We start from the raw sequence: 115,343 nt of genomic DNA on the forward strand, positions 1-115,343 counted from the left end.
TCCAACTCCTAAAAGGAGTTAATGCACGGACGTTTCGGTCAAAAGCTCCATTTGCTCATGATGAGTCAACGCGTCCACGATTTCATCAAAATCTCCTCCCATGATGGAAGTAATTTTGTAGAGTGTGAGGTTGATTCGATGGTCTGTTACCCGATTTTGTGGGAAATTATAGGTTCGGATACGCTCTGAGCGATCCCCCGTTCCAACCTGCGCTTTACGGTTAGCAGCGCGATCATTATGAGCACGCTGGCGCTCTTGCTCATACAACCGTGCCCGCAAAATCTGCATCGCTTTTGCTTTGTTGCGATGCTGGCTTTTCTCTTCCTGCATGGCAACCACAAGCCCTGTCGGCATATGCGTTATTCGAACCGCACTTTCGGTCTTGTTCACATGTTGTCCGCCAGCTCCTGATGCACGATAGACGTCAATACGCAAGTCATCATCATGCACCTCTACGTCCACTTCTTCCGCCTCAGGAAGCACCGCAACCGTCACAGTCGATGTATGAATACGTCCTTGATTTTCCGTTGCCGGAACACGTTGGACGCGATGCACGCCAGATTCATACTTAAATCGCGCAAATACCCCGTTACCAGAAATAGTGGCAATCCCTTCTTTGAGACCTGACACCTCATTTTCTGTCAGCGACATAACCTCAAAACGCCATCCCCGCTTTTCGGCATAACGGCGATAGGATTCAAAGAGTTCCGCTGCAAACAAGCCTGCTTCGTCCCCTCCCGCAGCGGGGCGCACCTCCAAAATTGCGCTACCCTCATCGGCTTTATCTTTAGGAAGCAACGCAAGCTGCATGGCATGTTCTAGACTGGGAAGCTGCTCCTTAAGTGCTTGCAGCTCCCCTTCTGCCAGTTCACGAAATTCCGGATCTTCAACCAAAGCCTGCGCATCATCACGACGAGAGAGCGCATCCTGCCAAGCCCGAATAGCCGCTACAGGCTCTTCGAGTGAGGCATATTCACGCGACAACCGCACGAAATCCTCTCCCGCCCCTTCTGTCGATGACATAAGCGCTTGAAGCTCTTCAAACCGAGCCACAATCTGCTCCAGGCGATGATCAATAGCAGAACTCATACAGATAATGCGTTTTCCAAAACGGTTGCGATATCAGAAACAGAGACTTCACTTTGCTCCCGCGTTGAGAGATCACGCAACTGCACAACCTCACGCTGCAAATCGTCATCTCCGAGGAACACAACATGTGTTGCCCCTGATTTGACGATACGATCCATACGCTTCTTCATCGCGCCTCGGGTTTCAATCGACACGACCAAGCCACGATCACGTAAGCGTTGAGCGATAGCAGCCCCTTGCAAGGTTGCCTCTTGGCCCAAAGGCACGATCGCAATGCCCGTCGTCTTCTGCTCAGGCAGCTCAATCAAAGATGCCAAGCGTTCAATTCCAGCAGCCCAACCAATCGCAGGAACAGCAGGGCCTCCCATTTCTTCCACAAGGCCTTCATAGCGGCCACCGGCCAGAACAGTTCCTTGAGCACCGAGCTTATCAGTCACGAATTCAAAAACCGTATGGCTGTAATAATCAAGCCCGCGGACAATCCTTGGATTTTCAACAAAAGCAATCCCAAAGGCTTTTAATGTCGCACGCAGCTCGTCCCAAAACTGGCGGGACTCATCATTAAGATAGTCATCAAAAGCAGGCGCATCTGCTAATAAACGACGGTCTTGCTCTGACTTACTGTCTAAAATCCGTAACGGGTTAGCTTCAAGACGCGTGCGGCTTTCTTCTGAAAGCTGGTCTGCATGCTGTTGGAAATACGCAACCAACGCTTCTCTCCATGCCAGACGGCTAGAAAGATCCCCAAGCGTGTTCAGCTCCAGCCGTATTCCCTCACCTAAGCCAAGAGAGACCAAAAAGTCACGCGCCATAGCGATCGTTTCAGCATCACGCAGCGGGCCTTCTGCACCAATCAGCTCTGCACCAATTTGGTGGAACTGCCGGTACCGTCCCTTTTGAGGGCGCTCATAACGAAACATCGGCCCTTGGTAGAAAATCTTTTGTGGCAAAGATTGTGCCAAAGCATTCGAGACCAGCGCACGCGCAATGCTCGCTGTGCCCTCAGGACGGAGCGTTAAGCTTTCGCCGCCACGATCCTGAAAGCTATACATCTCCTTAGACACGACATCAGACGTTTCGCCCAATGAACGCGCAAAGACGCGCGTTTCTTCAAAGATTGGTGTCGCCCACTCAGAAAAGCCATAACGCGCAAAAACAGCCCGTCCTGTCTCAACGATATGGCGATGACGCAGCATGTCATCGCCTAAAATATCATGTGTCCCTCTTACAGGTTGCAAACGTGCCATTATTGTGCCGCCGGATCCATTACTTTTGCTGTCTCGCCTTCAGCCTTAGCGGCTTCAATAGCATTCACACGCTTTTCGACAAGCTCGACAATATGATTGACCATATCATCAGCGGGCATGGTGTGATCCTGCTTACCAGCAGCATAGACCATATGGCGTCCTTGGCCACCACCCGTCACACCAATATCAGTCATAAGCGCTTCACCCGGCCCATTAACCACGCAACCAATGATAGAAAGTGTCATCGGTGTTTTAATGTGCTGTAGGCGCTCCTCAAGAGTTTGCACCGTTTCCACCACATTAAAGCCCTGACGTGCACAGGATGGGCAGGAAATAATTTTCACACCGCGATGGCGCAAGCCGAGGGATTTAAGAATATCCCACCCGACCAACACTTCCTCTTCAGGAGGAGCTGAAAGAGAAACACGCATCGTATCACCCACACCAGCCCATAACAAATTCCCAAGCCCAAGGGCTGACTTTACTGTCCCTGCACGCTTCGAGCCTGCTTCTGTGATCCCAATATGAAGGGGATGATCACAGCATTCAGCCAGCTGCTGGTAAGCCGCAACAGCCATAAACACGTCCGATGCTTTGACGCTAATTTTAAATTCATGGAAATCATGATCTTGCAAAATGCGTGCATGCTCAAGCGCACTTTCGACAAGCGCTTCAGGATTTGGCTCCCCGTATTTTTCCAGCAAATGCTTCTCAAGAGAACCGGCATTCACACCAATACGAATGGAGCAACCATGATCACGTGCAGCATTCACGACTTCGCGAACACGCTCTGCCTTACCAATATTGCCTGGATTAATACGCAGGCATGCCGCTCCGGCCTCGGCCGCTTCAATCGCACGTTTATAGTGAAAGTGAATATCCGCAACGATTGGCGTATTCACCTCTTCAACGATCGTTTTCAGCGCTTTTGTGCTGGCCTCATCGGGGCACGAGACACGCACAATATCAACACCGGCAAGCTCAGCTTTACGTATCTGAGCGATTGTCCCTTCGATATCCGTTGTCAGCGTATTGGTCATGGTTTGCACAGATACTGGGGCATCACCACCAACGGCCACATTGCCGACGTAAATCTTCCGCGACTTGCGACGCTCAATATGCTGATAAGGACGAATACTGCTCATGAACAACCTCTCTGAGACCGACCCTCGGACTCATGATAAAACTAAGCGGATATAAACAAATCTGTTGTCTATTTAATGCGATGTGCCGCAATGTTCCAGCACCTTCCTCATTAAGAATGATGCAATCACATTATTTCTGCTCTCAATGAGCTGTTTGTGGGCTATTTTCGCTACGGCCATACTGGCCATTTATGATGTCTTGCGATGCCAAAGTGACATTATGTCGGACTGTCCCTTCACGCCCTAATGGCGCACTTGTAACAGAACCAGCTTGCACAACGACACCGCCCGCATTGCCTGCTGTAAGATGATAAGGCCCTTCCTCATCACGCCCCTGCCAGGTCTCGCCCTTTTTCATCAAGCGTGATTGAACCACTTTCCCCTGGGCATTTTTAATTTGCACCCAGCTATCCTGCGTCATAACCACCGTTACCGTGTGATCATCAGAAACAACCCCTGAACTGCCAGCAGAGGGTACTGTTTCACGATGTGAATCGGCATGAGGTGCTTCTTGCGCGGACTTCGCTACAAACGGTGAATTATTCCCCTCGGCATTTTGCGCCGAATTTGAGCTACTATTGCCTGTGGACGGCGTTAACTTAGTGCCCGCTTCCTGATTGCTCTTCGATTTCTCATCAAGCGGTGAAGGATCTGGTGTTAAATCGGCTTGCTGTCCAGCTGTTTCATGCGTGGACGTAGGCGTACCGTGCTGCTCGCCCTCCATACCAGAAGAGGGAACAGATGGGAGCTGAGACGCAGGATTCGCACCCGTTTTCGCCGCATTGGACGATGAAGAGGACACATTCTCTTCAGACGTAACCGCTGGCGGTGTCACACGTGGTAATGTGACATGGCTAGAAAAGTGATACCAGCCTGCATAAGCAACTCCAACGGCTACTATACCAATGCTCACAAGCACACCGACCGACAAACCATGTTCGCTCCGCGGCTGTGGCAACGCAAATGATGGGTTTCCTTTACGATCAGCCTGCGCAAGCCGCTGTCGATCAAGCGCAGCCATGAGCTGCTCAGCATCTAAGCCTAAATACGTTGCGTAGCTTTTGAGGAAACCAAGCGCATAGGTCCTCCCGGGAAGCTGGTCGTAAGCATCACTCTCCAAAGCCTCAAGTGTTGATAAACGCAGACGCAAACTTTCTGCAATATCCTCCAGAGGCCATTGCAACTGCTCACGCCGCGCTTTTAACATCAAGCCGATACTTGACTGCTCAGAACCTTGCTTATCAGAACGCAGCTCAGGCACGGACAGAACCCCTCTTTACCAGTCAGATCGACTATTGACTCTAGCTAAACACTCCAAATGGTTTCTTGGCTACCATTATTTTGGAGGATGAACACGCCCTTCACGACGCTTAAGCGCAGCAATCGCCTGTTCGACGAGCATTGAGGTAATATCAGATACAGGTTTAATTTCTTTTACCATACCAACAGACTGCCCAGCCATGAGCGATCCGTTATCAACGTCACCTTCAACAACAGCCCGACGCAAAGCCCCAGACCAGAAATGTTCAATCTCCAGCTGAGCGGCTTCACGCTCAATATCGCCCGCCTGAAAACGACGTAACATTTCGGCTTGATGTTTCATGAAGTGACGGGTTGCTGCATTAGCCAGACCGCGCACCGGAATAACAGGGAAACGCTCATCAAGCTGAACAGAAACTGTCGCGTCACGCGCATTGCCCCGGCGGAAAGCGGCCTTGAAGTTTTCATGAGCGATACTTTCCTGAGACGCAGCAAAAAGCGTGCCAAGCTGCGCTCCTGCCGCTCCTTGCTCCAGATAAGAGACGATCGCGTCCCCACGCCCCAATCCACCTGCAACAAAGACCGGAACCTCTGTCACGTGGGGAAGAATTTCTTGAGCAAGTACGTTCAGCGAAACGGGGCCTACATGACCACCAGCCTCTGACCCTTCAATAATGAGAGCTTCGATCCCCATTTTAATAAGACGACGCCCTAAAGCTAGAGCTGGTGCAAAGCCAATCGCCCGCGCACCACCGTCACGTACGCGGCGGATAGTCGCCCCCGTTGGCACCCCCCCGGCAAGTACAATGTGAGTGACGTTATGAGCTAAACACACGTTCACCAGTGCATCCAACTCTGGATGCATAGTAATCAAGTTGACACCAAAAGGACGTTTCGTCAGCGCTTGAGTAGCAACAATCTCTTCCTCTAAACGCTCGGGGGACATGGCGCCACATGCAATAACACCAAACCCACCTGCATTAGAAATAGCCGAAACAAGGTTGCGCTCACTAACCCAAGACATCGCACCGCCAAGAATGGCCAATTCACTTCCTAAGAAGTCACAACCTGGCTTCCATAGACGTTGAAGGGTTTCACGTGCTTGCGCGTCATCTGTTGAGGCAATATCCGTCATGAACTTAATCTTCCTTCTTAGCGTCTAATCCATAGGCTGTGTGCAATGCACGCATGGCCAATTCTGTATATTCAGCGTCAATTAAAACAGAAATCTTAATCTCGCTCGTGGAAATAACCTGAATATTAATTCCTCGTTCAGCTAATGTACGAAACATCTTTGCCGCAACACCAGTGTTAGAACGCATACCAACACCAACGACGCTGATCTTAACCACATCGCGAGAGGTTGTGAGCTCGCCATAGCGAATCTCTGATTTCATTCCTTCCAGCAAAGCACAAGCACGTGCTTCTTCTTTTTTACTGACTGTGAAAGTCATATTCGTGCTGTGATCAACACCAATACTTTGCACAATCATATCTACATTGACACCAGCGCCAGACAATGGCCCAAAAATAGCTGCGGAAATACCCGGTTCATCCGGAAGGTTACGGATCGTAATCTTCGCATCATCTTGCGAGTAAGCAATCCCGGCGACGAGTTCTTTCTCCACGCTATCATCCTCTTCCACAACAAGTGTACCGCTACTGTCATCAGTTTCTGTGAAAGACGACAGAACACGTACCTTCACATTCTCACGCATCGCGAGCCCGACACTACGAGTCTGTAATACTTTGGCACCAACTGACGCTAGCTCCAGCATTTCCTCATACGTAATACGCTCCAAACGCTTGGCGCGTTTTACAATCCGCGGGTCGGTTGTATAAATCCCGTCAACATCAGTATAAATATCGCATTGGTCGGCTCCAATCGCCGCAGCCAAAGCAACAGCTGATGTATCAGACCCACCACGGCCTAGAGTGGCGATCCGCTGTGCTTTATCAACACCTTGGAACCCTGCCATCACCGGAACAATGTCTTGCTCCAGACATTCTTTAACGGCACGTCCATCAACACGCTCAATAGCCGCACAACCGTGTGCCTCATCAGTCAAAAGAGGCACCTGCCAACCCTGGAATGAACGTGCAGGAACGCCAATTGCGCCCAACGCAATCGCTAAAAGCCCGCTCGTGACCTGTTCTCCCGAAGCGACAACAGCATCGTACTCACACGCATCCGCTTCTGGATCGAGTCCATGGCAATATTGAACCATTTGGTTGGTTACGCCCGACATCGCAGACACAACAACAGCAACGCGCCGCCCTTTCTGACGTTCTGTCTGAACTTTTTGAGCGACGCTACGAATTCGGTCTAGATCTTTAACAGATGTCCCGCCAAACTTCATGACAATCGTTTGGGGTGTTTTTTGTGTCACAGTTGGCAAAACGGTGTCACCATCACCGCCTCCTACACAATCAGGCATGGACATCTAGACCTTTAGCTCCGATAAATTTAGGCGAATAAGTACGCAAATACCCACTCCACATACCGTTCCCTCTCTTTCCCGTCCAGATGAAACGTGGCAGAAAACATATATTCTACGCATAAGGACTGACTATGACATCCGCTGAGCATTCCCCCTCCAGTTCTTCAGTTGTGGATGAAGAAATTGATCATTTTAGCGCGCTCGCTCAACAATGGTGGGATCCACGCGGCCCCATGGCGCCACTGCACGCAATGAATCCTCTTCGTACCTCATGGGTCAAAGACCATATTCCTCCTGCTGTCTTCCAAGCGGAAGCTCCTCCTTCCTTACTAGACATCGGCTGTGGAGCCGGACTTGCCAGCGAAAGCTTTGCAAAACTAGGGTTCAAAACATTAGGTGTCGATGCCAGCGCAGAGGCCATCTCAGCGGCTAAGGAGCATCAAGAAAAAGCTCCCCTTCCGCATTCAGCGCAATCATTGACATACAAAGCAGGCAACGCCGAAGAGCTCGTTGACCAGCAATGCCAATTTGACGTTGTTTCAGCCCTCGAAGTCATTGAGCATGTGCGAGACCCACAAGCATTTCTACATTTGCTGGCAGCTTTAACACGCCCAGGGGGCTACATCGCTCTCTCGACACTCAACAGGACGGTACGGTCATTCTTCATGGCAAAATTAGGAGCAGAATATCTCCTGCGCCTTTTACCGGTTGGCACACATGACTGGAAAAAATTCATTCGCCCTGCTGATCTTGATACTATGGCATCCCAAGCTGGACTGCGCCTCATTGCCCTTAATGGCATGACCTTCATTCCACCACGCTGGCGCATCACACGAGACACAAGCGTTAATTATATCGCGTTATTTATAAAAGATTAAAACAACGGTTCCTGTGAAAAAGGGGGCCTTAGAGCCCCCTTCCCCGTACTACGCATCAGTGACCATAAAGGCAAAGGTGGTTGGGCTCCCTACAGGCGTGAATTTATGAACAAAACGCGGCTTGCCTGTATCACGATCAACACGGAAGGTCGTAACAACATCAGAACGCTGATTTGCACAGAATAGGAAGTTCCCACTCGGATCAAACATCATGGCACGCCCATAATCGGCATGCATCCAGACTTCGTCCTCCAAGATCAAGGTTCCATCCTGGCCAACAGCAAAAACAGCCAACGAATCACCTAAACGGTTGGAAACGTAGATATATTTCCCGCTTTCAGAAATTAAAATTTCAGCCGCCAATGTTGATCCACGGAAGTGCGATGTCACCGTACTCACACTCTGAATAAACGTAATTTCACCCGTTTTAGGATCAAACTTAGAAACGACGACCTTAGAGTTCTGCTCACACAAATTGTACAGCATGCGGCCGCTATGATCGAAAACAAAATGCCGCGGTGCTGAGCCGGGCGTCATATTATAATATGCTTTCTTCGCAGGGATAAGCTTCCCGTGCTTTTCATCTAATGTCCATACATAGACGCGATCTAGTCCAGCATCATCTGCCAAAACAAAACGACCACTTGGATCTGTCCCAATCATATGGGGATGTGAACCGGAGTGATCTGAAACAGCAAAATTACCTTGCGGATTATCTTCTGCCCTCTCGGGCTGGCGCGGCCCTGTATTATGAACAACATCCGTCGCTTCCCCTAAAGAGCCATCATGTCGAATCGGAATAACCGAAACACAGCCCCCCACATAGTTCGCAACGAGCACATACTTTCCTGAAGGATGGATGCTTAAATGTGCCGGCACAGCGCCACCGGAGCTCACTGTATTAATCTTGGCCAAGGTTCCCGTATGCGTGTCGACAGCGAAAGCAGTAATACAACCGTCACCCTCAGCGTTATAATCATTAATCTCACTAAGAGCGTATAAAAACTTTCGGTCTTTCGTAAGAGTAATAAAAGAGGGGCTTGGAATATCCATAAAGGTTGTGATCAGAGTGAGCACACCCGTATCGCGCTCCATCTCGAACACCGCAATCCCTTCGCCATTGCCCGAAATGCCTGGAGGCCCATGCTGGGTATAACCACCAACGAAACATAATGTTTTAGACTCACCCTCGCCTTCATGCGGAACTTCTGCACGAACAGAGCCTGCCAAAGCCGTTGCCCCTAGCCCTGCAAGGCCTAGAGAGAAATGACGCCGAGAAAGATGCTGAGACATAATGTATATGCCCTCCTTGTGCCAAATGCCCGCTCTGAAACTCCCTTCAGACGGCGCTGTAAAATTTAGTTTACTCTGTTAAGTAATTTTGTTCCAGATGCACATAATGCTACAGCATCAACCCAGCTTCATCCGTGCTTCATGCGACATTTTTGACCGATCGAAGCACCATGGTAACGGCTCCATGTCTGCGTCTGTCCAAACATAGGAATCCCCAGATAACCAAGCAGTTTCAGGTGACCACTCTTTGCCACCCAGAGACGCGCGTCATATGTACGCCCGGTATGAGGGTCTAGGATATGACCATCCCACCGTCCGTTATCGACAGGTTTCATATCAGAAATGATTTGCAAACCACACTCAGAGCGTCCCCAGATATCTTTCTCAGGTTCGGCTTCTGTATAATCCATCCCGACAAGCCAGCCACAAAGCCGATCTTTCCGGTCATTACACGGGCCGATCCGGAATATCCCGTCTTTCTCTTTCACGAGCCATAGTCCCTCTTCAGGACGTGAAGAATGAGAAGATAACTGTGATGGTTCAGCAGAAGCCTGAGAAGACATTCCCCCCAGGCTAAAGGCGACCAACATTACGAGGCCGCTATAGTGTAGAAAGCGCAACATGACTACGAGCGCTGCAATAGGAACTCTAGGGCACCACCATGATCGAGTTGCATCAACTCGCGACACCCGCCAAGAGGCTGGTCATCCACAAAAATTTGTGGAACCGTTTGCCCTCCACCTGAACGCTTAATCGCTTCTTCACGCTCGGGTGTGCCTCGCGGTGCGTCGATCTCCTGAAATGGAACACCTTTCTGCTTCAACAACGCCACAGCTTGCACGCAAAACGGACAACCCGCTTGTGTATAAATTTCAACCTTCGCCATACCAAAAATCCTCATGTTAAGACTGTATGTCCCGCACAAGCACGGGCAGCTACTATAATATCGACCTTTGAGCAGCCTATATCAAGTAAAGCCCGAGAGCAGGCTTCAGCTGTTGCTCCCGTTGTTAGAATATCATCAACGAGCACCACATGCTTACCTTTTAGACGTGCATGATAACATGCCTTAACGCCAAACATATTATGGAGTTCTTCTTTCCGCTCAGCGACTGGAAGATGTGCTAAAGAGCGTGTGTTTTGGCGCCGATACAGCCCATCGAACAGCACGTTAACATGCTGTTTCCTCGCAAGGTGAAAGGCCAAAAGGCCCGCTTGGTTGTAACGTCGTTTTCTGAGTTTTTTGACATGGAGAGGCACCGGAATCACAACAACGCCAGGCTGAAGCAGCTCGCGTGCAGCCTCCTCCATAAAAGTTGCAAGAAAAGCCGCGTGCCCGGGACGATCTGAATATTTCAACGGGAAAATCAGGCGCCGTGCCATATCGTTATAGACAAAAGCAGCGCGCGCCCGTTGCCATAACGGAGGATATTGCTGGCAGGCAGCACAAACCCCCTGCCCATCATCCGCTACTTCATAAGCTGACAAAGGCTCACCACATCGTTGGCAGCACGGCGCCACGATAAAATGGAGTGCACTAAAGCAGGAGGCACATAAGCAACCTCCCGCTTGGATAGATTCACCACAAGCTAGGCAGGTCGGTGGGCATACAAAATCCACCACCCACCGCCATATAGAAGAGCCCCAGCGGGACACGTGATTCAGCCAGCCTTAATGGCCTGAAGCAGCCGCATCAAAATTTGGGGCCTCGAGCCCAGAGGCTTTCAGCTGCGCTGTAAACGCTGCTTTGAGTCGGTCCAAGCCCTCGTGCGAACGTGCTTCAATACGCCCCACCAAAACCGCTTGCGTATTGGATGCTCTGAGAAGCCACCAGCCATCATCTGTTTGCACCCGAACACCATCAATGGCGGACACATTCGCGCCTTCTTGCTCCAGACGCTTAGCAACCTCAGCAATGACCTCAAACTTACGTGTGTCATCACAAGGGAAACGCAGCTCGGGCGTATTCACCATCACTGGGAGAGCACTCCGCCATGCCGCTAGAGTTTCCGGCAAACGCGCCACAATGCCCAAGACGCGAATAGCGCCATAGAGCGCATCGTCAAAGCCATACCATTTATCTGCAAAGAAAATATGACCCGACATTTCACCAGCCAAAGGAGAGGCTGTTTCTGCCATTTTGCTTTTAATCAGAGAGTGACCTGTGCGCCACATAAGTGGCTTACCACCAGCTTTCGCAACCTCGTCAAAGAGAACCTGGCTTGCTTTCACATCTGCAATAATGGTTTCACCAGGACGCTTTTGCAACACATCGCGTGCAAGAAGCACGAGAATCTGATCCCCCCACAGAATGTTGCCTTCGCCGTCCACAACACCAACGCGGTCTGCATCGCCATCAAAAGCGACCCCAACATCCGCCTTTTGGCGACGGACTTCCGCAATCAAATCGGATAGATTAGCTTCAACGGTTGGGTCAGGATGATGATTAGGAAATGTACCGTCAATCTCTGGGAAGAGAACCGTGTGCTCTCCAGGTAAATGCTTAACAAGACGCGTAAGCACGTCCCCGGCTGCCGAGTTCCCATTGTCCCACACAACCTTTAAAGGCTTTTCACCGTCGTAATCTTGTAGAAGACGCGTAATATAGCTGTCCGACGGATCAACTGTCTCAACCTGCCCAGCGGCTTCTTCCACAACATCGCCTGCTTCCGCAAAGCCACCCAGCTGCTTGATCTGCTTACCAAAAAATGGCTTGCCATGCAGCATCATCTTAAAGCCATTATGATCAGGCGGATTATGGCTCCCCGTGACCATAATCGCTCCATCGGCCTTACGCGTTACAGACGTATAGTACAGCATTGGGGTCGGCCCTAAACCTACACGCAACACCGTAATGCCAGAAGCGACCAGCCCTTTCACCAAGGCCTGCTCTAAATCAGGTGATGACACGCGCCCATCATAGCCAACCGCAACAACTTGCCCGCCTGAACGCCGAACAATGCTGCCAAAAGTGCGCCCGAGAGCATAGGCGTCGTCATTATGAAGACTTTTACCGACAATCCCGCGGATATCATACTCACGCAGGTTAGATGGCTCAAAATGATGCTTAAAAGATGTCATGATAAAATCTCAGATATATTTTTTAAGGAAAGACCGCACAGCATCACCCAAATCGGGGCGATCAACCCCCATAGCAATTTGTGCTTCTAAGAAACCAAGCTTGTCACCGCAATCGAAACGCGTGCCTTCATAGCGCAAACCATGGAAAGGCTGTTTGCCGATCAACTCAGCCATTGCATCTGTCAGTTGAACCTCGCCCCCAACGCCAGATTTATGCTCTGAAAGCGGTTTGAGCACGTCAGCCGTCAAAATATAACGCCCAATAATGGCAAGGTTTGACGGTGCTTCCGAAGGTTTAGGCTTTTCGACCAACCCTTCTACGTCCACGATACGCCCATCATCAGCACCCGTTTTCAACACACCATAACGATCTGTTCGGTCTGCCGGCACCTCATTAACCGCAACAACATTGCCGCCTGTTTGATTATAGACATCAGCCAGCTGAGCAACGCAACTGCGACCACTTTTTACAATGTCGTCTGGCAGCAAGATGGCAAAAGGATCATCCCCGATGAAGCTGCGTGCACACCAAATAGCATGCCCCAACCCAAGCGGTTTTTGCTGACGCACAGCAACAAGAGAGCCAGCTGGCACACTGCTTGCTTCCAGAGCAGCCATGGAAGCAATCTTTCCACGATTACGCAATGTACTCTCAAGCTCATACGCAACGTCAAAATAATCAATAAGATTATCTTTTCCGCGCGCTGTTACAAGACAGAATTCCTCAATGCCTGCAGCACGCGCCTCATCAATAGCGTATTGGATGAGAGGTTTGTCCACAACGGGCAGCATTTCTTTCGGCATTGCTTTCGTCGCAGGTAAAAAACGCGTCCCAAGCCCCGCCACAGGAAGAACTGCTTTACGCAATGGCTTAATCATACCCTCTCCTTAATCCTTATGCCCCTACAATACAGTCACCAAATCAAAAAGGGGCGCCAGCTCTTATGTAAACCCAGATAGCTTACATTTCCAGACTGACCTGGCGAGAGGACAAAAAAGGAAAAATGGGTCAAAACTATGAAGGAAATCAGGCTTTCTCGCGACTAGATTAGAAAAATCTTCCAATCCACCCAACCGTCATATTGTGCAAGAGAACAACGTTTCGCTTTATCGAAACATTGGTGCGGCCGAGAAGACTCGAACTTCCACGGGGTTATCCCCCACAAGCACCTCAAGCTTGCGCGTCTACCATTCCGCCACGGCCGCCCCGTAGCCAGACAATCAGGCGTATAATTTCGCGTGACCGTCTCGGTGAAAACGCCTATAGCCCATCATTAACAGAAGGGCAATGACTATGACGCATATTTTTGAAGAAATTCTATGGGAACACGATTCCTCTCTTCGTGCTTACCCCGACGCATGCACACGCATGCAGGCACTCGTTCAGGACATTCGCAGCAAACAATCTCCCGAACATATTTGGCTAACCGAACATCCCCCGCTTTATACAGCGGGCACTTCTGCCAAAAAGGAGGACCTCCTCAACCCGCAACATTACCCAACTTATGATGCAGGACGAGGCGGTCAGTGGACCTATCACGGCCCTGGACAGCGGCTCGCTTACGTTATGCTGGATCTGACACGCCCTCATGGCCTTATCCCGCCACGAGATCTTCGCGCTTACGTGAAAGGTTTGGAGCAATGGCTCATCAATACTCTTGCCCTTCTGGATGTAGATGCTTTCACCCGAGAAGGACGTATCGGCGTATGGTGTATCGACCCCACGACGGGACAAGAAGCAAAAATTGCTGCTTTAGGCATTCGTATTAGCCGCTGGGTTAGTTGGCACGGCATCTCATTGAATGTCGTGCCCAACCTTGATGATTTTTCAGGTATTATTCCCTGCGGTATTCGCGAATACGGGGTGACAAGTCTTCAGCGCTTCCACCCGCACATTACCATGCACGACGCTGACCAGGCCCTTCGTGCAAGTTGGGAAAGCGTCTTCGGCACTACTGCGCTGATGACGACGGACTAACCGCATCGTTCGGTTCTGATAGCTCTTCTTTTACATTGAACAAAGACAAACCAAAACGATGTCCATGGGCGTCAACACCCTGAAGACCAATAAGGGAAAGACGTCCATGGATGTCTGAAAACTGCATCGTTAACAACCCTTGGGAGGGATTGTTTGCTTCAGCCAATGAGACCTGGAGCGAATCACTCCCATGTATCACGTTCGTTACTTGAATACCGTCATTAAACCGCAAAGGTTGACGCAGCAAATATCCAAGCGGATTACGCTTTAATGAAATTTTCGTCACAGATCCATTGGATGGATCTTTCAATGTCAGTCGTTCATTGCGTGCAACCAACGTCACCCCTTGAGGAAGCGCATAATCCATCTTCAGAACACGGGTGTCATAGGTAAACTGACCATCGCCCTGCTGTTGCCCCGGCCCTTCTTGAGCAAAGTCTGCTTTGAGAGAGACAATGCTGTTAAGGTAATCTTCTATACGACGAACAGCCTCCTGCTGGTCACTCGGAAGATGGGCATACCCACTCGTCGCACAACCAGAGATACCCAATGGAACAGCACCTAAAACGCTCACATAAAATAATGCACTCCACCAGCGCCGTTTCGCCGCATGTTTCATGCTTCTTTACTCCCCTTCAAGGTTAATGAAAGAGCATGAAGGCCATGCTCAAACTCATCAGAAAGAATCTCATGCACAAGTCGATGCCGTGCAAGTGGACGTAACGAATCGAATCGTTCGCTAATGATCTCCATCGTATAGTGCGTTTGCCCAACTTGCTGCGGCCCACGTGCATCTCTCTGAGCAGATCGAGCATGAGCATGGTGCTGATGGCGCTTACTTTCATCGCGAATGATAAGCTTTGAAGGCGCCAACGCATCCTCCAAAAGGGCTGTCATCCGTTCTTTTCGATCAGACGAACCAACCTCATCTGTGATGTGAGCAGAAGGCGTATCAGTCGGCTTCATGGGCAAAATCTCTCTTTAAACGCTACTCAATGCTTGCATCTCGGGGGACGCTTTCCCCATATCATCCCTCATGCAGCGCAGAACGTCCAAAACACGAGCCTTTGATCCTGATCCAGATGCACCGAACCAAAGCTGTGATCATCCCGACTGTGACCAGCCGGCCGGATATCGTGCGCCACGCGGTCGGGACAATCTTCGCAGCTATTACTGGTTTTGTCTCCAGCATGTACGCCAATATAATGCAAATTGGGATTATTATCGCGGGATGACGCCGGGACAGATTGAAAATCATCTACGGGCTGATACGTCATGGCAGCGCCCCTCTTGGAAGCTGGGCTCCATGACAGGGAGTGCTCGAACCTCTTTTACCGTGGATGATCTTCAAGACCCGCTGGATATTCTCAATGCCCGGCGCGCCCATCCCACGCAAGAAGCCCCACCGCGCCAACAGGCCCCAGAAGCACTCCGCCAACCTTTGGCCTTGCTTGATCTTGGGTGGCCCACAACATTAGAGGACGTAAAAACACGATACAGGGCACTCGCCCGACGTTATCATCCTGACGCGAATAAGGATGACCCCCGCGCTGAAGAGCGCTTTAAGACCATTGCTTCAGCTTATGCGACGTTGCGCTCACATTTTACATCTACCGAGAACGTTGCCACAGCTGAGTAAGTTTTGTTCACATGATGTGACCTCTTATGCAGGAGCCCTGACATGACACTCTCAATGAGCCATTCTTTAACTGAGACTCTGCCACCGACTCCTGACACGCTGCGTCCAGCGCGTGAGGTTTTTGGGCTTGATATTGATATTGATGTGCCGGTTTGGTCTAAACGCACGGATCAAGTACCCGAGATCGACCCGGCCTATTGCTTTGATTATGATACGACACGCGCCATTTTAGCGGGTTTTATCTACAATAAACGCGTTATGGTTCAAGGGTTTCACGGCACGGGCAAATCATCTCATATTGACCAGATTGCAGCCCGCCTGAATTGGCCTTGCGTGCGTATTAATCTCGACAGTCATATTTCGCGTATAGACTTGATCGGCAAGGATGCGATCACCCTACGTGATGGTCAGCAAGTAACTGAATTCCGTGAGGGGCTCCTACCTTGGTGTTTGCAAAATCCCTGCGCGCTTATTTTCGACGAATATGATGCGGGACGCCCTGATGTTATGTTCGTTATCCAACGTGTTCTCGAGGCACATGGTGCTCTTACGCTGCTTGACCAAAATCGCGTCATTCACCCACACCCCTCCTTCCGCCTGTTCTCAACCGCTAATACGGTCGGGCTTGGTGATACAACGGGGCTGTATCACGGCACGCAGCAAATCAATCAGGGGCAGATGGATCGCTGGAATATCGTCGCAACATTGAACTATCTCCCTGCTGAGCAAGAAGCGCGCATCGTGCAGTCGCGTATGGGCGATCAGTTTGACCCTGCCCTTATTCAGAGCATGGTCGCTCTTGCGAATTTAAGCCGTATTGGCTTCATGAATGGTGATATCTCAACGGTTATTTCCCCACGTACTGTTATTTCTTGGGCTGAAAATGTCACGATTTTTCATGATGTCGCTTTCGCTTTCCGCCTGAGCTTCCTTAATAAATGTGACGAAGCTGAACGTGAGACAGTCGCTGAATATTATCAGCGTTGCTTCAACACTTCTCCTTTGGGGTGACCGCCGATGTCCAGCCAGTATGAGCCCTTCCGTAAAGCGACGTTCGCCACCCTACGCGCCCTCAGCGGGGCCCAGGAAGGCAGCGAAAAGCCAGATTTTTCCGCCCTTCATCATGATGACCTCTCGCCGCAAGCACAGGCCATCATTCGCGGTGACGTCGATGCAAAAGCCCTCTACCAGCGCTATCATAACCCAGAGCTAGCGCCTGCCATTGCAGACCGTGAAGCGCAGCGCGTCTTTGACGCTGTGGAACACGCACGCTGTGAGGTCTACGGGGCTCGTCATATGGCTGGTGTCAAAGCCAATCTTCTAGATCGGCTTACACGCCATTGCACAACCCTGCGCGTTGATGACATGACTAAGCGTGAGGACATGCCAGCTCCTCTGGCCTTAGAGCTGCTCACGCGGCAAACTCTGGATCCAACAACATACGCATCCTTGGATCACAATGCCGCCCTGCAACAATGGCGCCAATCGCTTAGCCCGCAAGCTCAACAGGCCCTGAAAGACATGGCGCACCAACAGGGCGACCAAAAAGCATTTTCTCAGGCTAGTCAGCATTTTATCGAAGCGTGCGGTTTGCAGCACACAACCGCTGAGCAACAAGAGAACGTGCAACCGCCGACAGGTGATGACGCAAACCCTGATCCACAAAAAGAAGAATCCCCTTCTCCTGAAGGAGACGAAGAGGGAGAAGAAGGCGCTACAGACGAAGAAAGCGGTGAGCTGTCGCAGGAAGGCTCCCAAGGTGGCATGTCTGAAAATCCTGATTCTGACGAGATGGAGGCCCTTCCAACGTCTGACGATCAAGGGGAAGAAGAAGCTGCGGGCCCCTCCTCTTCTCCTACGTCTTCAGAAGAATCAGAGCACGAAGAACCCTATCACGTCTTCACGCAAGAATTTGATGAAGAAATTCATGCGTCAGATCTCTGTGATCCTGAGGAGTTAGACGTCTTACGTGACACGCTTGATGAGCAGCTTGAGCAAACACAAGAGTTCGTCTCACGTCTGGCACATCGTTTGCAACGACGCCTCATGGCCCAACAGCAGCGCCATTGGTTCTTTGACCAAGAAGAGGGTATTTTAGACTCTGCCCGTCTGCCTCGTATTATTAGCAACCCAGCTCTGCCCCTTTCTTACAAGCGTGAGGGAGACACTGAGTTCCGTGATACGATTGTTACGCTTCTCGTTGACAATTCTGGTTCTATGCGCGGTCGCCCTATTGCCACCGCCGCGATCTGTGGGGATATTCTTGCTCGCACACTGGAACGTTGCGGCGTTAAGGTGGAAGTTCTTGGCTTCACCACCCGTACCTGGAAAGGAGGGCAAAGTCGCGTTAAGTGGCTGCAAGAAGATCGTCCCCCACAGCCAGGACGGCTCAATGATTTACGACATATCATCTATAAGTCAGCTGATATGCCGTGGCGGCGGGCCCGGCGCAATATTGGCTTAATGTTGCGCGAAGGTCTGCTTAAAGAAAATATTGATGGCGAAGCACTCCTATGGGCATGGAAGCGCCTCAAACATCGGCCAGAGCATCGACGTATTTTAATGGTTATCTCCGATGGTGCTCCTGTTGATGACAGCACATCAACGGCCAATAGCCCAGACTATCTGGATCATCATCTACACCGCGTCATCGCTCAGCTTGAAAGTGACAAAAGCGCGGAACTCCTCGCCATCGGTATTGGCCATGATGTGACACGCTATTATCAAGACAGTGTCACGATCGGTTCAGCCGAGGATCTGGGCGACACAATGGTCTCGCAACTGACCGCCCTGCTCAGCTCTCATCCTCGCACGCGCCGGCGTTAAGACGCTTTGTTGCAAGGGCGATCACAGCGTCAAGCATGTGATCCACGTCTTGTGTCTCTGTGCGGTGGTTCACAATCGCAGCACGAATAGCGAGCTGGCCGTTGATCCGTGTTGTGGAAGGAGCGGCAATTCCTGTTTCATGAAGGTCTTTCACGAGTTCGGAAAGCGCGTCATCACTTAATGTATCAACGGTGAAACAAACGATATTCAGCGTTACAGGAGCAAGCAACGTCACGCCATCTGTACGGTCTATTCGTTGAGCCAAATGCCGCGCTACTGCACAGCTTTTGTTCACAACCTCTCCCATGCGGTCGGCCCCATAATGGCTTAAGGTCATCCATACCTTAAGCGCACGAAACCCACGAGAGAGGTCTGGCCCAAAGTCACAAAACCATGGAGCGTTGCCCGCAAGCCCACGATCTTCTCGCACAAGATAATCCAATGATTGTGCGAAAGCCGCCGCATGACGCTTCCCATCACGCACCAACACACATCCTGCATCGTAGGGCACTTGTGCCCATTTATGGAAGTCGAACGCCACACTATCGGCGCGTTCAATACCCTTTAACAGCGGCGCATAACGTTGGGACAAACACGCTAAAGCCCCAAAAGCCCCATCGACATGGAACCAAAGCTGCTCCTCTTGTGCGACATCCGCTAAGTGGTCAAGCGGGTCAACAGCACCACAATCCACAGTGCCCGCTGTTCCGGCTATCATAAAAGGCTCTAATCCCGCCGCGCGATCACGCTTAATTTGTTCTCGTAACGCGGCAACTTTGACGCGATGAGCGCCATCGGTAGGAATTTTCCGCAATGCATCACTGCCTAATCCTGCAAGATCGAAAGCACGGGGTAAACAGCCATGTGCACTTTCTGGCGCATACCCAACAAGAGCATGATGCCGCACACCTTGTTGACGCAATGCGGGGTAATAAGCACGACTTGCCGTAATTACGGCAATAAAATTCGCCATTGAGGAGCCTGTTACAAGACAGCCTGACCCTGTTTCCACCGGCAAACCAACCATTTCTCGCGCCCAGCGTAGAACTTCCCGTTCGACTTCAATGGCTGCATGATCACGCCCTCCGCAGTTCGCATTCAAACCTCCTGCCAGCATTTCGGCCAGCATCCCAACGGGCGTGCCCGCTCCATGCACCCACCCCATAAAACGTGGATGACGATTCCCGTTATCATAAGGAACGATAAGCTTCTGGAAGCGCTCATAAATTTCTGGAAGAGAACACCCATCATGAGGTAGGCTTTGCCGCAATTCTTCACGTGCCTTGTGAGGCATAGGGGTCCAGACCGGTTGCTGATGACGATGTTCAAGCTGAGTAAACATGTCATCAAGCATCTGATGACCCAAAGCACGTAATGCTGACCAGTTTTCAGGATCCAACCCAGCCATGACCCATACCTCTCTTTTCTCTTATCCTGATGCTTCATTGCCAGAAGCTCAGCACGGCGTCACGAAAAGGATGATGTCACGGCTTTCATATATGGTAGGGGTTTTGTCCTGTGTCGGTATGTTTGGGGTGCTCTCTCCTCTTGCCTCTGCCAAGACACTCCCACCGCTTTCTGAGGCATGTTTTACCTATACGCCTGGTCATACAAAAGATGGCTCCCACACGCTCACCAGTACAGATTTTCGTGCAGCCCTTCCGGGTACAGGCCTGTCACTGCGCATTGCGAGCACACAACTTACAGACCATAGCCACCACCTTGATTCGTCCGCGCTAGAACGTATTAACGCTGCAGCCGCTTATGCCGCATTAAGTGCGCTTAATCACGGGGTTAGCGACGCTTGCCAAGGCATGCCTATCCCTGAAACAGACGAAGTGAAAGACTCAACCCCAGAAGCCCACTGGTCTATCGCAACGCTTTCTAAAACGGGGAGAACAGATATTACGGTCAAGAATATCCATCTCTCTGTTTTAACAACATCGCCCGGCATCCACGTTAAATTTGGTGCGATTGGCCTGCCAACAGATCATCCTCTATTGCCAAGTAAAGGCTCCGGCGACCTGACATTCTACCCAGCCGCTACGCCCCCCTATCATGTCGATCTTCATAGTCTCAGAAACACAATTGGTAAGAGTGAGATTGAGGGTAAAGGAACATTATGGGTCGCCCCAGGCGTGCAAAACCTCAAAGGTACGCTGCACCTCTCCATTAGCCATATTGGCGCTCTCATCCAACGTGTTAGCACAGTCGCCCCTGTTAGCGTCACGGCGGGACTGTCTGTTGCCCGTATGATGAGCAATACGGAAGGAGCGGATATGAGCGGTTGGGACATTCGACTGAATGAGGGAAAAGCAATCGTTAATGGAATCTCTATCCCACTGCCTAAGCATTAACGCTGTTTATTATGGAGTGGCGTCATATATGAGCCATGACAAAGAGGCTCACTCAAATTCGAGCACATGATGCCATGTTCTATTTTTTTAGAAGAAAGAGTATCGCATATGCCCGTCTTCCGACATTGGAGGATTGCTGGAGAGCTTGTCACGTAAGGTCTGGACAAATCGAATGCCAGCCGCTCCCCAGTGAATGGGAACAATAGGAAGAAGCAGTTAGTCTCACCCTCCGTGAAAATGCACTCTCTTTAAAAAAATAGCGATAAGAAGTCGCGACCTATTGAAAGAGTGCTTATTGACTTCCCAATATTAAGGAAGAATAAGCGCTTTTTCACGTTTCACAAAATAAGTGTCTTCTTAGAAGCATTCTGCCTATTATGTGCCAGAGTGTCGTCACTCCCATTCTGGCACATAATGTCTCTGCTATCTCTGTTCTAACGCCCCAACACCTTTGATTGTTTTCAAACGCTCGGCCAGACGAGGTGTGACGCGGTAAGAGGTCGGCAGCTTCACCTCCACATCGGACGTTTCCTCAAGCGAAGGCAGCAAAACCACGCGCCCTCGCCCACCTTGCACGCCCTCAAGCATATCACGAATCGCAGGCAGAGCGTCCTCTTGCTCAACCCAAATCCGCAGCTCACCTCGTTCTTCTGCTGCGGCCCGTTCTAGATCGGTCACATGATGAGCCGTAATACGCAACGCATCACCATCAAGTTTCAATTCTGCATTTACAAGCACCGCTTGCCCTGCAACCAGCAAATCACGACAGCTTGCCAAAGTTTCCGCAAATAAGGTGACCTCACAGCCACCACTGGCATCGGTCAGATTAACCCATGCCATTTTCTTACCTGTACGCGTGGGCCGCTCTTTTTTGTCCACCACACACCCCGCAATCTTTACACGTGTCGTGCCAGCATGGGCGCTTCGGTCGAGCTGAATGGACGGTGTTACGCCCATACGACGTAAAATCGCACGATACCCATCGAGCGGATGCGCACTCATATGAAAGCCTATCACAGCGGCTTCATGAGAAAGACGCTCAAAATCTGGCCATGGACGTACCGATTTAAGTCTTAGAATTTCACGAGTCGCGCTGTCTGCTCCTCCGAACAATCCAGCCTGACCGACGTGTTTCTCCTGCGCGCGGGCTTGCGCACGCCGCATAATAATATCAGCACTTTTAAAAACCGTATGACGATCCGGCTCTAAACTATCAAAGGCCCCTGCCTTAGCGAGACTTTCAATCTGAATTTTATTGATATGTTTCGAATCACACCGTTCTGCAAAATCCGTAATATCTTTAAACGGCGTACCACCACGATCACTCACGACCCCTTCCATCGCAGCAGCTCCAACACGTTTGATCGCTGAAAGCGCGTAACGAATCGCTAAACGACCATCATCGAGCTTCTCAATCGAGAAATCAGCTTGTGACCGGTTCACATCCACTGGCAGAACCGGGATTCCCATGCGCTTGGCTTCTTGGCAAAGTGCGGCAAGCTTCTCGGTTTTTTCACGCGCCAAAGACATACAGCCTGCCAAGAAAGGCACCGGGTGATTGGCCTTCATCCAAGCGGTTTGATAGGACACAAGCGCATAAGCGGCGGCATGGGACTTATTGAACCCGTAATCAGCAAACTTCGCCATCAAGTCGAAAACTTCTTCGGCTTTTTCTGGCGTAATACCGCGCGCCACCGCCCCTTCACGGAAAATAACGCGCTGCTTTTCCATCTCAGAAGCGATTTTTTTACCCATTGCACGCCGTAAAAGATCAGCCCCACCCAGGCTGTAGCCCGCCATTTTCTGGGCGATCTGCATCACCTGCTCCTGATAGACCATAATGCCATAGGTCTCTTCGAGAATGGAGCGAATCTCTTCATGCGGCGGCGTCCATTCCGCCCCATGCTTTCGGCGGCAATATTCAGGAATATTCGCCATAGGCCCCGGCCTGTAGAGCGACACACCGGCGATCAAATCTTCAAGCCGGCTGGCCTCCATTTGCTTGAGCATATCGCGCATGCCCGCCCCTTCAAACTGGAACACGCCGGCGGTATCACCGCGCGCCATCATGTCGAAGGTCTTTTTGTCATCCAGCGGGATATGCGAGAGATCGACCTCAACGCCTAGCTCTTTTAAGAAATCAACACCCCTTTTGAGGATTGTCAGCGTCGTCAACCCTAGGAAGTCGAACTTAACCAGCCCCGCTTGCTCAACAAACTTCATATTATACTGCGTGACTTGCATGTCACTTCGCGGATCTCGATAAAGCGGGACAAGCTCAACGAGGTTACGATCCCCGATTACCACCCCGGCCGCATGGGTCGATGCATGACGGAACAACCCTTCAAGCTGAAGCGCAATCTCCAGCAAACGCCGGATCATCTCATCAGTGTCGCGCATCTCCTGCAAGCGTGGTTCTTCTTCAATGGCTTTCGCCAGAGGCGTTGGTTTAGCAGGATTATTAGGAATCAGCTCTGCAACGCGGTTGACCATTCCATAAGGTAACCCCAACACACGCCCCACATCACGCACGGCCGCCTTTGCTTGCAATTTCCCAAAAGTAATAATCTGCGCAACACGTTCATTGCCATATTCTTCTTGAACGTAACGAATCACTTCATCCCGTCGATCCTGACAAAAATCAATATCGAAGTCAGGCATCGACACACGTTCTGGGTTGAGAAAGCGCTCAAACAGCAACCCAAACGGAATAGGATCAAGGTCAGTAATCGTCAGAGCATAGGCCACGAGAGACCCAGCCCCCGATCCACGCCCCGGCCCTACAGGAATACCGTGATCTTTCGCCCATTGAATAAAGTCCGCAACGATCAAGAAATAACCGGGGAACCCCATTCGGACGATAATGCCCAGCTCGGTTTCAAGCCGTTCTTCATACTCTGCCCGGCGCGCCTCCCCATCTTTCATGACAGCTAGGCGCTTCTCTAATCCCTCTTTCGCCATGACCCGAAGCGTTTCTTCTTCAGTCGCTCCTTCATTGACCTTAGGGCAGACGGGCAGAAGGGGCTTGCGCGTTGGCGCGGCTACTGCGCAATGCTGTGCGATGATGAGCGTATTGTCACAGGCATCGGGAAGGTCATGAAATAACGCTCGCATCTCTTGCGGTGTTTTAAACCATGCCTGTGAAGAGACACGCCAACGCTTCTCCTCCGCCATGGTGCGGCCTTGCGCAATACAGAGCAACGCATCATGGGCCTCGTGCATGTCCGGTTTCGGGAAAAAACACTCATTGGTCGCAACAAGTGGAATCCCTCGTTCATCAGCCATACGAATCAAAGCAGGCTCTGTGACATCCTCACCCGCCTCATCAAGACGATTAATCTCAATGGCAAGGTAAGGGCCGAATGCCTCATGGACACGCTTTAAAAAATTCGCCGCAGCCTCATCTTGTTCTGCTAAAATACGTTGGTTAAGCGGCCCTCTATTCCCACCCGTTAAGAGGAACAATCCCGCAGATTTATCACACAATATATCAAGCGCCACGCTTGGGTCGGTAGGATCCCCATTCAAAAATCCTTGTGTCGACAAATATTGAAGGTTAGCCAGCCCCTCTTCCGTTCGCGCTAAAACAACAACGGGCTCCGCCGGTGTCCCAGGCTTGTCGCTCATGGGTGGCAAAGCAAGCTGGCACCCAATAATAGGTTGCACCCCGGCTTTACGGCACGTCAAAGAAAATTCCAGCGCACCAAAAAGATTCCCACTGTCGGTCAACGCAACAGCGGGCATGTCATTCGCAACAGCAAGGTCAACGAGCTCGGCAGCGCGAATAGCGCCCTGGCTTAAAGAGTAAGCAGAATGATTGCGGAGATGGATGAAATCAGCGTGAGACATACCAGCATTCTACCACGCTCACCCTATAGGCTGGAACGTCTTTCAGAGCCAAGACGCGCAGAAAAATTTACTCATGCTTTTCAAAAAGGAACGATCTTACCGTCTCGCAACGTAACCGTACGATCCATTGACGCAGCCAATGCTTCATTATGCGTCGCGACCAGAGCCGCAGCTCCCTCCTGCCGTACAACGCGGGTTAACTCCCCAAACACGAGATCAGCTGTTTTGACGTCCAAATTGCCCGTTGGCTCATCCGCTAACAGTAGGCTGGGGCCATTCGCAAGGGCACGCGCAATGGCCGTGCGTTGCTGCTCCCCTCCCGACATGCGGCCCGGTAAGGACTCTAAGCGGTGCTGCACGCCAAAACGTCCAAGCAAATCCTCTGCGCGCTGTCGTGCATCACGCGGAGACTGTCCGGCCGCCAATTGCGGTAACATGACATTTTCGCATGCAGTAAACTCACCCAGCAAATGATGGAACTGATACACAAAACCAATTTCATCACGACGCAACGCTGTGCGTCCCGCCTCACCCAAACGCCGCGTTTCTTTCCCATTAATCAGCACATCGCCGCGGCTAGGAGCTTCCAACAAACCCGCCAAATGCAAAAGTGTTGATTTCCCCGTGCCGCTCGGCGCCACCAGCGCGACCATTTCACCGGGGCGTAGGACAAAATCGGTTTCTTTCAAAATCGTTAGGGTATCATCACCAGAACGATAAGAGCGCGAAACCTGCTGAAGTTCTAGCGTCAACGCACGTGATAGAGCTTCACTCATGACGCAAGGCCTCCACCGGGTCTGTCTTTGCCGCACGCCATGACGGATAAAGCGTCGCCAATAGCGAAAGCGCTAGCGACAGCAACACGACTTCAATCACCTGAGACCATACGATACGGGCAGGCAACCGAGCGAGGAAATACACTTCGGAGTTAAAGAGATTCGTGCCGGTAAGCCCTTCAAGCACATGACGAATACGCTCAATATTAAGTGCGAACGTAATGCCAAGCCCCGTACCCAGCACGGTTCCAATCACACCGACTGACGCGCCGCACATCAAGAAAATACGCATCACAGCCCCACGGCTGGCACCAAATGTGCGCAAAATAGCAATATCGCGCGTTTTGTCTTTAACCATCATGATGAGGGATGAAATAACATTAAACGCTGCTACCAAAATAATCAGCGTCAAGATGAGGAACATCACGTTTTGCTCAACCGTCACGGCGTCTAAGAACCCATTGGCACTATGCGTCCAATCCACAACACGCAGCCTCGGGTCTCCAAGCGTATCGGCAATCATCTGCCCTATAGGCTGTACATGAATAGGATCTATCGTGCTGACCTGAATCAATGACACCGCATTGCCTAGCATAAAGAACTTCTGTGAGGCTGGCAGCGGCATAAGCACGATATTACTGTTATAATCGTTCCAGTTTGCATCAAAAATCGCGACAACTCGTACCTTTTTCACACGCGGCATCGTGCCAAAAGGTGTTGACCGTCCATCTGGTGAGAGCAAGGTCATCGTTGAGCCGACTTGCAAGCCAGCGCGCTCTGCCATACTCACCCCAATCGCCACGGCATCATCACCACGGAAATCATTAAGGCTTCCGCTGAACACACCTTGGCTTAGGGCCGTCCAATTTTTAAGATCATCAGAGGCAATCCCTTCCAGCATCGCTCCCGTAGAATAACGAGAAGCTTCCGCTAGAATTGTACCCTGTGTCATCGGTAAAACTTGCGTAACCCCCGACACACTGCGGATCAGACGCGCCGTATCTTGATAACCCTCAATGCGTTGGCTGTAGCTATACACATTTAAGTCACCATGAAGGCCCAAAATACGACCCATCAAATCTGCTTTAAAACCGTTCATTACGGCCATGACGATAATGAGCGTGGCAACACCAAGCGCAATCCCCACAAGAGAGAAAAGCGCAATGATTGAGGCAAAGCGCTCCCCTTTCCGTGCCCGGAGATAACGCCCTGCAACAACACGCTCAAAACGTCCAAACATATTAGACCAGCCCAAGCTTCGTCAGGGCTTCATCAACGGAAAGCTCAAAACGCTCACCGGTTGCCCGTTCTTTGAGTTCCACCATGCCATTCTTGGCCCCGCGTGGGCCAATGATGATCTGCCAAGGATGGCCGAGCAGATCCGCATCATTAAACTTCACGCCTGCACGCTCTGAACGATCATCGTAAAGAATATCATTCGGAGCACATTGATAGAAGCGCTCGCACAGCGCATCACAGGTTTCGTCCCCAGAGCGCAAGTTCAAGATCGCCGCTCGGTAAGGAGCAATCGACTCGGGCCAAATAATACCGTTATCGTCATGAGAAGCTTCAATGATCGCCCCGACAAGACGGGAGACACCAACGCCGTATGAACCCATATGCGGATGGAAAGCTGCGCCATCTGCACCGCTGACTTCCACACCCATCGCTTCGGTATATTTTGTACCGAAATAGAAGATGTGCCCCACTTCAATACCACGGCCAGACACCTGCCTTTCTTGGGGAACCTGTTCCCAAGCAGCCGTATCATGCTTTTCATCCGTTGCAGAATACGTGGTGCTCACTAAATCCTGAAGCTTTTTGAGGTCTTCAGGACGATTTACATCGAGATCCTCTTTATCCCAATCAATGTCATCCCAACGACTATCATAAAAGACCTCACTCTCTCCCGTAGGGGCGAGCACTTGGAATTCATGACTGAGATCACCACCAATCGGCCCGGTATCGGCCGCCGTTGGCACTGCTTTAATGCCAAGGCGACGGAAAATACGAAGGTAAGAGAGCATCATGCGATAATAGCTGCTCACCGCTCCTTCATAAGACGCATCGAAAGAGTACGCATCTTTCATGTAGAATTCACGCCCGCGCATCACACCAAAGCGTGGGCGAATTTCATCACGGAATTTCCACTGAATATGATACAGCGTCTTCGGCAATTCACGGTAAGACTTCACCGTACTCCCGAACAAGTCTGTCACGACCTCTTCATTCGTGGGGCCATAAAGGAGTTCACGTTTTTGCCGATCCTGAATCCGCAGCATTTCAGGCCCATAAGCATCATAACGCCCAGAACGCTTCCATAACTCAGCAGACTGCAGGGTTGGCATCAGCACTTCCTGTGCGCCTGCTCCATCCTGCTCTTCGCGCACGATCTGAGCAATATTACGCAGCACACGCAACCCGGCCGGAAGCCATGTATAAATTCCTGATGCTGTCTGACGGATTAATCCCGCACGCAGCATCAAACGATGAGACATAATCTGGGCTTCAGCCGGCACTTCCTTCAGTGTCGGCTGGAATGCTTGACTTAAACGCATGAAGAACTTCCTTTAAACGCGCAACAGATGGACATCAACAAGCGGACGCTTCTGCAGCTTACGTCCTAACGCACGGCGCAACGCTGTGCGTGCTGCATCACGGAACGCAATATCGTCATACCGGAGTTCATCAGGTATTTCGTCAATCGCATAGGCGAAATCTTCTCTAATACGCTCGCTTTCTGGATCTTCACGATCCAACAATCCAGGTGCGCTGATGCGTGGCTCGCCAATGACATACCCCTCATCATCAACAGCAAAACTGGCCAGAACAACACCGTTGAACAGCATACGACGACGCGCCGCCAGCACCCCGCCTGTCATCGGAAGTAGCCGTCCACCGTCAAGAGCCAAGCGCCCTGTTGGTGCCGTATCTTCAACCTTCACGTCGCCCGGTGCAAGATTGAGGATATCGCCATCTTCTAGCAAGACAACGTCAGACCCGGCCTCACGTGCAAGAGCCGCATGAGCTGTTAGATGCCGCCACTCCCCATGCGTCGGTACGCTGTATTTAGGACGGACAAGGCCATAGAGATAGCTAATATCACCACCTGTCGCATGACCAGAAACGTGAACCATACCGTCTTTGTCTGTCAGTACCATCACACCGCGACGCGTCAGATTATCCTGAACCGTCATCACAGCTTGTTCATTCCCTGGAATAACACGGGAGCTGTAAATAACCGTATCCCCTTCCCCTAAGGAAATAGTGGAATGAGTATCAGACGCGATACGCGATAGGGCTGAGCGTGATTCACCTTGGCTACCCGTAATAATCATCAGAAGATTATCGTCCGGCACATCACGTGCATCATACTCTGTCAGGAAAGGAGGAACATCCGTCAGATAACCACATTCACGCGCGGCACTTTCCAGATTCCGCAAAGAACGCCCAACCACCATGACCTGACGACCAGAAGCCTGCGCCGCCTTCGCGATGCTCTCAACACGCGCCACGTTGCTCGCAAAGCATGTGACGGCAATACGTCCTTCAAGCCCTGCAATCAGCTCTGTTAGGCCAATACGCACTTCAGATTCAGATTGAGATGGCCCCTCTCTCAAGCAGTTCGTGCTATCGCCCACCATCGCGAGCACACCTTCATCGCCAAGTGCTTTAAAGGTATCCAAAGCGGTTAAAGGCCCAACCAGCGGATTAGGATCAAGCTTCCAGTCACCTGTATGCACCACCATGCCGTAAGGCGTGCGGATCGCAATGGACTGAGCTTCCACCACGGAATGCGTCACAGGAACAAACTGCAGGTCAAAAGGCCCGACATCAAAGCGCGAGGCCGGCATAATGACGTTAAGAACAACCTGATTGTTCAGACGTGCTTCACCCAATTTACGACGCAATACAGCAGCAGCAAATGGCGTCGCATAAACAGGGCAGCGTAAATACGGCCAGAGATGAGCAATCGCGCCCAAATGATCTTCATGGGCGTGGGTAATCACCAGCCCGCATAAACGCTCGCTACGTTCTGTGATAAAAGTCGGATCTGCCATCAGCACTTCGGCTTCCGGTGTATCATTGCCCGAAAAGCCAATACCGCAATCAATAGCGAGCCATGTTTCCTCACCCTCATGGCGCAAACGGTACAGGTTGAAATTCATACCAATTTCACCCGTACCTCCTAATGGAAGATAGGCTAGTCCATCTTTATATTCTGTCATACTTAATCCCACAGTTGTTATGTGCTTAACGGTTTATGTGTCATCGAACGAACAAGACGTTCGGAAGAAGTCGTGGTGAAGCGCTGCTCATTTTGCTGTGCAAGGAAACGGAGACCATCAAGGGTCAAATCCGGAGCGACCTCATCAAAAAATGCTGTTCCTTCAGAAAAAAGCGGGGCTAGACCACCGGTCGCGACAACCTTAGGGGCCTCGTTCATTTCCGCTCTAATTTGTCGAACAATGCCTTCTACGAGTCCGACATATCCCCAAAAAAGACCAGAGCGCATCGCAACGCTCGTACTGCGCCCAATAGCTTCAGCAGGCCGCCCAACACTTACACGAGGCAGGCGCGCTGCTGCCTGATGCAACGCATCCATAGAAAGATTAACACCGGGGGCAATCGCTCCCCCACAATAACGGCCCTGCTGGTCAATCACATCAAATGTCGTTGCTGTTCCAAAATCAACGACCACCAAAGAACCTGCATAAAGACGATGAGCAGCAAGACCATTCAAACGACGATCCGCACCAAGCTCATCAGGCTGGTCAACCAGCACCTCCATATCCCAATCAAGGTCATTATTGGCGACAAGAGGCTCTACACCCAACCAAGAACGGCAAAAACGCCTCAGATCATACAAAACAGCAGGAACCACTGTTCCAATAATTGCGCGATTAATGGCCGCAGGATCCAAACCAACCCGCTCCATTAATCCTAAAAGCCAAGAAGCATATTCATCAGACGTACGACGATCATCAGTGGAGATACGCCAACGTCCACACCAAGCCGTTCCATCATGAACGGCAAAAACAACATTCGTATTGCCTGCATCAATGACGAGAAGCACCGCCGCGTTCCTACTCACAAAGGATGTCACCGGTTACGACCGGGAGGACATCACCATTATCCAGCGTGAGCAGTAGGTGCCCCTGCGCATCAAGCCCACTAAACATGCCAGTTTTATACGTATCGCGTCCTTGTACCGCAAGACGCGTTCCTATTGGGTGAGCGTAGGATAACCACGCCTGATGCACAACAGAGGAGCCCTTTTCTTCCCATTCTTTTTTCCATTTATCAAAAGAATGAATAATCTTCCGCGCACACTCTTCTGCATCAGGCGGCGTGGCAAGATCAGCAAAACACGCTAAACGCCTATCCGGTAATTTAGGGGCATTTTTTAAATTCGCACCAATACCAATCACAGCCCATTGATGAGTCTCATTATGCCCGGTCTCAATAAGAATGCCGGCCATTTTACATTGATGAAGCAGAAGATCATTGGGCCATTTTAATGTGAAATGTTTTTCTGTTGAAAATGAAGCAGGCAGACATGCTGTCATTCCCTCGTACAGGGCTACAGCCGTCAAAAAAGGAAGCGCTTGAAGAAAAGTCGAATTTTCAGGAATGCGACACACGAACGAAAAGGCAAGATTCCCTTTCCCCGTTGTCCAAGAGCGCCCACGACTACCACGCGCCGCGCTCTGCTCTTTTGCAAGGACGACTAAGCCTTGATCATCGCCGGCTTCAGCCCGACCCCGGCAAAAGTCGGAAGTCGATGCCAGCGCCTCATGAATATCGAAACGCCAGATCATAACTTTATCAATAAATGGATGGTGGGCAATGACGGGATCGAACCGCCGACCCTCTCGGTGTAAACGAGACGCTCTACCTCTGAGCTAATTGCCCGCAGCGGTATATAGGAGAAACAGAGATGGGATGCAACCAGGTTATTCAACTTTTTTTGATGAATAACCTGGAGCCCCCTGTGAGCTTACTTGCTCACGGCATCCTTCAGGCCTTTACCAGGCTTGAAACGGACAGAAGTAGAGGCAGGAATGTCAATTTCCTCACCTGTACGTGGGTTACGACCCTTGGCGGCCTTGCGTGTGGCTGTCACGAAGCTACCGAAACCAACCAGACGCACTTCCTGACCTTTGGAAAGGGTTTTCTCAATCGTCCCGAAAACCGCATCCACAACTTCACTTGCCTTCGCTTTTGGAAGATCAGCCGCCTCAGCAACAGAAGCAATCAGTTCCTGCTTATTCAAAGGTTTCTCCATGATATGCCTTTCTAAGGATAGGCGCCCCTCTATCCTACGTTGAAAAGAGGAGGCGCTGATTAAGGGTCAACGGTTCGCACTATGAAGCGCTTTTTTGCCGCGTCAACCGGTAGAATCGCATCAAGTGTCGAAAGTCAGTGCTGATACGACTGAGAAAGCACACTTGTATCAGTCTGCTCCCCATTTTTATCCATCACAGCTCCCGGCGGAAGCGCTTGTGGTTGACGCGTCAGAGCGACATCAAGCACATCATCCATATGTTTAACAGGAATGATTGTCAGTGCCTGACGCACGTTCTCTGGAACATCAGCAAGGTCTTTTTCATTCGCCTCAGGGATAAGCACCGTTTTAATACCGGCTCTCAGCGCTGCGAGAAGCTTTTCTTTCAGACCACCAATTTCCAAAATACGCCCACGTAACGTCACCTCCCCCGTCATAGCAACATCATGACGGACAGGAATGCCAGTGAGAACACTGACAAAAGACGTCGTAAGCGCCCCCCCTGCAGACGGACCATCTTTGGGCACAGCCCCCTCTGGAAGATGAACATGGATATCGTTCTTCTCCAAAAGCGTTTGGTCAATCCCAAATTCCGCTGCACGGGATTTCACGTAAGAAAACGCCGCTGAAACGCTTTCTTTCATCACATCGCCCAGCTTCCCGGTTTGCTTGATATTGCCCTTACCCGGGACAACAAGACTTTCAATGGTGAGGATTTCTCCCCCCACCTGCGTCCAAGCCAAGCCAGTTACAATACCCACCTGATCATCAGATTCAGCTTCACCGTGACGATAACGTGGGATACCTGCATAGTCCTCAAGATTCTTCGGCGTGATTTTAATGCGTTTTTTCCGCGTTGTTAAAATCTCACGCACAACCTTACGGGCTAAGCGAGCAATCATTCTCTCCAGATTACGCACACCCGCCTCACGCGTGTAAGAGCGAATCAGAGCAAGCAGTGTCTGATCTGACAGATCCCACTCACTAGGCTTTAGATTATGCAGCTTTTCTTGTTTCTCAAGCAAATGACGCCGCGCAATCTGAACCTTTTCCTCCTCCGTATATCCGGACAGACGGATGATCTCCATCCGATCAAGAAGTGGCTGCGGCATATTGAGTGAGTTGGCCGTTGTCACGAACATCACATCAGACAAATCATACTCAACTTCTAAGTAATGATCTCCAAAAGTGCTATTCTGTTCCGGATCCAAGACCTCCAACAATGCAGAGCTCGGATCACCCCGCCAATCAGAGCCAAGTTTATCAATCTCATCAAGCAAGAAAAGCGGATTAGAAACCCCCACCTTTTTCATGCCTTGAATGATCTTACCCGGCATAGCCCCAATATAGGTGCGTCTATGACCACGGATTTCCGATTCGTCCCGTACACCACCGAGAGACATACGGACATATTTCCGCCCCGTGGAACGCGCTATAGAACGAGCCAGCGAGGTTTTACCCACACCAGGAGGGCCAACCAAGCAAAGAATCGGGCCTTTGAGCTTTCTAGAGCGACTCTGAACAGCCAGATACTCCAAGATGCGCTCTTTTATTTTCTCTAAGCCGTAATGATCGCTCTCAAGCACATTCTCCGCTTTTTCCAAAGAACGCGTAATGCGCGAACGCTTCTTCCACGGAAGGTCTGTCAGCCACTCAAGATAATTCCGCACCACAGCGCCCTCGGCTGAGGAAGGGCTCATATTGCGGAGTTTCTTAAGCTCGGAGCGTGCCTTGTCATACGCTTCTTGAGTTAAATCGAGTGTCTCGATTTTTTCCTCAAGCTCACTGAGCTCATCACGACCATCTTCCCCCTCGCCTAATTCCTTCTGAATGGCTTTCATCTGCTCATTCAAATAATATTCGCGCTGGGTCTTCTCCATCTGTTTTTTAACGCGCGTGCGAATACGCTGCTCAACTTGGAGAACGTCAATCTCCGCCTCCATATGGGCGAACACTTGCTCTAGCCGATGCTCAACCTTTGACATCTCCAAGAGCGCTTGCTTCTCAGGAATGCGCAAATTGAGATGGCTTGTGATCGTATCCGCCAGATGGGACGAATCGTCCAACTGCGCAACCGAGCTCAAAACCTCTGGTGCAACTTTCTTATTAAGGCGCGCATATTCCTCAAAGCGCCCTAAAGTCGAACGCGCAAGAACCTTACGTTCACTTTCAGAAAGTTCATAGTCATCAGCAATGTCCTCAACAGGAGAGACAAAATGCCCGTCGTCCCCCTCTTGCAAGTCGGTTAAACGTACACGACGCATTCCTTCTACGAGAACCTTAACGGTTCCATCTGGAAGCTTCAAAAGCTGAAGAATCGTCGCAACAGTACCAACTCGGTAGACATCATCTTTTCCAGGATCGTCCTGATCGACCTCTTTCTGGGCAACCAGAACAATCTCATCTTGGTCAGACGCAAGGCTATCAAGCGCACGGACAGACTTATCACGCCCCACAAACAGCGGAACGATCATATGTGGAAAAACGACGATATTGCGCAAAGGCAACACAGGCAGTCCAGTAGCTGCCTTACGCTTCGTCGTCACCTTCTTGCCGCCTACTGCTTTGGAAGACCGACGACGTGTTTTAGAGGGGGCTGTATTTTTCGCCTGCCCCTTTTTGTCGTCAGCAACACGCCTCCGAGAACGGCGCTTTGGCTTAGTTTCATCGTTCATAAATTTAAGATCTCCACCAAGGACGATCACCCGCACCCTGCCCCATTATGAGCACAGGATACGGCGTATCTTCGCTAAACCTAATATGGTGCACCACACCTAGTCGGACAATAGCCGTTCCGACACAGTTAAACCACAGCAGGAACGGTGCCTATCGCTTATGAGGAAGACGCCTCCTCCGCCGTCTTCTCCATGCGATACACATATGTTGGCTTAGCTTTCCCAGCTGCTACATCAGCATTCACAACCACTTTTTCAACAGTTGTCTGACCTGGCAGATCAAACATCGGCTCCATCAGAATTTTCTCTAAAATAGAGCGTAATCCACGAGCCCCTGTTTTACGCTCAATGGCACGATGGGCGATCGTTTTCAGGGCATCTTCTGTAAAGACAAGCTCCACATTGTTCATCTGGAACAAGCACACATACTGCTTCACAAGCGCATTGCGTGGCTCACCTAAGATGCGCACCAAAGCGGCCTCATCAAGGTCTTCCAATGTTGCGATGACGGGCAAACGACCGATGAATTCCGGGATAAGTCCATATTTCATCAGATCTTCTGGCTCAACATCACGCAAGACATCGCCTAACTGGCGCTCATTCTCCGAGCGTACATCCGCTCCAAAGCCGATGGATGTCCCACGACCGCGTTCGTTGATAACCTTGTCCAACCCTGCAAAGGCACCACCACAGATAAAGAGCATATTTGTGGTATCAACCTGAACCAGCTCTTGCTGAGGATGCTTACGCCCCCCTTGCGGCGGTACTGAAGCGACAGTCCCTTCCATCATTTTCAGCAGAGCTTGCTGCACCCCCTCACCCGATACATCGCGTGTGAGAGAAGGATTTTCTGCCTTACGAGAAATTTTATCAATTTCATCAATATAGACAATGCCACGCTGCGCACGCTCAACATCATGATTAGCAGCCTGGAGAAGTTTAAGAATAATATTCTCAACGTCTTCCCCAACGTAGCCAGCTTCCGTCAATGTCGTGGCATCAGCCATCGTGAACGGTACATCCAAAATACGCGCCAAAGTCTGGGCAAGGAAGGTCTTCCCTGTTCCGGTTGGGCCAATCATCATGATGTTCGATTTACCAATCTCAACATCACTCCCATACTGGGAAATATGCCCAAGGCGTCGATAATGGTTATGCACAGCAACAGACAGAACTTTTTTGGCCTCATTTTGGCCAATGACATATTCGTCTAAAATTGCACAAATCTCACGCGGCGTCGGCAGACCATCCTGCGCTTGCCCAGGATTCGTGATCCGCTCTTCACGGATAATATCCATGCTTAGCTCAACGCACTCATCACAGATAAACACTGTCGGGCCCGCGATCAGCTTCTTTACTTCGCGTTTAGACTTTCCACAGAACGAACAATAGAGCGTGTTCTTGGAGTCGTTATCTTTCTCGCTCATCACAGCTCCTCTTACCCCGCAGCATCCGAGAGTAAACTGCTGCGAGCAAGTTCAGATGAATCCGATATACGGAAACGCCACATAGTGACTCGAGTTATTGAGCGGTCGGGTGTCGCCGCACAACCTCATCCACAAGCCCAAACTCTTGCGCTTCTGTTGCAGACAAGTAGCGGTCACGCTCCAGCGCTTCCTCGATTTCTTCCAAGGTTCGTCCGGTATGTTCACGATAAATTTCGTTGAGACGCCTGCGAATATTAAGAATCTCGCGTGCTTGAATCTCAATATCAGAGGCCTGCCCCTGCGCTCCACCTGAAGGCTGATGCACCATAACGCGCGCATTTGGCAGACAGAAACGACGCCCTGCCTCACCAGCAGCTAAAAGCAGAGACCCCATAGAGGCCGCCTGCCCAATACACACCGTGCTCACTGGAGAGCGGATATACTGCATGGTGTCATACATCGCCAACCCGGCAGAAACGACCCCGCCAGGGCTGTTAATATAGAACGAAATTTCCTTATCGGGATTAACGCTCTCTAGGTACAAAAGCTGTGCACAGATCAACGATGATACTTGATCGTACACCGTACCTGTCAGGAAAATAATTCTTTCCTGCAAGAGGCGCGAATAAATATCGAAAGAACGCTCACCGCGGGAAGTTTGCTCAACCACCATCGGCACGAGAGTGTTGCTAAAAACATCGAGAGGGTCACGGTCCCCAATGGCCATAGTCTCTTTCCTTTATGCCTCCCCTCATCTCACTAACAGGGTCGACTTCATGTCTTTACCAGAAATGGAGCAGGAAACGTCTTTCGTCAAAGGGGGACAAGCAAATTAGGCAACAAAAAGGGGTGCCAGATGCCCCGACACCCCCCCTTGATCGTCTCTTAGTGAGTGGCTTCTGGCATATCTGCAAGTTCTTCTGGCGTCACTTCTTTTTCTGTCACGTCAGCAAGTTCAATAAGATAATCAACAACTTTATTTTCCAGAATAGGCCCACGAAGGCTTTCGACAGCCTGCGGATTCTTCGTAAAGAACTCGAAGACCATCTGCTCTTGCCCAGGATAACGACGTGCTTCCTGCTGCATAGCATTCATCAGCTCTTCACGAGAGACCTGGATCTCCTGCTTACGACCGATCTCTGCCAAGAGAAGCCCCAGCTTAACACGGCGCTCAGCGATCTGGCGATAGTCAGCACGCAGCGTTTCTTCGTCCTTAGCCGCATCGCTTTCATCAAGACGACCAGCTTTACGCTCTTCTTCGATACGCGCCCAAATCTGCTCAAACTCAGCATCAACCATGCTAGCAGGAGCGTCAAAGTCCACTTTCTCAGATAGAGCATCCAGAAGCTCGCGCTTAATGCGCATACGGGACATCTGGTTATATTCGCCCTCGGCCTGTTCTGTAATAATCTTACGAACTTGGTCGATGCTCTCTAAACCAAGAGTTTTAGCAAGCTCATCATCGACGGCTGGGTCTTCAGCTTTTTTCAGCGCCTTCGCCTTTACGTCGAAGGTGGCTTCCTTACCAGCCAACTCAGCAGCCTGATAATCTTCTGGGAAGGTCACTGTAATTGTGCGCTCTTCGCCAGCTTTCATGCCATCCATCTGCTCAGAGAATCCTGGGATAAAGCCTTCCCCAGCAATCTCCACATTGACATCATCGGCAGCGCCACCTTCAAACGGTGTTCCATCAATCTTACCGACAAAATCAACACACAGAACATCGCCCTTACCTGCCGGACGGTCTTCTTCGATCGTCGTGAAGGTGCGGTTACGACGTACAACGTCACCGAGAGCTTTCTCAACGACATCATCACTGACCTTGCTGACCAAGCGTGTCAGCTTCAAACCAGACATGTCAGGAACAGCGATCTCTGGAAGGATTTCCATCTCAAGGGTAAACTCAAGATCTTTCCCTGCATCAGGGCCGCTCACGAGATCAACCTTAGGCTGCCCTGCTGGGCGGATATTTTGCTCTTCAAGAAGCTTGTTAACACTTTCTTGAACCAGCTTCTCCATCACCTCACCCTGAACGGCCTGGCCATGACGCTGCTTCACAACACTGGCTGGAACCTTACCAGGACGAAAGCCTGGGAGGCGGATATCGCGCGCAACTTCTTTTAGACGAGCGTCACAACGAGCCTGCAGGTCAGCAGACGGGACAACAACGGTGAAGGAACGCTTAAGACCTTCGTTGAGCGTGGGCGTAACCTGCATGAGCCAGGCGATCCTCTCGGTCGGATAGTTAGTGATTCATATCTTACAGGAGATTGCCTTGGTACGGGCGGAGGGACTTGAACCCCCACGGCTTGCGCCACTAGAACCTAAATCTAGCGTGTCTACCAGTTCCACCACGCCCGCATAAACCCAGACGACTTTATATCTCCTTCGGGATGACCTCTGTGCCGGTCATGCCTCGGTGAATGGGGATTTAGCGCATGACAGCTCACTCGGCAAGAGGGTTTGGAGCGACAAAAGCGGGATTTTTATTTTTAATATGATTCAGTTACCTATTTATTGACAATTTTTGGGCTTTTTCTGCCGCGTAACGCGCTTTCCCAAGAAAAGTGATAAGATCTTCTGCGACAATCCATCCTCCCTTTGTCTGTGCCGCTTGTCGTCCCGCTTCACCGTGAATCCAAACAGCAGCGCAGCTAGCCTCCCATGCTGGCATTCCTGACGCACATAAAGCCCCAACAATTCCACTCAGCACATCACCCGATCCTGCCGTGGCTAATGCTGAGGTCGCATGTCGATTAATCGCTGTCCGTCCATCTGGTGCGGCAATTACAGTATCCGCCCCTTTCAAGACAATCACACTCCCCGTTTCCCTAGATGCCTGCTGAGCTGCCTCCAACCGGGAAGTTTCAATCGGGCCAAACACCCGCACGAACTCTCCTAGATGAGGGGTCATCACCTTCACGCCACGTAGCTTTTCAGGCTGCCCATGTGCCCATGCCAACGCGCCTGCATCTGCGATGACATAACACTGCGATTCCAACAAGATCGGTAGAACGCTGTTCACTTCCTCATGCGTCAATCCCGGGCCACACACCCAAACGCGCCGCCGCTGGTCTTTCACACTGTCATGCGGTGTTTTCTGATCCACAACGCAACCAGGCAATACCGCACGATATAACGCAGCTCCTTCCTCTGATGAGGACACACAAACCAAGCCGGCCCCAGCATGGCGTGCGCTATCACTTACAAAGCGAGCAGCTCCCGGCATGTGCGCGCCGCCATAAAGACTCACAACCCCTCGTGTGTATTTATGATCCTGCTCATATTGCAGTGGAAGCGGCCATAGTAAGGGAACATTTTCCCAATAGTGCGCTTTAAGCCCTGAAAATGCCTCCTCTGGCATCCCAATATCCACACACACAACCTGACCACATCTTCCCGAAGCAGGCTCCAACAGATGTCCGGGACGTTTCCTCACCAAGGCAACGGTTAATGTTGCTTGAGGAACCTCTCCCCAGCATGCGCCACTCACCCCATCAACGCCTGAAGGCACATCAATCGCCACACACTGAGGCGCATGTTGAAAAAAATGCACAACATCTTCCGGCAATGAACGCGACAGCCCTGCTCCAAACACTGCATCGACTACCAACTCCGCCCGCATAGCCTCTGCGGCCTCAAAACTGACGATCGGCCCCGTCCATTCTTGCGCAGCACGAGCGGCTAAACTGCCATGGTGCGGCCTTTTCCAAGGCGCTACCGAAACGGGCCAGCCCCATCCCTGCAAATATCGTGCGACTACATAGCCGTCACCACCGTTATTCCCCGGGCCACAGGCCACCAGCACACGGCAGGGCTTGAAATGCTGACGAATAAGACGCGCAACCATGGCACCCGCATTTTCCATCAAAAACCCCAAGGATGACGACATGTGCGCATCCATTTGCAGCGTCTCATGAGGTGTTAATAAGGCGTTCGTTTCAAAAGACATGCGTTCAGAGTGAGACATAAAGCGATCTTCCCTCTATAATTGCTTGCAACAATAACATAACTCATTGAGGAGCCCATGCTCATTTCTATTGTCTGGAGCCTTGTTCTGGCCCTGCATCTTCTCTGCATGGCCTATTGGGTTGGTGGCGCTTTTTACTGCCTCCAACTACGCCGTGCGACACGTTTGTTAGAACCAGCCCAGGCCACCACGGTTCTGCTACAATCCTATAGCCGTTATTTACGTGCGTTATGGCACGTTGTGCCTCTTGCCTTCATTACGGGAATCGCCCTCTTTGTACGTGCAGGCGGTCACCTCCCATGGCCTTATCACCTGATGTCCTTCTGTGGCGTTATGATGGCTATCGCCTTCCTCACCATGTTCTTTGGCCCATTAAAGACAGCGCGTCGTGCGATCCGCCCTCAACCACAAACTTTCGTAACGCTGCACCGCCGCACAGCCATCATGCTGTTTTGGGGTGTTGTCGCCGTACTTTCAGGGTCTTTCGGGCATGGATTTTAAATAAAAACATCACCATCTACGCCATTACGCCAATCCTTTAGGAGACATCTCTTGCCTTCTGGAGGAATTGGCGATAACGGAGACATTGTGGCCAGTGGGGTACGTTGAAAATTTCCTCTTAAAGATAGCCACTATCCCGATCTGTTTAGAAATTTTCTAGACAGATAGAACCTTACATTAGTGTTTCGAGAGTCATTTGAGCACCAAGACACCTTCCAGTTCGTCAGCCTCCTCTACCGGCACCTCTTCCCGTACGCGCAAGACTTCTTCCCGCGCAAAGACTGTGCGTAAGCGCACAAACAAGACTGAGGAAGCGGTCACTGACGACTCGGCACTGGACGCTGGCACAGCCAAAGCTCCCCGTAAGACACCGACACGTCGTCGGACTGTTAAAGCAGAAACACCCTCTGAGGCTGTAAGCACAGAGGCAGGGGCCGAGTCTACGCCTCAAAAGAAAACAGCAACACGAAAAAAAAGCACACCAAAAGTGGTAGAGAGTACTGCTTCCAAGAAAACGACACGCACACGGCGCACTAAAAGCGTAGAGGCAGACGATCAGGCCAATGATGCCGTTTCTCCGCAAGCATCTAAACAAGTGGATGCAGCACCAGCCAAGCCAAGAGGCCGCCCTAGAAAAAAGACAGCTAAAGAAATAACGGATGTTGAGGCCGTAGAAGCATCAGCTGAGGAAGCCCCTAAGCCACGCCGCCGCACGACAACACGTAAGAAAGCTGCTGAAAAAGCGGAAGATACATCGCCTCTTACGACACAGACAGGTGACGAAGCGCACACGGACGCCCTGCAAGACGACGAATCTCCCCATAAGCCAGCTCGACGGAAGCGGACAACGCGTGCCTCTTCTAAGAAAAAGGCCAATCAGCCAGAACAGGCCGTAGAGGATACTTCCTCCGATGCTGAAGAGGCTGCTTCTGTAGCCCAAGCCCCTTCGCAAACAGACGAAAAAACTCCTCTCTTTTCAGACCTTGCTCTTTCAGCTCCGCTGCTTCGTGCTGTAGAGGAAATGGGCTATACACACCCTACGCCTATTCAAGCGCAAGCAATTCCTGACATTCTTGCAGGCCATGATGTACTGGGCGTTGCTCAGACAGGAACAGGAAAGACGGCCTCGTTTACCCTTCCCCTTCTGGAGAAGCTCTCAAAATCGCGCGCCCGCGCCCGCATGCCACGTTCGCTTATCTTAGAACCTACGCGCGAGCTTGCTCTTCAAGTTGCTGAGAATTTTGAACGCTACGGCAAACATTTGCGCCTTACCCATGCCCTCCTCATTGGCGGAGGAAACATGAATGAGCAGCGTGAACTTCTTAACCGTGGGGTTGATGTGCTTATCGCAACGCCAGGACGTTTGCTTGATCTGTTCAACCGTGGCGGATTGCTGCTTACAAAAACAGATATGCTTGTTATTGATGAAGCCGACCGTATGCTTGATATGGGTTTTATTCCCGATATTGAGCGCATTGTTAGCTTACTGCCACAACGTCGCCAGACACTCTTTTTCTCGGCTACTATGGCACCAGAAATTCGTCGTCTGACGGAAGCCTTCTTGTCATCACCGCGTGAAATTACCATCGCACGTCAATCATCTGTCGCCAGCACCATTATTGAACGCGTCTTCTTGGTTGAGAAGAGCGACAAACCAAAGGCACTACGTACGTTAATACGCACGGAAGATGTACAAAATGCGATCATTTTCTGTAACCGCAAGCGCGACGTTGATACCTTGAACGCTTATCTCTCACGGAAGGGCTTTGCTGTTGGTCATTTGCATGGTGACCTCACGCAATCTCTCCGCTTTGAAACACTGGAACGTTTCCGTTCTGGCGAACTGAAGCTTCTTGTATGCTCTGATATTGCAGCACGCGGCATTGATATTGGCGGGCTATCGCATGTCTTTAACTATGACCTTCCGTTTAATGCAGAAGATTATGTGCACCGAATTGGTCGCACGGGTCGCGCAGGCAAGGAAGGGCATGCTTTTACGCTCGTAACGCCATCCGAGGACGAAAACTTGCTTGATGCGGTCGAGGCCCTCACTAAGAAGAAGATCAAACATGGGATGATCGAAGGATTTCCTGTCCTTGATTGGTCTCAAAACTTCAAGGATTTCGGGTCAGACACCGCTCCAGCGAAAAAGAAATCCCCTCACGAGTCACACTCCAAGCAGCGCAAAAACAAAGCGCCTCGCGATGATGTGCGTCCTTCCCGGGCTCGTGGAAAAGGTGCTTCTCCTAAAGGGCTTCTGCCACCTGTCTCAGAAAAAGGTGGTGTCCAAGAAGGGTTTGGAGAGTATGTTCCGGCCTTTATGAATATTTCGTGCCGTCCTACACCGCGTAACAACGATTAATGACCGCTACTTCTTCTCAACAGCACCTCCAGATTGAACAGCTTGGTCATTCTGGGGACGGTCTTCTCCGTTACGAAGGGCAGGTTTTCTATATTCCGGAGACCCTTCCCGGAGAGAAGGTGCATGTCCGCTTTAACGGCTCACACTGTGACCTTTTGGCACGCGAGAGCGATTCGCCTGAGCGCGTTACCCCCGTATGCGCGCTTGCAGAGCCGTGTGGTGGCTGTACGCTGCAACATATGGCTCTTCCAGCCTTATTAGACTGGAAGATGTCACGCGTACGCAACGCGCTTCAAGCGGCGGGATACGTCTCCTTACCCACACCAACATCGTTTCAAACACCATCCCATTCCCGTCAGCGCCTTGATGCCGCGCTGCAACGGGTCGATGGCGGCATGGTGCTCGGGCTACATCAGCGCGGGGGCGACCCGGTCAATATGACGGAATGCGCCCTTATTCATCCACGTTTAATGGCTCTTCTTGAGCCATTGCGAGACGTACTATCAGGGCTAGGGGCTTTAACGGGACGCGGCGGAATCGCGATCAATCTTCTTGAAAGCGGCCCCGATATTACACTCGAAACACCGTCTCCTCTCTCAAGCTCAGACCGCCGTAAATTGGCTGACTTTGCGCGCACCCACGCGATTCCACGTATCACGTGGCGTGCCGCCCCCGGCAAAGAGATGGAAACCGTTGTACAATGGAGCCCTGTCTTCCACTCTTTCGCTGGCGTTAAAGTCGCGCCCCCTCCGGCAACCTTTTTGCAAGCCACACGTGAGGCTGAACAGAGCATTGTGGATGCTGTGCTTAACGCCCTTCCCTCTCTCAACCGCAAAGATCGCCTCGTCGAGCTTTATGCCGGTTGTGGTACGCTTACCTTCCCGTTGGCCCAAAAAGGGCATGTTAAAGCCTATGAAGGCAGCGCTGAAGCGATGATGGCCTTACGCAAAGCAACTCACGGGACGCGTGCAGAAGGAGAAGTGCGTGACCTCAACCGTCAGCCACTCCTGCCCCATGACCTAAAAAGTGCACGTGCTGTCATCCTTGACCCTCCCTATAATGGAGCGGGAAAGCAGCTTTCGCCCTTAGCGCGTTCTGATGTGAAGGATATTGTCTATATCAGCTGCAATCCAGCAGCACTCACCAAAGACCTTGCACCGTTACACAAGGCTGGTTTCCAAATAATCGATTGGCACGTGGTTGACCAGTTCTTATGGTCGAGCGATGTTGAGACGGTTATTACGCTCTCGCGTGATGCAAAGCGTCTTAAAAAGATCGAAAAAAAGCGGAAGGGCTAATCCCCTCCGCTTTTCCATTTCGAGTGCGGTTTAGATGTGGAAACTCTCTCCACAGCCACACCGGCCTTTTTCATTCGGATTGGTAAAGGTAAAGCCCGATTCGAGGTCTTTCACCTCATAATCCATAACCGTTCCGATCAAAAAGAGCGTGGCTTTCTGGTCAACCAGTAGCGTGAGATCGTGATCCTGCACGTGCTCATCTCCCTTTTGCGGCTGATCGACAAAATCCATCTCGTAAGAAAGCCCCGAACAGCCTCGCTTACCCACGCTGATACGGAGAGTTTTTCCCTGTTGCGCTCCAGCATACAGAGCACGCAGACGCTCTGCCGCCCGCTCTGTCATGCTCATCAAAGGTGGTAACGCTTTCTTTGGGGACGTTTCAGTCATCTCTGTTCCCCCTTTCTCCGTCAAAACATCACATTAGAACATATTAAGCGCTAAACGCGCATTATCACTCATACGACTCATATCCCACGGCGGATCCCATACAACGTCCACCTTCACCTTCTTAACCGTTGCGACCGACAGCACCGCATAACGAATCATCTGAGGAAGTTCTTGAGCACTGGGGCAATTCGGCGCCGTAAGCGACATTTCAATATGCACGCGACCATCATCATGAAGGTCAATCGCGTAGATCAAACCCAGCTCGTACACATTGACGGGAATTTCTGGATCATACACCGTCTCAATCGCCGCGATGACCTCTTCCTGTGTTGGCGGAGCGTCAACGGGCGGAGGTACAAGCTGCTCATACCCATCAGGAAAAGGCTCAGGCACACCGGTTTTTTGGGTATCACGCTCATCTTCTAAAGATGAGCCATTACCATTGTCATGAACATTGGAATTCGTCATCTTTCCCTCACGTGAGTAGTCCGTGTGCACGTTCAAGCCCTTCTACGAGTGCATCAATCTCGCTCAGACTCGTGTATAAGCCAAAACTCGCACGCGTCGTGGCATGCAATCCTAAACGTGTTAATAGCGGTTCTGCGCAATGTTGCCCAGCCCGTACAGCAATTCCTTGTTTATCCAAAAGAACCGCCAAATCATGCGGATGCGCCCCCTCCATTACAAATGAGAGCACCCCCCCTCTTTGAGCTGGCGCACCAAGAATACGCATCCCTTTAAGAGAAGACAGACGCTCTGTCCCATAAGCCAGAAGCTCTTTTTCATGAGCCTCTATCCGGGAATGGCCAATTCCTTCCACGAAACGAATGGCCGCTCCCAAACCGATCACTTCCAAAATAGGCGGCGTTCCTGCTTCGAAACGGTGCGGTATATCCGCCCAACTGACCGCATCAAATGAAACAGAACGGATCATCTCGCCTCCCCCCATAAAAGGTGGAAGCTCTTCAAGCAGTGCAGCACGCCCCCATACGGCACCAACGCCCGTTGGCCCGTAAAGTTTGTGCCCCGTAAAGACGATAAAGTCTGCACCACTCTCCTGCACATCAAGCTTTTGATGCACAATAGATTGTGAGGCATCAAAGATGATCGTTGCCCCATAATGATGCGCCCGCTCCGCTAGATGCTTCGCCGGTGTGATCGTCCCCAACACATTGGACATGTGAGTGATAGACACCAACGCCACTTTTCCATCAGATAAAAGCTGCTCATAAGCGTCTAGGTCAAGGTCACCATCATCCTTAATCGGGACAATACGCAGCTCAACCCCTGTTCTTTCACGTAACATCAGCCAAGGCACAATATTAGCGTGATGCTCCAGCTCTGAAAGAACAATCGCTTGCCCCGGTTTAACCCTCTCACCCAACGTATGGGCTAAGAAGTTAAAGCCTTCGGTACTGTTCTTCGTGAAGAAAACTTCCTGAGCACTGGGGGCATTAATAAAGCGCGCAACATCCTGACGCACTGCTTCATAGGCGACGGTTGTCCGTTCACTCATCGCATGAAGCCCACGATGAATGTTCGCATAACAATGGCGCGCCGCTTCACTCATCGCATCAATAACAGCGTTGGGCTTCTGTGCAGAAGCCGCACTGTCGAGATACACAAGCGGCCGCCCATGCACCTTTTCAGACAAAATCGGGAAGCAGGCACGCACATCATTATTCATGACCAGGGAAGCTCCTTAACAGATAGGCTTGTAGGCCCTCATCATCCAGCATTTCCACAGCTTCTCGTAAGAAGGCATTAATGAGTAGGGTTCGTGCCTTCTCTTCTGGAATACCGCGTGAACGCAAGTAGAAAAGCTGTTCTTCATCAAGCGCACCAACCGTAGCACCGTGACTGCATTTGACGTCATCAGCGTAGATCTCAAGCTCAGGCTTGCTGTTAATCTGCGCTTTTTCAGACAGCAGAAGCGCCTGATTCATCTGATAACCGTCCGTCTTCTGCGCGATTTGATCGACCAGAATCTTCCCCTGAAAGACACCCTGTGCCGCATCAGACAGAACGCTCCGCACCGTTTGGCGTGACGTACAGTCAGGAGCTGCATGATGAATAAGAGACGTCAAATCATTCAGCCGCGCTCCACCAACGAGCTGAACAGCATTTACTGTGCTATTGGCATGAGGGCCTTGTAAGGTGCTGACCACTTCATGACGGGCCAATGCTCCTCCCTGGTTGAGGGTGAAGCTATTATAATTCCCGTGCTCTTCACTGTGCGCCGATACGATACCAAGATGAAAGGCCTCCTTGCTTTCCGTCTGCCGCTTCACATGACGGAAATGAGCCCCTTTGGCACAGTGGACGTCAAAGAGCGGGTTCGCAAGATAACGTCCCTCACCACCCTGCACGTCAAGCAACGTTAGAGAAGCGCCTTCTTCCAGCACAATGCTATGATGAAGATGCACTGAGACATCTTGTCCATCACATACACTCGCCAACACCACCAAGCCGCCATCAACACCAGCAGGCACACGCAGGTGCAGCCCATCTTGACGGAGCGCACCATTGAGCTGTGCGGAGAAGCGGTCTTTCAGCGCTTCATCCTCGAAAGAGGCTTGGTCATCAAGCTTCTCTCGCATGATTGACGCAGGAAGTTTGGTATAATCGGTATCTTCATACCCATTACCAAAAACCACGCAACCATCTGCTTCAGGCAAGGCTAAAGGCTTGAGCAAGGCCGTCAATCGCGCTGAAGAAAGCCGTTCTGGCGTGCGCCAAGCCACCCCATTTAAGGGCTGAAGAGACGTGTAATGCCAAGCTTCTACACGACGCGTGGGTAGCTCTTGCGTACCCAACAACGCCGCCCGTGTTCCGGCCCGTTCTGTAAAGGCCGTCCACGCTTGTTGTGTCGTTTCACTCACTCTGCTGCCTCAAGAAACTGCTTGTAGCCGTCTTTTTCCAGCTGTTTAGCGACTTCTGGGCCACCACTATGGATGATCCGCCCATTCGCCATCACATGCACACGGTCAGGCACGATATAGTCCAACAAACGCTGATGATGGGTAATCACCAAGGAAGAGAAGTCTGGGCTGCGCAGAGAGTTGACCCCGTCTGCAACAATACGCAGTGCGTCAATATCCAGTCCGCTATCAGTCTCATCCAAGATCGCTAAGGATGGCTTCAACAGACGCATCTGCAAGACTTCATTGCGCTTCTTCTCACCACCTGAGAACCCGACATTAACCGCACGCTTCAGCATCTCTGACGACATGGACAAACGCGCTGTCTCTTCACGTGTCAGTTTCAAGAAAGAAACAGCGTCCAGCTCCTCTTCCCCACGAGCCCGGCGAACGGCATTCACCGCTGTGCGCAAAAAGTTCGCGTTATTGACACCCGGAAGCTCAACTGGGGCCTGAAAAGCAAGGAAAATACCCAACGCCGCGCGCTCTTCTGGCTCCAGTTCAAGGAGGTTCTGCTCCTTAAAGGAAACGTCACCAGCCGTCACCTCATAGTCCTCACGCCCGGCTAGGGTGTACGAAAGTGTCGATTTCCCCGAGCCATTCGGCCCCATAATGGCGTGGACTTCCCCTTTAGGAACGGAGAGGTCAACACCTTTGAGAATTTCCTTCGCTGTGCCATCCGCATCAATCTGCGCTTTAAGGCCCTTAATTGTTAGAAAATCGCTCATTGTTTTAACCCACACTTCCTTCAAGGCTGATTTGAAGTAATTTTTGCGCTTCGACGGCAAACTCCATCGGGAGCTCTTTCAACACTTCTCGGCAGAAGCCATTCACAATTAAACCGACCGCTTCTTCTTCCGAAAATCCACGTGACCGGCAGTAAAAGAGCTGATCTTCAGAGATTTTGGAAGTTGTCGCTTCATGCTCAACCCGCGCTGTCATGTTCCGGCTCTCAATATAGGGCACTGTATGCGCGCCACATTGATCCCCAATGAGCAAACTATCGCATTGCGTAAAGTTCCGCCCATTGCGCGCCTTTGGCTGCATCCGCACCAGACCACGATACGTGCTGTCAGACTGCCCAGCGGAAATCGTCTTCGCCACAATCGTTGACCGCGTATCAGGCGCCAGATGGATCATCTTCGTCCCAGTATCAGCCTGCTGATGACGATTAGTCACGGCAACAGAGTAGAACTCCCCAACAGAACCTTTCCCGGCCAAAATACAGGATGGGTATTTCCACGTAATCGCGGAGCCTGTCTCAACCTGCGTCCAAGAAATGCGGGCTCTATCGCCTTTGCAGATCCCACGCTTGGTCACGAAGTTATAGATACCGCCCTTCCCCTCATCATCACCGGGATACCAGTTCTGGACGGTTGAATATTTGATGGACGCATCCTCCATCGCCACAAGCTCCACCACGGCAGCATGAAGCTGATTTTCATCACGCTGAGGTGCCGTGCATCCTTCAAGATAAGACACAGTAGCGCGGTCTTCAGCAATGATCAGCGTACGTTCAAACTGCCCCGTATTACGCGCATTAATGCGGAAATAGGTGGAAAGTTCCATCGGGCACCGCACGCCCTTCGGCACATACACAAAAGACCCATCGGTAAAGACGGCTGAGTTCAAAGCCGTGAAGAAATTATCATTTTGCGGAACCACTGTTCCGAGATAACGCTGCACAAGTTCGGGATGCTCGCGGATTGCTTCCGAAATCGGGCAGAAGATCACCCCCGCTTCAGCGAGTTTCTTACGGAAGGTCGTCGCGACAGACACACTATCAAACACCGCATCCACGGCAACAGGGGCGCGCGCTTCATCCGCGCCTTCCACGCCTGCAAGCAATTCTTGCTCATGCAAAGGGATACCAAGCTTTTCGTAAGTCCTTAAAAGCTCAGGATCAACCTCATCAAGACTCTTGGGGCCGGGCTTCTTCTTCGGCTGTGCGAAATAATGTGCGTCCTGATAGTCAATGTCAGGATAGTTGACCTTAGACCAACGCGGCTCTTCCATTTTTTCCCACGAGCGAAACGCCTTTAAACGCCATTGCAGCATCCATTCAGGCTCTTCCTTGCGAGCAGAAATGAGACGAACGATATCTTCGTTCAGTCCTTTCGGCGCGATGTCCATCTCAACATCTGTCTCAAAGCCCCACTCATAGCCTGAGTTTGCAAGCTTTTCGACAGTTTCACGGGTTTCCGATACAGCCGGCATAGTTTCCCCCTCTTAGCCAGAAACCACGATCTCTTCGGGTCTGGTTTGTTCTTTGTCTGCCGAACAGGTTGCCATCTTCTTACACGGCCCTGGCGCTGCCATATCCGCTAAGGTGATACTCTCTAACGCTTGGCAGATGGCTTGATTGACCATGTCCCACTGTCCAGATAATCCGCACGTGTCTCCGTGTCCGCATTCACGTCCATCACAGCATGCTGTCACGGCAATCGGGCCATCAACACTTCGGATGACACGCGCAACGGAAATATCAGCAAGCGTTTCCGCTAAACGATACCCTCCCCGAGCCCCGCGGTAGGACACGACAAGTTCCCCGGCGGCAAGTCCTTTGAGAATTTTTGCCACGGTCGGCTCAGGCACGCCTGTTTCTTGGGCAAGCGTTGTTGCTGTTGCAAGCTCCCCTCTTTGTCCTAAACGGACGAGGATAACCGTTGCGTAATCCGCTAACTTGGACAGTCTTAACACGATAGAAAACCCAGAACCTGTGAAAACGTATTTCAGACCTATACAGTCCACATTGATTCGAGATGGCCCATATGGTCTCTTAGGTCAAGATGTTTGGGAAAAATTATCCGTTAAAAGGCTCTATCGTCATAAAATATAACAGAATGTTAATAAGCTGTCTTCTTTATTCTTACAGTCTCGCCACTAGACCAAGGAGAGCCTCTAATAATCCTCCTACTAGAAACCCCACAACGGTTCCATTGATACGAATATAAGCAAGATCTTTGCCTACTCCGCGCTCCAAACGTGCTGCTAAACTAGGGCCATCCCATTTTTCCATCACGCGCGCGATCAACGCTGCGACCTCTTGGCGAATGCCCGCAATCATATGCACAGCACTCCGACTCACGATATGATTTATTTTCGCTGAAAACTCTTTATCCTCACTCAGTATATCAATCACATGGTCAAGCAAAGCCTGAGAGACTTGGGCACTCCATCCATCAGAGCGTTGGCTATCGTCCTCCGTCACTATCCGTAAACGCCGCCAAAGACTTCCCCACCATTCCTTAACAGCGTCATGTCCAAGAAAATCTGAAATATGTTCCATGACTCGTGTAAGCTGAGCTGGATCCTTCTCTAGCTGATCAATTTTCTCATTAACCCATGTGGTAAAACCGTGTCTGATATCAGAATCCATCGGATCGACACGCTCTAATTCCATCTTCAACGCATTAAGCGCCTGAGACGCCACACGCCCCCCGATCGCCCAGCCAACAAAACGCCCGCCCTGCTCTCTCACCCTCTCTTCTACAAAACGATGGAACTCAGGTTCATGTTGAACGACCAACTCTTTAAATTGAGAAAGGAAAAAAGAAAAAACCTCTTGATGAACATCAACATTCACCATCGCGCGTAAAACCCGCGCGACAAGTGGTGCAACGTCACGCCCATGAAGCAAGACAGGCAGAAGACGCCCTGCCAAGGCTGATCCACGTCCATCTTCCAAACGCTCCAAAAGGCCGGGAGTAATCCGCCGCATATTATCAACAACAGCATCGCGTGTTGTTGGGTTTTGGAGGGTTTTAACAAGAGCTTTTGAACAATCAAAACGTTCCAGCAACGCTGTTAAATCGTGCTCTGTAAAAAAATGCTCCGCGACAAAGCGCCCCATAGCTTGGCCAAGCTGCTTCTTTCGACGCGGTAAAATCGCCGTATGAGGGATCGGCAATCCCATAGGGTGCCGAAAAAGTGCCGTAACAGCGAACCAATCAGCTAAGCCTCCAACAACACCCGCACGCGCCCCTGCCTGTATCATATCCAACACGACACTATGAGCATAAAGACGCTCCCAAATAGGCAAGCTACTTCCGACAGCCAGCCCTCCCATCCCGACTAAAAGCACCGTCGCGACCGTGCCTGGCCGTGACAGCCTACTTTGTTCTGGGGCGTGTGCTTCCGACATCCTTTGTCCTTTTATGCTCTTTTTCTTTTATAACATGCTCTTGAATGCACAGGAATGGTTGCTTTCAATGGGGGATCGTGGAACATTCTACTCCTATTTCCTATCTTGAAAAACAACGAGATCAATCCCCATGACTGACCGCGCCGCCCTCTCCGATGGTGCTCCCTCTGAGCTGATTGATGCGTTAAGTGCTGGTTTGGCCGATACGCATCATGATCTGCCTGACATGATTACGTCGCTTGCTGACCAAAGCAGCTCGGATAAGGGTATTGATACTCTTGAAAAAATAGTCCGTCAGCTGCGTGATCGTAACTTTGGAACCCGCGCGGACGCGCTGCGCCGTTATATCGGGCTGGACAGCCACTCTGCCCCGCACGAACGGCTTACCCAAGTTGCTCAAACCTTGGTTGCTCAAGCGGACTCTCCTGAAAGCCTCAATACGGCAGGAATCGCTGCCGTTTTTACGGCCCATCCGACCTTTGCACTTGCTAATGAGGTTTACACGCTTCTTGCTGAACGTGCTGAAAACCCTGAGCGCCATATTCCCGAGCTCGCCACCCATCGTCGTGCAGCGCCACCTACATTGGATGAAGAGCAAAGCCTCGCCCTCGCAGCGATCCAGCGTGGTCGCGATGCATTAGATGACCTTGCTTTAGAAATTTTCCGTGCAGCCCGTAAGCGCTGGCCTGACGCTAAAAGTTTCACACCATCCCCGCTTCTTCTCGCAAGCTGGGTTGGTTTTGACACGGATGGCCGTAACGATATTGGCTGGTGGGATACCATCCGTATTCGTATAGGCCTTAAGCTCGCCCAACTGCAGCGTCTTTCAGATGGACTAGCACGTCTAGATCTTTCATCATCTACCTTGGGGCAGCGCGTCTCAGATGCGATCATCGCTACGAGCGAACAACGCGATGCCTGCCCGCGTTCACAGCCTGGCAAGCAGCCTGACCCTGAAGCGATCGCTACTTTCGCCCGTCAACTTATTGCACGCGAAGAGGCTGCGCTCCTCACCGCTCAAGCACTGCAGCCCCTCTTTGACGAGACCGCAGCTGAGTTAAGCCCGGAAAAAGCCGAACAGCTTGATGTCATCCGCACAGGCTTTATGACCCATGGGCTTGGTCTGTCCCATATCCACACACGCCTTAATGCGGCACAAATCTACAATGTGGCTCGTACGCGTTTAGGCCTGACAGACGACCCGACCCTACCGTTCCATCGCCAAGCGCTTTTGTCGCATATTGATGCGGCAATGGATAACCTTACACCGCTCGCGGTTGATTTTGGTGCTCTTTTAGTTGAGCCCAGCGCAGCTGCACGTCTAATGATGACGATGGCGCAAATTCTGAAACATATTGATTCAGATACGCCAATCCGCTTCCTTATTGCCGAGACTGAAAGCGGGTATACCCTCCTCGCTACACTGTGGTTGGCGCGTCTCTTTGGTATTAAAGACCATCAGATTGAGATTTCTCCCCTTTTTGAGACTGAAACGGCGCTCGAAAACGGAGAAATGATCCTTGAAGAAGCCTTCCGTTCCCCTCATTGGCGTCAGTATCTTCGTGCAAATGGCCGTTTATCTCTCCAGTTCGGCTATTCTGACTCCGGTCGTTATGTGGGGCAAATTGCAGCGGCAAACTTGGTTGAGCGCTTGCGGATGCGCACCCTTGCCCTGATGAAAGAACACGGGTTGGACGATGTCGCCCTCACCATGTTCGATACACATGGGGAAAGTATTGGCCGCGGCGCCCATCCTTTCAGTCTCAAAGAACGGCTGGACTATTTCTCCCCTCCTCATACACGCCAAGCGCTACGCGATGCGGGAATTCAGTACCGTGTCGAAACCGCCTTCCAAGGTGGTGATGGCTATACGCTCTTTGGCACGGCGGCTCTGGCGACTTCAACCATCGCCTCCCTTGCAGAGTGCTCCGCTTCCCAGCATGAGCCGATCAGCCCGGCAGAGCGTGATGACCCTCTCTATGACCGTCCTGACTTTGCGATGGACTTCTTCTCCACTCTCGCCATGAAAATGGGCGATCTGGTCAATGACCCGGGTTACACAGCACTGCTCAGTGCTTTTGGCCCAGCCCTTATTGATAAGACAGGCTCCCGTCCGTCTGCTCGTCAGTCTGATACAGCAACGGTTAATCGGATCACCCATCCAAGCCAAATCCGCGCTATTCCTAATAACGCGATTTTGCAACAACTTGGTTGGTGGGCCAATATTCTGCATGGTTTAGGCGGCGCCGCCCAACGTCATCCAAAGACCTTTGCGCAGCTCCGCGAAAAGTCGCCGCGTTTCCGTCAGTTGATGGATTTTGCGCATCAGGCTCTTGCCCATTCAGACATTGATGTGCTGCGCGCAACGATCCACCAGCTTGACCCTGGAACATGGCTCAATCGCGCTGCGGATTGTCAGGGTGCAGACCAACGGGCGCATCTTCTCGCCATTGCAGAGGACTTAGAAGAGCTTGAGTTCTGGAAGAGTGTTCCCGCCATGTTCCGCCGCATTCAGCGTGAACATATCGCCCTACGCAGTGCATGGCCGGATGCTCCGACGATGGAGGGAGATGAAAAACTCCTCCACGTCATCCGCTTTGCACTCATGGAACGTATCTGGCGCCTTGCCACCTATATTCCTTACTTCGGCCCTCGTGGAACTGTCACACGCGAAGCCATCACGACGTTGATCCTCTGCCTCGACGTGCCGCGCGCTCTTCGTCTACTTGATGATTTGTTCCCTATTAATGCGCCAAGTATCGCTAATCTCGACTTCGGAGAACCGGGCGGTGCTGGGGTTGCTCAGGGATTTGCTCGCGAGCATGAGCAGATTTTCCGTCCACTCCAACGCAACTTTGACCTCCTCCGCGAAGTCGGTATTGCCATCATGCACGCCAACCGCGTTTTTGGGTAACAGCCACATTTTCCTTCCCATAGTTTCGAATGGGAAGGAAATTACCATAGCTCTTAAAAAGGCCGCCTCCACCATAGGAGAACGGCCTTGTTTTAAGAATATTTATAGTCCCTCTGAACGTATTACTCTGTCCATTTACCTAAGCGTGCCTGACGGATCGTCACACCGGGTTTGAACACTTTCCACCAAATCTTCGGCACGGCAATCCGTTGCGATACGTAAATTCCTGTATGACCTGATGCAAGATAAGCAATGATACAGCCTACAGCATAGTAGATCACATTCGCACCACCAAACATCTCTACGGCCATAAAAGTACAAGCAATTGGGGTATTCGCGGCCCCAGCAAACACAGCAACGAAACCAACCCCCGCCAACAAATCAACCGGAACACCTAAAAGAGGTGCGAGAGCATTCCCCAGACCAGACCCGATAAAAAAGAGCGGCGTGACCTCACCCCCTTTAAACCCGCATGACAAAGCAATCACTGTAAAGATCAGCTTTAAGAGCCAGCTCCACGCATAATGATGAGCACCGAAAAAGTTGAGGATAGACGCACCGCCTGCTTCTGGCGCGACCATACCTAAGCCAAGATAATCACGCGTACCCAAAGCCCAGACCAACATGATCGTGACAACACCACCAATGGCTGGGCGCAGCCAGCTTTGTGGGCAAAACTTCTTCACGATTGGGGAAAGATACTGCACCCCTTCTGAAAAAGCCCGGCTCGCGAACCCAAAGGCAATGGCAGCCACGCCTACTTTCACCAATAACAACGCATTAACGTGAAAAATGTGTCCATCGGCCCCTATAAGACCGTGGAATCCCATAGGATAGAGCGGATGATGAATACCCCATTGGTAACACACCCAGTCTGCCACAACAGAGCAAATCGTTGCCGGCAGTAAGGCGCTACAATCAAGACGCCCCAGAGTAAGAACCTCCAGCCCGAAAACAGCACCTGCGATGGGCGTTCCAAAAACAGCCCCAAACCCAGCAGCAATCCCCGCTGTCAGCAAAATACGTGTGTCGCGCTTATCCAAGCTAAACCAACGCGCCACTGCGCTCGCTAGGCTTCCCCCCATTTGAACAGCGGTTCCCTCTCGTCCAACCGAGGCTCCGAAGAGATGACTAATGATCGTTCCCAAAAAGACTAGAGGCGCCATCCTCAATGGCACACCGGCATCCGGCTCATGAATCTCATCAATAATGAGATTATTCCCCCCATCAGAGCGACCGCCCCAAAGGGAGTAGGCCAGTCCAACGGCAACCCCGGCTATAGGCAAAGCGTAAAGAATAGCTGGATGGATAAAGCGATACTGGGTCACAACTTCCAAAAGCCATAGGAACAGGGCGCAAAAACTCCCAATCACCACAGCAAGAGGCAAGACCAAAAAACTCCAACGCACCAGTTGGAGAAACAACGTAAACGTCTCTTTAAATGTTATTGATGGCATCAACAGACTCCCTCACCGATCACACCACGCATCATTTCACGCGCGTATGTCATATTGGCAGGAATCATCAGCCTTTCTCGGTTTTGCCGAGTGGCAGTTCGACCTCAATAAAGGTCAGGTGGCAATCCATCACCTATCTGCCACAGGTAAAGACACGAAAAGGTTCTTTCTGTCAAGCATCTCCCCCACCAACAAAAAACCCCCGCCTAAATAGCGAGGGTTTCTTGATCACATACGCTGTGAAAAGATTAGCGGCGGTCTGCCATAATCTCTTCCGCCACGTTGCGTGGCACTGGGTCGTAGTGATGGAACTGCATGGTGAAGGATGCACGCCCCTTCGTCGCAGAACGCAGATGAGAAATGTAGCCAAACATTTCCTTCAGCGGCACCTGAGAACGAATAAGAACGGTAGATCCCATCACTTCCTGATTCTGGATGATACCGCGGCGACGGTTAAGGTCACCCACAACATCACCAACGTGATCGTTCGGTGTGGTAATTTCCACATCCATGATCGGTTCCAGAATGACCGGAGAAGCCTTCTTCATCCCTTCGCGGAAGCATGCCTTAGCAGCAATTTCGAAGGCGAGAGCAGAAGAGTCAACGTCATGGTATTTACCGTCTTCCAGCGTGAACTTGAAGTCCACTGTCTCGAAGCCAGCCATCACACCGGTTGATGCCTGGTTACGGATACCCTTCTCAACAGCTGGGATGTATTCTTTAGGAACAGCACCACCAACGATCTTGTTTTCAAAGATGATCTGATCTTTTTCCTCTGAAGGTTCGAACTTAATCTTGACCTCAGCGAACTGACCGGAACCACCAGACTGCTTCTTGTGGGTGTATGTCTCAGTATGCGCCTGCGTGATGGTTTCACGATACGCCACCTGAGGCGCACCAATGTTCGCATCCACGTTATATTCACGACGCAGACGGTCAACAATAATGTCCAGATGCAGCTCACCCATCCCGGAAAGAATGGTCTGACCCGTTTCATGATCCGTGCGCAACTGCAAGGAAGGATCTTCCGCTGTCAGCTTTTGCAGAGCCAGTGTCATCTTCTCAACAGCAGCCTTTGTGCGTGGCTCCACTGAGATGTCGATCACAGGCACTGGGAACTGCATACGCTCCAAGATCACCGGATCAGCTGGATCAGCCAATGTATCACCCGTTACGGTGTCTTTCAGACCCACGAACGCAGCAATATCACCAGCACCGACAGACTTCACTTCCTGGCGCTTGTCAGCGTGCATCTGGAACATACGTCCAACACGCTCTTTCTTGCCATTCGTTGTGTTCAGCACGGTATCACCCGTGTTCAACACACCACGATAGACGCGGACAAAGGTCAGTGTGCCGTACTTGTCAGAGATGATCTTAAAGGCAAGGCCCGCAAACTTCCCTTCTGGCTCAACCGGAATGATGGGCAGGAAGTCTTCATCCACCTCTTCATCTTCAGGCGGTGCAATACGAATACCTTCAACTTCATCAGGAGCTGGCAGGTAGTCAATCACAGCGTCGAGAAGTGGCTGCACACCCTTATTCTTAAAGGCCGTACCACACATGACAGGGCGGAACTCACCAGAGATCGTGCCCTTCTTAATCGCACGCTTCAGAGTTGCGAGAGGAACTTCACCCTTCTCGAAATACTCTTCCATGGCTTCGTTATCAGCAGCAAGAGCCGTATCGAGAAGGTTCTGATGAGCTTCCTCAGCTTTTTCCTTCATGTCAGCTGGGATTTCTTCGTAATGGAAGTTCGCCCCCAGCTCATCACCTTCCCAGACAATGGCGCGCATCTCGACGAGATCAACCACACCAACCATCTTATCTTCAGCACCAATCGGCAGCTGAAGCGGAATAGCGACGATATCCAGCTTTTCTTTCAACGTGCTGAACGCATAGTAGAAGTCAGCGCCCACACGGTCGAGCTTGTTGATGAAGATAATGCGCGGAACATTATAACGGTCTGCCAGACGCCAGTTCGTTTCGGACTGAGGCTGCACACCGGCCACACCTTCAATCACGAAGATGGCACCATCAAGCACGCGCAAGGAACGATTAACTTCAATGTTAAAGTCAATATGGCCTGGGGTGTCGATGATGTTGATGCGGTTGTCGTTCCACTCACAGGTCACGGCAGCGGAGGTAATCGTAATACCGCGCTCACGCTCCTGAGCCATATAGTCGGTCGTGGTGTTACCGTCATGCACTTCACCGATACGGTGAGACATGCCGGTATAATACAACATACGCTCAGTCGTCGTGGTCTTACCCGCGTCAATATGCGCTGTAATACCAATGTTGCGAATCTTTGAGAGAGCGGACTTCGCGCTCTGGACGCTATCGTCGGTCACGGAAAACCTCCAAAATGCAAGGAAAGGTGTTTCAGTCTAACTGAAACACCTCATCAAACCCTGTCTTTCCTTAGGGATTTATCTCTTTCTGGCAGGGTTCCCCCAGAAGAAGACGGCCCCGTGTTACGAGGGCCTCACCCGGCCTCAACCTTGTTGAGCAGCCTTACGTTCCTGCACCCGAAGAATGCGACGCTTGATCACCAAAGCCTCCGGAGGAAGCTTACGGTTCGGTGTCCCCAACAGGAACGAATCAAGCCCGCCATTATGCTCAACCGTGCGAATGCCCTTGGTCGTCAAACGCATACGAATTGGTGCTCCGAGAATATCGGAAAGCAGAGTGGTTTCCTGCAAATTAGGCAGAAAACGACGACGGGTTTTGTTGTGGGCGTGGCTGACGTTGTTGCCCGTCAGCACCCCTTTGCCCGTGACATGGCAACGGCGAGACATAGAACTTCCTCGATGCTGTGATACGTAGGGCTGCAAGGCCCCGACGTGTTCCGTAAATAAGGTGGGCTTATGGCTGACGCGAATGAAAACGTCAAGCCTTTCTGCCCTTTTCATCTGGCAGAACAACAGCCCGCTCCCCCTCTAAACCGGAAACACCTAGGATGGAACCCCTCTCCTACCTTATGACCAACAATTCCTGCTTCTTTTGATGATATTTTCCATGTACAGCGCTATGAGGAAGCAAATAATCTTAAACACGCTAGCGATAAGCTCCTTTTATGGAAACATCTGCTGTCTCAAACGTCATCGGCTCAAAGTTACCTTACAAAAGACATTCTTTCCTAAAAAAGCTTTTTGGGTGCTGCGTTAGTCTCTTCCCCACCTCATCAAGCGTGCGCAACACTCCCCCCTTCACAGCCATACCCCTATAGCCACTGGGGAGGATAACAACGCATCAATATCACCTATGAAGTCTTTCCTGCTATCCGTCAGCTCACATCACTGGGTATCACCGCATGTGACCTCATTAACCACCTATCACGTGAAAATCTGCTCTTACGCTCTTTCAGTCTCTTTTGAATCAGAGGCTACAACTGTACATCTCATATAATCGGTGCTCGTGGCTTGCCTCATACGCTTCCCCCTGCATGGCCACACTTAGCGGAACGATGGCTTACGAAAAACAATGTTCTTTAGCCTCTCACAAATGAGTGAGAGCAACCTTTTACACAATGCTCTGATCAGAAACGGGGTGGTTTTACGCAGAGCAGCACGCCACTATACACAGCATTAGAAATTATGTTGTCGCTATTAACATCATGCGAGAGATCAAACGTGCCCACTAACCTTTCCTCACCGATCCTTCCCTTTTTGCGCTGCATTCAACGTTGCCATAATGCCTCTCTTCCCCAAGGTCGCCTTCCTTTTTATTATGGCAACATCATCATTGGCTGGCTCGACCACCGCCTTCTTCCTGCTCTCAAAACCTCCCTTTCACCTGACGCAATCACCGTTACTCCTGATCACATTTACCTCAACAAAGGGGATTTTCTACGCGACATCAGTCTCTCTTTGGCTGAACAACAATGCTATCAACCTTTTAATGAATGGTTTGACGTTACGAATCCGGAAGGAGAAAATATTGGACAAGTTGACCGCGGCCTTATCCCACTTTGTGGATTTGAGGCAGCAGGCGTCCACCTCAACGGCATGGTCAAAAAAGGTGAACAACTTTTTTTGTGGGTTGCCAAACGCAGCAAGCATAAACGCCTCGACCCCGGAAAGCTGGATCACCTCGTAGCTGGCGGTATGAGTAGCGGCCTTACTCCCGACGAAACGGTTGTTAAAGAGGCTGGTGAAGAAGCGGCCATCTCGCCTGAGCTCGCTCGTACGGCCCGCCATGTCAGCACGCTACGCTATGCGATGATCCGTCCTGAAGGACTTCGCCGTGACCGCCTTTATTGTTACGATCTTCTCCTCTCAGAAGAGTTCCAGCCACGTGCGGCCGATGGCGAGGTTGAAAGTTTTCACTTAATGCCTCTTCAGGAAGTCTTTCATCTTGTTCAAAAAGAAGATCAATTTAAATTTAACGTTAACCTTGTCCTCATAGATCTCTTCATCCGCTACCATCTTTTTTCCCCTTCAGATGAAGCAATCCTCTCAGAAGCCCTTTATCATCCCATTTAAAGGCACATACGTCCAAATAAGTAACATAACATCTTTATTATTTCCTTTTTCTGGATTTATTGTCTTTTGATAAAGGTTTTCTCCTGTAATAGAGGGTAATATCACCTAGTCACCTTTCCCATAGGCTGAGGTTAATTATTAATGACAGATAAACATCCTTCTCCTGAGAGAAGCAGTATCCGGTTGCCCACTCCTTCGGGCACCCTCCAGCGCCGCGCGCGTGGTTTTCTTGCCCTATTCTTTATTCTTGCAGGTCTTATTACACTCCGTAATTTCATACCTGCGTTGATGTGGGGTAGCGTTTTCGCTATTGCCTTATGGCCGCTTTACTGCCGCTGTGAAAACCGCTTTGGGCGTTCTGTGTGGTTGCCCTGCATCTTTACGGCAGTCTTAGCTCTCATTTTTATGCTGCCTGTAACCTTCATCGGCTACAAAGTCGTTGATGAGCTCCAAAATGCACTGCATTGGTTTAACGATATTCTTCATTCCGGCTTAGCAGAGCCTCAATGGATCAACCATCTTCCCATCGGAGCGGCGCAAGCACATAAGCTTTGGCAAACTCACCTTGCACAGCCGCAACAAATCCAAGAACTCCTTGATTCAGTCGGGCTTAATTTCAGCAAGGGCCTAAGCATGACCCATCAAGTGGGATCTCAGGTCGCTCCCTTGGTTCATCGGGTCATTTTGTTCTTTTTCTCATTTCTAACACTGTTCTTCCTGCTTAAAGATGGACACAGCATTAAAGATAAATGCTTAAAAAGTTCGCACCGCCTTTTCGGTTCACAGGGAGAAACCTTAGCGCGTCAGATTATTGCATCCATTCACGGCTCTGTTTCAGGCCTCGTGCTTGTCGGGCTCGGTGAAGGATTTGTTATGGGCATCGCCTATGTTCTCGCAGGCGCGCCGCAGCCTATCATCTTCGGCCTTGGGACAGCTATTGCAGCTATGGTTCCCATGCTGGGATGGATTGCCGTCACTATTGTTGTGCTGCTCATGATTGCCACAAAAGGCAGCATGCTGGCCGCAATTGCCGTCTGGGTTGTTGGGGCTATTGTGCTCTTTGTTGCTGACCACTTCATTCGTCCCTTCCTTATCGGCGGGACAACAAAAGTACCCTTTCTGTGGGTTCTTCTGGGCATTTTTGGTGGTGCCGAAACGTGGAATCTTCTTGGACTATTCGTCGGGCCCGCTATCATGGCCGCTTTACACTTGCTCTGGGATATATGGACTGAAAGCCCAACGAGCAAAAACACCAATGTAAAGGAAAAATAACCGCAGGATGGTCGGGCAGGCGGGATTCGAACCCACGACCCCCAGTCCCCCAGACTGATGCGCTACCAGGCTGCGCTACTGCCCGCCCTGCGGTGAAATTGTCTTTAGCAATCTCAGCCCATCTCTGCAATGGGCTGAGGGGCAATATTTCTTCTCAGAGCGACAAAACTTTTCGTATCGCTTGAACTTCGCCTAAAAGGTCACGCAACCCATTTTTCAAGCGTGCGACCTCTTCCTTCCCTTGGCGTGCCTCACCCTCATAAGAAATGCCCTGCTGGACTTTCTGCTCCAAGCCTTCCTTCTCTTTCTCAAGCTGCTCTAATTGCTTCCGAAGGTCACCCTCCACAGCGCTCTCTTTTTGTGCAGCGTTAAGTGATTTACGCAACTCCTCATTATCTTTTTCTAGTTTTTGAAGTGCTACCACAGCCTCTTCGAGCTTTTCTAAATACTGCTTGTTCTCACTTTCAGCTTTATCTAGGCGTCCCCGTAAGATCTCAGACTGCCCCTTTTCAGCTTGGGCTGCATGTTCTCTTTCTTTTTTTAGGCTTTCAAACTGCTCCAAAGAACTTTTAGCCTTCTCCAGCTCTTCTTGCAGCTTCATTTTTTCAGTTTCTAACTCAGAAGAGCGTGTCTGCTCACTTTCATATTGAAAACGAATCTTCTCAAAATCTTCTACTTTCTCGCTTAAAGCGGCATGATCTTTCTCAAAAAGAGAGACTTTTTCCTGTAAACGAACCTTCTCTTCTTCAACCTCTGCTAACTGCAAGAAGAGTTCTTCATCTTGTTCTTGAGCTGTTTTAAGTTTTTTAATCTCAGAACGAAGCTCTTCATTTTCGTCCAGATAGCGCTGAGCGTCACTTCGTGCTCGCTCACTGTCTTCCAATTTACGCGCCAGTTCCGACTGTTCGGCCGTTAAGGCTTCAATCTGCTTACGATAGTCTTCTGAAGCCGCTTGAGAGGTCTTCGCCTGCTCCAGCTCTGACGTTAAGCGTTCATTCTCTTCTTGCAAAATTTTATAAGCATGCTGAATCTTCTCTTGTTGCTCAACATCTTCTTGCAAACGCACATTTTCAGCTTCAACTTCTGCTAGGCGCGTCTTCGCGTGCTGATAGGTTTGCTTCTCCGCCTCGATTTCTTTGAGCTTCTGTACGAGAACGTCATGCTTTTCTTTGAGGCGATCACGCTCTATCGTTGCGTTCTTTTCTGTCCCCAACTGTTCCTGAAGACGCGCATTCTCCTGCCCTAAAACTGTAACAGTATTAGAAAGCTCTTTCTGAAGCTCCTGTAATCTTTCCTCTGCCGTAGAAACAGCCTCACGCTCAGTCTCCGCTTGGCGGCGCAGCTGCATGTTTTCCTCTGTTAACGCAGAAAGACGCTTTTCCCATTCATCCTGAAGAGCTTTTTGGCGCTCTCGCTCTTCTTGTGAAACCGCCTCATCTCCCGATGCTCGCTCGGGAGAGGCAACAAGTCCTTCCGCCTGCAACGCAGCCATCACCTCATGGCTCTTACAATCTTCTTTATAGAGAAGCTCTGAAATACGACGAATTAAGACAATGTCATCGGGCTGATAATAACGCTGGCCATCACTCTCCCTTGTAGAGTGAAACACTGGATACAAATTCTCCCACGACCGCAAACGGTACGGCGGAACCCCCAACTCCTCCGCGACGGCCGGAAGAGACAGTTTCTGCTGGGACGTGGTCATGACTGTTTACCCTTGTCATCTACTCGCTATTGACAATATCGCGCAAAAGGCGTGACGGTCGGAAATAAGGAACACGTCGCGCTGAGATCAAAGCCTCTTGGCCCGTTAAAGGATTACGCCCTATTCGGGTCGTTTTCTCACGGACGCCAAAAGTACCAAAACCGCTCAGCTTCAAGCCTTCTCCTTGTTCCAGCGTCTGAGCAAAAAGCTCAAGCATCTGCTCAAGGAAAGCCATAGCCTCCTGACGAGAAAAGCCATTCTTTTTCTGCAGAAGGTCGACAAGGTCTGCGCGCGTAATCGTATCCATATAACACGGGTATCACGCTAACCATGACAGTCAAGTTCACAACGCAGTGAAGAGCACGTCATACCCCGGTTTTATAGACGGATAAGAGCTGAACCCCATGTCAGCCCGCCACCGAGAGCTTCCATTAAAATAAGGTCATTTTCTTTAATGCGCCCATCTTTAACAGCTTCATTCAGCGCCAAGGGGATAGAAGCCGCAGATGTATTGGCATGACGATCAACGGTCACGACGACTCGTTCAGGCGGGAGAGCAAGACGTTTTGCCATCCCATCAATAATCCGTAGGTTGGCCTGATGAGGAACAAGCCACTGAACATCGTTTCCGTTAAGTCCCTGCTTTTCTAAAGCTTCATCTACGGCAGCTGCTAAATGCACAATAGCGTGACGAAAAACTTCACGACCATTCATCTTAAGCGCGACATCACCCGTTGCGCAGCCGACCGCACCGTTGACGTAAAGCAAGTCTCCAAGCCGTCCGTCAGCATGTAAGTGCGTAGATAGGATGCCCTCCCCATCACGCGCACCAGCCTCTAGCATAACAGCACCAGCACCATCACCGAACAGCACGCACGTTGAACGGTCTGTCCAATCAAGCAGACGAGAGAAAACCTCAACACCGATGACAATGATGCGCTTCGCTTGGCCGGAGCGTATCATCGCATCAGCCGTTGCAATGGCATAAATAAAGCCAGAGCATGCTGCGCTCACATCAAAACCAAACCCGCGCTCCATGCCCAATGCAGCTTGTACGCGCACAGCAACGGAGGGAAAAACTTGGTCTGGTGTGGAGGTTGCCACGATAATTGCATCAATATCTGATGCCTCAACGCCCGCATGACCTAGCGCAGCCTGAGCAGCCTCTGTTGCAAGAGAGACGGCATTTTCATCACCAGAAGCAATATGGCGTTGTCCGATCCCAGTACGTGTACGAATCCACTCATCGGAGGTATCAAGACGCTCTGCAAGGTCATTATTGGTCACAACCTGTTGCGGCAATGCCCCACCGACCCCGGTGAGACGGCTTCTAAAAGCAAGCTGAGGCGTAGCTAAATCGGACGGCATAGCGTTTTTCACTCTGATCCTTTGGTCCCAATGGCAGATTGCAACATTCCGAGTTGTTCCAATCGATGACGAATTTTTGCATTGAGGTCATTGGCCACAGCATCAACAGCGACGTCAACTGCCGAAGCAAAACCTTCAGCATCAGCACCACCATGTGATTTCACAACGACGCCGTTCAAACCAACGAAAACAGCACCATTGTAGCGACGTGGATCAATCCATTCACGCATACGCTCTAGGCCTGGCTTTACGAGCAAATAGCCAAGCTTTGTTATAAAATTTGTTTGGAAGACATTTTTTAGAAGACCAAAAGCGAGCTTCAACGCCCCTTCTCCTGTCTTCAAGGCAACATTCCCGGTAAAGCCATCAGTCACAACAACGTCTGTGCGCCCACCTGTAATGTCATGACCTTCAACGAAGCCCACAAAACGATCACTCAGCACACTGTCACGCAGTTTCTCGGCTGCCTGACGGAGACGTTCGTCCCCTTTAAGCTCCTCTGCGCCAACATTAAGCAATCCGATTGTCGGTCTTTCTAAGCTCAACGCCGCCTGCGCAAAAGCCTCACCCATAATTGCGAACTCAACGAGATTACGCGCATCGCAAGCAATATTCGCCCCTAAATCCAGCATCACAACATCACCACGTGCCGAAGGCTGAACAGCCGTCATAGCGGGGCGTGAAATACCCGGAAGGACTTTAACGATAATCTTCGCAAGTGCTAACATAGCGCCGCTATTACCAGCGGACACCACACCGCACGCCTCACCAGACGCAACAGCTTCCATACAGATCCGCATTGATGAATGCTTTACCCGCAACGCAGCTGTCGGCTTCATATCCATCGGAATAGAATCAGGAGTGTGGCGTATTGTGCAGATACTGGCCGCTTTAGGAAAACGTTGCAGCCCCTCTTTCAGGACAGCTTCATCTCCCACCAAAAGCACACGGCTTTCGGGATGCCGAATAGCCGCTATTTCTAGCCCTGCCAACACAATATCTGGGGCATTATCTCCCCCCATGGCATCAACTGCCAAGGTGTACGGAAGGGGAAATGTCTCTCCCGCCTCGCTGACACCATCCCCTGTCTCAACGACAGACGCTTCTGTCATGAATGCGGCCCCCAGATCTTCACAGAGCTTAGAATACAAATCGTTTGAAACACGACCACCCCGGGAAACTCCCGAGGTGTGGCGCAAAAATATTTAAGCGCGAACAGCTGTTTTAAGAGCTCTGCCTTCAGTGCTCACAACTTCACGCCCATCGTAATGGCCGCAATGGCTGCATACGTGGTGGGGACGCTTTACTTCACCGCAATTAGCGCATTCGGCATGCGCTTCAACACGGAGAGCGTCGTGGCTGCGGCGCATGCCACGACGGGACGGCGTAGTCTTTCTCTTAGGGACGGCCATGGTTTTCTGCCTCTTACTGGTTTGGCGTAACCGGCCCGCACTCTTGCACGATGCAACAGCACGAGCATGGAAACTTTTCTACACGTCAGCACCGCCGATAGACACGGTGTTCAAGCGGGGGGCTCTAGCAGACGCGACAAAAATTCGCAAGCGACTAGACACCTCTGACCCATTTTGTTCGCGCTACTATATCAAAAAAGATGACCTTATTCTACTCTTAACGCTTCTTTTCTTTTAATTTTTCTAAAACAGAAAAAGGATTCGGCTTTTCTTCTTTTGCAATCACCTCTTCCTCTCCTTCCTCGGGTGTCACTTCTACAAAGCTCTCCAGCCCACTCCCCTCACGACGTGGATATGGATCAAGACACAGAGCCAATTGCTCAGCGAGAGCTTCACCTAAATCAACCGCTCGCCCGTCATAAGGAACATCATCTGCTTCCTCTGCAAGCAAAGCCTCTATATCAATATCTTCATCACTAGGCATCTCTTCTTGTGGGAGAAACCGAAGAGAAAAACGCTCCTGAACCTCTTCATCTACAGGCTCACCTGTAATAACGCACGCCTGTGTCGCTTTAGCCCGAATCTCTCCTTCTGCTCTAATATGTTTTCCTTCCCCACGAGAGAGGCTAAACTGCCCGTCTAATTGCTCCAGCCCCAACAGTCCAAAACGATGGCAGAGTTTTTCACGTGCCTGAGAAGGGGCAGAAATATTCACTCTCAGGTCATGTCCAATTTTCCCCAACGGAATGCGGTGTGAAAATTCAGGCTTGACAATAGAGGAATGCTGTTCTGAAGAAAAAGAAGAACTATCTTTAGGTGTCATGTCTTTGCTAACCTTACAACTTCAGGCAAAAGAAACGTGCGCCTTGTCTGCGATACTCATCGTTATGGTGCAATGAAAAAGATTGACAGCGAGACTTCTCTGAGGCACCGGAAAACTGTCGGCATGCCCTCATAATACCATCAGGACACCACGCCATCCATGACTAGTGCATTTTCTGTTCTTCGCCCACAACGTCGTCTTCACGTTCTACGCCACTTGCGTCGCGCTGGTTTGTCACGCCGGAGCTGGACTGGAATACTTGCTGGAAGTGCTCTGCTCCTGTCTGGATGTGCACCCCCTATTCCCCGTGGAGCCCTCATTGACAAAGAGGACTACAGCCAACTGACCCCCAATACGAGCACACAATCTGACGCTCTTAGCACGTTAGGGTCTCCAACAACCCATGCGACATTTAATGACAATACCTGGATTTATGTGTCCATGACGAAGGACTTGGTGCCCCTCAGCCATCCGGCCGTGGACAAGCAACAAGTTCTCGTCTTAAATTTTGACAATGGTGGCGTGCTAAGAAAAATGTCCATCCTAGGCCGTCACGACGCGATTCCTGTCCGCATGGTAAACGATAAAACACCAACTCCCGGCACACAGATTTCTGTCATCCAAGAACTGTTAGGCAATGTCGGCCGTTACAACCCTATGAGCAGCATGGGCAGCACATTTGGCGGCGGTATGGGCGGCGGCGGCATGGGTGGCCCTATGAGTGGTCAGGGCACCGGCCAAGGTGGTGTCGGCAATACGATGCAATAATGAAATCCCTCACAAAAACAGGCAGCGTGGAAAACCGCAAAGCATTATCATAGGCTTTGCGTCTCCCCTGCCTATTGGTGAGGGCTTTTCCCATCTTCCACAGACATCAATGCCGCCAACACAGACCTAAATCCTTCGACTTGTGATCCATCTACATGACGATAGGACTGGGTCATAACAGCCCGCACAGAAGCAAAAAGACGTGCTTCAACGTCTCGTCCCTTAGCAGTTAGCCGAATAGGTTTACGGCGTCGGTCTTGCTTATCGTGCACTTGTTCCAATAGATGTTGCGCCTTGAGCTCCCCCAAAGCACGGCCAAGCGATTGCTTGGTTATCCCCAACCGTTTCAACAAAATGCTTGGTGTAATATCCGTATAGGAACCCACAAAAAAAAGAATACGGTGATGCGCACGCCCCAAGCCATATTCCGCCAAAACCGGCTCGCATGCCTCTGTTAAAACGCGCCATGCGAGCATAAAAGCTTCAAATGTTTGGCGCATCGGTGCTTCTCGCAAATAAAGATGCGCTTCTGCTGCGGATGTGCCTTTTGAGAAATGCAGTGCCATGTCATTCCCTCCCCTTTTCTCTATATTTAACACTAAAGAAGGTACGAATAGAGAGTATTGTCTCCCTATCAAGAGTGTGGTAGTCCGACCAACACCGACAACTCGGATTTCTTCCTTGCAACAAGGCGGGTTCGCTCGTATTGTCTCGCAAAGAAAACAGACCCCTAAAGGAGATGACGATACCGTGCAGGTTCTCGTTCGTGACAACAATGTTGACCAGGCGCTCAAAGCGCTCAAGAAAAAGATGCAACGTGAAGGCGTTTTCCGTGAGATGAAGCTCCGCCGTCACTTCGAAAAGCCTTCTGAGCGCCGTGCGCGCGAAGTAGCTGAGGCTGTTCGCCGCGCTCGTAAGATGGAGCGTAAGCGCCTGGAGCGTGAAGGCTTCTAAGAGATGCCTACCGCTATTACGGATGAGAGAGCCGCCGTAGAGGCGGCTTTTTCGTATCTGATATACGCATAAAAAAGAGTCTCAAGGCAGCAAAGCTCCAGTGGCATGCTCGCTATATTGCACATGATACCCTCTCACCCGTTCACCGCGCCGCGTAGAGCGGATGACTATATCTTTCCCTGAGAAAACGTAGCCTACGTCCCTGACAATAAGCACATGATCCATCGTTCGACGTGAAAGCCCTCTAAGGTAAGACCAGCGGACATCTTGCCCAATAATGATGATATGCTCAGGGTGATAATAAGCCATAATGGACGCTAAAGCATAATCCTCGACTACAAGGGCTTGCGCTCCTTGTTCCTGTGCTTTTCTTTCTAAACAATCAGCTAAACGGCTCCACCCCGCGGTTTGCCTCAGGATCGGATTCCAATGTGCTGCGATGGGCAATGGCTCCCATAATGCTTGGAACGTAACCGCTACACACAAAAACGCGCCGCTCACCACGGCACTTTTCCAATAACGCCCTGCACCGCCCCCTACCAAAGCAAGAGCTGGGTAAAGCACGCTCGGCCAGTTCGCCTGCACACGATCACCACACGCATGGGTGATGAAAATCAACCCTCCGGGCACAAGGCACCATAAAAGCACGCTCACTTGCTTGCTCTGCCAAAGCCGCCATAGACCTATGCAAATACACAGAAAAACAAGCGGCGTTAATAATCCTATTTGCCCGGCTAACAGCTCGCCTAAAAAGTCTAAGGCACGCGCTGGATGCCACACACCAGCGCGCCCACCCTGCTTGGCAAAACTGGCCCAATGATGGGTCGCGTTCCACCACAAAACTGGCATTACCATAAGCCCTGCAATGCCTGCGCTCATCCAAGGGCCTAAGCGACACCAAAGCCGTCTAGAGCTACACAGAACAAAGCCTGCAATACCTAAAGCGAGAAACAGCGCCGTATATTTTGAATCTCCCGCCAAACCAAGGCAACCTCCCACAAGCCCCCACCAAAAGAGCTGCCGATTACCTTGAGACGCACAAAGAGCATGACTCAAAGCCCATAATGTTAATGCGCTAAAGAACATTAAGGGCGTGTCCGGCGTCATGCTCGCCATCCCAACACCAAAGAGAAGCGTGACATTGAGCAAGGAGGCCGCCCGCAAACCGGCTTGAGGCTTCTGTGGCCACAAGCATCGCCCTGCAGAAATCAATGCAAGCGACGCCCCTACTGACGCAAAAACGCCGACTATCCGCACGCCCATGACCGAATGGCCAAGCAGGTCAGTGCCCAGACGAATCCACCACGCGACCATGAAAGGATGATCTAGGTAGCTCACCTGAAGATGGCACGACCATACCCAATAATAAGCTTCATCAGGTGTAAGAGGTAAAAGCTCTGCTAATAGAGCTCTCAGGGCTACAGAAGCCCCAATGACGCACCACAACAGCATAGGCTCTGCTTTAACAGAACGGATGGCCCTCATTTCCCTTAGAGAGGAACGCCCGCACGATCACAGCTTGTTCGGATCGTTTGAAAAGTTTGTACGCGCACCACATGAGGAACTTCAATCAAGTCGCGCGTTAAGCGGTTTTGATGATCTGCATCACGAGCCATCACCCGTAAGAGGAAGTCTTCCCCTCCTCGAATCATATGGCACTCACGTGTTTCAGGCCATTGAGCAACATGGGTCTCAAACCCCTCTAACACACTGCTCTTCTGACTATCCAAACCAACTAACACGTAAAAACTGATCGACCATCCAAGCGTCACCGCAGCAATATCGGCATGGTACCCTTGGATAATGCCCAGCTCCTCCAGCCTACGTACACGCCTCAGGCAGGGAGGAGCAGAAATCCCCACTCTTCGGGCCAGTTCCACATTCGTCATACGGCCATTTTGCTGCAGCTCAGCAAGAATTCGATGGTCTATGACATCTAGATCAACTGCTTTCATGAGATAAGGTGGAACTTTCACAATAATCGAGATGGACGATAGGACGAGGGGAAACTCCCCTGCTATCTTATACGACCCTACGCAACGTGTGCAAAGACCTCCTTGCACTTCGCCAAGAATAACGCCATGTGTCCTGTTAACGCTGCTTTTCTTGATTGCACACGTTGTCTCTGTAACGCCTCGTTAGATGGAAGCACATCTTAATCTTATGTCCGATACTCATGTGACCGATATGCTCATCGTTGGTGCTGGCCCCGCAGGGTATACAGCTGCCATTTATGCCGCCCGCGCAGGCTTAACACCTCTGATTGTAACAGGGATGCAACCAGGCGGCCAGCTTACCATCACCGATGAAATTGAAAACTTTCCCGGCTTTGCAAATCCCGTTCAAGGCCCGTGGCTGATGGAACAAATGCGCCTTCAAGCAGAACATGTAGGCACACGCTTCCAGTTTGATATTATCACGGAAGCATCTTTGAAGAATGGCCCCCAAGAGGATGGGTATTTTCACCTTGTTGGTGATTCAGGAGACCAATTCCGCGCTCGCACTGTTGTGATTGCAACAGGTGCACAGGCTAAGTGGCTTAATATCCCATCGGAAAAACGACTCCAAGGAGGCGGCGTGTCAGCCTGCGCGACCTGTGATGGCTTTTTCTACCGCGGTAAAGAAGTCGCTGTGATTGGTGGCGGCAATACGGCCGTTGAGGAGGCCCTCTATCTCACGCATCACGCAAGCAAAGTGCATCTCATCCATCGCCGTGACAGCTTGAGAGCAGAACGTATTTTGCAAAAACGCTTAAACGCACACCCTAAAATTACCATTCATTGGAATCGTGAAGTCCAAGAAATTCTCGGCGAAGGGACGCCAGAAGTCGTTGTAGGATTGGATCTCCGTGACCCTCGTGATCATGCCGTTAAAGAAAAGCTCGCGGTGGACGGTGTCTTTGTTGCTATTGGCCACAGTCCCAGCATTGGGCCGTTCCGACATGAAGTTGAATGTGATGACGGGGGCTATATCATAACCCAGCCCGGTACGGCTCAAACCTCTGTGCCTGGAGTCTTCGCTGCAGGAGATATTCAAGACAAAATTTATCGGCAAGCCGTGACTGCTGCCGGCACAGGCTGCATGGCCGCTTTGGAAGCAGAACGTTACATTGAAGAGCAAAAACATGCTGGATAAATGAGATAAAAATACATAACTCTCGCTTTGGCCCTTGACCCTTCACGTCATTTCGGGGACTTTCTCCAAAATTTACTAAATATTATGTGGCGTGCGGGGTTTATCAATGAACAAAACGGATCATGACCATTCCGAAGGGCCATACGGGAATCAAAAGATGGACTGGGACAAGCTCCGCATCTTCCACACAGTTGCTGAGGCCGGTTCATTCACCCACGCTGGGGATCGCCTCAATCTGAGCCAATCGGCTGTTTCTCGGCAGATTTCAGCTTTAGAAGAAGTGCTTGGCGTCCCTCTCTTCCACCGTCATGCGCGCGGGCTCATCCTGACTGAACAGGGTGAAGTCCTCCACCATACGGCAAAGGAAGTCTTTTCCAAGCTTGCACTAACGCAGGCATTTTTGAGCGAAAACCGCGAAAAAGCCGCTGGTAAAATTACCGTAACAACGACAACGGGTCTCGGCCTATCATGGCTCTCCCCTCGGCTACACCGCTTCATGGAGCAGCACCCTAATGTAGAGGTATGTCTTCTGTTGGAGGATTCAGACCTTGATTTGAGCATGCGCGAAGCGGATGTTGCTATCCGGCTGCATCCCCCAACACAGCCAGACCTCATTCAACGACATCTCGCAAGTTTCCATATGCCTATTTACGCTAGCCGTGAATATCTGGAACAACATGGAACACCACGCTCTCTTAAAGAGCTTGCTCAGCATAAACTCATCGGCTTTGCGGGCTGGCACCTTCCCTTACCCAATATCAATTGGTTGATGACACGCCTCGTTAAGGAAAAAATCTTTCCTCAACCCAAAGTCAGCCTTGCCATTAATAATGTGGCGGCTATTGGCAAAGCCATCGCTGCAGGGAATGGAATTGGGACGTTGCCATTTTATACGGCTGCTGCCCATCCAAACCTCGTACGAATCCTACCGGACATACATAGTCCTCTCGCTGAGGCTTTCTTTGTCTATCCTGAAGAGCTGCGCAGCTCCAAAAGGATCTCTGTTTTCCGTGATTTCTTGTTAGAAGAGCTCAGCGCTGCGCGCACAGGGAAAGATAGCCCTACCCACAGTGCTGACCCTTTTCATGCTTCGAATGATTAACGCGCTCGCGTAATTCCTTTCCAGCACGGAAATACGGCACTTTTTTCTCTCGCACCGCGACAGTTTCACCCGTACGGGGGTTACGCCCCGTATGGGCTGTATGCTGTCTTGTTCCAAAGCTACCAAGGCCGCGTAGCTCTACACGGCGCCCTTCTGCTAAGCCTTGCGTCATATGATCAAAGACATGGTGCACGGCTGCATCAACATCCTGCAACTCACGCTCTGGAAAATGTTTACTTAATAGAGCGACAAACTCAGACCGCGTCATGAGTCTTTCCCCTCACTGCTTTTCTACTCTCTTCAGAGTTACAGCCGGGGAGTGAGACGTCAAGAAAATAAATATTTTTATCACTAAGAGGGAATATTAGAAAAATATACCCTCTTAATGAAATTATATTTTAAGATTTCTTATTTTTTCCTTTAGAAGCGCCTGAACCGCGCCGCTCATCTGAAGTAGAGCCAATGTTGCGCCCTAAACCAATATTACGTGCCAAAGCAGAACGACGTTTAGCATAGCTCGGAGCCACTAATGGGTAATCAGAAGGGAGACCCCATTTCTCACGGTACTGATCAGGAGTTAGATCATAGTTGCTTTTCAGATGGCGCTTGAGCATCTTGAGCTTTTTACCATCTTCGAGACAAACGATATAATCTGGGAAGATTGACTTTTTAATAGGTACCGCTGGCTGTTGTCGCACTGCTGTATTTGCAGCCTTCTTCCCCTGAGAATCCTGCCCCGCAAGTGCCGCATACACACTACGTATTAAGTCAGGCAGGGCCTCAGGCTCTACCAAAGAACCAGAGAGTTTGGCGATCGTAATATCCGCCGTCAACTTGAGAAGAAGCTCTTTCTCCTTCTTCTCTTCAAGATCTGTTTGATCTGTCATAGAATAGCCTTCTAATATCTTAAGATTACCTCTTATATAGGGATATAATGCCGCAACACTCCAATGTGCAACCTCAACACGCCCTTATAATATTCTATTTATCATTTTTCACTAAGGCTCATACAACATGAAACATGCCAAACTAATAACGGAAAGCGATTTTATAGGATGGCGCGCATGGGCCCGTTCCTTACTTCATCAATATATTGCGAGTGAGAATATTTACTGGGACGACCGTCCAACCGGAGCAGAAAAAGCCCCTACTTTAACACGTGAACTCCCTAAAGCTCCCTCCCCTTTACGCCTCCCGCGCCCCGTACGAGACCTCATCCCAGCTGTCATTGCCTCAGGCCATCCTGAGCGCTTTTCGTTGCTTTACAAATTATTAGAGCAACTCCGTGACGGTTGCCCTTCCTTTCCCGACACAACATTATGGAAAGATCTTGTTGCACTCGCCTATGCAACACGTCGTGCAGCGATGTCCCTTCGTCAAATTCTGCCTCCCTCATGCGAGGACAACATAAAAATTTGCCGTATCCACGTGCCTCCTTCCCTCCTTGACAGCCAAGCAACCGCTTTAGTTTCTCTGCGTGCAGCCCCATGGCTTATCCACACAGAGGGACGCCTTTTACTCTATGAAAACGGTCAGCTTTTTTTCAGCACCGCAGCGATAGAAGCCGAGTGTCTTGCTGATGACGAGCAACTTCTTGACCATGCACGTTCTACGGCACAACCCGTTTATGAGAGTGCCTATTGGAAAGCCATTTTCCCTCTGGCAATTTCACCTACACCTGCTTTTATTGAAAAAACCCCTTCCCTTGAAACATTACGGGCCTATTCTGTTGATTGTGCCCTGTGCCCCTTATGCCAACCTGCTCTGCGTACAGTTTTTGGTGAAGGGAACCCTGACGCTAAAATTCTTTTCGTTGGGGAGCAACCAGGAGACCAAGAAGACCGGCGTGGTCGTCCCTTTGTCGGCCCCGCAGGGCAGCTTTTTGACAGAGCTCTCCAAGAAGCCGGCGGAGAGCGCGCCCGTTATTGGATTAGTAACGCCGTCAAGCATTTTAACTTCATTCAACGTGGTGAGCGACGAATTCACCAAAAGCCCGAAGCCCAGCACATTCAAGCTTGTTCACCGTGGATAACCGCCGAGCGACGTCTTCTACACCACCGTGTTACGGTCATGCTGGGCGTTACAGGCGCTTCAGCCTTATTAGGACGACCGGTAAAAATCACTCGTGAACGCTCTCGCCTTTTTACGTTGTCAGATGGTACCACAGGTCTTGTCACCGTTCATCCTTCATCACTTCTTCGGCAACCCGATGAACAAAAACGCCAAGAAGACTATATAAAATTTGTAAATGATTTAAGGTTGGCTCTTTCTGCTCTCTGACGATCGTTTTAAAAAGGTAACCTCGCGGCGCTTATGAGGAAAAGTGATCCATCCCTCCAGTCAACGTCGTCCTCTGCCGCACGGACGATTCCTTCCAAAAAGCCATTCCTATCGTGGATTTATGCGCCATCTCCCGCGGGCTTTATCTTTGCCTTACGTACAACGCTTGCCGCTTGCCTTGCTTTAGGGCTCGCCTTCCTTATGGAACTCGACAGCCCCGCTTGGGCGGCTATGACAGTGTGGTCAGTCGCTCAACTTACACGCGGGGAAAGCCTTTCAAAAGCGCGTTGGCGTATTATTGGCACACTCATTGGGGCCTGCGCCGCTTTGGTATTTATGGGCATTTCCCCCCAAGCCCCCTGGCTCTTTTTCCCTCTCATCGCGCTATGGATTGGCGTGTGCAGTGGCCTCGCAACGTTCGTGAGCAACTTCCGCTCTTACGCGCTCGTTCTCGCAGGCTATACATGCTCCATCGTCTGTATGGATGCAGCACCGGACGGCAATAATGTTTTTACCTATGCGGTTTCCCGAAGCAGTTACATCGTTTTAGGCGTGCTGTGTGAAACCTTTGTTGCATTTCTTTTTTCTTTTAATTTGGAGCGCCTTGCTCATTTGCAAGTGCGCACAAAACTACAAGCCGCTCTTACGCTTATCTCTCAAACATTAAGTAATATTTTAGGCCAAGAGCGCGGCGCTCTCACAGCTGCCCGCAAACAGTTCGGAACCATTCTACAGATGAATGACCAAATTGAATTTGCTGAAATGGAAATGGGCGCTCACGGCCATGAAGGGGATCATGCACGCGCAGCTCTGGCGGCCGTCTCCACGCTGCTATCACGTGGTTTTGGCCTTGCTACGCGCTTGCAACTTCTCTCCCATCAACATCAAGACTTTGAAACCATCTCTGAGGAAATCTTACTTTTCTTAAAAGCTTTCCCAGAACGCCTCGCAAAAGAGAGCGAAGTTCCCGACCTTCTAGCCGACCTTCAACATATACGTGATATTTGCCGCCAATATGCCGCTCCTCACCGTCTTGTCACCTATAAAAAAATAGACAATCACTCCAAACTAAATACACCTGAAGTCGATCACCTCACAGCAAACGACGATGCCACTTTTTCACGCTCTGAACTTGATGAACGCATTCTCTTCATTTCTCTTGGGGAGCTTCTTGGTGATTTAGAGCAAGCTATTTCGGAATACCACGCCAGCACGCATAGTGTGCGTGGAGATCATTTCCAATTTCAACGTCACGCCCATCGTGACACCAAGCTTGCTATTTATAATGGTATTCGTGGTGCTCTAGCCGTGCTTGTTACGTCGCTGATCTACGAAGTCACGGCTTGGCCCCAAGGACTTCATTTTATCGGTCTAACATCCTTAATATGCGGCCTTTACGCTACTCGTGAAAACCCCGTCTTGGGTACGACAAACTTTCTCAAAGGCACAGTAGCGGCTTGGTGTGTCGCATGGGTTCTGGTCATTGTTCTCATGCCAATGGTTAAAACCTACGAACCCTTGATGCTCATTATCGGCGGAGCGATGATGCTTGGCGGTCTAGCGAAAGCCAATCCCTCCACCGCCGGCGCTGCCTCCGCTTATGGTTTGCTTATGCCTTCCATGCTGGGCCTTCAGAACCATCATGTTATGGACGAGATGGCCTTCTATAATGAGAATTTAGCTACTGTTTTAGCGGCAGTTGTCAGCGTATCTGTGTTCCGCAGTATTCTTCCTTTTAACAGCCGTGATGAACGCTTCCGGTTGCGACGCGCTATGTTGAAAGAATTACGCATTCTCGCCCATCCTAATTATACCCCCAATATCAGCGCATGGGTTGGCCATAGTACAGACCGCTTTGCACGCTTAGTCCGTCATACAGGCCCTACCGAAACACCTTTGATTGAGGCCTGCATTCAAGGAACGTTGGCGACACTCACTCTCGGACTCAATATTATTCGCCTCCGCGCTCTTATGAACCGCGAATACCTTCCTGAAAGTGCACGCCGTCCTGTTGCCCTTGTGCTGCATTATATTGAGCATTCCACAAAGCGCCATGAAAGAGCCGCCCGTGTAGCACGCGCGGCCATCCGCCGGCTACGCGCCCTTGATGCACAAGACGAAACCCATGACACCATCACACATCTAGAGATCACACGTGCGCTCGCCTACCTTGTCGTGATTGCCTATACACTCCACATGAACCGCAACTTCCTTGATGAAAGCAAGCCGTTCATAGGGGAAGAGCCCGTGAGTGCGACAATAAATCCATTGCCACAACCTCGGCTGGCATCATAAATCGCATTTACCTTGTCATTTCCCTTGCACCCTTTATAAAAAGCACTAGCAAAATGGGGAGAAAGACGATGCTTACAGGACAAATTCGTAACCAAATTGATCAGGTTTGGAACACGTTTTGGTCGGGTGGGGTCTCTAATCCCCTTTCTGTCATCGAACAGATGACCTTCCTAATCTTTATTAAACGTCTTGATGATGTACAGCTTGGCCGTGAAGCTAAAGCTAATGCCCTCAGTCAACCGATTGAATCCCCCATTTTCCCAACTGGCAATGACCCTAAAGGAGAACCTTACGATCATCTTCGCTGGTCACGTTTTAAAAACTTTGAAGCCCGTGAGATGATGCGCATTGTTGATCAACATGTCTTTCCCTTTCTACGCTCATTAGGTGATAAAAATTCCTCCTATGGCCTGCATATGAAAGATGCACGGCTGGGCTTCTCCAATGCCAATCTCCTCGCCAAAGTTGTTGCCCTTTTAGATGAGCTTGATATGGGCGGACGCGATACAAAAGGCGATATTTACGAGTATATGCTCAGCAAAATTGCGAGTGCCGGCACTAATGGCCAGTTCCGTACCCCTCGGCATATTATTGAGCTTATGGTTGCTCTCACCCGCCCTACTCCAACCGATGTTATTTGTGACCCAGCCGCCGGCACATGCGGCTTCCTCGTTGGCGCGGGGGAGTATCTTCGCCAGCACGCACCGCAACTGCTACGTAATGCTGAACAGCGCGACCATTTCTTACACCATATGTTCCATGGGTTTGACTTTGACGCCACCATGCTCCGTATTGGTGCCATGAATATGGCCCTCCATGGGGTGGAAGATGCTAACATCACTTATCGCGATAGTCTTGCTGAAAGCCATAGTGAAGATGCCGGCACCTACTCACTCATTCTCGCTAATCCTCCCTTTGCTGGCTCTCTAGATTATGACACGACAGCAAAAGACCTTCTCCAACTGATTAAAACCAAAAAAACAGAGCTTCTCTTCCTCGCTCTTTTCCTTCGTCTCCTGAAGGTTGGTGGTCGTGCAGCGGTTGTTGTACCAGAGGGTGTACTTTTTGGAGCTTCTACCGCCCATAAAAAGATCCGAAAAATATTGATCGAGAAACATAAACTTGATGCGATTATTAAGCTCCCCTCAGGTGTCTTCCGTCCTTATGCTGGCGTCTCCTGTGCAATCATTCTTTTCACAAAAACCGGCGTTGGCGGCACCAAAGACGTCTGGTTTTATGACATGCACGCAGACGGTTTTTCTCTAGATGACAAACGCTCCCCACTCCTTGATGAAACCCAGCTTGGCACATCACCTGAACAGCCTTTAGATGAAGACGGGCATCGAAAGAACAATCTACCCGACATCCTCACTCGCTGGGATAATTTAAAGGAAGAAACGAAACGCCCGCGCACAGCCCAAAGCTTTACCGTATCCAAGGAAGAGATTGCTACGAACGACTACGACCTTTCCCTCAATCGTTATAAAGAAACGATACAGGAGGAGATCCACTACCCCAGTCCGGTAGAACTCCTCGAAGAATTGCACACATTAGACGCCGAGATTAGCGCTGGGATGACTAAACTTGAGGAGATGTTGGGATGACAACGTGGCCTATGGTGAAGTTGGGGGATGTGGTTCAATTCATTAGAGGGGTTACTTTCTCCCGCAACGAAACCTCTCATATTCCACAGAAAAATCATCTCCCTATTCTGAGAGCAGGTAATATATCCCAAACCCTTAATTTAAGGGATAATATTATTTTTGTTCCTTCTCAAAAGGTTACGGCATCGCAGTACCTATGCAAAAATGATATTCTCATGTGTATGTCATCAGGTAGTGCACTTGTTGTCGGTAAAAGCGCTTTGCTTCATAGAAACTGGCAGGGATCTTTTGGAGCCTTCCTAGCTTGCCTACGACCTACATCCGACGAAATCCTGCCTATTTTTCTAACTCACTGGCTTCAATCACCATATTTTCGTTCTTGGGCTCAGTACTCTCGTGGAACCGGAATTAAAAATATCCGTGTCTCAGACTTAAAGAACTTACCAATCCCACTTCCTCCTCTCGCCGAGCAAAAACGTATTGCCGCGATATTAGACCAAGCCGATACACTACGCCGCCAACGTTCCCATGCTCTTGAAACTCTCAACACCATGGGGCAGGCTATTTTTCATGAAATGTTTGAAGAAAAAACAAGAAATATTTTACCAAATAATACTCATATCAATTCTAAACAATGGCCTATGGTGAAACTAGGAGATGTAGTTGATATTAAGACGGGGAAACTAGATGCTAACGCATCCTCTCCTACCGGAGCGTTTCCTTTTTTTACGTGCTCCTCGACTCCTCTACAAATAGACAACTGGGCTTATGACCTTGACGCTGTTATTGTCGCTGGCAATGGAGACTTAAATGTCAAGCATTACAATGGAAAATTTAATGCTTACCAAAGAACATATATTATTACACCAAAACAAAACCATGTAATTAAATCACTTTTCTTATACTATTTCATGAATTCATATGTATATAAGCTCCGACAACAAGCCATAGGGGGTGTCATTAAATACATCAAAATAGGTATGTTAACAAACGCTTCCATCCCACTCCCTCCGCTCGCCGAGCAAGAGCGGTTCGCAAAGCGGATTGAGAAAGTCGAGGCCCTACAACGCACCTATGAAAGCGCCCTTAAAAGACAAGAAACACTGTTCAATGCGCTGCGACAACAAGCCTTCCGTGGGGAGCTTTAATGCTCCCCATCTTGCCAGAACTATTGTAATAATGAAAAATATAACCACCACATAGCGTGCAAAAGACGATCCATGCATCAATTTTCTTTCCTCCAAGCCGAATTCCCTGCCATTTACCGTTTTGCAACAAAAGCCGAGCAGTCTGCTCTTTCTGATCCACGGGGCGCGTGTTTCTCAGCTCGCCTCGCGTTAGAAACAACGATTCATTGGCTCTATGAGCATGAAGCTTCTTTGCCGCATGCGCTTCCTCCACAAACAACCTTAGCTACAAAGATTAATGATACCGCCTTTTATCACCTAGCTGGCCCAACAATTTGTGCCAAAGCACGTTATGTAAAAGACCAAGGCAATCGTGCCGCACATGATCACAAGCCTCTATCGCGACAAGACGCCATTGCTACGGTTAGTGAATTTTTCCATATCGCCTATTGGCTGTGCCGCACCTATTGCCGTGGTGACAAGCCTAACGCATCCTTAATGTTTGACCCTACACAACTTGAAGAAACGCTCACTATTACCGCATCCACGGTCAAACAGATTCAACAACTTAGCCACACCCTAGAAGCAGAAGAAAAACGCCGCCACGAAGCCGAAGCAAAAAAACTTAAATCAGAAGAAGAATATCAAAAACTCAAAGAAGAACTTGCTAAAACATATGCGCAAATTGAAGCTCTTCGACATGCGAACCAAAGCGTACCAGATCAGCATAATTATGATGAAGCCACAACACGCAGTCGCCTAATCGATCTTCTTCTCAAAGAAGCAGGGTGGGCTTTAGATCAAGACAATGATCAAGAGTTCCCTATCACGGGAATGCCCACTGACAGTGGTAAAGGACGAATTGATTATGTGCTTTGGGGAGCCGACGGAAAACCTCTTGCTCTCATTGAAGCCAAACGCACTAAAAAAGATGCTCGAAATGGCCAACATCAAGCCAAACTTTATGCAGACTGCCTTGAGAAGCGTTATGGGAACCGTCCTCTCATCTTTTTCACCAATGGTTATGAACACTGGTTCTGGGATGACCAAGCTGCTCCACCACGGCCTGTGCAAGGGTTCTTTAAACAGAAAGAGTTAGAGCTTATTCTCCAACGCCGCCAAATAAGCAAGCCTCTCCATAGCGTCCCGATTGATAGTACTATAGCAGGGCGCTTTTACCAAATGCGCGCTATTCGTCGTATCGGTGAGAGTTTTGAAAAAGAGTATCGCCGCAAAGCGCTTCTCGTCATGGCAACAGGCACCGGGAAAACACGTACGGCCATTGCCCTTATTGATCAGCTCATGCGGGCCAATCGCGTGCACCGCGTGCTATTCCTTGCCGACCGTGTGGCTCTGGTTAATCAGGCCCACCATGCTTTTAAAACGCACCTTCCCTCTGCTCCTCTCGCAAACTTACTCAAAGCCCACAATACAGATAATAATGACCATACAGGCGCGCGCATTCTCTTCTCCACCTATCCGACCATGCTTCGCCAAGTCGAGATTCTTGAGGGTGACATACGCCGTTTTGGTCCCGCCCATTTTGATCTCGTTATTATCGACGAAGCACACCGCTCTACTTATCGCACCAATAAAGCGCTCTTTAACTATTTCGACACTCTCCTTGTTGGGCTGACAGCAACCCCACGCCAAGAGCTCCAACGCGATACTTATCAACTCTTCGATTTAGAAGCAGGTACACCAACGGATGTTTATGATCTTGACGATGCCATAAAAGACGGTGTTCTAGTCCCCCCAGAAGGCTTTTCTATCCCACTCCAACTCCCGCGGGACGGTGCATTTTACGATACACTCAGCGAAGAAGAAAAAGTAGAATGGAATAGCCTTCCATGGAATACGGATGGCGTTATCCCTAGCTATGTCAGTGGAAACAATTTTAATACACGTATTTTTAACGCTGACACCATTGATATCGTCATCAAACAACTCATGCAGGAAGGAATCTACATTGAAGAAGGGACTAAATTAGGAAAAACCATTATTTTTGCTCGATCCAGCCATCATGCACAGGCCATCATTGAACGTTTCGATAAGAGCTATCCCGAGTTCAAAGGACATTTCGCCCAACGTATTGACTACTCCATCTCTCATGCTCAAACGCTTATTGATAGCTTTTCTAATCCACATTCACTTCCACAAATAGCCGTCTCAGTTGATATGCTTGATACAGGTATTGATATCCCTGAGATCGTTAACCTTGTATTTTTCCGACCAGTTTATTCCCGCACAAAATTTTGTCAGATGATCGGCCGTGGCACACGATTGTGCCCCAATCTTTTCGGCCCCGGACAGGATAAGACAGGATTCCGCATTTTTGATTATTACGATAATCTCAAAACCTTTAATGAAAAACTTAAACAGCCCGAACCAACCATACAGCCCTCACTCGACGAGCAACTCTTTTGTATACGGCTCGACCTTCTTAGGGCCATGGAAACGCCTAAAAATTCTCACTCAACACTCCGCACGCAACTCACGGAAGATGTACGCACCCATGTGCAATCCATCAACCCGAACAATATCCTTGCTCGCCCCCATCAACGCACCTTGGAACATTTCCGTGTTAATAGCGTATGGGACACCCTTTCAACAGAAGATCGTAAGCTCTTATCCCAAGATATTGCCTCTCTTCCTACTGCCCGCTACCGAGGCGAAGACAGTCTTTCGGCCAAGCAATTCGACTTCTTACTCTTCCGCACCCAACTCGCCTTCCTAGAAAAGAAAAGTTTAACACGCTATCAAAAACGTATTTGCACCATAGCTCATTCATTAGAAGCAAAAGCTAACATCCCGCTTGTCCAAGAAGAAATAACACTTATCAAGGCCCTACAAAGCACCCAATGGTGGGAAAATGTCACAGTTGAGAACCTCGAAGAAGTGCGTTGTAAGCTCAGATCTCTTGCAGAGCTTGTTGAAGCAGATACACAAACACTTCTCTATACTCACTTCGAAGATAAACGCGGAAGCGTTGAGAGTGTTACCTTTTCCGGGATCGGCTCAACTGTTAACAAAAACCACTTTAAGCGTCTTGTTCGTCAGTTTCTTAATGATCATCTAGACCATCCAAGTCTACTCAAGATTCATCGTGGTCAATCTCTGACTTCAGGTGATCTTAAAGCCCTTGAAAAACTTTTTGAACAAGGTGGGTTCGACCTTAATGAACGCACGAAAGCTGATATCGCAGCCCATGGTGGACTCGCCCGTTTTCTACGTTCTCTAACGAAACTAGACCAGCACTATGTTCGTCAGGCTTTTGACCGATTTACACAATCGCATCAGCTAACAGCAACTCAAATTGAGTTTCTAGACCTTGTCATCAGCAGCCTTAGTGAAAATGGTTTCATCTCCCCCGAAACCCTTTTTGAAAGTCCCTTCACAGATCTTGATATGCAAGGAATCAGCGGGCTGTTCGGAGAGGAAGAAACACAGACCATTCTATCCATCGTCCGCTCTTTTGACCCAAAAGAACAAGCGCTAGATGCTAGAAACTAGACATCTCCCTCATTTCCTTATTTTGAAATAAAAAAGGATAGGATCATCAAAATATAATAAAATACCGAAGGGGGATATGGCGGAGAGGGTGGGATTCGAACCCACGGTACGCCGAAACGCACAACGGTTTTCGAGACCGCCCCAATCGACCACTCTGGCACCTCTCCATCAATTATCATCAGCTTTGGGTGTATTAAGGTCGAACCCAAAGACTGACAGCCGGCTTATGGCCTTATTTTTCTTTCATTGCAAGAGGGGAACCGACAGCTTTTCTTCAAAAAAGCTTCTCCTGTCGCGCTAAATTGCCCTCTTTAGCGCTTTCTAGTTGACGAGACCTGCACAAACCCTGTAGTGAATGCCCGTTCTTTCCGTATTTTCTTCTCCTATGAAGAAATATAGAAAGGGGCCAATGACAAAAAGCGAGCGGGCCCTTGCTTACAGCAGGCGCCAAGGCTTCGGTAACGTAAAAGAGAGTTTTGCATGTTTGCAGTCATCCGCACGGGCGGAAAACAGTACCGCGTCGCAAAAGACGCCATCCTGAAGGTCGAGAAGCTGGACGCGGAAGCAGGAAGCACCGTTACCTTCTCCGACATTCTTATGGTTGGCGGTGATAAGGGCGTGGAGATTGGCGCACCAACCGTTAAAGGGGCCTCTGTCACTGCTGAGGTTGTTGCACAAGACCGTAACCCGAAGGTCATTATCTTCAAGAAGCGTCGCCGTCAGAACAGCCGTCGCAAAAATGGCCACCGTCAGCCTGTGACGGTGCTGCGTGTTACCGGGATCAGCGCTTCCTAATCTGATTGACCTTTTAAGGAGACACAAACCATGGCACAAAAAAAAGCAGGCGGTTCCAGCCGTAACGGACGCGATAGCGCCGGTCGCCGTCTTGGTGTGAAGAAATTCGGTGGCGAAAGCGTCATCGCAGGCAACATCATCATGCGTCAGCGTGGTACGAAGGTTTGCCCAGGTGAGAATGTGGGCATGGGCCGTGACCACACCCTCTTCTCCCTCGTTGATGGTCGCGTTCGCTTCCAGCGCCGCACAAACGGCAAGGTTCACGTTTCCGTCGCTTTAGCAGAAGCTGCTGAGTAAAAACCTTTTTTTCTACCATTGGTAGATGATAGGTAAGAGAAAGGGCCGGCTCCTTGCGGGGTTCGGCCCTTTCTCTTGTTCAAACACCTCTTTCTTGTCGCGAAAATACGTTATGAAGTTTCTTGATCAGGCTAAAATTTACGTTCGTTCTGGCGATGGTGGCGATGGTGTGGTCGCCTTTCGTCGTGAAAAATATATTGAGTTCGGAGGCCCCGATGGCGGTGATGGCGGCCGTGGTGGTCACATCTATTTCCGCGCTGTGAGCAATCTTAATACACTGATTGACTTTCGTTATACACAGCATTTTCGTGCCCGAAAGGGCGGAAACGGCGCTGGGTCTAATAGAACTGGTGCTGGTGCTGATGACATCGTTATTGATGTCCCCATTGGGACACAGATCATTGCCGATGACCGTGAAACACTTTTGGCAGACCTTAATGAAGACGGGAAAACTGTTCTTCTATGCCAAGGTGGCAATGGCGGGCTTGGCAATGCCCATTATAAAAGCAGCACCAACCGTGCCCCTCGCCGCGCCGATTCTGGCTATCCAGGGGAAGAACGTTGGGTCTGGTTACGCCTAAAACTCATCGCAGACGTTGGGCTTGTCGGTCTTCCTAATGCAGGGAAATCTACCCTCCTCTCCGTCGCCTCACGGGCGCGTCCTAAGATTGCAGATTATCCTTTCACTACCCTTCATCCCCAACTTGGTGTTGTGCGGCTTAATGCTGTGGATGAATTCGTGATTGCTGACATTCCGGGCCTCATTGAGGGCGCTAGTGAAGGCACGGGGCTGGGGGATCGCTTTTTAGGTCATGTAGAGCGCTGCGCACTTCTCATCCATCTTGTTGATGGCACAGATGAAAACCTCGCGGAGAACTGGAAGCTAATCCGTCGCGAGCTTCACGCTTATGATGACACCCTCGCCGCTAAACCCGAGGTACTCGTCATGAATAAATGTGACGCGCTCTTGCCTGAAGAGATCGAAGAACGCAAAGCCGCCCTAGCCCAAGTCTCTGGACAAGACGTGCATCTCTTATCTGGTGTTAGCCGAGAAGGGCTACCTGAGCTTTTACGCTTTGTTCAAGACCGCGTAACGCTTGCACGTCAACAGGGAAAATAGGATGACACTCTTCGCAGAAAAGCAGCGCCTCGTCCTAAAGATAGGCAGCGCTCTACTGGTCGATCCAGATACTGGCGCCGTCCGTCAAGACTGGCTTCATAGCCTCTGCGAAAATATCCATACCTTCCACCAACGAGGCTATGAAATCATCGTGGTTTCCTCCGGTGCCGTTGCTCTTGCGCGGCACCAAACCAACCACATGCACCAACGCTTAAAACTCGGTGAGAAGCAAGCTCTCGCGAGTATTGGTCAGGTCGGCATTGCTCATGCCTGGCAACAGGCCCTAGCTCAGCAGGGTTTAATGACAGCGCAAGTCCTACTGACACCAGACGATACCGAAGACCGCAAACGTCATCTTAATGCCCGTAGGACAATTGATACGATCCTTAGTCTCGGAGCTGTCCCGGTTATTAACGAAAATGACACGCTTTCAACAGAAGAACTCCGCTTTGGAGACAATGACCGTCTCGCAGCACGCATTGCTCAAATGCTGAATGCCAAAACTCTTATTCTCTTTTCTGATATTGATGGTCTTTATAGCGCTGACCCACGCACAAACCCCAAAGCAACACACATCTCTATTGTAGAACACATCACCGACGACATTATGGCAGCAGGCGGTGGCGCCCCTTCTGTCTTTTCCTCTGGAGGAATGCGCACAAAATTACAAGCGGCTCAAATCGCCACGCGTGCAGATTGTGACATGATCATTACTAAAGGGGAACGTCTTCATCCTCTCACTGCCCTGCAAAACGGCGCCTTACATACGCGCTTTCTTGCACAACCTGATTGCGGCTCTGCACGGAAACGTTGGATTGCCAGCACACTCCGCCCAGAAGGCAGTGTGAGCCTTGATAAGGGCGCTGTAGATGCTCTCCAGCATGGTGCCTCTGTACTCTCTGCTGGCGTTACTCATATTGAAGGGCACTTCGACGACGGCGCTGTCGTCGCTCTCACCCTTAGTAATGGAGAGACCATCGGCTATGGGGTGATTGATTATAATGATGAACAATCACGCGCAATGCTTGGTCATCGCTCAACAGAAAGCGACGACCAAGACACCCAACAACGCCATAGCGTTATGATCCACCGCAATAACTTAGCGCTGGAAACACCTATGAAGTCCAAATAAGGGATAAAGTGCGCACACCTTGTGCTCCGCGGATCAAAACACCTTGAATATCTGCCGTTGCTGACGGGCCACTCATCAACACACCATAAAAAGCTGTTTTGAACTCAGAACGCTCTCGATACGCCGTATGCATATTCGCCGTCAGCTCCTCACGAGAGAGAAGCACAACTAAATGCTGCGCCAGGTGCACATCCGCCAAATGATCAAAAAGCTCTACCTCACTCAGGAAAATAGATCCCATTTCAGCAATGCCAAATGGGGATCTTACCACCATGACATCGACCTCATTGGACTGCTCATGGGTTTTTAAGTCCGTAATTTTCAACGTCCCTTCAACCTCTGGCACAGCGCTGCAGATTGACGTCGTGTTCGGGAAACGGGCACGCACCACGTCTTCAATGGTTTGGCCATCCCTTTGTGGAAGAACCTCGCCTCCCATAAGCTGTAAGCTCTTTTCAAAACGCTCAATAGACTTATCCAAATCCCCCAAGATCTTTACTGGAGGCAACTCATAGTCGTCTTCTCGTGGTACACGGTTTCGACGCAGCTTATCTAAAATAGTGTTACGCGCGCTCATAGCTTCCTCCGTCATGCTGACTCATGCTCCTTCTTGGTCGATGTCTTCAGACGGTTCTTACGATACCAACTATTGAAGGTCTCTTTGACAGGATGAGGAAGTTCGCGATGCTTGCCCCATGGGTTCAGATAATTATAAAGAACAAAGCGCGGCATTGTTTTAAGCGCAACTTCTGTTCCTTCAATAGACACGCGATAAAGGCGCGGCTGTGCCAAAAGACGCCCAGCCATTTTCATGATTTCACGCTTCACAAACGGAATGTCATGCTTCTCAGCAAGCACTCGTCGCCAATCGTAAATTTGCTCATGAATGTTGATCTCAACCGGGCAAACATTCGAACAACTGCCATTCATCGTGGAGGCAAAAGGCAATGTGCTGAATTTTTTAGCATTAAAGGTGGGATCAATAATGGCACCAATCGGCCCTGAATACACAGACCCATAAGACTGACCACCCGACCGGCGATAGACTGGACACGTATTCATGCACGCACCACAGCGGATGCATTTCAATGATGACCAAAATTGCGGCATGGCAAGACGGTCTGAGCGCCCATTATCTACCAAGATGACATGCATCTCACCGCCCTTACGAGGCCCACGGAAATGCGTCGTATATTGCGTGATCGGGGAGCCTAAAGCACTACGTGACAAAAGACGCACGAACACGCCAAGGTCTTCTACACGCGGCACTAAACGCTCAATCCCTAACGTTGCAATATGCACATTGGGAAGATTAGAGCTCAGATCCGCGTTGCCCTCATTGGTGCAAACGACAAATCCCCCGGTCTCCGCAACAATAAAGTTACCACCGGTCATCCCCGTGTCGCCACTAAGCAGAACAGGCCGTGCGGCCTCGCGCTGTGCTTCTGCCAGTTCATGCGGATCTTTAATATTAGGATCCGTACCGTAATACTTAGCGAATATTTTCGCGACATCGCCGGTCAATTTCTGCACAGCAGGCACAACCACATGGCTCGGCAACTGATGATCAAGTTGCTGAATGCGTTCACCAAGGTCTGTCTCTGTCACCGTAATCCCACGCGGTTCAAGATACTCCCGCATCTCGCACTCATCGGTGATCATCGATTTACTTTTGATGAGAGATTTCGCATCGTGCTTGCCCATAATCTCAGCAACGATACGGTTATGTTCTGCTCCATCCCGTGCCCAATGAACATGAATGCCATTACGACGCGCGTTTTCTTCAAACTGCTCCAGATATGTCGGGAGATTTGCTAACGTATGCTCTTTAATACGAGACGCTCTATCGCGCAGCTCTTGCCATTCAGGCATCCCATGCATTTGCTGGTCACGCTTTTGGCGCATATCCCACAAACGCTCATCATGGAAAAGGCGATGCGGATCATCTTCCAGAAATTCAGCAGCCGCTTGAGCATGTTTTACAGGTTTATTACTCATGCCCGGGCTCCATTCAAAATCTCAGCAATATGAATAAATTTAATGGGAACACCATTACGCTCAGCACAGCCCTGCTGATGCATCATGCATGACGTGTCAGCAGAAACGATATATTCTGCTCCTGCATTATGGTGATCTGTCACCTTATCCAGTCCCATACGGGCTGAAACAGCTTCTTCTGTCACCGAGTATGTCCCACCAAACCCACAGCATTCATCTGGACGTTTCGGCTTAGCGAACTCAATCCCCTTCACAGCAGAGAGAAGATCCATCGGTTTAGAGAAAAACGGCTCATTACGCTCAGACATGCTCGCCGTGCGTAATGCGCGCAGAGTCCCACAACTATTATGAAGCCCAACTTTGTGCGGAAACTCGGCCCATGGGAACTCACGCACTTTCAAAATATCATGAATGAACTCCACGAGTTCATACGTATTTTGACGAATATGTTTGACCGCATCAGTCTGCTCAATGGCGTCAAAATTATCCCGAATGTGATGTACACAGCTGCCAGACGGTGCGACAATGACATCATATTTAGAAAAATTTCGAACAAAGAGCTCTTCCGTCTCACGAGCGTCTTTATTACACCCCGAATTAGCCATTGGCTGGCCACAACATGTTTGATCCATTGGGTAATCGACGTCTTGTCCAAGCTTTTCCAACAGTTCAAGCGTCGCGATTCCTGTCTTTGGATAAAACGCATCTATGTAACACGGAATAAAAAGTCCTATTTTCATCATCCACCACATATAAAATAAAAACGAAACGTTACATCTTTCATAGGTACAAACGTCCCCAGCTCTACGTCATCGTAAAGTCCTCACTTTCATTATTTAATTGCTGGGATAAGCCAATGGGGAGAAGGCCAGAGATACCTCTCCCCACGGATTTCAGTAGCCCTTAGGCTGAAGCGGCCGTCTCGCCGCGTAGTTCTGCTAATGGTGCCATCAGGTTGGCATTATCAGCATAGTCAACCGGAATCTCGATAACGACCGGCCCTTGTGTTTCCATACCTTCACGCAAAGCAGCATGGAGGCTTTCCACACTATTCACCTTGAGGCCCTTTGCCCCACAGGAACGTGCAAACGCTGCAAAGTCGATCGGGCCAAAAGCAACAGCCGCATCACGACCATATTTTTTCTGCTCTTGGATACGCACCATGTTGAAGTGATGATCAACCCACACAAGATGGATCAGGTTGCTCTTCAGACGGACGGCTGTTTCCAGATCCATTGAAGACATCATGAAGCTGCCATCACCAGAAACAGAAATAACCTTCTGGGATGGGTTCACCAAGCTTGCAGCCATACCCCATGGCAGACCAACACCCATTGTCTGCTGGCCATTGCTGATAAGAATCTGACGCGCGCGGAACGCATGCAGATAACGTGCCAACCAGATATGGAAAGACCCCATATCGAAGCACAAGGTCACGTCTTGATCCACGAATGGCTGTAGTGACTTCACAATTTCCAGTGGATGCAACATGCCTTGGCACGTGCTGCGTGCATTCGCAAAGGCAGCCTTTTGCGTTGAGCGATAAGCTTCCAGAATTTTCGTCAGCTCGGCCGCAGGGTTCAGCGCCCCGACTTCCTCTGTCAGTTCAGCAACTGTGTCAGAGATCCCACCAACCAGCTCAACAGATGGATTGAAAGCATTGTCCAGCGATGCAGGAACAACATCAATGTTGATAAGCGGACGATCCTTCTTGAGGTTCCATAGCTGTGGATCATACTCAATAGGGTTATATCCAATGGTTACCACCAAATCAGCTTCATGCAGAAGATGGTCACCATGCTGGTTACGGAACAGGCCAATACGCCCACCGAACTGAGATAGAAGATCGCGAGAAATCGCCCCTGCTGCCTGATAGGAACCCACGACAGCGACGCCAGTTTTCTTAACAAACTCACGTACAGCCGCAGCATTTTCGGGTGTGCTCGCCATCATTCCTAGTAGAACGACAGGCTTCTTAGCGGCTTTCAACGCACGCGCTGCTTCCTTGATCATATCTTTAGGAGCAGGGCCGTTTTTAGGCGTATCCCGACCCGCCAAGACAGCTTGATCAGCTGGCAAACTGAGGACATCCATTGGCGTGCTCACAAAAGCCCCACCAGGACGGCCACCTTCAGCCGCACGGAATGCATTAGCGATAATTTCTGACGTCGCGGCCGGCCCACCGATCTCAGCACTATATTTCGTGACCGGACGCAGCATGCTCACTGTATCCATGCTCTGATGGGTCAGCTTCACGAGGTCAGAACGTCCGACAGCACCACCAATAGCAAGCATTGGATCAGCTTCTGACGTTGCTGTTGCGAGACCTGTCGTCAGGTTGGAAACCCCTGGCCCGGATGTCGCAATAGCCACACCGGCCTTACCGGTGATGCGCCCTAGCCCGCCTGCAATAAAAGCAGCGTTCTGTTCATGACGCGTCACCACCGTCTCAATAGACGAATCTTCTAACGCCTCAAAAAGGCGATCAATTTTCGCTCCTGGAATACCGAAGACGTGCTTAACACCATGTGCTTCTAGGTTGCGAACGATCAGTTCCGCGGCACAAGGGGTTTTCCCCTCTGCTTTTTTCTGAGTCATGTTGTAAATCCTGCAAAGCGACCTGCGAAACACCCCAAAGGTGCCGCAGGCCAGAAAACGCGATTAAACGAAAGAGATCAGCCTCAACCGCCTTCAGCTGTATGAATAGCTTCGTTCAAACCAGCTGGAAGGAGGTCAGCCTCTGCAAACTCTTTGTGCCGCGGCAGTGCAATCTCTAGGTCAGAGATACGGGCCACCTCCAGCTTACCACGTAGCACGCGATAATCTGTGACATGGCCACCATGCTTGCGGTCATCACTCAGCACGTGCAGATGATACCCCGCGACATTAATGCCCTGCATGTAAGGTGGTGTCCGGAAACCCAGCATCACACCGCTGATATTGTTCATCGTGAAGGTAGGCTGTTTGGCCACCACCTCAAGCATGCCCGGATAAGGACGGCACTGACAGAACACTGTGCGCGTATCGACCTTCTCAAACTCACCCGTAAAGCGAACAGCACCAAATAAATTTGGATTATCAAGCATCTTATTCACCAGCGCTTCGAACTCTGCTTTGCCTAGCGGCTGGTCAATTGTAATGGTTTGCTCGGGTTCAAAATGAGTAACACAGGCAAAAGGTGTTTTAAGATCACTTGGTACATCTGAGGCAATGCCCTCAGAGCGGAATTGACGCACCTCACGACCTGTGACGATCATCTCGCCATCAAGCGCATTAAAGGTGCCCAGACCGAAATCACCGTGCTCCAGCAATTCGTCCATGGTCATCTCACCATCATAAACAGCATCAAGCAATGCTGCCATGGTCGAGGTCTGGAAAAGACGGTTAGGCCGTATTGCCGATGAAGCGTCTTTACCTGAACGTTGAGTCATATGGCCCCCTGTTACGTTTAACGAGGGACACATTAGAACCACGAAGGATTAACTGCAAATATATACTTACGGCTAGGGGTATATATCCTATATATGGATTATGGATATACGTCACTTTCGCTATTTCGTCGCCGTTGCTGAGACCGGAAGCATCACGCGCGCAGCTGAACGGCTCGGCATTGAGCAACCACCACTCAGCCAACAAGTTAAACGGCTAGAAGCAACCTTAGGCGTCTCTCTTTTTCGCCGCCAAACCCGCGGGGTAACCCTCACAGAAGAAGGGCAAGCGCTTCTCCCTCATGCTCGGCTGATTCTCGACCTCCGTCAGCAATTTATCGCACAAGCTCACGGACTTGCTCGCGGTGAGAAAGGCCATCTGCGCATTGGTCTTGCCGGCGCCGTTCCTCTCCTCCCTGCCATGCCCTTCGCAATCCGCCATTTCCGCAGCATCGCTCCAGATGTCACGTTATCACTAGAAGAAAGCAACACACCTGCTTTATGTGAAGCTTTGCGTGCTCATCGTATCGACATTGCCATTTTACGCCCACCTGTGAGCGACCCAGCTAACGTACAAGTGATCCCGCTCCTTGATGAACCGACGCTTATAGCCCTTCCAAAAGGGCACCGCTTCACTCACAGTGCACGGCTTCACCTACAACAGCTCGCCAATGAACCGCTCATCATTTTTCCACGAGAACTCGGGCCTGGCTTTTATGATGCTATCCTCGCTGCTTATCAAAATGCCGGCATTACGCCACCTCTTGGTCAGCAAGCGCCACAAATTGCCGGCACCATCCCCCTTGTTGCAGCGGGTTTAGGGATTTCTGTCGTACCCCAGTCCCTTCACCAACTACACACGGGTGGTGTTACTTTCCATAAGATTGACGAACCCGCCCCTTACGCAACCATTGCGATCGGATTGCGTCGCGAGACGACCTCTCCTTTGGTCGAGCTTTTCAGCCAAACGCTTCAGCATATTTTCAAGGAAGGCGTTCCCGCTTAGCGCTAATGTTCACAAAAAAAGCGGCACAAACGCATGTGCCGCTTCTATCACCCCATTCTTGAATGAAGGGGAGCTTACATACCTAACGCACGACGATAGATATCAAGAAGCGTCTCTTGCTCTTCTACCTCGGCAGGCTCTTGCTTGCGCAATTTAATAATTTGCTTAACGACCTTCACGTCAAAGCCTGCTGATTTTGCTTCTGCAAAAATATCACGAATATCGCTGCCAAGCGCCTTACGCTCTTCTTCAAGACGTTCCACACGTTCAATAATGGAGCGCAACCGATCTGCAGCAATCCCCCCTGTTGCGCTTCCTTCTGGTCCGTTACCGATATCCATGAGCTTTTCTCCGCATGCTACCTTCAATCCTGTCGCGCGGCTTATCCTGCGCAAGAGAAATGGTCAATGTTTGATTGTCCCTCATGGGCTGTATTGCGCCCTTTATCATGCTAAAATAAGTGAAGGTATCATGCTAAAATAAGTGAAGGTTCCCCAACCTGTTTTTGCTCCTTCCTTACATCTCTTAGAATGTGAGGTTCCACCTTGACATATGACTCAACAGGACGGAACTAAGAGGAACCATAAGGAACCGCTTTTCAAAGCACAATTGCGTGCCTGCATTCCTCAAAAAGCGTCTAGATAAGAAAGGCTCTTCCACCCATGTCTGATTCTCAACAGACTGCCCCATTTGATTACATCATCTTTGGCGCCACAGGCGACCTTATGATGCGTAAGCTTATTCCTGCCCTTTATAACCAACTTCGCGTTGGTCATGTTCCTGAAGAAGCACGTATTATCGGTTCAGCTCGCTCTAAACTTGATAATGAGGAATACCGGCAGCGTGCGCGCGAAGCCCTCAATCGCTTCCTTCCCGACGCCCATAAAGATGCTGATCTCATTGAGCGTTTTCTAAAAAAGATCCAGTACATCGCGATTGATAGTACGAAATATGAGAGCAACTGGGGTGGCCTAAAAGAGATTCTTGCTCAATCTCCAGATGACCGTATCCGCGTTTTCTATTACTCAACCGCTCCACAGCTTTTTGAAGCCATCAGTGAAAATCTTCACGCCCATGGCCTCATTACCAAGCAGTCCCGCGTTGTGCTTGAGAAGCCTATCGGCACAAATAGTGAAACAGCTCGTGCTATTAATGACGGTGTCAGCCGCTTCTTTGAAGAAGGGCAAATCTTCCGCATCGACCATTACTTAGGTAAAGAAACAGTGCAGGATATTATCGCACTGCGCTTTGCCAACCCGCTTCTCCAAGCTGTTTGGTCTGGTGAATATATTAAGAGCATTCAGATCACCGCAGCAGAAACAGTCGGCGTAGAAGGGCGTGCCGCCTATTACGATACGTCTGGCGCTTTGCGTGATATGATCCAAAACCACCTCCTACAGGTTCTCAGCCTTTGCGCCATGGAAGCGCCTTCTTCGCTGGAAGCCGATGCCATCCGTGACGCAAAAGTGAATGTCCTTAAAGCGCTACGCCCTATCCCAGAAGACGCTGTCAGCGCAGAAACTGTGCGTGCTCAATACGTGCAAGGCACGATGAATGGCGAAAAAGTGCCAGGCTATCTCGAAGAGCTGGGCGAAGAAAGCCACACAGAGACCTACGCGGCTATGCGTGCGTATGTGGACACGCCTCGTTGGAAAAACACACCCTTCTATATCCGTACAGCCAAACGCTCTGCCCATAAGCTCAGTGAAGTCGTTGTGACGTTTAAAGAAGGCACATCCAAACTCTTTGGTGGAACGCCGGGTGCTGATCGGCTCGTCATTCGCCTGCAGCCTAATGAAGGGTTTGGCCTGTCCATCAATGTTAAAAATCCTTCTGCTGCAGGCTTTGGCTTACAGCGCACGGCTTTAGATGGTCGCTTTGCTCCTGCTGACGGTTCGCTTATCCCTGATTCCTACGAGCGCCTGATGCTTGATGCTGTTCGCGGCTATCCAGCCCTCTTCATCCGTCGTGATGAGGTTGAAGCCGCATGGGCTTGGGTAGAACCAACACTCAATGCTTGGGCTGCTGATAAGGCTCCGATGGGGCATTATGCTGCGGGCTCCTACGGCCCAGAGCAAGCACGTCAATTCACCGCTCAAACCGGTGATCAGTGGCATGAAGATATGGCAGATTAATACTCTCCCTCAAACGTGCAGCTCTTAGAGATCCTTTAAGGGCTGCACGCCATGCCCTTTGTCTGCGCTATGCTTTGTAAGGATCTGTTTTACTTGACTGAACAACGCCCTTCTCGCTTTGCTTTTTTAAAGCAACTTCGTAAACCTCGTTCATTAAAACAGCACCTCATTCGGCGCTTAATTGTCGTTGTACCCGTTTTCCTTTTGATGATCGTCATCACTCGAAGTGGCTGGCTTGATAATGCTTATGATCGTTTTACCTTTGGTAAACTGAGCTGGTACGATAATACGGCTCTTGTCGAACATCTACGTACGGTCATCACCAACCAAGGGCTAACATCACTTCCACGCAATTGTCTGGTTTTTATTGTGAATGGTGACGCGTCAGTCAATACACCTCATATGGAAGTCCTTGGTCGGCAAGGCCATGGATGCCCAGGTGATAAACCCACAGCCAATATGCTCTTTTCTTTACAGATTGATCGCGCGCAGCACTCTATTTTGACAGATGCTGGTTCTCCTGGAAGCTTCCATCCTCTTACCCCTTAAAAAATCGCACGATATTTCCTCTTCTCAGGGTTGACCTTCTTTGCGTTCCAACGCAGTTTACGCGCGCTAGACGGCTGGGCGGTCGCTATCGAAGCAGTCATGCTTCTGTAGAGGAAAGTCCGGGCTCCACAGGATAACGGTGCCGGTTAACGGCCGGCGGGGGAAACCCTAGGGAAAGTGCCACAGAAACAATACCGTCTGCCGAGCCTCTCAAGGCTGCAGATAAGGGTGAAACGGTGCGGTAAGAGCGCACCGCGGGTCTGGCAACAGAACCGGTCATGGTAAACCCCACCGGGAGCAAGACCGAATAGGAACGGCAAGTCTTCACTGACTAAGGGTGTCCGGCCCTGCTGTTCGGGTTGGTTGCGAGAGGCAGGCTGCAAAGTCTGTCCCAGAGGAATGATCGCCCATCTCTTTAACAAGAGTGGACAGAACCCGGCTTATAGGCCGTCTAGCTTTATAGCTCCGCATAAAGAGACAATAAAGAAGCGTATTACATAGCACTCTACTCTTATTGTTCGCCATTTCTCTTTTTTTAAAAGCCATTTGATACGTATTCTCTTATTTGCAGCAATGAGCGACATCTTTCGTCTTAGTCACGAAAATCCTTGTTTTTAGTTACATGTATAGATTTTGTTCACTATGCAGTAACCAATCGCCCTTTTCTGCCATTCTCTACGATAATGCTTTGACGTCCCATAAAATCCCATGCTATCCCATATCTATACGGTAAAGTTCAGTAATCCTTGGACGAGCACGATTTTGCTCACCTCTGATGAGACGGGAGGCATTTCAAATTATGACTATGTTTCTCGGCACTCATCCAAGCCGCATTGACAGCAAAGGCCGCCTCTCAATCCCCGCACCCTTTCGTGCCGTCTTGAAGCAACACAATGCTGATGAAGATGCGAGCGTTATCTTACGTCCTTCACATTTACATGCCTGCGTTGAAGGGTGGACAGCTGATACTTTTGCAACATTGTCTGAATCCCTTATGAAGCATGACCCGTTTTCCAGCGAGTTTGAGGATCTCTCCGTCAGTCTTTATGCCGATGCATACCCGGTTAGCTGCGATCCAGAAGGGCGGATTAGCCTTCCCAAAAGCTTGAAACAACACGCCTCCTTAGCTGGTGCTATTATGTTTATGGGGTTGGGACGAATTTTTCAAATATGGTCCTCTGAAGCCGCTGAAAAACGGCGTGAGGATGCTCGCAAGCGTTCTAAAGAAATTGGGCAGCTTTCCCCCTCTCCCCTCAAAAAGAAGCCCGCGGATGAATGACACTCAGCACATGACCTCTACACATCCTTCCTCTCAAGGTCATTTCCCTGTCATGCTGCCGGAAGTTCTGGAGAGTTTGCAGCTCCGTGATGGTGCTACCTATCTTGACGGAACATTTGGCGGTGGTGGCTATAGCCGCGCAATGCTTGATGCCAAGGACTGCATCGTTCACGCTATTGACCGTGATCCAGATGCGATTTCGCGCGGACAGCCTCTCGTTAAAGCAGCACAAGGCCGCCTTCACCTCCACAGAGGGGCCTTTAGCGCTATGGAGCAGCTTGTAGGCTCGGTCGCTCCCTTTGACGGTATTGTGTTGGATCTTGGGGTGTCTTCCTTCCAGCTTGACCAAGGCGAACGAGGGTTTTCCTTCCGCCATGATGGGCTTCTTGATATGCGTATGAGCGCAGAAGGCCCTAGTGCAGCTGACCTCGTCAATAACGAGGCAGAACAAAAGATCGCTGATATTCTTTATTATTATGGAGAAGAGCGTCGCTCTCGTCGTATTGCCCGCGCCATTGTCAATGAACGCGCACGCACCCCTATTGAAACGACGGGACATCTTGCAGAGCTCATCCGTAGTTCTATCCCGCGTGAACGGCCTAATTTTGATCCAGCGACCCGCAGCTTCCAAGCCCTACGCATTGCTGTCAATGATGAGCTGGGAGAACTTGAGCGCGTCCTTATGGCAGCCCCCAACCTGCTCGCTCCGGGGGGCGTTTTCGTCGTCGTGACCTTCCATTCATTGGAAGACCGCATGGTAAAACGCGCTATGGCCCGTTTGAGCGGCCGCACAAGCGGCCCTTCACGTCATGCTCCTGCCTCACTTCATCAGAAGCAGCGCGCCCCATTTGAACTCCTTCACACCCGCCCCTTGTCCCCAAGCAAAGACGAGCTCCGCCTTAATACGCGTTCGCGAAGTGCTCGTTTGCGTGCTCTGCGCCGGCTTTCTTCTTCTGGAGAAGTTTCATGATCCGTCCTGCTACCTTATTCTGCGCACTCATTGCTGCTGGCGCTGGGCTTTTCCTTTACGCAAAGAAGCACGATACTCTCGTCCTTGATCAGCACATCACTCAAACTGTGCAAGAGACGCGCCGTGTGCAGGGACAGACAGCTATGTTGCGCACGCAATGGGCCCTGCTCAATCAACCCGATCGCCTCAGTACTTTGTCAAAACGGATCCTTCCTCACCTCCGCATGGTTGAGCCTGCACAATTTGTCAGACAAGAAAAGCTCGCTGAACGTTTGCCTGCTATTAGCACTAAGGACGTTGCAGCTACGCCTACCCATACAGACGTTGCACGGCCAACGTTGGCAGCCCTGCGCCCTGCGCCTGATATGCCTGTCAACGCGCCTACACGTCCTGAGCGACATCACCGCACCGCTCATGCCGACGCGGTTTCTGCGCCTTCGCATAGCTCTTCCCATGCAGCACGTGGTAATTCTTCGCTTGAACGTAAATTAGCATTGCTTAATGCGGAGGATCAGACCTCTATGCCGCATCGCCATCATCATAGCGACCATGGAGCCACATCGGACAAAGACGGACATACTCACACGTCTCGTGCATCCTCTTCTGAGACGTTGGCAGAAACCGTTGCATGGCATCCTCAATCGACCCATCGTAGCTCTTCATCTCATCGGGAGAGTTCCCATACTGCCTCTTCGTCAGACGCTCTACCACCTCCCGTTCCATTCTCAAATTAGCGACAACTTACCTTCATACTCTCTCTAACGACAATGTTAGAGAGCACCCGCTGACCACCTTGCAGAATGCAGCACGATGACGGAAAAAGAGCCCTCTCCATCGGCAAAGAAGCCGACGAATGACCAGCCCGATACCTCCTCAGGGCAACACCCTACCAAAGGCTCTAAACACTTTTCTAAAGTGAACGCATTACGACGTTTTTTCTCTCTCCGTTATTGGAATGAACGCCGCCAGAAGGTCAGCTGGATAGAGCGTTGCCAAAACCGTCTTGTCTATGTTGGAATGGGCTTTCTAGTTATTTACGGTGCCGTAACGCTTAAAGCGCTCATGGCGACCGTCCTCGCTCCTATGGCTCCCCTTCCCGGCCAAATTACATCCACATTACCGGAAATCCCAAAGCCAGACCCTCAAGCCCTCATGAGTGGCGGTTTCGAGCTTCCCAATATACGACGTGCTACAATTACAGACCGTAACGGGCAAGCATTGGCCATTTCTCTGCCTGTTGTGCAAGTCTATGCCAACCCGATGGAGATTATCAGCCCAGAAGAAGCTGTCGCCAAACTTCATCACGTTCTCCCCGGTATTGATCAAGAAGATCTCATCAAACGCCTTAAGAAAAAAAAGCAGTTCGTTTACCTTGCTCATAACCTCTCTCCGACCCAAGAATTAGCGATTAATAATCTTGGTATTCCCGGAATTTATTTTGAAACAGGAGAACGCCGTCATTACCCATTGGGACGTATTGCTGCGCAAATTATGGGCGGTGTTGATCTTGATAATCACGGAATTGCAGGGGTTGAACGTTATTTTGATAAACGACTAAGCTCTGACCGCACCCCTCTTCGCCTTTCCATTGATGCCCGTGTTCAAGCAGCTATGCGTGATGAGCTGGATGAGGCCAAACGCAAATTCCAAGCCATCGGCGCATGCGCCATTTTGATGGATATTCACTCTGGTGAAGTCATCGCAATGGTCAGTCTTCCCGATTTTGATGCCAATGATTTTGGTCATGCCCCCTCAGACGCTCGCTTTAATAGAGCTGTTACGGGAATGTATGAGCCGGGCTCCACGTTTAAACTACAGACGGCTGCTATGGCCTTGCAGCTTGGTGTTGCCCATCCGTGGGATCGTTTCTCGACAACGCCTATCCATGTTGGCCGCTTTAAAATTTCGGATCTCAAAAGCGATCATTTTGCTCCTTGGCTCCCTCTCACCTCAGTCATGGCGTTTTCTTCCAACCCAGCCTCTGCTCATATTGCGCTGGATGTTGGTGCAACACGGCAGCAAGAATGGCTTAAAAATATGGGCTTCTTCGACCGCGTGCCGATTGAACTCCCTGAAGCAGGGCGGCCCATTATTCCATCACGAAAAAACTGGGGCCTCACTACGATTATGACCGTCGGTTTCGGTCATGGTATTGCAGAGTCTCCGTTGGCAATTGTGCGCGGAACAGCGGCAACAGGAAATGGAGGGTATTTAGTCACGCCTACGCTCGTTGCTCATAATCATGACAATGATGATGTCGTCATGTCTGACACACAAGTTCCGCATCTTTTGTCAGAGAAAACATCCGACACATTACGGCGTATTTTGCGCTTAGTCGTGACAAAAGGTATCGGGAAACGTGCTGAGAGCCCTGGCTATTTCGTGGGAGGCAAAACCGGCACGGCTGAGAAAATTAGTGACCGCGGAACCTACCTTAAGCATGTCAACATCACAGCCTTTACGGGCATGTTCCCCATGAATGCGCCACGTTATGCACTCTATGTCATGCTAGATGCCCCACATCCCACGGCTGAAACACATGGTTGGACGACAGCTGGCTGGATTGCAGCACCGCTCTTCTCCAATATTGTGACACGTACAGCGCCTATGCTCGGCCTCTTCCCTCCAGACCCAAGCCGTAATGCTCAGGTCGAGGCCTCTTTAGAGATTCCTCTTATCCCTCCCATCCCGCCTGGGGTTCGGCCATTGGGGCCTGGGAATGACCCTGGGGCACCTCCGCCTTCACTGCTGCGCACGCACCATGCTGTAAGATCCTCCCACGGCCATTAAGGCGCTCTACCATGCTTCTTTCTACACTCCTCTCACGCTACGGCATCACTGCTTCACTGGCTGAAGACCTCACAATTAAAGCTGTAACAGCCGATAGTCGTCATGTAAGCCCTGATAGCCTTTTTGTGGCAATCCGTGGACAGAATCATGATGGTGCAAAATTCATCCCACTCGCGATCACCTCAGGCGCCACCGCCATCGTGACCATGCATGACAACCACAGCCCTTCTATCGGAATGCATTGGGAGGGAGAGCGTAAAGCCATCATCATCCGCGTACATAATCCTGCCCATTTCCTTGCACAGGCAGCAGCTTGGTTTGCAGCTCCATTGCCAGAACACATTGTCGCGGTGACCGGAACCAACGGAAAAAGCAGCACTGTCGATTTTCTCCGCCAGCTTTGGCAGCTCCGCGGCACAGCAGCGGCAAGCCTTGGAACCCTCGGGGTTATCACGCAAGCAGACATCCCTCCGATGCCAGCGATGACGACCCCCGACGCCGTTGCGCTTGCCTCCACGCTCTCCACACTTCAACGCAGCCATGTCACCCATGTTGCTTTGGAGGCCTCGTCTCACGGATTGCATCAGCATCGCCTTGATGGTCTGTCTCTCACCGCTGCCGGGTTTTCCAACCTTACGCGAGATCATCTTGACTATCACGAAACGATTGAAGCCTATCGTGATGCTAAGCTTCGTCTGTTTCGTGACCTTCTGCCGCCGGGTAATATTGCCGTTATTAATGCGGATATGGATCCCGATACCTATAGCGCTCTAACACAGACTGCCCATCAGTGTGGCCATATCCTCCGCGATATTGGAATAAACGCAACAACCCTACGTCTGCTAGAAGCCCAGCCAACGCCACAAGGACATATTATTCGCGTTGCTCTTCATGGCGAGCCTTTACCCGATATTACGCTCCCCTTCCCCGGGCGCTTCCAAGTGGATAACGCCCTCATGGCCGCCGCACTATGTTGGGAAGAAGATGCTGAGGCGCCTGCTGTGCTCGCTCTGCTCTCACAGTTGCGCAGCGTGCCGGGACGGTGCGAGCGCGTCGCAGACCTTCCCAATGGCGCAGCCGCCTATGTGGATTATGCCCATACCCCTGATGCCCTTGAGCATGTTTTGCTCAGCCTTCGCCCTCATACACGCGGCAAACTCCATGTTATTTTCGGCGCAGGAGGCGACCGTGACAGTGGCAAACGCCCACTGATGGGCCAAATCGCCGGCCATATTGCCGACCGCATCACCATCACCGATGACAATCCGCGCTCAGAAGACCCGGCCACCATTCGCGCCGCTATTCGTGCTACTTGCCCTCATGCCCAAGAGATTGGAGACCGTCGGGCCGCTATTGAAGACGGGCTTAAACGCCTAGGCCCCGGTGATATTCTCCTCATCGCTGGCAAAGGCCATGAAACAGGGCAGGTTATTGGATCAACAACCTATCCTTTTGATGACCGCGCCCTCACACGTTCACTCGCTGAGAAAGTCTCTTTATGACCCAGACACTGCCTTTATGGACACGCTCTGAACTCTGCGAGGCCACGCATGGCAGCCTTAGCGCAGATGTCACAGTACAGAGCGTTTGCATTGATACACGTCAGCTCGAGCCCGGCGCTCTCTTTATCGCTCTTCAGGGAGATCATTCCGATGGACATCGCTTCATCCAGAATGCTCTTTCACAAGGAGCAGCCTGCGTGATGGTGCATGACCGCCAAGCCGTCATAGACGCTGGCCTAATGGATGACCCTCGCCTTCTCTTCGTTGATAACACAATGAAAGGACTTGAAGCGCTCGGTCATTTTGCGCGAAAACGTTTCAACGGTAAAGCCATTGCCATTACCGGAAGCGTTGGCAAGACCACCACGAAAACCATGCTTTTCCAAGCGCTTCAACCTTATGGGAAAACGCATGCTTCTGTTGCTTCTTACAACAACCATTGGGGCGTACCTTTAACGCTTGCCCGCCTCCCTCGTGATGCCGATTTTTGTATTAGTGAAGTCGGTATGAACCATCCGGGGGAAATTGCACCGCTGGCAGAGCAAATTCGCCCTGATATTGCTCTCATCACCACCATTGGGACGGCCCATCTTGGCCATATGGGCAGTATTGAGGCCATCGCACGCGAAAAGGCTACGCTCTTTCAAGCGCTCATCCCACCCGATGGCCATGCAATCGCGCTGGAGGGAACGCCCTGCCTATCTCTTGTGGCCGCTGAAGTGCCCCATGATTGCTCTTTTTGGACAATCGGCACCTCCCATGCTGCCACCGTGCGTATTGATGCGCTGCAATGCCACGGTCAGGGCAGCCATTTCCATCTGCACACTCCCACAGGGGATACGGATGTATCACTCTCCGCCCCAGGGCAACATCTCGCGCAAAATGCAGCTCTCGCCCTAGGGGCCGTCAGTGCGTTAGGGCTTCTTCCTCAAGCTGCTGCTTCTGCTCTCGTTTCTTACAAACCTGAAGCAGGGCGGGGGCTCAAGTGCCTTTTACCCGGCAACGTCACTCTTATTGATGAAAGCTACAACGCCTCTGGCCCAAGCATGCGCGCAGCTTTGGCAACGCTTGCTCTTCTACCAGCCTCGCGCCGCATTGCAGCGCTTGGAGATATGCGTGAGCTTGGCGAATTTTCCGATGATGAGCATCGCGCCCTCACCGCACCGATCATGGCTGCCAGCGCTCTCACCTTTTGTTGCGGCCCGCATATGAAATCCTTGTACGACTCCCTTCCCCAAAGTCTTCGAGGAGGGTATGCACCCGATGCTACTCAACTTGCCCCGCTTGTTCAGGCCGCTGTACGCTCTGGCGATGTGTTGCTGGTTAAAGGCAGCCTTGGCAGTCGTATGCGTGACCTTATCGTTCTCCTTAACGCCCACCCTTCCGTGCAGGAAGCCTCTTCTTCGGTCTCTCCCTAATGCTCTTTGATCTCCTTGCGACCCACGCCTCCCCCCATGGTGGTTTTGCTAACCTCCTGCATTATGTCACCTTCCGCGCCGGCTGCGCGTGTCTGACGGCTTTGTTGATTTCGCTCTTTTGGGGGCGTCCCTTCATCGCTCAACTTAAACGGATCCAAGGGCAAGGGCAGCCTATTCGTACCCTAGGGCCTGAGCGCCATATTCTGGAAAAAGCCGGCACGCCAACAATGGGCGGCATGTTGATCTTAGCGGCCCTGACCATCTCCACCTTATTATGGGCAGACCTCCGCAATGGTTTCGTCTGGGCTGTGCTGCTGACCACACTCGCCTTCGGTGCTGTTGGTTTTGCCGATGATTATCTCAAATTATCGCGTCGCAACACACAAGGGATCTCTAAAAAAACACGCCTTGGATGCGAGTTTTTAGCCTCTCTCATCGCGGGGATCTGGCTTGAAATGCTGACCCCACCCGAACTCCGCAATGTGCTTGCTTTTCCGTTTGCGAAAAGCTTCGTTCTCCCTCTCGGCTACGTTTTCCCTCTTTTTGCGATGGTGACGATTGCTGGATTTGGAAACGCCGTGAACCTGACTGACGGCCTGGACGGCCTCGCAACCGTTCCCGTCATTATCGCGGCCTTCGTCTTCGCCCTTATCGCCTATTTAGTCGGGAACCACGTCTTTGCAGACTATCTGCAACTCCACCCCGTTCCCGGCACGGGGGAGCTGAGTATTTTTTGCGCTGCTCTTATTGGGGGTTCGTTAGGTTTTTTATGGTACAATGCCCCCCCAGCGGATGTCTTCATGGGCGATACCGGGTCTCTCGCCCTCGGGGGCGCTCTTGGTGCTGTCGCTGTTGCGGTAAAACATGAGCTGGTTCTTTGCCTCGTCGGTGGGATTTTTGTGGCCGAAACATTGTCGGTTATCGTGCAGGTCTTTTGGTTTAAACGCACAGGAAAGCGCGTTTTCCTCATGGCGCCTCTGCACCATCACTTTGAGAAAAAAGGCTGGCAAGAACCTAAGATTGTCGTACGCTTCTGGATTATTGCCTTTATCCTCGGCCTTTGCGGTTTAGCGACACTGAAATTGCGATGATGACTTCTTCTCTCTCCTTATGGCCTTCTCAGCTCCTCCACGGATCCCATTATGCCGTTTGCGGGTTGGGGCGTAACGGAACAGCTGTTGTCCGAGCCCTCTTAGACATGGGCGCGACCGTGCAAGCATGGGACGATACCGCCCCTACGCTGCCTGAACACCCCAACCTCACCCTTGCGCCACTCACAGATCTACGCGCTATGGACGGGCTGATTTTATCACCGGGCATTCCGCACCGGCTTCCTTCACCGCATCCTGTTGCCGTATTGGCACGATCCCAGCACGTACCGATCCTTTCAGATGCTGAGCTACTCTGGCAGGTTGCCCGCAAGGCTGGCTCTCAGGCACGTTTTGTCTCCGTGACGGGAACAAATGGGAAATCCACAACAACAGCGTTACTGACCCATATCCTCACCCATGCCGGCATTCCGACAGCGGCTGGAGGCAATCTCGGCACAGCGTCTCTTGCTCTCCCGCCCTTAGGAGACGATGGCGTTTATATTATCGAGATGTCTTCTTACATGCTTGAGCGTCTTGAGAACTTCCATGCCTGTTGTTCGATCATGCTCAACCTCACACCCGATCATCTCGAGCGTCATGGAGATATGGAAGGGTACGCTCAGGCAAAAGCTCATGTCTTTGACCATATGACCAAAGACGACCTCGCTATTTTAGGTGAGGATGCCCCGTGGAACCGCACCTTACGCACATCCTTAAAAGCGCGTCATATCCCCACCCTCATCTTAAACGCCACGGAAGCTCTCTCTCCTGATGAGGCGCCTATGCTCCCGGGCCGCCATAATGCTCAAAATAGCGCAGCCTGTCGTGCAGCCGCACGGTTCCTTGGCGTTGATGATGCCGTTATTATAGACGCTATTCGCAGCTTCCCCGGTCTGGCTCATCGTCTGCAATATGTCGCCACGATAGATGGGGTTGCTTGGATTAATGACAGCAAAGCAACCAATGCTGAAGCCAGCACCCATGCTCTCGCCGCTTATGATCGTGTTATCTGGATTGCTGGTGGCACGGCTAAACAAGGCGGAATTGACAGTTTAGCTCCCGTTTTCTCCCATATCGGTTACGCCTTGCTCATTGGCCAAGATGCCCCGCTCCTGTCAGAAACTCTCAAGCACCATCGTATCCCTCATTCGATTGTCCATACATTGGAAAACGCTGTTGCAGAAGCGATGAAACAGGCTCATCAGCTGGACATTCCAACCGTATTATTGTCACCTTCCTGTGCGAGCTTTGACCAGTTTCGTAGCTTTGAGGAACGAGGGGAACGCTTTGCCCAGCTCGTCCACGCCTATCAAGACGGCCAGAAAGGATAAAAAACATGGCCTCCCCTCGCCGCACAGACACATCCTCTCATGCGCAATGGTGGCGCAATATTGACCATGTGGCCCTGACCGGTATCGGTATCCTCATGGCACTTGGATACATCCTCATGCTCGCGGCAAGCCCGGCTGTGGCCCATCGTATTGGGGCCTCTCGCAATGTTTTTATCTTCAAGCAGGTCGCCTTCCTCTCCATCGCCGCGGTGATCGTGATTGTTACGTCACGCCTTTCCATTCGCGCAATGCAAAAGCTGGCCGTTATTGGGGGTGTGATCGCCCTCGCAGCCACTTTCATGACACTTGTTCATGGGATGGAAATTAAAGGGGCACGACGGTGGATCGCCCTCCCGCTGATGTCTGTGCAGCCTTCGGAATTCCTCAAACCATGCTTTGCTTTGCTCACGGGTTGGCTCCTCAGCTTGCGCGGGAAAATTCGTCTCCGCAATGGCTGGCGCTTTCCAGGGCGTGCCCTCTCCTGCTTTGTCTTCCTCATGATTGTTGCACTCCTTCAGGCACAGCCGGATATTGGGATGCTGTCTGTCATCACCATGGTCTTTGTGACACAGCTTTTTATTGATGGCCTTCCTATCGCGTTTTTCGTCACCCTCATCGCCGGGATGATCAGCGCGTTTGGGCTGGCTTATCTCACCTTCGACCATGTGCGCTCCCGCGTGCAACGCTTTCTCCACCCCGATGTGGGCGACCATTACCAAATTGATACGTCCCTCCGCGCTTTTGGTAATGGCGGTCTTCTTGGTCGTGGCCCGGGGGAAGGCCGCGTGAAAGACCTCCTCCCTGATGCTCATGCAGACTTCGTTTTTGCTGTTGCGGGGGAGGAATATGGCTTCCTCATGTGCCTTTTTATCATCTGCGTGTTTGTCATGCTGTTGCTCTGCACATTACGACGCCTTCTGCATGAAAAAGACCCTTTCGTTATCTTAGCTGCTGGCGGACTCATCACGGGCTTTGGCCTTCAAGCCTTTATTAATATGGGCTCTAGTTTGCATCTCATCCCCACAAAAGGCATGACCCTTCCGTTCATCTCGTATGGAGGAAGTTCCGCCTTTTCCATCGCACTCACGATGGGTATGGTGCTGGCCCTAACGAAACATCGCGTCCAACCGGGGCTGTTCTCGCCCACACCGGCACCAACAGACATCCCATTATCCAACCGGCTCTTTGCCCCCTCATCTACGGATAAGGATTAAAGAAACATGAATACGTCGATCGTCATCGCTGCTGGTGGGACTGGTGGCCATTTCTTCCCCGCCGAAGCGCTCGCAAACCACCTTCTAAACCGCGGGTATGACGTCGTGCTGATGACCGATGCACGCAATAACCGGGTTAATGATGGCGTTTTCGGACGGGCCTCCCATTACGTCTTGCCCGGCGGCGGCATTGCCGGGAAAGGCCTTTTGGGCAAAATCAAAGGGGCTTTTCGCCTCCTTGATGGCACGATCAAAGCGCGTGCTCTTCTCAGCGTTATCCGCCCCGCTGCCATCGTCGGGTTTGGTGGCTATCCTTCTATTCCTCCCCTGTTGGGCGCACGCCTTCTCCCTAAGGCCTCCCGCCCTCAAATGGTCATCCATGAAGGGAACGCCATTCTGGGCCAGGCAAACGCTCTGCTCGCGCGCTTTGCCCCGACGATCGCGACATCCTACCCTCATGTTGCACGTCTCCCTCAAGGCGCGACGGTTCAACTCACCGGAATGCCCGTCCGTGATCCCATCGAAGCACTCGTAGACATCCCCTACTTTCCTCCCAGCCAAGACAGCGATGATACGATACAACTCCTCGTCTGGGGCGGCTCACTTGGAGCCCAAATCTTTGGACGCGTTGTGCCAGAAGCCCTGACAACGCTCCCCCAAACCCTTCGCTCGCGTCTGCATGTCACCCAGCAAGTGAACGAGCAAGACCTCCCCCGCATTCAGCAGCAATACGAAGAAGCTGGGATTAACGCCACATTAGCGCCTTTCATCCATAATGTGGCCGACATCCTGCAAAAAGCCCACCTCGTTATTGGGCGAGCGGGCGGTTCTTCTGTTGCAGAGCTCACCATGGCGGGGCGTCCCTCTATTCTCATACCGCTTCCCATCGCGGCGTCTGATGAGCAAGGCCAAAATGCCCAAGCTGTGGAACGTGCCGGGGCTGGATGGATGATCCGGCAAGCAATCTTTACCCCCACGCTTCTTGCTGATCGCCTCATGGCCCTTTTGCAAACGCCAGAACGCCTTACGCAGGCTGCTGCAGCGGCTAAAACACTTCAACATCGCAAGGCCGCAGAAAGATTGGCCGATCTGGTTGAAGCTACCCTCCATTCCTGATTGTCTGCCTTCTCGCCTTTCTCTCGCTTGTTAGCCCATCGGAGCTTGTCACTTATGCGCGCCCTTCCTCTCAATATTGGCCTTATTCATTTTGTCGGTATCGGCGGCATTGGCATGTCTGGCATCGCAGAAGTGCTGCATATGCTCGGCTATAAAGTGCAAGGCTCTGATATGGCCGAAAGCGCCAATGTTGAGCGGCTCCGTCGGGCGGGTATTCCCGTGCATATTGGGCATGACGCGGCCAATATTGGCGATGCGCGTGCTGTTGTTATCTCCACAGCGGTAAAGCGGGATAACCCCGAGGTTATGGCCGCCCGTGCCCGGCTTATCCCTGTCGTGCGCCGTGCTGAGATGCTGGCCGAGCTTATGCGCCTACGCTGGGCTGTTGCTGTTGGGGGCACACATGGGAAAACAACAACCACCAGCCTCGTCGCCTGTGTTTTAGAACATGCCAAGCTCGACCCAACCGTCATCAATGGCGGCATTATCGAAGCATACGGCACTAATACGCGCATGGGCTCTGGTGAATGGATGGTCGTCGAAGCTGATGAAAGCGACGGCTCCTTCCTTCGCTTGCCATCCGTTATCTCGATCGTCACGAATATGGATCCCGAGCATCTCGACCATTGGGGGTCTGAAGAAGCGATGGAAGCAGGGTATCGACAGTTTGTCTCGAACATTCCGTTCTATGGTTTTGCTGTGCTGTGCGTCGATCATCCGCGCGTTCAGCAAATGATCCCCCAACTCTCTGACCATCGCATTGTCACCTATGGTGTGAGCCCGCAGGCTGATGTTCGTGCTGACAACATTATTATGGATGCGCATGGAGCACGTTTTGATGTTGTCGTGACCAATCGCGCCCAAGAGACGCAGCGCCATGCTGGCCCCTTCCGCCTCCCGATGTTTGGCCGTCATAATGTCCTAAACGCCCTCGCCTCTATCGCCGTTGCGATGGAAATGGAAATCCCCGACGAGGTGATTGCCAACGGGCTGCTTAAATTCCGTGGTGTGCAGCGTCGTTTTACCCATGTCGGCACATGGAATGACGTTAAAATCATTGATGATTACGGCCATCACCCAGTGGAAATTACGGCCGTGCTCAATGCAGCACGTCAGGCAGGCGCACGTCATGTCATCGCTGTGATTCAGCCTCATCGTTATTCCCGCCTCAAGGCATTGTTTAACGACTTCTGCACCAGTCTTAATGAGGCCGATACGGTGATTGTCTCTGATGTTTACGCCGCAGGGGAAGAGCCCATCGAAGGAGCCGATCGCGATACCCTCGTGCAAGGGCTGCGCGAGCGTGGTCACCGCCACGTCATCGCCCTTCCATCCCTTGAAGATCTACCGAAAATCATCGCAGATAGTGCTCAACCTGGCGATATTGTCATGTGTCTCGGTGCAGGGTCTATTACACATTGGGCCAAAGCGCTTCCCGCACAGCTTGAGGCACTCTCATCCCTTCAAACGGGAGAGAAACAATGAACATACCGTCCTTTTTTTCGGGGCTGCGCGGGCGGCTTAAAACGGATGCTCCTCTTGGTATGCGCAGCTGGTTCCGCACAGGGGGAGCGGCGGACTATCTCTTTGTTCCCAAAGATAGCGATGACCTCAGCACAGCCCTTCGTCAGCGCCCTGACACCATGTCCTTAATGGTGTTAGGAGCCTGCTCCAATGTCATTATCCGCGATGGTGGGATTGAGGGGCTTGTGATCCGTTTAGCCGGTGGTTTTGCCGATATAGACGTTGAGCAAGACGGGCTCATTGTTGGTGCTGCGGCCCTTGATGTCACCGTTGCTGAAACCGCCGCCCACCATGGACTCGCTGGGATGGAGTTTCTAGTCGGTATTCCCGGTTCTGTTGGTGGTGCTGTCGCTATGAATGCAGGTGCCTATGGGCGTGACATGGCCGCTATCCTTGATTGGGTCGAGCTGCTCACAAGCGAGGGAAAGCCCCTACGTCTTCCCGCCCATGAGCTGACAATGAGCTATCGCCATACGTCCCTTCCCAAAGGGGCTGTCGTTACCCGTGCTCGCCTGAAAGGCACCCCAGACAACCCTACCGCAATTACGGAGCGTATGACCGCTATCCGCACCTCACGGGAGGAAAGCCAACCACTTCGTACGCGCACAGGTGGTTCTACCTTCCGTAATCCCGATGGACATAAAGCGTGGCAACTCATCGACCAAGCGGGATGTCGTGGGCTGATCCAAGGCGGCGCGCAAATGAGCGAAAAACATTGCAACTTCATGCTCAATCTCGGTCAAGCCAGCAGCGCAGACCTTGAGCAGCTCGGCACTATTGTGCGTCAGCGCGTCTATGATACCAGCGGGATTTCTTTACAATGGGAAATCAAGCGCCTAGGTCGTCCTACCATATAAGGCATCGCCATCATGAGCCAATCCATCCCTCAAGCCCCCTCTTCTCTGCGTGTTGCCGTCCTCATGGGGGGGACGTCAAATGAGCGCACGGTGAGCCTATCGAGCGGTCGTGCCGTGCTCGCTGCTTTGTTGGAAAAGGGCTATCACGCTCATGCGGTCGATATTGGGGCCGATATTGCCACCACCATTGCAGAATTGCGCCGCCTTTCCCCTCATGTTGCCTTTAACGCCCTTCATGGCCCCGGCGGAGAAGATGGGCGTATCCAAGGTGTTTTAGAGTGGCTGTCCCTGCCTTATACCCATTCCGGCGTATTGGCATCGGCCATGGCCATGGATAAAGCCGCTACACGTATGGCACTCGAAGCATCCGGGCTTCCAGTAGCAACCGGCAAGGTTGTCACACCGCAAGAACTCGCTCAGGCAGACCCACTCCCTCGCCCTTACGTCATTAAGCCTCTCGCTGAGGGCTCTTCCGTCGGCGTTGAGATCCTTCATCAAAACGACCCACGCCGTGAGGAACTGGCGCGCACTTGGCGCTTTGGAGAGCACCTTTTAGTCGAAGATTTTATTCCAGGACGTGAACTCACCGTCTCTGTGTTAAGGGAAACAGCTCTTGGCGTGACTGAAATTCTTCCGAACGAAGGTGAAGGATTCTATGATTTTAATGCAAAATATAGTGCTGGTGGATCACGCCATATCATCCCCGCCATATTGCCAACAACCATCACCCAACAGGCACTCTCCCTTGCATGTCAGGCACACAACGCTTTAGGGTGCTCTGGTGCAAGCCGGACTGACTTCCGCTATGATGAGCAACGTCAACGCCTTGTTATTTTAGAAGTCAACACGCAACCAGGGATGACTCCAACATCTCTCCTCCCCGAACAGGCCGCATGGCGTGGAATGGATTATGTCTCGCTCTGTCATTGGATGATACAAGACGCCCTCGGGCTGTCCCCCGCCCCTGTTAGCTCTCTGCTGACGTCGCCTAGCACCTAACGAAACCATGCCCCCTTTCCCACCGCCTGATCCGCATCAACCACCGCCTGTTTATGGAGACCGCCCTTCGCGTGCGTCTCTTTTTTGGCTACGCCGGAAGAACACCATGCGACGCTTGGTTGTTTTTCTGGGGCTCATGCTGGTGCTCATCGGCGGAGGATGGATCGCCCTTGGCATGGTGTCGGATCGCTCCATGAGCAGCTTGCGCACTAAGCTTGAGGCAATGGATCCCTTGCAGATCAAGCATATTGTCATCCGCGGTCGTCAGCTCACCGATGAAAGCGATATTCTCGCTCGCTTAGATATGCAGAAGAATCGCTCCCTCTTTGGTTTTTCTGTTGAGCAAGCGCGCCTGCGTATTGATGCCCTCCCCTTTGTTGAGCATTCAACAGTGGAGCGTCATTTGCCTGATACGGTCATTATTACCCTGACCGAGCGTGTCCCTGTTGCTATTTGGCAAACACGCCGCCACTTTATCCTCATCAACCGCGCGGGCGACCGGGTTTCAGAGCGAGACCTTACAGCACAAGACAGCACAGCCTTTCACAAACTTCCGCTTGTTGTGGGACAAGGAGCTAATGTCGCAGCAGCCTCTATTATTGACCTCCTCGCCCATTATCCAGATATTAAATCACGCATACTGGCCTTGATCCGTATTGGTGAGCGACGGTGGAATCTTCTCATGCGTAATGGCACGATCGTTCTCCTTCCGGAAGGTGCAGAAAACGCTGCCCTTGCACGCCTGACTGACTATCAAAAGCAAATCCGTCTTCTTGAACGTCCCGTTACGTCCATTGACCTGCGCCTTGCAGACCGCATGGTTATCCACACCCCCTCGTCTCCTCCGTCCTCCTCTCCATCCCCGGGAACTGACGCGCCATGACAGCCCTGACGATGTCTTCTCCTTCCTCCTCTGCCGCTCTCCCCGTCTCCTCGGAGAACGAGAATAGAGCCGTCTTACCGCTTCTCCCATCTGAAGAACGCCCCGGCTTTACTTGGCGCCCTGGCATTCATGCTGTTCTTGATATTGGCTCTACTAAGACAACGTGTCTCATTGGTCGCGGTCTCAGTAATGGGGGAATTAAAGTCCTCGGATGGGGTTGGCGCCGTTCTGAAGGCATTACCTCCGGTGCTATTGTTGATACAGCCCGCGTTGAAGCCGTTATTCGTGCAACTGTTGGAGATGCAGAAACACAGGCACGACGCCGCATTGAAGAAGTCATTGTGAATCTCTCCTGCGGGAATCCGCAGAGCTATCATATTGATACAGCAATGACCCCTGGGGGACGCGAAGTTACCCCTAAAGACGTGCGCAGCCTGCTCAATCACGCGCGCCAACAGGCCTTTTACGAAGGGCGGAGTATCGTAAGTACATTACCACTCGGTTTTAATGTGGATGAAACCCCCGCCGTACCCGACCCCTGCGGTCATCAATGCACGGAGCTTTTAGGAAAGTTCCATCTCATTGATGCAAACACCAGTGCACTACGCACTTTGAGCACCGTACTTCATCGCGCAGAGCTCCGTCTAAACGGTCTCGTCTCTAGCCCATTTGCTTCGGGGCTTTCCGTGCTGGATCATGATGAGCGAGACCTCGGCGTAACCGTGGTCGAAATGGGTGCAGGCACAACGTCTCTCGCGGTATTCTCGCATGGGCGTCTTCTCCATACCGCTCAGCTTCGTATTGGTGGTCATCATATTACGCGTGATATTGCTGCGGCTTTATCCGTGCATACCGATGTCGCAGAATGGCTCAAAACCATGCATGGCGCTGCCCAACCCGTCGCTGATGATGAGCATCATATTATCCGCCTCCCTGTTTCTCATGGCCGCAGTTTGGAACGTGTTTCTCGCGCCCGACTCGTCTCTATTATCGCCCCTCGCATTGAAGAAACCTTAGAGATGACTCGCCATTATCTTGATAATGCAGGCCTCGGTCGACTCGCTGAAGGTCGTGTCGTCTTAACCGGTGGCGCGTCCCTTCTCAGCGGGTTAGGGCCCGTTGCAGCACGTATTTTTGGCCGGCAAGTACGCATGGGCCAACCGCACATGATTTATGGCCTTCCAGAGAGCGCTGCTATTTCTGCGGGTTTCTCTACAGTCTCTGGCCTGCTAACATGGGCCTGTGGGGCTGACGAGTCCTTTTGTCTGCCTGAAGATGATTCCCCACCTTCTGGAATTATGAAACGCCTTGTGAATCTCATCAGCAGGCATGTATAGTCATTCTTGGAGGGGTACACGCGTTACCCTGTCACCTCCTGCCCGTTCGGAGCCACCTTATTATGACACTGAACCTTACCCCGACGACACCTGGCGTAAGCGCAGTTAGCCCGCCGCGCATTACAGTCATTGGAGTTGGTGGAGGCGGTGGCAATGCCGTGGATAATATGATCTCCACGGATCTAAAGAACGTTGAGTTCATCGTTGCCAATACAGACGCGCAGCAGCTTGGTAATTCCAAAGCGCCAACACGCCTCCAGCTTGGCCCAAGCCTGACACGTGGCTTAGGCGCCGGTGCCAAACCTGAAATTGGCCGTCAATCGGCTGAAGAAGTTGAAGAAGAGATTCGCCAGCACCTCTCTGGTGTTGACCTCGTCTTCGTCACAGCCGGTATGGGCGGTGGTACCGGCACAGGTGCTGCCCCCGTCATGGCACGAATCGCTCGCGAGAATGGCGCACTCACTATTGGGGTTGTTTCCAAACCCTTCCAGTTTGAAGGGGCGCGTCGCTGCCGCGCAGCAGA

General features: G+C 51.0%; 101 protein-coding genes, 5 tRNA genes, 1 other RNA gene and 1 riboswitch (2 of these 108 only partly in view). Of the genes, 46 read left to right on the forward strand and 61 right to left on the reverse strand.

All coding sequences use genetic code 11. The features are described 5' to 3' along the window. Positions 1-12: the final stretch of a hypothetical protein gene (locus GS535_RS02320; RefSeq protein WP_237442173.1), read on the forward strand. Its footprint begins 465 nt before the window's first position; 12 of the gene's 477 nt are visible here — the last part of the coding sequence; the start codon falls outside the window, past its left edge; the stop codon is at positions 10-12. Positions 13-18: 6 nt separating this feature from the next. On the opposite strand, the gene prfA is transcribed toward GS535_RS02320, so the two are convergent. The 6 genes from prfA to GS535_RS02350 form a co-directional block, all read right to left on the reverse strand. Further along, a complete protein-coding gene (gene prfA, locus GS535_RS02325; protein ID WP_160792270.1) occupies positions 19-1,089 on the reverse strand; it encodes a peptide chain release factor 1 in 1,071 nt (356 codons plus the stop codon). Beyond that, positions 1,086-2,336, reverse strand: coding sequence for a histidine--tRNA ligase (gene hisS, locus GS535_RS02330; protein ID WP_160792271.1), 1,251 nt, complete (start codon positions 2,334-2,336; stop codon positions 1,086-1,088). The genes prfA and hisS overlap by 4 nt, the downstream gene beginning before the upstream one ends. Further along, on the reverse strand, positions 2,336-3,481 hold the full coding sequence (gene ispG, locus GS535_RS02335; RefSeq protein ID WP_160792272.1) for a flavodoxin-dependent (E)-4-hydroxy-3-methylbut-2-enyl-diphosphate synthase: 1,146 nt from the start codon (positions 3,479-3,481) through the stop codon (positions 2,336-2,338). Before ispG ends, hisS begins: the two co-directional genes overlap by 1 nt. Positions 3,482-3,623: 142 nt before the next feature. After that, positions 3,624-4,742 (reverse strand): helix-turn-helix domain-containing protein, encoded by a 1,119-nt coding sequence (locus GS535_RS02340; protein ID WP_160792273.1) that lies wholly within the window; start codon positions 4,740-4,742, stop codon positions 3,624-3,626. Positions 4,743-4,817: 75 nt separating this feature from the next. Next, the gene (locus GS535_RS02345) at positions 4,818-5,876 is read right to left on the reverse strand and encodes a nitronate monooxygenase family protein (protein WP_160792274.1); all 1,059 of its coding nucleotides are present in this window, start codon (positions 5,874-5,876) and stop codon (positions 4,818-4,820) included. A 4-nt stretch (positions 5,877-5,880) separates the two neighbouring features. After that, positions 5,881-7,185, reverse strand: coding sequence for an aspartate kinase (locus tag GS535_RS02350; protein ID WP_370518160.1), 1,305 nt, complete (start codon positions 7,183-7,185; stop codon positions 5,881-5,883). 128 nt (positions 7,186-7,313) lie between these two features. Here GS535_RS02350 and ubiG point away from each other — a divergent pair, with 128 nt between their 5' ends. After that, on the forward strand, positions 7,314-8,060 hold the full coding sequence (ubiG, locus tag GS535_RS02355; RefSeq protein WP_160792275.1) for a bifunctional 2-polyprenyl-6-hydroxyphenol methylase/3-demethylubiquinol 3-O-methyltransferase UbiG: 747 nt from the start codon (positions 7,314-7,316) through the stop codon (positions 8,058-8,060). A 48-nt stretch (positions 8,061-8,108) separates the two neighbouring features. Here ubiG and GS535_RS02360 read toward each other — a convergent pair whose 3' ends face one another. The 7 genes from GS535_RS02360 to GS535_RS02390 form a co-directional block, all read right to left on the reverse strand. Next, a complete protein-coding gene (locus tag GS535_RS02360) occupies positions 8,109-9,353 on the reverse strand; it encodes a lactonase family protein (RefSeq protein WP_160792276.1) in 1,245 nt (414 codons plus the stop codon). A 128-nt stretch (positions 9,354-9,481) separates the two neighbouring features. Then, a complete protein-coding gene (locus GS535_RS02365; RefSeq protein ID WP_160792277.1) occupies positions 9,482-9,976 on the reverse strand; it encodes a DUF2147 domain-containing protein in 495 nt (164 codons plus the stop codon). Positions 9,977-9,978: 2 nt separating this feature from the next. Beyond that, positions 9,979-10,239 (reverse strand): glutaredoxin 3, encoded by a 261-nt coding sequence (gene grxC, locus GS535_RS02370; protein ID WP_160792278.1) that lies wholly within the window; start codon positions 10,237-10,239, stop codon positions 9,979-9,981. A gap of 11 nt (positions 10,240-10,250) precedes the next feature. Further along, positions 10,251-11,009 (reverse strand): double zinc ribbon domain-containing protein, encoded by a 759-nt coding sequence (locus GS535_RS02375; RefSeq protein WP_370518161.1) that lies wholly within the window; start codon positions 11,007-11,009, stop codon positions 10,251-10,253. Between the two features lie 15 nt (positions 11,010-11,024). Next, positions 11,025-12,434, reverse strand: a complete 1,410-nt coding sequence (gene pgmG / locus GS535_RS02380) for a phosphoglucomutase/phosphomannomutase PgmG (protein ID WP_160792279.1) — start codon at positions 12,432-12,434, stop codon at positions 11,025-11,027. A 9-nt stretch (positions 12,435-12,443) separates the two neighbouring features. Further along, positions 12,444-13,313 (reverse strand): UTP--glucose-1-phosphate uridylyltransferase GalU, encoded by an 870-nt coding sequence (galU, locus tag GS535_RS02385; RefSeq protein WP_160792280.1) that lies wholly within the window; start codon positions 13,311-13,313, stop codon positions 12,444-12,446. Between the two features lie 240 nt (positions 13,314-13,553). Beyond that, positions 13,554-13,640 (reverse strand) — tRNA-Leu (locus GS535_RS02390). 64 nt (positions 13,641-13,704) lie between these two features. On the opposite strand from GS535_RS02390, the gene lipB reads away from it, so the two are divergent. Then, the gene (lipB, locus tag GS535_RS02395; RefSeq protein ID WP_370518166.1) at positions 13,705-14,412 is read left to right on the forward strand and encodes a lipoyl(octanoyl) transferase LipB; all 708 of its coding nucleotides are present in this window, start codon (positions 13,705-13,707) and stop codon (positions 14,410-14,412) included. Here lipB and GS535_RS02400 read toward each other — a convergent pair. Both GS535_RS02400 and GS535_RS02405 read right to left on the reverse strand, forming a co-directional pair. After that, positions 14,387-15,031 (reverse strand): outer-membrane lipoprotein carrier protein LolA, encoded by a 645-nt coding sequence (locus GS535_RS02400; RefSeq protein ID WP_160792282.1) that lies wholly within the window; start codon positions 15,029-15,031, stop codon positions 14,387-14,389. The two genes, lipB and GS535_RS02400, sit on opposite strands and share 26 nt — an antisense overlap. Beyond that, positions 15,028-15,378, reverse strand: coding sequence for a BolA family transcriptional regulator (locus tag GS535_RS02405; RefSeq protein WP_160792283.1), 351 nt, complete (start codon positions 15,376-15,378; stop codon positions 15,028-15,030). The genes GS535_RS02400 and GS535_RS02405 overlap by 4 nt, the downstream gene beginning before the upstream one ends. Positions 15,379-15,448: 70 nt before the next feature. Between GS535_RS02405 and GS535_RS02410 the strand changes: the two genes are divergently transcribed. The 3 genes from GS535_RS02410 to GS535_RS02420 are packed head-to-tail and all read left to right on the forward strand — an operon-like array spanning position 15,449 to position 18,877. Next, complete coding sequence (locus GS535_RS02410) at positions 15,449-16,051, forward strand: J domain-containing protein (RefSeq protein WP_160792284.1); 603 nt, start codon at positions 15,449-15,451, stop codon at positions 16,049-16,051. 54 nt (positions 16,052-16,105) lie between these two features. Further along, positions 16,106-17,062 carry an AAA family ATPase gene (locus GS535_RS02415; protein WP_237442181.1) on the forward strand — a complete coding sequence of 319 codons (957 nt, stop codon included), beginning with the start codon at positions 16,106-16,108 and terminating at the stop codon, positions 17,060-17,062. A 6-nt stretch (positions 17,063-17,068) separates the two neighbouring features. Beyond that, the gene (locus GS535_RS02420; protein WP_160792286.1) at positions 17,069-18,877 is read left to right on the forward strand and encodes a cobaltochelatase CobT-related protein; all 1,809 of its coding nucleotides are present in this window, start codon (positions 17,069-17,071) and stop codon (positions 18,875-18,877) included. On the opposite strand, the gene GS535_RS02425 is transcribed toward GS535_RS02420, so the two are convergent. Next, on the reverse strand, positions 18,846-20,285 hold the full coding sequence (locus GS535_RS02425) for a pyridoxal-dependent decarboxylase (RefSeq protein ID WP_160792287.1): 1,440 nt from the start codon (positions 20,283-20,285) through the stop codon (positions 18,846-18,848). The two genes, GS535_RS02420 and GS535_RS02425, sit on opposite strands and share 32 nt — an antisense overlap. On the opposite strand from GS535_RS02425, the gene GS535_RS02430 reads away from it, so the two are divergent. Then, positions 20,284-21,234, forward strand: coding sequence for a hypothetical protein (locus tag GS535_RS02430; protein WP_160792288.1), 951 nt, complete (start codon positions 20,284-20,286; stop codon positions 21,232-21,234). The genes GS535_RS02425 and GS535_RS02430 overlap by 2 nt on opposite strands. Positions 21,235-21,657: 423 nt before the next feature. Here the strand turns inward: GS535_RS02430 and dnaE are convergent, their stop codons facing one another. The 15 genes from dnaE to GS535_RS02505 form a co-directional block, all read right to left on the reverse strand. Beyond that, entirely contained in the window at positions 21,658-25,083 is a 3,426-nt protein-coding gene (dnaE, locus tag GS535_RS02435) for a DNA polymerase III subunit alpha (RefSeq protein ID WP_160792289.1), read from the reverse strand. 80 nt (positions 25,084-25,163) lie between these two features. After that, positions 25,164-25,859 carry an ABC transporter ATP-binding protein gene (locus GS535_RS02440; protein ID WP_160792290.1) on the reverse strand — a complete coding sequence of 232 codons (696 nt, stop codon included), beginning with the start codon at positions 25,857-25,859 and terminating at the stop codon, positions 25,164-25,166. Next, entirely contained in the window at positions 25,852-27,099 is a 1,248-nt protein-coding gene (locus GS535_RS02445; protein ID WP_160792291.1) for a lipoprotein-releasing ABC transporter permease subunit, read from the reverse strand. The genes GS535_RS02440 and GS535_RS02445 overlap by 8 nt, the downstream gene beginning before the upstream one ends. 1 nt (position 27,100) lies before the next feature. After that, a complete protein-coding gene (gene proS, locus GS535_RS02450) occupies positions 27,101-28,417 on the reverse strand; it encodes a proline--tRNA ligase (protein ID WP_160792292.1) in 1,317 nt (438 codons plus the stop codon). Between the two features lie 12 nt (positions 28,418-28,429). Beyond that, positions 28,430-30,088, reverse strand: coding sequence for a ribonuclease J (locus tag GS535_RS02455; RefSeq protein ID WP_160792293.1), 1,659 nt, complete (start codon positions 30,086-30,088; stop codon positions 28,430-28,432). A 17-nt stretch (positions 30,089-30,105) separates the two neighbouring features. Further along, on the reverse strand, positions 30,106-30,936 hold the full coding sequence (locus GS535_RS02460) for a type III pantothenate kinase (RefSeq protein WP_160792398.1): 831 nt from the start codon (positions 30,934-30,936) through the stop codon (positions 30,106-30,108). 10 nt (positions 30,937-30,946) lie between these two features. Next, positions 30,947-31,681: a biotin--[acetyl-CoA-carboxylase] ligase gene (locus GS535_RS02465; protein ID WP_160792294.1), complete on the reverse strand. Its 735-nt coding sequence runs from the start codon at positions 31,679-31,681 to the stop codon at positions 30,947-30,949. 19 nt (positions 31,682-31,700) lie between these two features. Beyond that, positions 31,701-31,775 (reverse strand) — tRNA-Val (locus GS535_RS02470). A gap of 85 nt (positions 31,776-31,860) precedes the next feature. Beyond that, positions 31,861-32,148: an HU family DNA-binding protein gene (locus tag GS535_RS02475; RefSeq protein WP_018979635.1), complete on the reverse strand. Its 288-nt coding sequence runs from the start codon at positions 32,146-32,148 to the stop codon at positions 31,861-31,863. A gap of 134 nt (positions 32,149-32,282) precedes the next feature. Further along, positions 32,283-34,823: an endopeptidase La gene (lon, locus tag GS535_RS02480; RefSeq protein ID WP_160792295.1), complete on the reverse strand. Its 2,541-nt coding sequence runs from the start codon at positions 34,821-34,823 to the stop codon at positions 32,283-32,285. Positions 34,824-34,981: 158 nt separating this feature from the next. After that, complete coding sequence (clpX, locus tag GS535_RS02485; protein ID WP_160792296.1) at positions 34,982-36,250, reverse strand: ATP-dependent Clp protease ATP-binding subunit ClpX; 1,269 nt, start codon at positions 36,248-36,250, stop codon at positions 34,982-34,984. A 94-nt stretch (positions 36,251-36,344) separates the two neighbouring features. Further along, complete coding sequence (locus GS535_RS02490) at positions 36,345-36,977, reverse strand: ATP-dependent Clp protease proteolytic subunit (protein ID WP_018979638.1); 633 nt, start codon at positions 36,975-36,977, stop codon at positions 36,345-36,347. Positions 36,978-37,135: 158 nt separating this feature from the next. Continuing rightward, positions 37,136-38,467, reverse strand: coding sequence for a trigger factor (gene tig / locus GS535_RS02495; protein ID WP_160792297.1), 1,332 nt, complete (start codon positions 38,465-38,467; stop codon positions 37,136-37,138). A 59-nt stretch (positions 38,468-38,526) separates the two neighbouring features. Beyond that, positions 38,527-38,611 (reverse strand) — tRNA-Leu (locus GS535_RS02500). Positions 38,612-38,756: 145 nt separating this feature from the next. Further along, the gene (locus GS535_RS02505; protein ID WP_160792298.1) at positions 38,757-40,220 is read right to left on the reverse strand and encodes an NAD(P)H-hydrate dehydratase; all 1,464 of its coding nucleotides are present in this window, start codon (positions 40,218-40,220) and stop codon (positions 38,757-38,759) included. Between the two features lie 57 nt (positions 40,221-40,277). Here GS535_RS02505 and GS535_RS02510 point away from each other — a divergent pair, with 57 nt between their 5' ends. The 3 genes from GS535_RS02510 (at position 40,278) to GS535_RS02520 (ending at position 44,381) form a co-directional block, all read left to right on the forward strand. Continuing rightward, positions 40,278-40,721, forward strand: coding sequence for a hypothetical protein (locus GS535_RS02510; protein WP_160792299.1), 444 nt, complete (start codon positions 40,278-40,280; stop codon positions 40,719-40,721). Between the two features lie 799 nt (positions 40,722-41,520). Then, positions 41,521-43,083, forward strand: coding sequence for a DEAD/DEAH box helicase (locus GS535_RS02515; protein WP_408906234.1), 1,563 nt, complete (start codon positions 41,521-41,523; stop codon positions 43,081-43,083). Further along, entirely contained in the window at positions 43,083-44,381 is a 1,299-nt protein-coding gene (locus GS535_RS02520; RefSeq protein WP_160792300.1) for a class I SAM-dependent RNA methyltransferase, read from the forward strand. Before GS535_RS02515 ends, GS535_RS02520 begins: the two co-directional genes overlap by 1 nt. Positions 44,382-44,411: 30 nt before the next feature. On the opposite strand, the gene GS535_RS02525 is transcribed toward GS535_RS02520, so the two are convergent. From GS535_RS02525 to GS535_RS02560, 8 genes are all read right to left on the reverse strand, one after another. After that, a complete protein-coding gene (locus tag GS535_RS02525; protein WP_160792301.1) occupies positions 44,412-44,768 on the reverse strand; it encodes an iron-sulfur cluster assembly accessory protein in 357 nt (118 codons plus the stop codon). A gap of 33 nt (positions 44,769-44,801) precedes the next feature. After that, the gene (locus GS535_RS02530) at positions 44,802-45,236 is read right to left on the reverse strand and encodes an SUF system Fe-S cluster assembly protein (protein WP_018979645.1); all 435 of its coding nucleotides are present in this window, start codon (positions 45,234-45,236) and stop codon (positions 44,802-44,804) included. 7 nt (positions 45,237-45,243) lie between these two features. After that, the gene (locus GS535_RS02535; RefSeq protein ID WP_160792302.1) at positions 45,244-46,455 is read right to left on the reverse strand and encodes an aminotransferase class V-fold PLP-dependent enzyme; all 1,212 of its coding nucleotides are present in this window, start codon (positions 46,453-46,455) and stop codon (positions 45,244-45,246) included. After that, positions 46,448-47,650, reverse strand: a complete 1,203-nt coding sequence (gene sufD, locus GS535_RS02540) for a Fe-S cluster assembly protein SufD (RefSeq protein ID WP_160792303.1) — start codon at positions 47,648-47,650, stop codon at positions 46,448-46,450. Before sufD ends, GS535_RS02535 begins: the two co-directional genes overlap by 8 nt. Beyond that, positions 47,647-48,417, reverse strand: coding sequence for a Fe-S cluster assembly ATPase SufC (sufC, locus tag GS535_RS02545; protein WP_160792304.1), 771 nt, complete (start codon positions 48,415-48,417; stop codon positions 47,647-47,649). The genes sufD and sufC overlap by 4 nt, the downstream gene beginning before the upstream one ends. 4 nt (positions 48,418-48,421) lie before the next feature. Then, positions 48,422-49,906, reverse strand: coding sequence for a Fe-S cluster assembly protein SufB (sufB, locus tag GS535_RS02550; protein WP_160792305.1), 1,485 nt, complete (start codon positions 49,904-49,906; stop codon positions 48,422-48,424). 12 nt (positions 49,907-49,918) lie between these two features. Then, positions 49,919-50,389 (reverse strand): SUF system Fe-S cluster assembly regulator, encoded by a 471-nt coding sequence (locus GS535_RS02555; RefSeq protein ID WP_370518162.1) that lies wholly within the window; start codon positions 50,387-50,389, stop codon positions 49,919-49,921. A gap of 169 nt (positions 50,390-50,558) precedes the next feature. Next, positions 50,559-51,833: a DUF445 domain-containing protein gene (locus GS535_RS02560; protein WP_160792307.1), complete on the reverse strand. Its 1,275-nt coding sequence runs from the start codon at positions 51,831-51,833 to the stop codon at positions 50,559-50,561. Between the two features lie 130 nt (positions 51,834-51,963). Between GS535_RS02560 and GS535_RS02565 the strand changes: the two genes are divergently transcribed. Next, a complete protein-coding gene (locus GS535_RS02565) occupies positions 51,964-54,747 on the forward strand; it encodes a phosphoenolpyruvate carboxylase (protein WP_160792308.1) in 2,784 nt (927 codons plus the stop codon). 122 nt (positions 54,748-54,869) lie between these two features. Here the strand turns inward: GS535_RS02565 and GS535_RS02570 are convergent, their stop codons facing one another. From GS535_RS02570 to rpmB, 3 genes are all read right to left on the reverse strand, one after another. After that, positions 54,870-56,204, reverse strand: coding sequence for a voltage-gated chloride channel family protein (locus tag GS535_RS02570; protein ID WP_160792309.1), 1,335 nt, complete (start codon positions 56,202-56,204; stop codon positions 54,870-54,872). A gap of 51 nt (positions 56,205-56,255) precedes the next feature. Next, positions 56,256-56,347: riboswitch (Fluoride riboswitch) on the reverse strand. 105 nt (positions 56,348-56,452) lie between these two features. Further along, positions 56,453-58,558 carry an elongation factor G gene (gene fusA, locus GS535_RS02575; protein ID WP_160792310.1) on the reverse strand — a complete coding sequence of 702 codons (2,106 nt, stop codon included), beginning with the start codon at positions 58,556-58,558 and terminating at the stop codon, positions 56,453-56,455. Positions 58,559-58,702: 144 nt separating this feature from the next. After that, the gene (rpmB, locus tag GS535_RS02580; RefSeq protein WP_160792311.1) at positions 58,703-59,005 is read right to left on the reverse strand and encodes a 50S ribosomal protein L28; all 303 of its coding nucleotides are present in this window, start codon (positions 59,003-59,005) and stop codon (positions 58,703-58,705) included. An 834-nt stretch (positions 59,006-59,839) separates the two neighbouring features. Here rpmB and GS535_RS11265 point away from each other — a divergent pair. Further along, a complete protein-coding gene (locus GS535_RS11265) occupies positions 59,840-60,691 on the forward strand; it encodes an NUDIX domain-containing protein (RefSeq protein WP_370518163.1) in 852 nt (283 codons plus the stop codon). A 141-nt stretch (positions 60,692-60,832) separates the two neighbouring features. Continuing rightward, entirely contained in the window at positions 60,833-61,963 is a 1,131-nt protein-coding gene (locus tag GS535_RS02590; protein ID WP_160792313.1) for an AI-2E family transporter, read from the forward strand. Between the two features lie 8 nt (positions 61,964-61,971). On the opposite strand, the gene GS535_RS02595 is transcribed toward GS535_RS02590, so the two are convergent. The 7 genes from GS535_RS02595 to GS535_RS02625 all read right to left on the reverse strand — a co-directional run bounded on the left by GS535_RS02595 (position 61,972) and on the right by GS535_RS02625 (position 67,271). Beyond that, positions 61,972-62,048, reverse strand: a tRNA-Pro gene (locus GS535_RS02595). A gap of 69 nt (positions 62,049-62,117) precedes the next feature. Beyond that, positions 62,118-63,668, reverse strand: a complete 1,551-nt coding sequence (locus tag GS535_RS02600; RefSeq protein ID WP_160792314.1) for a MerR family transcriptional regulator — start codon at positions 63,666-63,668, stop codon at positions 62,118-62,120. 19 nt (positions 63,669-63,687) lie between these two features. Next, on the reverse strand, positions 63,688-63,975 hold the full coding sequence (locus GS535_RS02605) for an integration host factor subunit alpha (protein ID WP_160792315.1): 288 nt from the start codon (positions 63,973-63,975) through the stop codon (positions 63,688-63,690). Between the two features lie 71 nt (positions 63,976-64,046). Further along, complete coding sequence (locus GS535_RS02610; RefSeq protein ID WP_160792316.1) at positions 64,047-65,036, reverse strand: beta-ketoacyl-ACP synthase III; 990 nt, start codon at positions 65,034-65,036, stop codon at positions 64,047-64,049. A gap of 8 nt (positions 65,037-65,044) precedes the next feature. Beyond that, positions 65,045-66,148: a phosphate acyltransferase PlsX gene (plsX, locus tag GS535_RS02615; RefSeq protein ID WP_202401622.1), complete on the reverse strand. Its 1,104-nt coding sequence runs from the start codon at positions 66,146-66,148 to the stop codon at positions 65,045-65,047. 93 nt (positions 66,149-66,241) lie between these two features. Further along, positions 66,242-66,448 carry a 50S ribosomal protein L32 gene (rpmF, locus tag GS535_RS02620; protein ID WP_083912693.1) on the reverse strand — a complete coding sequence of 69 codons (207 nt, stop codon included), beginning with the start codon at positions 66,446-66,448 and terminating at the stop codon, positions 66,242-66,244. Between the two features lie 217 nt (positions 66,449-66,665). Next, positions 66,666-67,271: a DUF177 domain-containing protein gene (locus tag GS535_RS02625; protein ID WP_160792317.1), complete on the reverse strand. Its 606-nt coding sequence runs from the start codon at positions 67,269-67,271 to the stop codon at positions 66,666-66,668. A 159-nt stretch (positions 67,272-67,430) separates the two neighbouring features. On the opposite strand from GS535_RS02625, the gene GS535_RS02630 reads away from it, so the two are divergent. Next, a complete protein-coding gene (locus GS535_RS02630; protein ID WP_160792318.1) occupies positions 67,431-68,039 on the forward strand; it encodes an outer membrane protein assembly factor BamE in 609 nt (202 codons plus the stop codon). A 71-nt stretch (positions 68,040-68,110) separates the two neighbouring features. On the opposite strand, the gene GS535_RS02635 is transcribed toward GS535_RS02630, so the two are convergent. After that, positions 68,111-68,605 carry a MarR family winged helix-turn-helix transcriptional regulator gene (locus GS535_RS02635; protein ID WP_160792319.1) on the reverse strand — a complete coding sequence of 165 codons (495 nt, stop codon included), beginning with the start codon at positions 68,603-68,605 and terminating at the stop codon, positions 68,111-68,113. 184 nt (positions 68,606-68,789) lie between these two features. Between GS535_RS02635 and rpsU the strand changes: the two genes are divergently transcribed. Beyond that, the gene (rpsU, locus tag GS535_RS11115) at positions 68,790-68,993 is read left to right on the forward strand and encodes a 30S ribosomal protein S21 (RefSeq protein ID WP_026294133.1); all 204 of its coding nucleotides are present in this window, start codon (positions 68,790-68,792) and stop codon (positions 68,991-68,993) included. 81 nt (positions 68,994-69,074) lie between these two features. Here rpsU and GS535_RS02645 read toward each other — a convergent pair whose 3' ends face one another. Both GS535_RS02645 and GS535_RS02650 read right to left on the reverse strand, forming a co-directional pair. Continuing rightward, entirely contained in the window at positions 69,075-70,478 is a 1,404-nt protein-coding gene (locus tag GS535_RS02645; RefSeq protein WP_160792320.1) for a glycosyltransferase family 39 protein, read from the reverse strand. A gap of 5 nt (positions 70,479-70,483) precedes the next feature. Then, entirely contained in the window at positions 70,484-70,948 is a 465-nt protein-coding gene (locus tag GS535_RS02650; protein ID WP_160792321.1) for an Lrp/AsnC family transcriptional regulator, read from the reverse strand. Positions 70,949-71,156: 208 nt separating this feature from the next. Between GS535_RS02650 and trxB the strand changes: the two genes are divergently transcribed. Beyond that, a complete protein-coding gene (gene trxB, locus GS535_RS02655; RefSeq protein WP_160792322.1) occupies positions 71,157-72,128 on the forward strand; it encodes a thioredoxin-disulfide reductase in 972 nt (323 codons plus the stop codon). Between the two features lie 157 nt (positions 72,129-72,285). Next, on the forward strand, positions 72,286-73,230 hold the full coding sequence (locus GS535_RS02660; RefSeq protein ID WP_160792401.1) for a LysR family transcriptional regulator: 945 nt from the start codon (positions 72,286-72,288) through the stop codon (positions 73,228-73,230). On the opposite strand, the gene GS535_RS02665 is transcribed toward GS535_RS02660, so the two are convergent. Together GS535_RS02665 and GS535_RS02670 are read right to left on the reverse strand one after the other, a co-directional pair. Beyond that, a complete protein-coding gene (locus GS535_RS02665; RefSeq protein WP_160792323.1) occupies positions 73,190-73,498 on the reverse strand; it encodes an integration host factor subunit beta in 309 nt (102 codons plus the stop codon). The two genes, GS535_RS02660 and GS535_RS02665, sit on opposite strands and share 41 nt — an antisense overlap. 130 nt (positions 73,499-73,628) lie before the next feature. Then, positions 73,629-74,117 (reverse strand): MucR family transcriptional regulator, encoded by a 489-nt coding sequence (locus GS535_RS02670; protein ID WP_160792324.1) that lies wholly within the window; start codon positions 74,115-74,117, stop codon positions 73,629-73,631. A 127-nt stretch (positions 74,118-74,244) separates the two neighbouring features. Between GS535_RS02670 and GS535_RS02675 the strand changes: the two genes are divergently transcribed. From GS535_RS02675 to GS535_RS02695, 5 genes are all read left to right on the forward strand, one after another. Then, complete coding sequence (locus GS535_RS02675; RefSeq protein ID WP_160792325.1) at positions 74,245-75,510, forward strand: UdgX family uracil-DNA binding protein; 1,266 nt, start codon at positions 74,245-74,247, stop codon at positions 75,508-75,510. 33 nt (positions 75,511-75,543) lie between these two features. Continuing rightward, positions 75,544-77,805, forward strand: a complete 2,262-nt coding sequence (locus tag GS535_RS02680) for an FUSC family protein (RefSeq protein WP_160792326.1) — start codon at positions 75,544-75,546, stop codon at positions 77,803-77,805. A gap of 68 nt (positions 77,806-77,873) precedes the next feature. Continuing rightward, entirely contained in the window at positions 77,874-79,409 is a 1,536-nt protein-coding gene (locus GS535_RS02685) for a class I SAM-dependent DNA methyltransferase (protein ID WP_160792327.1), read from the forward strand. After that, the gene (locus tag GS535_RS02690) at positions 79,406-80,557 is read left to right on the forward strand and encodes a restriction endonuclease subunit S (protein WP_160792328.1); all 1,152 of its coding nucleotides are present in this window, start codon (positions 79,406-79,408) and stop codon (positions 80,555-80,557) included. Before GS535_RS02685 ends, GS535_RS02690 begins: the two co-directional genes overlap by 4 nt. A 72-nt stretch (positions 80,558-80,629) precedes the next feature. Next, complete coding sequence (locus GS535_RS02695; RefSeq protein WP_160792329.1) at positions 80,630-84,049, forward strand: DEAD/DEAH box helicase family protein; 3,420 nt, start codon at positions 80,630-80,632, stop codon at positions 84,047-84,049. Positions 84,050-84,126: 77 nt separating this feature from the next. Here the strand turns inward: GS535_RS02695 and GS535_RS02700 are convergent. Then, a tRNA-Ser gene (locus GS535_RS02700) sits at positions 84,127-84,216 on the reverse strand. 313 nt (positions 84,217-84,529) lie between these two features. Here GS535_RS02700 and rplU point away from each other — a divergent pair. The 4 genes from rplU to proB all read left to right on the forward strand — a co-directional run bounded on the left by rplU (position 84,530) and on the right by proB (position 87,393). Then, entirely contained in the window at positions 84,530-84,844 is a 315-nt protein-coding gene (rplU, locus tag GS535_RS02705; protein WP_160792330.1) for a 50S ribosomal protein L21, read from the forward strand. 30 nt (positions 84,845-84,874) lie between these two features. Next, the gene (rpmA, locus tag GS535_RS02710) at positions 84,875-85,141 is read left to right on the forward strand and encodes a 50S ribosomal protein L27 (protein WP_160792331.1); all 267 of its coding nucleotides are present in this window, start codon (positions 84,875-84,877) and stop codon (positions 85,139-85,141) included. A 112-nt stretch (positions 85,142-85,253) separates the two neighbouring features. Then, positions 85,254-86,261: a GTPase ObgE gene (gene obgE, locus GS535_RS02715; protein ID WP_160792332.1), complete on the forward strand. Its 1,008-nt coding sequence runs from the start codon at positions 85,254-85,256 to the stop codon at positions 86,259-86,261. A gap of 1 nt (position 86,262) precedes the next feature. Further along, positions 86,263-87,393, forward strand: a complete 1,131-nt coding sequence (gene proB, locus GS535_RS02720) for a glutamate 5-kinase (protein ID WP_160792333.1) — start codon at positions 86,263-86,265, stop codon at positions 87,391-87,393. Here the strand turns inward: proB and GS535_RS02725 are convergent. From GS535_RS02725 to budA, 5 genes are all read right to left on the reverse strand, one after another. After that, positions 87,377-87,970: an LUD domain-containing protein gene (locus tag GS535_RS02725; protein ID WP_160792402.1), complete on the reverse strand. Its 594-nt coding sequence runs from the start codon at positions 87,968-87,970 to the stop codon at positions 87,377-87,379. The two genes, proB and GS535_RS02725, sit on opposite strands and share 17 nt — an antisense overlap. A gap of 11 nt (positions 87,971-87,981) precedes the next feature. Continuing rightward, on the reverse strand, positions 87,982-89,391 hold the full coding sequence (locus GS535_RS02730) for a lactate utilization protein B (RefSeq protein ID WP_160792334.1): 1,410 nt from the start codon (positions 89,389-89,391) through the stop codon (positions 87,982-87,984). After that, positions 89,388-90,131: a (Fe-S)-binding protein gene (locus tag GS535_RS02735; protein ID WP_160792403.1), complete on the reverse strand. Its 744-nt coding sequence runs from the start codon at positions 90,129-90,131 to the stop codon at positions 89,388-89,390. Before GS535_RS02735 ends, GS535_RS02730 begins: the two co-directional genes overlap by 4 nt. Before the next feature lie 163 nt (positions 90,132-90,294). Beyond that, positions 90,295-91,989 (reverse strand): acetolactate synthase AlsS, encoded by a 1,695-nt coding sequence (gene alsS, locus GS535_RS02740; protein ID WP_160792335.1) that lies wholly within the window; start codon positions 91,987-91,989, stop codon positions 90,295-90,297. Between the two features lie 83 nt (positions 91,990-92,072). After that, positions 92,073-92,822 (reverse strand): acetolactate decarboxylase, encoded by a 750-nt coding sequence (gene budA / locus GS535_RS02745; protein WP_160792336.1) that lies wholly within the window; start codon positions 92,820-92,822, stop codon positions 92,073-92,075. A gap of 100 nt (positions 92,823-92,922) precedes the next feature. Here budA and GS535_RS02750 point away from each other — a divergent pair, with 100 nt between their 5' ends. Then, entirely contained in the window at positions 92,923-93,825 is a 903-nt protein-coding gene (locus tag GS535_RS02750) for a LysR family transcriptional regulator (protein ID WP_160792337.1), read from the forward strand. 74 nt (positions 93,826-93,899) lie between these two features. On the opposite strand, the gene GS535_RS02755 is transcribed toward GS535_RS02750, so the two are convergent. Further along, the gene (locus tag GS535_RS02755; RefSeq protein ID WP_018979685.1) at positions 93,900-94,166 is read right to left on the reverse strand and encodes a DUF2312 domain-containing protein; all 267 of its coding nucleotides are present in this window, start codon (positions 94,164-94,166) and stop codon (positions 93,900-93,902) included. Between the two features lie 321 nt (positions 94,167-94,487). On the opposite strand from GS535_RS02755, the gene zwf reads away from it, so the two are divergent. The 19 genes from zwf to ftsZ form a co-directional block, all read left to right on the forward strand. Further along, entirely contained in the window at positions 94,488-95,960 is a 1,473-nt protein-coding gene (gene zwf, locus GS535_RS02760; RefSeq protein ID WP_160792338.1) for a glucose-6-phosphate dehydrogenase, read from the forward strand. 93 nt (positions 95,961-96,053) lie between these two features. Beyond that, positions 96,054-96,509: a hypothetical protein gene (locus GS535_RS02765; protein ID WP_237442175.1), complete on the forward strand. Its 456-nt coding sequence runs from the start codon at positions 96,054-96,056 to the stop codon at positions 96,507-96,509. A 66-nt stretch (positions 96,510-96,575) separates the two neighbouring features. After that, an RNA gene (gene rnpB / locus GS535_RS02770) (RNase P RNA component class A) lies at positions 96,576-96,968 on the forward strand. Between the two features lie 340 nt (positions 96,969-97,308). After that, positions 97,309-97,788 carry a division/cell wall cluster transcriptional repressor MraZ gene (mraZ, locus tag GS535_RS02775; protein WP_160792339.1) on the forward strand — a complete coding sequence of 160 codons (480 nt, stop codon included), beginning with the start codon at positions 97,309-97,311 and terminating at the stop codon, positions 97,786-97,788. Between the two features lie 10 nt (positions 97,789-97,798). Further along, positions 97,799-98,758: a 16S rRNA (cytosine(1402)-N(4))-methyltransferase RsmH gene (rsmH, locus tag GS535_RS02780; protein ID WP_202401625.1), complete on the forward strand. Its 960-nt coding sequence runs from the start codon at positions 97,799-97,801 to the stop codon at positions 98,756-98,758. Further along, on the forward strand, positions 98,755-99,492 hold the full coding sequence (locus GS535_RS02785) for a hypothetical protein (RefSeq protein WP_160792341.1): 738 nt from the start codon (positions 98,755-98,757) through the stop codon (positions 99,490-99,492). The genes rsmH and GS535_RS02785 overlap by 4 nt, the downstream gene beginning before the upstream one ends. A gap of 76 nt (positions 99,493-99,568) precedes the next feature. Continuing rightward, a complete protein-coding gene (locus tag GS535_RS02790; protein ID WP_160792342.1) occupies positions 99,569-101,548 on the forward strand; it encodes a penicillin-binding protein 2 in 1,980 nt (659 codons plus the stop codon). An 11-nt stretch (positions 101,549-101,559) separates the two neighbouring features. Further along, a complete protein-coding gene (locus GS535_RS02795; RefSeq protein WP_160792343.1) occupies positions 101,560-103,050 on the forward strand; it encodes a UDP-N-acetylmuramoyl-L-alanyl-D-glutamate--2,6-diaminopimelate ligase in 1,491 nt (496 codons plus the stop codon). After that, positions 103,047-104,468 (forward strand): UDP-N-acetylmuramoyl-tripeptide--D-alanyl-D-alanine ligase, encoded by a 1,422-nt coding sequence (murF, locus tag GS535_RS02800; protein ID WP_160792344.1) that lies wholly within the window; start codon positions 103,047-103,049, stop codon positions 104,466-104,468. Before GS535_RS02795 ends, murF begins: the two co-directional genes overlap by 4 nt. Continuing rightward, on the forward strand, positions 104,468-105,559 hold the full coding sequence (gene mraY / locus GS535_RS02805; protein WP_160792345.1) for a phospho-N-acetylmuramoyl-pentapeptide-transferase: 1,092 nt from the start codon (positions 104,468-104,470) through the stop codon (positions 105,557-105,559). Before murF ends, mraY begins: the two co-directional genes overlap by 1 nt. Further along, positions 105,556-106,890 (forward strand): UDP-N-acetylmuramoyl-L-alanine--D-glutamate ligase, encoded by a 1,335-nt coding sequence (gene murD, locus GS535_RS02810; RefSeq protein ID WP_202401626.1) that lies wholly within the window; start codon positions 105,556-105,558, stop codon positions 106,888-106,890. The genes mraY and murD overlap by 4 nt, the downstream gene beginning before the upstream one ends. Positions 106,891-106,895: 5 nt before the next feature. Continuing rightward, a complete protein-coding gene (locus tag GS535_RS02815; protein ID WP_160792346.1) occupies positions 106,896-108,104 on the forward strand; it encodes an FtsW/RodA/SpoVE family cell cycle protein in 1,209 nt (402 codons plus the stop codon). Between the two features lie 6 nt (positions 108,105-108,110). Beyond that, positions 108,111-109,220, forward strand: a complete 1,110-nt coding sequence (murG, locus tag GS535_RS02820) for an undecaprenyldiphospho-muramoylpentapeptide beta-N-acetylglucosaminyltransferase (RefSeq protein ID WP_160792347.1) — start codon at positions 108,111-108,113, stop codon at positions 109,218-109,220. 54 nt (positions 109,221-109,274) lie between these two features. Continuing rightward, entirely contained in the window at positions 109,275-110,705 is a 1,431-nt protein-coding gene (gene murC / locus GS535_RS02825) for a UDP-N-acetylmuramate--L-alanine ligase (protein WP_160792348.1), read from the forward strand. Then, positions 110,702-111,601 (forward strand): UDP-N-acetylmuramate dehydrogenase, encoded by a 900-nt coding sequence (murB, locus tag GS535_RS02830; protein WP_160792349.1) that lies wholly within the window; start codon positions 110,702-110,704, stop codon positions 111,599-111,601. Before murC ends, murB begins: the two co-directional genes overlap by 4 nt. A gap of 12 nt (positions 111,602-111,613) precedes the next feature. Then, on the forward strand, positions 111,614-112,600 hold the full coding sequence (locus GS535_RS02835) for a D-alanine--D-alanine ligase (protein ID WP_202401627.1): 987 nt from the start codon (positions 111,614-111,616) through the stop codon (positions 112,598-112,600). Positions 112,601-112,607: 7 nt separating this feature from the next. Further along, the gene (locus GS535_RS02840) at positions 112,608-113,483 is read left to right on the forward strand and encodes a cell division protein FtsQ/DivIB (protein WP_160792350.1); all 876 of its coding nucleotides are present in this window, start codon (positions 112,608-112,610) and stop codon (positions 113,481-113,483) included. Then, positions 113,480-114,820, forward strand: coding sequence for a cell division protein FtsA (gene ftsA / locus GS535_RS02845; RefSeq protein ID WP_160792351.1), 1,341 nt, complete (start codon positions 113,480-113,482; stop codon positions 114,818-114,820). The genes GS535_RS02840 and ftsA overlap by 4 nt, the downstream gene beginning before the upstream one ends. Before the next feature lie 62 nt (positions 114,821-114,882). Further along, positions 114,883-115,343, forward strand: partial view of a cell division protein FtsZ gene (ftsZ, locus tag GS535_RS02850; protein WP_160792352.1) — the start only. The gene runs 1,006 nt beyond the window's last position; the window shows 461 of its 1,467 coding nt (coding positions 1-461); its start codon is at positions 114,883-114,885; its stop codon lies off the right edge, out of view.

It is taken from the genome of Saccharibacter sp. EH611, assembly GCF_009834765.1.
Taxonomy (GTDB): domain Bacteria; phylum Pseudomonadota; class Alphaproteobacteria; order Acetobacterales; family Acetobacteraceae; genus Saccharibacter.

What these genes read in the sequence shown, in the direction of transcription:
- budA (WP_160792336.1), bottom strand. Translation starts at nt 92,822, where the DNA reads ATGACTCAACGTTCAGGTAAAGACGCTTCATCGGCAATACGGCCTAAC.
- GS535_RS02445 (WP_160792291.1), bottom strand. Translation starts at nt 27,099, where the DNA reads ATGTTTGGACGTTTTGAGCGTGTTGTTGCAGGGCGTTATCTCCGGGCA.
- GS535_RS02520 (WP_160792300.1), top strand. Translation starts at nt 43,083, where the DNA reads ATGACCGCTACTTCTTCTCAACAGCACCTCCAGATTGAACAGCTTGGT.
- clpX (WP_160792296.1), bottom strand. Translation starts at nt 36,250, where the DNA reads ATGAGCGAGAAAGATAACGACTCCAAGAACACGCTCTATTGTTCGTTC.
- GS535_RS02590 (WP_160792313.1), top strand. Translation starts at nt 60,833, where the DNA reads ATGACAGATAAACATCCTTCTCCTGAGAGAAGCAGTATCCGGTTGCCC.
- alsS (WP_160792335.1), bottom strand. Translation starts at nt 91,989, where the DNA reads ATGACTCAGAAAAAAGCAGAGGGGAAAACCCCTTGTGCCGCGGAACTG.
- ubiG (WP_160792275.1), top strand. Translation starts at nt 7,314, where the DNA reads ATGACATCCGCTGAGCATTCCCCCTCCAGTTCTTCAGTTGTGGATGAA.
- GS535_RS02695 (WP_160792329.1), top strand. Translation starts at nt 80,630, where the DNA reads ATGCATCAATTTTCTTTCCTCCAAGCCGAATTCCCTGCCATTTACCGT.
- GS535_RS02635 (WP_160792319.1), bottom strand. Translation starts at nt 68,605, where the DNA reads ATGGCACTGCATTTCTCAAAAGGCACATCCGCAGCAGAAGCGCATCTT.
- GS535_RS02510 (WP_160792299.1), top strand. Translation starts at nt 40,278, where the DNA reads ATGCTCATTTCTATTGTCTGGAGCCTTGTTCTGGCCCTGCATCTTCTC.
- GS535_RS02530 (WP_018979645.1), bottom strand. Translation starts at nt 45,236, where the DNA reads ATGACGAATTCCAATGTTCATGACAATGGTAATGGCTCATCTTTAGAA.
- GS535_RS02795 (WP_160792343.1), top strand. Translation starts at nt 101,560, where the DNA reads ATGCTTCTTTCTACACTCCTCTCACGCTACGGCATCACTGCTTCACTG.
- dnaE (WP_160792289.1), bottom strand. Translation starts at nt 25,083, where the DNA reads ATGTCTCACGCTGATTTCATCCATCTCCGCAATCATTCTGCTTACTCT.
- trxB (WP_160792322.1), top strand. Translation starts at nt 71,157, where the DNA reads ATGTCCGATACTCATGTGACCGATATGCTCATCGTTGGTGCTGGCCCC.
- GS535_RS02835 (WP_202401627.1), top strand. Translation starts at nt 111,614, where the DNA reads ATGAGCCAATCCATCCCTCAAGCCCCCTCTTCTCTGCGTGTTGCCGTC.
- GS535_RS02490 (WP_018979638.1), bottom strand. Translation starts at nt 36,977, where the DNA reads ATGGCCATTGGGGACCGTGACCCTCTCGATGTTTTTAGCAACACTCTC.
- GS535_RS02750 (WP_160792337.1), top strand. Translation starts at nt 92,923, where the DNA reads ATGGATATACGTCACTTTCGCTATTTCGTCGCCGTTGCTGAGACCGGA.
- rpmF (WP_083912693.1), bottom strand. Translation starts at nt 66,448, where the DNA reads ATGGCCGTCCCTAAGAGAAAGACTACGCCGTCCCGTCGTGGCATGCGC.
- GS535_RS02535 (WP_160792302.1), bottom strand. Translation starts at nt 46,455, where the DNA reads ATGAATAATGATGTGCGTGCCTGCTTCCCGATTTTGTCTGAAAAGGTG.
- lon (WP_160792295.1), bottom strand. Translation starts at nt 34,823, where the DNA reads ATGAACGATGAAACTAAGCCAAAGCGCCGTTCTCGGAGGCGTGTTGCT.
- proB (WP_160792333.1), top strand. Translation starts at nt 86,263, where the DNA reads ATGACACTCTTCGCAGAAAAGCAGCGCCTCGTCCTAAAGATAGGCAGC.
- GS535_RS02430 (WP_160792288.1), top strand. Translation starts at nt 20,284, where the DNA reads ATGACCCATACCTCTCTTTTCTCTTATCCTGATGCTTCATTGCCAGAA.
- GS535_RS02465 (WP_160792294.1), bottom strand. Translation starts at nt 31,681, where the DNA reads ATGATCTGGCGTTTCGATATTCATGAGGCGCTGGCATCGACTTCCGAC.
- GS535_RS02350 (WP_370518160.1), bottom strand. Translation starts at nt 7,185, where the DNA reads ATGTCCATGCCTGATTGTGTAGGAGGCGGTGATGGTGACACCGTTTTG.
- GS535_RS02570 (WP_160792309.1), bottom strand. Translation starts at nt 56,204, where the DNA reads ATGCCATCAATAACATTTAAAGAGACGTTTACGTTGTTTCTCCAACTG.
- rpmA (WP_160792331.1), top strand. Translation starts at nt 84,875, where the DNA reads ATGGCACAAAAAAAAGCAGGCGGTTCCAGCCGTAACGGACGCGATAGC.
- GS535_RS02560 (WP_160792307.1), bottom strand. Translation starts at nt 51,833, where the DNA reads ATGTCGGAAGCACACGCCCCAGAACAAAGTAGGCTGTCACGGCCAGGC.
- GS535_RS02400 (WP_160792282.1), bottom strand. Translation starts at nt 15,031, where the DNA reads ATGAAACATGCGGCGAAACGGCGCTGGTGGAGTGCATTATTTTATGTG.
- GS535_RS02345 (WP_160792274.1), bottom strand. Translation starts at nt 5,876, where the DNA reads ATGACGGATATTGCCTCAACAGATGACGCGCAAGCACGTGAAACCCTT.
- GS535_RS02790 (WP_160792342.1), top strand. Translation starts at nt 99,569, where the DNA reads ATGACGGAAAAAGAGCCCTCTCCATCGGCAAAGAAGCCGACGAATGAC.
- GS535_RS02625 (WP_160792317.1), bottom strand. Translation starts at nt 67,271, where the DNA reads ATGACACCTAAAGATAGTTCTTCTTTTTCTTCAGAACAGCATTCCTCT.
- GS535_RS02730 (WP_160792334.1), bottom strand. Translation starts at nt 89,391, where the DNA reads ATGAGTAATAAACCTGTAAAACATGCTCAAGCGGCTGCTGAATTTCTG.
- GS535_RS02670 (WP_160792324.1), bottom strand. Translation starts at nt 74,117, where the DNA reads ATGACAGATCAAACAGATCTTGAAGAGAAGAAGGAGAAAGAGCTTCTT.
- prfA (WP_160792270.1), bottom strand. Translation starts at nt 1,089, where the DNA reads ATGAGTTCTGCTATTGATCATCGCCTGGAGCAGATTGTGGCTCGGTTT.
- GS535_RS02840 (WP_160792350.1), top strand. Translation starts at nt 112,608, where the DNA reads ATGCCCCCTTTCCCACCGCCTGATCCGCATCAACCACCGCCTGTTTAT.
- murF (WP_160792344.1), top strand. Translation starts at nt 103,047, where the DNA reads ATGACCCAGACACTGCCTTTATGGACACGCTCTGAACTCTGCGAGGCC.
- GS535_RS02440 (WP_160792290.1), bottom strand. Translation starts at nt 25,859, where the DNA reads ATGAGTGAAGCTCTATCACGTGCGTTGACGCTAGAACTTCAGCAGGTT.
- ftsA (WP_160792351.1), top strand. Translation starts at nt 113,480, where the DNA reads ATGACAGCCCTGACGATGTCTTCTCCTTCCTCCTCTGCCGCTCTCCCC.
- sufC (WP_160792304.1), bottom strand. Translation starts at nt 48,417, where the DNA reads ATGAGCGATTTTCTAACAATTAAGGGCCTTAAAGCGCAGATTGATGCG.
- GS535_RS02455 (WP_160792293.1), bottom strand. Translation starts at nt 30,088, where the DNA reads ATGACAGAATATAAAGATGGACTAGCCTATCTTCCATTAGGAGGTACG.
- GS535_RS02815 (WP_160792346.1), top strand. Translation starts at nt 106,896, where the DNA reads ATGGCCTCCCCTCGCCGCACAGACACATCCTCTCATGCGCAATGGTGG.
- hisS (WP_160792271.1), bottom strand. Translation starts at nt 2,336, where the DNA reads ATGGCACGTTTGCAACCTGTAAGAGGGACACATGATATTTTAGGCGAT.
- GS535_RS02650 (WP_160792321.1), bottom strand. Translation starts at nt 70,948, where the DNA reads ATGAAAGCAGTTGATCTAGATGTCATAGACCATCGAATTCTTGCTGAG.
- GS535_RS02365 (WP_160792277.1), bottom strand. Translation starts at nt 9,976, where the DNA reads ATGTTGCGCTTTCTACACTATAGCGGCCTCGTAATGTTGGTCGCCTTT.
- pgmG (WP_160792279.1), bottom strand. Translation starts at nt 12,434, where the DNA reads ATGACATCTTTTAAGCATCATTTTGAGCCATCTAACCTGCGTGAGTAT.
- GS535_RS02525 (WP_160792301.1), bottom strand. Translation starts at nt 44,768, where the DNA reads ATGACTGAAACGTCCCCAAAGAAAGCGTTACCACCTTTGATGAGCATG.
- GS535_RS02360 (WP_160792276.1), bottom strand. Translation starts at nt 9,353, where the DNA reads ATGTCTCAGCATCTTTCTCGGCGTCATTTCTCTCTAGGCCTTGCAGGG.
- GS535_RS02680 (WP_160792326.1), top strand. Translation starts at nt 75,544, where the DNA reads ATGAGGAAAAGTGATCCATCCCTCCAGTCAACGTCGTCCTCTGCCGCA.
- tig (WP_160792297.1), bottom strand. Translation starts at nt 38,467, where the DNA reads ATGCAGGTTACGCCCACGCTCAACGAAGGTCTTAAGCGTTCCTTCACC.
- GS535_RS02425 (WP_160792287.1), bottom strand. Translation starts at nt 20,285, where the DNA reads ATGGCTGGGTTGGATCCTGAAAACTGGTCAGCATTACGTGCTTTGGGT.
- GS535_RS02505 (WP_160792298.1), bottom strand. Translation starts at nt 40,220, where the DNA reads ATGTCTCACTCTGAACGCATGTCTTTTGAAACGAACGCCTTATTAACA.
- GS535_RS02645 (WP_160792320.1), bottom strand. Translation starts at nt 70,478, where the DNA reads ATGAGGGCCATCCGTTCTGTTAAAGCAGAGCCTATGCTGTTGTGGTGC.
- sufB (WP_160792305.1), bottom strand. Translation starts at nt 49,906, where the DNA reads ATGCCGGCTGTATCGGAAACCCGTGAAACTGTCGAAAAGCTTGCAAAC.
- rplU (WP_160792330.1), top strand. Translation starts at nt 84,530, where the DNA reads ATGTTTGCAGTCATCCGCACGGGCGGAAAACAGTACCGCGTCGCAAAA.
- grxC (WP_160792278.1), bottom strand. Translation starts at nt 10,239, where the DNA reads ATGGCGAAGGTTGAAATTTATACACAAGCGGGTTGTCCGTTTTGCGTG.
- GS535_RS02565 (WP_160792308.1), top strand. Translation starts at nt 51,964, where the DNA reads ATGACTGACCGCGCCGCCCTCTCCGATGGTGCTCCCTCTGAGCTGATT.
- mraZ (WP_160792339.1), top strand. Translation starts at nt 97,309, where the DNA reads ATGACTATGTTTCTCGGCACTCATCCAAGCCGCATTGACAGCAAAGGC.
- murD (WP_202401626.1), top strand. Translation starts at nt 105,556, where the DNA reads ATGATGACTTCTTCTCTCTCCTTATGGCCTTCTCAGCTCCTCCACGGA.
- murG (WP_160792347.1), top strand. Translation starts at nt 108,111, where the DNA reads ATGAATACGTCGATCGTCATCGCTGCTGGTGGGACTGGTGGCCATTTC.
- GS535_RS02755 (WP_018979685.1), bottom strand. Translation starts at nt 94,166, where the DNA reads ATGGATATCGGTAACGGACCAGAAGGAAGCGCAACAGGGGGGATTGCT.
- GS535_RS02405 (WP_160792283.1), bottom strand. Translation starts at nt 15,378, where the DNA reads ATGAAGCCGACTGATACGCCTTCTGCTCACATCACAGATGAGGTTGGT.
- GS535_RS02725 (WP_160792402.1), bottom strand. Translation starts at nt 87,970, where the DNA reads ATGAGCGCGCGTAACACTATTTTAGATAAGCTGCGTCGAAACCGTGTA.
- rsmH (WP_202401625.1), top strand. Translation starts at nt 97,799, where the DNA reads ATGACCTCTACACATCCTTCCTCTCAAGGTCATTTCCCTGTCATGCTG.
- murC (WP_160792348.1), top strand. Translation starts at nt 109,275, where the DNA reads ATGCGCGCCCTTCCTCTCAATATTGGCCTTATTCATTTTGTCGGTATC.
- GS535_RS02735 (WP_160792403.1), bottom strand. Translation starts at nt 90,131, where the DNA reads ATGAAAATAGGACTTTTTATTCCGTGTTACATAGATGCGTTTTATCCA.
- GS535_RS02690 (WP_160792328.1), top strand. Translation starts at nt 79,406, where the DNA reads ATGACAACGTGGCCTATGGTGAAGTTGGGGGATGTGGTTCAATTCATT.
- GS535_RS02675 (WP_160792325.1), top strand. Translation starts at nt 74,245, where the DNA reads ATGAAACATGCCAAACTAATAACGGAAAGCGATTTTATAGGATGGCGC.
- GS535_RS02410 (WP_160792284.1), top strand. Translation starts at nt 15,449, where the DNA reads ATGCAGCGCAGAACGTCCAAAACACGAGCCTTTGATCCTGATCCAGAT.
- GS535_RS02665 (WP_160792323.1), bottom strand. Translation starts at nt 73,498, where the DNA reads ATGACGCGGTCTGAGTTTGTCGCTCTATTAAGTAAACATTTTCCAGAG.
- GS535_RS02610 (WP_160792316.1), bottom strand. Translation starts at nt 65,036, where the DNA reads ATGCCGTCCGATTTAGCTACGCCTCAGCTTGCTTTTAGAAGCCGTCTC.
- murB (WP_160792349.1), top strand. Translation starts at nt 110,702, where the DNA reads ATGAACATACCGTCCTTTTTTTCGGGGCTGCGCGGGCGGCTTAAAACG.
- GS535_RS02785 (WP_160792341.1), top strand. Translation starts at nt 98,755, where the DNA reads ATGATCCGTCCTGCTACCTTATTCTGCGCACTCATTGCTGCTGGCGCT.
- mraY (WP_160792345.1), top strand. Translation starts at nt 104,468, where the DNA reads ATGCTCTTTGATCTCCTTGCGACCCACGCCTCCCCCCATGGTGGTTTT.
- rpmB (WP_160792311.1), bottom strand. Translation starts at nt 59,005, where the DNA reads ATGTCTCGCCGTTGCCATGTCACGGGCAAAGGGGTGCTGACGGGCAAC.
- GS535_RS02415 (WP_237442181.1), top strand. Translation starts at nt 16,106, where the DNA reads ATGAGCCATTCTTTAACTGAGACTCTGCCACCGACTCCTGACACGCTG.
- GS535_RS02605 (WP_160792315.1), bottom strand. Translation starts at nt 63,975, where the DNA reads ATGGATACGATTACGCGCGCAGACCTTGTCGACCTTCTGCAGAAAAAG.
- GS535_RS02685 (WP_160792327.1), top strand. Translation starts at nt 77,874, where the DNA reads ATGCTTACAGGACAAATTCGTAACCAAATTGATCAGGTTTGGAACACG.
- GS535_RS02600 (WP_160792314.1), bottom strand. Translation starts at nt 63,668, where the DNA reads ATGACCACGTCCCAGCAGAAACTGTCTCTTCCGGCCGTCGCGGAGGAG.
- zwf (WP_160792338.1), top strand. Translation starts at nt 94,488, where the DNA reads ATGTCTGATTCTCAACAGACTGCCCCATTTGATTACATCATCTTTGGC.
- GS535_RS02630 (WP_160792318.1), top strand. Translation starts at nt 67,431, where the DNA reads ATGACTAGTGCATTTTCTGTTCTTCGCCCACAACGTCGTCTTCACGTT.
- plsX (WP_202401622.1), bottom strand. Translation starts at nt 66,148, where the DNA reads ATGACAGAAGCGTCTGTCGTTGAGACAGGGGATGGTGTCAGCGAGGCG.
- GS535_RS02420 (WP_160792286.1), top strand. Translation starts at nt 17,069, where the DNA reads ATGTCCAGCCAGTATGAGCCCTTCCGTAAAGCGACGTTCGCCACCCTA.
- GS535_RS02660 (WP_160792401.1), top strand. Translation starts at nt 72,286, where the DNA reads ATGGACTGGGACAAGCTCCGCATCTTCCACACAGTTGCTGAGGCCGGT.
- obgE (WP_160792332.1), top strand. Translation starts at nt 85,254, where the DNA reads ATGAAGTTTCTTGATCAGGCTAAAATTTACGTTCGTTCTGGCGATGGT.
- ispG (WP_160792272.1), bottom strand. Translation starts at nt 3,481, where the DNA reads ATGAGCAGTATTCGTCCTTATCAGCATATTGAGCGTCGCAAGTCGCGG.
- GS535_RS02475 (WP_018979635.1), bottom strand. Translation starts at nt 32,148, where the DNA reads ATGGAGAAACCTTTGAATAAGCAGGAACTGATTGCTTCTGTTGCTGAG.
- galU (WP_160792280.1), bottom strand. Translation starts at nt 13,313, where the DNA reads ATGATTAAGCCATTGCGTAAAGCAGTTCTTCCTGTGGCGGGGCTTGGG.
- proS (WP_160792292.1), bottom strand. Translation starts at nt 28,417, where the DNA reads ATGCGTTTAAGTCAAGCATTCCAGCCGACACTGAAGGAAGTGCCGGCT.